Origin of the sequence: Streptomyces sp. DT190 (assembly GCF_049846985.1) — a bacterium.
Taxonomy (GTDB): Bacteria; Actinomycetota; Actinomycetes; order Streptomycetales; family Streptomycetaceae; genus Streptomyces.
On sequence record NZ_JBNCNM010000018.1, the window covers coordinates 48,925 to 162,478 of the forward strand.

Here is a 113,554-nt window from a genome sequence, read left to right on the forward strand (position 1 = left end):
ACGCGGGCTACCGGCTGCCGCTGTCGGCGGGCCCCGGCCCGGACGTGCGGGCGGGACACCGGCTGCCGCCGTCGGCGTGGCCCGGTTCGGACGGGCACGCGGGCTACCGGCTGCCGCTGTCGGCGGGCCCCGGCCCGGACGTGCGGGCGGGACACCGGCTGCCGCCGTCGGCGAGGCCTGGTCCGGACGGGCGCGCCGGGTACCGGGTGCCGTCGTCGGGCGGGTGGGCCGGGCATCGGCTGGTGTGCTCGGCCGGGCTGCGGCCGGATGTGCGGGGCCCCTGGCGGACCCTGTCCGCGGGAGGTCCGCGATGAATCCGTTCCGCTCCCGCCGCCGCCCGCCCCGCACCCTCGTCGTGCGGCTGGACAGCGCCGGGGACGTGCTGCTGGCGGGGCCCGCCGTACGGGCCGTCGCGGCCGGGTCCTCGTACACCGCGCTGCTGTGCGGACCGCAGGGCGCGGCCGCCGGGCGGATGCTGCCCGGCGTGGACGACGTACTGACGTACGACGCCCCCTGGGTCGGGCTCGAACCCCCGCCGGTGACGCGTGCGGCCACCCGGCGGCTGATGGCGAGGCTCGTCGCGGGCCGCTTCGACCGGGCGCTGGTGCTGGTGTCGTACCACCAGAGCCCGCTGCCGGTCGCCCTGCTGCTGAAACTGGCCGGAGTCACCCGCGTCGCCGCCGACAGCGAGGACTACCCGGGCGCACTGCTGGACCTGCGGCACGCCAGACTGCCGCACCGCCACGAGGCCCTGGCCGCCCTCGACCTCGCCCGCGCCGCGGGCTTCGCCCTGCCGCCCGGGGACGACGGGCGGCTGCGCGTCACCCCGCCGCCCCGCACGGCCCACCTCACCGGGCCCGGCCCGTACGTCGTGGTCCATCCGGGCGCCGCCGTGCCCGCCCGGGCCTGGAGCCCCGCCCGGGCGGCGCGGGCCGTGGCCGCGCTGTCCGCCGCGGGCTACCGGGTCGTCGTCACCGGCGGGCGCGCCGAGCGCGAACTGACCGCCCGCGTCGCCGGCCGCCACGCCCTGGACCTCGGCGGCGCCACCGACCTGCCGCACCTGGCCGGCGTACTCGCCGGAGCCCGGGCCGTGGTCGCCGGGAACACCGGCCCGGCGCATCTCGCCGCCGCTGTCGGCACCCCCGTCGTCAGCCTCTTCGCACCGGTCGTACCCGCCGAGCGGTGGGCCCCCCACGGCGTCCCGCACATCCTGCTCGGCGACCGGCACGCCGCGTGCGCGGACACCAGGGCACGGCACTGCCCGGTACCCGGACACCCCTGCCTGGACGGCATCGGCGACGCCGAGGTGCTCGCCGCCGTGGCGGCCCTCACGGACGACCGGGCCGACCAGGGAGAACCGACGGAGCGAGGAGCGACCGTATGAACATCCTGCTGTGGCACGTGCACGGCTCCTGGACGACCGCGTTCGTGCAGGGACCGCACACCTACCTCGTCCCCGTCACACCGGGCCGCGACCCGGACGGCCTCGGCCGGGCCCGCACCTTCTCCTGGCCCGCCTCGGTGCGCGAGGTCACACCCGAGGAACTCCGCGACACGCCCGTCGACCTGGTGCTCCTGCAGCGCCCGCACGAGGCGGAGCTGGCCGAGCGCTGGCTCGGCGGCCGCCGTCCCGGCCGTGACGTGCCCGCCGTGTACCTGGAGCACAACGCGCCCGACGGCGACGTACCGGACACCCGGCACCCGTGCGCCGACCGCGCCGATCTGACCCTCGTGCACGTCACCCACTTCAACCGGCTGTTCTGGGACTGCGGAACCACCCGCACCACGGTGATCGAACACGGCATCGTCGACCCGGGCCACCGCTACACCGGCCGCCTCGCCCGGGCCGCCGTCGTCGTCAACGAACCCGTGCGCCGCGCCCGGTACACCGGTACCGACCTGCTGCCCGCGCTGGCCGACGCGGTGCCGCTGGACGTGTTCGGCATGGGCACCGAGGGACTGGCCGGGCACCTCGGCCTGCCGCCCGAGCAGTGCCGCACGGCCGACCTGCCGCAGGGCGAACTGCACCCGGCCATGGCGGAACGCCGCATGTACCTGCACCCGGTGCGCTGGACCTCCCTCGGCCTGTCCCTGCTGGAGGCCATGCACCTGGGGATGCCGGTGCTGGCGCTCGCCACCACCGAGGCGGTCGAGGCCGTCCCGCCGGGCGCGGGCACCCTCTCCACCCGGCCCGACGTCCTGGCCCGCGCCGCCCGCCACTACCTGCACGAACCCGAGGCCGCGGCGGCCGACGGCGGCAGGGCCCGGCAGGCGGCCCTCGAACGCTACGGGCTCAAGCGCTTCCTGGCCGACTGGGAGCGCCTGATCACGGAGGTGTGCTCATGACCCCGTCCCTCACCCCCTTCCCGGCCGGGCCGCTCGGCGGCGACGCGCGCGATCCGGGCGTCCTCGACATCGCGCTCGTCTCCGAGCACGCGAGCCCCCTCGCCGCCCTCGGCGGGGTCGACGCAGGCGGGCAGAACGTGCACGTCGCCTGCCTCGCCGGAGCCCTCGCCGACCGCGGCCACCGCGTCACCGTGTACACCCGGCGCGACGCGCCCGACCTGCCCACGCGCGTGCCGCTGCGCGACGGCGTCGAGGTGCACCACGTGCCCGCCGGGCCGGCCGAACCCCTCCCCAAGGACGCCCTGCTGCCGCACATGGGCGAGTTCGGCCGGTACCTGACCCGCGCCTGGCGCACCCGCGCCCCGGACCTCGTCCACGCGCACTACTGGATGTCCGGTCTGGCCGCCCTGCGCGCCACCCGCGCCCGGGGGCTGCCGCTGCTGCACACGTACCACGCCCTCGGCACGGTGAAGAAACGGCACCAGCAGCTCGCCGACACCAGCCCGCCGGAACGGATCCCCGGCGAGATCGAGATCGGCCTGGGCTGCGACCGCGTCGTCGCGACCTGCCGGGACGAGGCCGTCGAACTGGCCCGCATGGGCATACCCGCGCACAAGGTCGCCGTCGTGCCCTGCGGCGTCGACCCCGACCGGTTCACCCCGAAGGGCCCGGCCGCGCCCCGCGGACCGTACCCGCACCGGCTGCTCCAGCTGGGCCGGCTCGTGCCGCGCAAAGGCGCGGCGGTCACCGTCGCCGCCCTGGCCGAGCTGCCCGGCACCGAACTCGTCGTGGTCGGCGGACCGCCCGCCGACCGGCTCGACGAGGACCCGGAGGTGCGCCGGCTGCGCGGCATCGCCCGCGAGGCGGGCGTCGCCGACCGGGTCCGCTTCACCGGCGCCGTGCCCAGCGAGGACGTCCCGTCGCTGCTGCGCTCCGCCGACGTGGTGGTCTGCCCCGCCGACTACGAGCCCTTCGGCATCGTCCCGCTGGAGGCCATGGCCTGCGGCGTGCCGGTCGTGGCCAGCGCCGTCGGCGGACAGCTGGACACCGTCGCCGACCCCGGCACCGGACGGCTGGTGCCGCCCCGCGACCCCGAGGCACTGGCCCGGGCCGTGGCCGCTCTGCTCGCCGACCCGGCGGCCCGCGCCGCGTGCGGCGCGGCCGGCCGCCGCCGGGTGCTGAGCCGCTACGGCTGGGACCGGGTCGCCGCCGCCACCGAGGCGGCCTACTGCGAGGTCCTCGACGCCGAGCCCGCCGCGACCGGCGCCGGCTGAACCGGCCCGCCCGCCCCGACTCCGAAGGAGGTGTGGGCCCGCCGCCGTCTCCCGGCGGCACGCCCGATCCGCATGAGCGAACTCTCCGCGCACCCCGCCCTCGACGCCGCGCGTCTGCACTGCGAGTCACTGGAGGAGGCCCTCGGCCGGTTCCGCCGGCACGGTCTGGACCGGATCGTGGACTGGGGCGCCCGGCTCGCCGGCGTCCTCACCGACGGCGGCCGGCTGCTCGCCGCCGGCAACGGCGGCAGCGCCGCCCAGGCCCAGCACCTCACCGCCGAGCTCGTCGGCCGCTACCGCAGGGAACGCCGCGCCTATTCCGCGCTCGCCCTGCACGCCGAGACCTCCAGCATGACCGCCATCGGCAACGACTACGGCTTCGACCACGTCTACGCCCGGCAGGTCACCGCCCACGGCCGCCCCGGCGACGTCCTGATGCTGCTGTCCACCTCGGGCCGCAGCGCCAACCTCGTCGCGGCCGCCGTGACCGCGAGGCAGGCCGGACTGCAGGTCTGGGCGCTGACCGGGCGCGGCCCGAACCCGCTGGCGGAGGCCGCCGACGAAGCCCTCTGCGTGGACGCGGAGAGCACCGCCAACGTCCAGGAGACCCACCTCGTCGCCGTCCACCTGCTGTGCGAGTGCTTCGACACGGCCGCGGCCACGCCCCTCGCGCGGCGCACCGTCCTGACCCGGGGGAGTGCCTCATGACCGGCCCGCAGCCCATCGCGGTCGTCGGGGACGTCCTCCTCGACGAGGACATCGAAGGCGTCTCCACCCGGCTCGCGCCCGACGCCCCCGCGCCCGTCGTCGACGTCACCGCCGACCGGCGTCACCCGGGCGGAGCCGGACTGGCCGCCGCCCTCGCGGCCCGGGGCGGCCGGGACGTCGTCCTGGTGACCGCGCTCGGCGACGACGACGCCAGCGAGGCCGTACGCCGGGACCTGCGCGGCCGGGTCCGGCTGCTGGAGATCCCGCTGAACGGCACCCTGCCCGTGAAGACCCGCGTCCTCGCGGGCGGCCGGCCCGTCGTCCGCATCGACCGGGGCGGCGGCACCCCCGGCGAACCCGACGAGGAGGTCCGCCGGGCCCTGTCCGGCGCCCACGCGATCCTCGTGGCCGACTACGGCCGCCACACCGCGGGCGCCCTGCGGCCGTACCTGGAGGACGTTGCCCGGCGCACCCCGCTGGTGTGGGACCCGCACCCCAAGGGCGACCCGCCGGTGCCCGGGGCCCGCCTGGTCACGCCCAACGCGGCGGAGGCCCGCGCACTGCACCCGGGCGCCGGGGAGACGACCCTGGGCGCGTACGCCGAACGGGCCGCGCGGCTCGCGGAGCGGTGGCGCGCGGCGGGCGTGGCCGTCACGCTCGGCGAGCGCGGGGTGCTGCTGGCGAGGCCCGGATCCGGTACGCCGATGCTGGTCCCGGTGCCGTACCGGGCCGCCGGGGACCCGTGCGGAGCGGGGGACTGCTTCGCGGCGACGACGACCGCCGCCCTCGCCGACGGACTGCTGCCCGAGGAGGCCCTGCAGCGGGCCGTCGCCGAGGCGGCCGCGTTCGTCGCGGCGGGCGGCGCCGGCAACCCGGACCTGTGGCGCACCGAACCGGCGCCGGGACCGGCGGACGAGTCCGCGACCGACGCGTTCGCCCTCGCGGAGAGCGTGCGGGCGCGCGGTGGCACGGTGGTCGCCACCGGCGGCTGCTTCGACCTGGTGCACGCCGGTCACGTCGGGCTGCTGGAGAGCGCCCGGCGCATCGGGGACTGCCTCATCGTGTGCCTGAACTCCGACGCCTCCGTCACCCGCCGCAAGGGCCCGGGCCGCCCGCTCAACCCGGCGGCGGACCGGGCCCGCGTCCTCGCCGCGCTCGGCAGTGTGGACGCGGTGGTGGTCTTCGAGGAGGACACCCCCGAGGCGGTCCTGGCCCGGCTCAGGCCGGACGTCTGGGTCAAGGGCGGCGACTACTCCGTCCAGGACCTCCCGGAGGCCCGGACCCTGCGCACCTGGGGCGGCCAGGCCGTGGTCCTGCCCTACCTGGACGGCCGCTCAACGACCCTGCTGACCCGCAGAGCGGCGAAGGCGGCGGTGGGCTCCCTGCACCGACCGGATTCGTGACCACGCCACGCCGGGCCCGGCCCGGCCGGGGTCCTCGCCAGGCCGGGCCGAGGCGTCTCACGCGGCCGTGCTCAACGCCGGCTGCCCCGGTGTCTCGTTCTCGCCCGTGCGGAGCATCACCGGTGCCGGGGCGCCGCGTCGGCGCAGCAGGTGGCCCGTTCCGATCGCGCCCGCGATGAGCAGTCCGCCGGTGACGAGGGCGCCGCGGGCCCCGGCCACCTCCATCAGCAGGCCGAGCGCCGGCGGGCCGCCCAGGCCCCACACGGTGCCGATGCTGCCCCACACGCCCAGCACCCGGCCCCGCAGGTGGGCGGGCGGGTCGGTCTGCAGGACGGCCGTACCCGCCGTGTCGGAGACGGACTCCACCACGGCCATCGGCAGCACCAGCGCGATCAGCACCACCAGGGACGGGGACAGGCCCGCCAGCACCTGGAGCAGCCCTCCGGCCGCCGCCAGCGCGCCCACCAGCCGCACCGACGGGCGGCGCAGCCGGGCCCCGAGCACCGCGCCGAGGATGCCGCCGATCGCGAGCACCGTCGACACCGTGCCGAAGGCGCCGGCACCTCCCGCGAGCGGCCCGGTGACGAGCACCGCCAGGGTGAGTCCGTAGTTGCGCCCGAACACCGCGCTGATCCCGGTGACCCCGGCCAGCGCCATCAGGCGCGGCCGGCGCGCGAAGAAGGCCAGCCCCTCCCGCACGGTCATCTCCGAGCCGCCGCCCTCCTCCCGCTTCGCGACCTCGTGCCGCACCGCCCCGGCCGCGGGGCGCAGGAAGGGGATGACCGAGGCCACGAACAGGAACGACACCCCGTTCGCGAAGTACGCGGCGGACGTGCCGAGGAACCCGACCGCCACCCCGGCGAGAGCCGCTCCCACGAGCCGGCCCGCCTGGTGCACCAGCGCCCCGACCCCGATGGCCGAGGGCACGTCCTCCGCCGGGACGAGGTCGTTGCCGAGCAGCGCGCACGCGGGGTTGTCGACGGTCGCGACGACACCCGTGACGGCGGCCAGCACCAGCAGCGAGGTCATGTCCAGCCGGTCCAGCGCCACCAGGACGGCCGTCGTGAAGGCGATCAGGCCGAGCAGCCCCTGGCTGACGGCGGCCGTCACCTTGCGGGGCCACCGGTCGACGGCGGCCCCGCCCAGCACGCTCATCAGCAGGGCGGGCGCCGCCTGCACGGACATGGACAGCCCGGTCGCCGCGGCGGACCCGGTGATCTGCAGGACCAGCAGGTTCTGCACGGTGAGCTGCATCCACGTGCCGGCGTTCGACACGAAGTTGGCGACGGACCACCAGCGCATGCTGCGGTACCGCAGCGCGCGCCAGGGCGAACGTGAGACGGGCTGGGCAGGGGAGGACGAAGACACAGTGCGGTACTCGCAAGACGAGTCGGGGACTCAGCAGGAGGGGACGAGGGAAGCGAGAGTCACCGGCTGCGCTGCGCGGTGGCTGCCCTCGCCGGGTCACGGCGCCGACCATCGTGACAGAGCGGTTCCCCGAGCCGTCTCCGTGCGTTTCTCCTCCACCGCCCGGCCCACCCCAAAGCCCCTCACGCGCCGCGCATTTGGGCCCGTGAGTGGGGTTGATCACAGCTGTCGATCATGGCCTCGCCCGGGCCCGCCGCAGGTGACGGCGGCCACAGCGACCCCGGCGCCGGAACGGACGACAGGGGACAGGAAAGGGCCCGTCGCCGGGGCGACGGGCCCTTCCTTCGCGCGCGGCGGCGGCCGCGTCACTCGAACTTGCCGCGTCCGGACAGCGCGTCGCGCAGCCGGTCGACCATGCCGGTGCCCGGAGCCAGCAGCTTGTTCGCCGGAGGCTTGTCGGGGGCGGCCGGGTGCGGCCGGGTCGGGGCGGTCTTCTTCGCCTTGCGGACCTTCTCGCCGAGCTCGTTCAGCGTGTCCATCGGGCAGGCCTGGCGCAGCCGCGGGAAGAGGTTGCCCTCCTCGTCGGCGACGTGCGAGCGGATCTCGCTCATCAGCATGCCGACGAGCCGGTCGAAGTCGGCGTCGCCGGCGTCGCAGCCCTCCAGGTCCTTCATGATCTGCTCGGCCGTGGCGTGGTCCTTGAGCTCCTGGTCGGCGAGGGCGTCCCCGCCCGCCACGTGCTCGCGCACGGCCGGGTAGAGGTAGGCCTCCTCGGCCACCGAGTGCCGGACCAGCTCCATGGTGACCTGCTCGGCGTACACCTTGCGGTCCTGGTGACCGGACGGCAGCGCCTCGATCCTGCCGAACATCTCCTCGACCTCGCGGTGATCGGCCACCAGCTCGTCGATGACGTTTCCTCCGTGTCCCATGTCCTTCACCTCCAGCCGTCGGGTCCCCCGGCCCTGCGGGGCTGACGCGTGGTCGTGGCGGGTCCGACGGCGACGCGCTGTCCATCGGCGGCAACCACCTGATCCACGCGCTGCGCCGCAACGTCAACCTGAAGATCCTGCTGTTCAACAACCGGATCTACGCCGCACCGCTCAGGCGGGCAGCTTGGCCCGGACCCGGCCGGCTGCGGCGGCCGGGCGCGCGGTGGCCCGGACGGAACGCCGCACCAGGCTCGCGTCCCGGCGGACGCCACGCGCGGCGTGCGAGCCGCGCCACAGCAGGGAGGGGCGGGAACCGGTGTCGTCGGCGGCGATCAGCAGTCCGCCCAGCATGGACATGTTCTTGAAGAAGTGGATGCGCTGCTGGGCCCGCTCCTCGGGGTCCTTCGCCTCCCAGAAGCGGTGCCCGGCGAGCGTGGTGGGCACCAGCGTGGCCGCGATGGCCAGCGCGGCCGGGCGGGGCATGCGTCCCGTGGCCAGCATGAGCCCCGCCACGACCTGTACGGCGCCGTTGAGCCGTACGACCTGCTCGGTGCGGTCGGGCAGGGCCGAGAAGCGTTCGGTGACGGGTCGCACGACAGGTTCGGCGGCGTCGGCGACCTGTTTCGGTTCGCGGACGGAGTTGATGCCGCCCGTGAGGAACATCGAGGCGAGCATGGGGCGGCCGAGCACACGCAACAGACTCATGGCCCTCTCCAGGGTGTCGGTGGGGTCCGGTGTCCCCGTCGGGTTCCCCGGCAGGGGTCGAACCACTCACCCCGCCCGGTGCCGCGCCCACGCCTCCTCGCGCAGCTCCCGCGACAGCAGGACGTCGGCGGCGGTGCAGGCGAGCGCCTCGGCGGCGGCGAACAGCACCTCCCGGGCCCGGGGCGAGGCGGCCGCCGCGGCGAACTCCGGGGTGTGGTCCGAGTCGTCCTCCGCGGTGATCGCGACGAAGGGGTGGATGGCGGGCACCCGGGCGCTGACGTTCCCGATGTCGGACGAGCCCAGGTACACGCCCGGCGCCGGCGGGGACGACGGGATCCCGGCCCGGGCCAGATGGGCGGCGAACCGCTCGGAGAGCACCTCGCTGTCCCGGAAGTGCTCGTAGCGCACGGTCGCCCGCTCCACCTCGCAGGTGGTGCCCGTGGCCCGGGCCACACCGTCGGCGCAGACCCGCAGTCGCCCGGTGAGCTCCTCCAGCGCCCCGATCGTCGCCGCGCGCAGGCCGAACAGGCCCTCTGCGTACTCCGGGACGATGTTCGTCGCCGTCCCGCCGTGGGTGACGATGCCCTGCACGTGCGAGCCCTCCGGCAGCCGCCGCCCCAGCACGGCCAGCACGTTGAACAGCTCCACCAGGGCCGCGAGCGCGTCGATGCCCTCGGTCGGGTTGCCGGTGGGGTGCGCGGCCCGGCCGTGGAAGGCCACCCGGTACTGCACCTGCGCCGTCAGCGGCGCCCGCGTCCAGCTGTGCACGCCCGGGTGGAACATCAGCGCGGCGTCGACGTCGTCGAAGAGCCCGGCCTCCACCTCCAGGGCCTTGCCGCCGCCGCCCTCCTCGGCGGGCGTGCCGACCGCGAGCACCGAACCGCCGGCCGGCCCGTGCACGGCGCCCAGCGCCAGCGCGGCCCCCAGGCCGGCCGCCGCGATGAGGTTGTGGCCGCACGCGTGGCCGAGGCCGGGCAGGGCGTCGTACTCCATCAGCAGCGCCACGGTGGGCCGGCCCCGGCCGAGGCGCCCGGTGAACGCGGTCGGCATCCCGGCCACGCCGCGTTCGACGGCGAACCCGGCGCGCTCCAGCTCGCCCGACAGCAGCGCCGCCGCCCGGTGTTCGGCGAAGGCGTACTCGGGGTCGGCGTGCAGCCGCAGGGCCACGCCCCACAGCGCGTCGGCCCGCGCGGCCACCTCCTCGCGCAGGGCGAGGTGTACGTCGTCGCGGATCAGGACCACGGTCCCTCCTCGGCATCGGGGCGGCGGCGTCGGCGCGGGCCGGTGCCCGTTCCGTCCGGCGCACCGGCCCGGTGCGCTGCGCCGTCCGCTTCGGTTCCGGCTCGGGTTTCACCGAGCGCAGCGGTGACACCACCCGGCGCATTTCGCACGGTGCCGCGGTGCAACACGGTAAGGCGGCCGAGTGGTTGCGCGAGCACCGGCACGTGGACGTCGGTGGTTCGGGCAGCAGCCGTATCAGCGCCTCGATCACGCACGCGGACGACGACGAAACCGAGCGGGCGCTGGTGGACGCCCTGCGCGCGCTCATCGCCCACGCCGACGACATCGGACCGCGCCCGCCGTTCCGGCTCCCCGAGCCAGCCCCTACCCGCCGGGCGTGCCGGTGGTGGCACCCGGCGAGGTGATCGCCTCCGAGGGCCGGACGCGACCCCTCAGGGATGAGATGTTGAAAATGTTACTGAAGTGAATTCTGAGAAATTTGGCATGCTTTGTCCGATTCCGGAGATCCGAATGGTGAAGGTACTCGCTCAGCTCAAGGAGATGGTGCTATGCCTTCCAACGAAAAGGTCATCAAGGAAGTGACCGGTGTGCCGAGCGTCGACATCGAGGCGGCACTCGACCCGGCCGAACTGGACGGCGTCTACCGTGACAGCCGCGAGTGCGCAGCACTGGCGCTGTCCGGCGGCAGTGGCAAGCTCCTGCTGTCGCCGCCGACCCCGCGCCCGAAGAAGGGCTAGTGATCGACGGGAGCAGTCCATGGAGCAGTCAGGCACTTCGACCCTCTTGACGGGCGCGGTGCAGGACCTCGCCTCCAGTGTGGTCTCCGCCCTCCGGGGCGGAGACCACGCGCGAGCGGCCACCCCCCGGGTGGTCGACTCGGACGCCGGAGGCATCGCATTGGCGGCCGTACGCGTGCTCGGATCCGACGCGCTGCTGCCGTCCGTCCTGCTGGACACCCCACCCGACCCCGACGAACTCGCCGTGTTCCGCAAGGCCGTGGAGTCCTTCCCGCCTCGCGCCGACGCGGCCCCCACCGTGCTGTGGAGCCACTGGGCCATGGCACGCACCCTGCGGCGGCTCGACCCGCCCTCCGCCGCCTCCGGCTCCGGCGAGGAGGAACCCGGCGCCGACTGGCTCGACGGCGCGAGCTGGCAGACGCTGACCCATCAACTCGCGGTGCTGGCCCCCCTCGCCCTGCCCGGCGAGGAGTGCGCCGTGACCCGCGCGGCCGGACGCCGTCCCGTCGACGTCGCCCGGGGATTCGTACGGGCCGTGCGCCGCCGCGACTGGCGGCAGGCGGCCGGAGCCGGCCGCTGGCTCACCCTGCTGGACGGCGTCCCCGCGACGCTGGGCCTGGAAGCGGGCCTGGACTTCGTGGAACTGATGGGCGGCCAGGACCCGCAGGTGGAACTCCAGGTGCGGGCGGCACGCCTGCTGCGCGCCGGAGTGCCGGTGTGACGGCACCGGCCCGGGAGGTCCGTGAGGTGGCGGGCGCGGCCCTGGCCTGGGCGTCCGGCCACCGCGCGGACTTCGCGCTCGGCGAGGACGCGCTGGCCGCCGACGGCCAGGTGAACCGCAGCTGGAAACCGCTCGGCGAACTGGCCCAGGTCTGCGCGACCGTCACCCGGCGCACACCCCCCGACGACCCCCTGCACACCCAGGCCGCCGACCTGCTCGCGTTCGCCTGGCGGCAGACCGGCGAAGGCGAACTGTTCCTGCAGCTGCAACGGCTGGAACCGTTCGCCACCTACCCGCTGGAGGTCTACGCCGCCCTGGCCGCGGCCGGACTCAGGCACCCCGCCTACGAAGCCGCCGCCGCCACGGTCGCCCGGACCCGCGGCTGGCGCCTGACCGAGCAGGAACCGACCCGCCGCCTCGGCGTCCTCATGGCCGAGGAACACGGCGGCATCCACCGGGACGAGCCCCGCGAACCGGCGCTGCGCCGCACCTGGCTGGGCGGGCTGCCGGAACCCTGGACCTTCGAACGCGCCGCCGGATACGCGCTCACCCACGTGGTCTTCCACCTCACCGACTGGGGACGCGCCGACGGGCAGGTCCCCGGCGACCTCGCCGCCTACCTCGCCCACTGGCTGCCGCCCTGGATCGACACCTGCCTGGACGCGCGGATGTGGGACCTCGCCTGCGAGCTGCTGGCCGTGGCCGCGAGCGTGCCCGGGTTGCCCGGCGACACCGTCCCGGACGACGCGTGGGAGCGGATCGCCGCGGCGCGGGACGCCTCGGGCGCGCTCCCCGAGGAGGGGGACGCGGGCGGACCCGGCCCGTACTTCGCGCAGCACTACCACTCCACCCTCATGGCGGCCTTCGCGGCGGCCCTGACGGCCGGACAAGGAGTACCGGTATGACCGACACCCGCCTGATCCACACCGTCGGCGTGGGCGCCATCGACTGGCTGTGGGCCCACCGGTACGGCTTCCGGCTGGAACCCGACGTCGACCCCGAGATCGGCTTCCTGGAGCGCTTCAAACCCGTCGGTGAACTCGCCCTCATCTGCAAGGTGCTGTTCCGCGAGGGAGTGGCCGGCTCACGCCAGGCCGAGCTGGCCCGCAGACTCCTCGACCACGCCTGGCGCGACACCCTCGACGGCGGCGCCATGCTGGTGCGCGCACAGCGCACGGAGCCCATCTCGCCCATCCCCTTCGAGGTGTACCTGCCGTTCAAGGAACTGGGTTACAGCCACCCGGAGGTGGAGCGGGCCGCCGTGCTGAACCACCGGCTGGACAGCTGGCTCTCGTTCGAGGTCACCCCGACGCGGCGCCTGGGCCTGTCCGCGTTCCAGCGCCGCTTCGGCCTGACACCCCGCCCGCCCGAGGCCGACCTGGTGGGCCGGACCTGGCTGGCCCGCACCCCGGAACCCTGGACCGTCGAGGGCCACATCGGCTACGACATCACCCACACGGTGTTCCACCTCACCGACTGGGGCGAGAACCCGGGCGGCCTGCCGCCGGACATCGCCGACTACCTCGCCACCTGGCTGCCGGTCTGGATCGACGACTGGCTGGACCTGGAGCGCTGGGACCTGCTCGGCGAACTGCTCGTCGTCGACGCCTGCCTGCCCCGCCCCACCCTCGACGAACGCGCCTGGCGGGCCTTCGCCGCCGCGCAGCAGCCGGACGGAGCCATGCCGGCGATCCGCACGATGCCCGAGGGCGAGCCCGACGAGGTCTTCGACGTCGTCTACCACTCCACCCTGGTCGCCGCGTTCGCCTCGGTCCTGGCCACGTCCCGGGCTCTGTCCGAACTGGCCCAGGCCTCATGACGGCTCCCGGGCCCGCCCTGTGGCCGGGCACCCCGCTCGACGAGGCGGAGCGGCGGCCCGCTCCCGACATCCCGCCGGGACCGGCCAACCGGCCCGCCGGCCCGCCGGTCCCGCCGTCCGACGACGACCTGCTCGCGGACGCCGTCGCCGCCTCCGACGCGCCCGACGTCGTCTTCGCCGTCTCACGCCGCGGCCGCCGCACCCTGCGCACCGGCGGCACCGCCCCGGCCCCGCCGCTGCCCCGCGAGGACCTGCGCTACGAGATCGGCTCGGCCACCAAGACGTTCACCGGACTGCTGCTGGCCGACCTCATCCACGCCGGCGCACTCACCGGCGGGGAACCGGCCGGCGCCCTCCTGGGCGGCTCACGGCCCGCCGGGGCGGCCCCCGTGACGCTGGCCCACCTGATCACGCACACGTCCGGCCTGCCAGCCCTGCCGGCCGGCTTCCACCTGCGGGGCCTGCCCGCCTGGCACACCAACCCCTACGCCCGTTTCCCGGCCGACCGGGTCGTCGACGCCTTCCTGCGCCACCGGACCCGCCGCCGGCCCGGCACCCGCTGGTCCTACTCCAACTTCGGCGTCGCCGTGCTCGGCCACGCCCTGGCCGCCGCGACCGGCACCCCCTGGGAGGACCTGCTCACGGAGCGGATCCTGCGCCCGCTCGGCCTGACCGGCACGGCCCTGCGGCCGCACACCCCGGGCCACGACGCCCCCGGGCACGGCAAGGACGGTGTGTCCCCCGTGCCCGCCTTCGACGCCGGCGGCTTCCAGGCCGCGGGCGCCGTACGCGCCACCCCGCACGACCTGCTCACCTTCCTGGAAGCCCACCTGGACCCGGCCGCGGGACCCGCCGCCCTGGCCCCCGCGCTGCGCGCGGTGCGCGTCCCGGTGCTGCGCCGCGGCCTCACCCACCGGCACGAGCACACCATCGCCTGGTTCCGTCACCCCACCGACGGCGGGCCGATGTACTTCCACAGCGGCGCGACCCTCGGCCAGCAGGCGTTCCTCGGCTTCCGCCCCGACACCGGCACGGCCCTGGCCGCCGTGTGCACCCGCCGCTTCCGCGCCCACGACCCGTTCGTGGCCACCGCGTACGCGCTGCTCGCCGAGGAGCCGCCGGGCCCGGCCGGCGCCGGCGGCACGGACCGCGCCGGCACCGGACAGCCCTGACCCCTCGTCACACCCGGTGCCACAGGGCCGGGGTGCGGGTCGGCACCCAGGGACCCTGCGCCTGGTGCGTCTGCAGGCACTGGTAGCGCGCACCGGCGTGGGTCACCGTGGCACCGGCCTCGTACACCCGGCCCGCGGCCCACGTCTGCGCCACGTTGCCCTGCGGCTGCGGGGCCTCGGCCTCCGCCGTCTTCAGCGTCAGGCCGAAGTCGCTGAGCAGCGGGTTGATCGGCTGGTAGAAGGTGGTCCCGCCGTTCTTGCAGTCACCGGTGCCGCCGGACGTCACGCCCTGCGCCTGGACCCCGGCGACGTACGGACCGCCCGAGTCGCCCGGCTCGGCGCACACCGTCGTCTGGGTCAGCCCGTCCACCTTGCCCTCGGCGTAGCTGACGCTCGTGTCGTGCTGCTCGACCTTCCCGCAGTGCCACCCCGTGGTGGAGCCGGAGCGGCACACGGCGGCGCCCACGAGCGCCTGGACCGAGCCGGTGACCTGCACCGTCTGCTCGCCCTCGCCCTTCACGTTCGGCGTCGCCGTCCACTTGTCGTTGACGGCGACCCACGACATGTCCTTGGCGGGGAACGTGGACGCCTGGAAGGTGCCCTGCTCGGCCTTGTCGAACCCGGTCGTCTTCGCGCCCTGCTTGCCGCAGTGGCCCGCCGAGGCGAAGCCCTGCTGGTCGCCCTTGGTGACGGAGAAACCGACGGAGCAGCGGGCCGTGCCCTCGATGTAGTAGGCGTCGCCGCCGGTGACGTCCGCCATCAGGCGCGGCCGGTTCGCCGTCACCTTCACGGCCACGCTCTTGGCGTCCAGGCCCGCCGCCTTGACGAACGCGGCCGCGGCGGCCTTGGTCCCGGCCTCCACCACGACCCGGTTGGCCGGGACGTCGACGTACCACAGCGGCGTCTCGCGGGTGCTGACCTTCACCGCCGCCGCGTCCAGCTTCTGCTTCGCCGCCTGCAACGCGCGCAGCGGCTTCTTCACGACGGCCGCCTTGGCGCCCTGGGCCTTGATCGCGGCCACGTCCGCGGCGTCCGTCGTCGCCACCACGAGCTCCTGCGACGTCGTGCCGCGCAGCCAGGCCCCCGCGAAGCGGTCGCCCAGGGCGTTGCGCAGCAGCCCCGCACGGGTGCCCGCCTCCGCCTCGTTGACCAGCCGCCGGGACGCCTGGGCGGGGGTCAGCCCGAGGTCGCGCTGCAGGGCGCGCAGCACCGGGGCCGACGGCCGGTCGGCACCCAGCGTCTGCGCGGCCGTGGGCAGCGGACCGGCCGCGGGCGTCGGCTCGGCCGCCGCGGTGGCGGGGAGCCCGGTGGCGACGAGCGCGCCGAGCGCGGTGAGGGCCGCCCGGCGGCCGGTCAGGGCGTGTCTGTGGACCATGCGTTGTGTCTCCTTCGGTCACGGTGTCCGATACGGGTCTCGAGCACGCGAAGCTCCCGCAGAGGCCTTGCCGGAACGGCCCGCCGTGATGTCACCGGCCGCCCCGGTTCGCGCTTTGGTGCCTCGAAGGGCGCCATGTGCAGTACGGGAGCCCGGCCTCACGCGGACTTCAGCCCGGGCGAGCCCACCTCGGTGACGAAGGACGCCGTCGTCGAGATGGTGCCGCCGGGTTTCGTGATGGCCGAGACGGTGCGGAAGTCGACCTGGGCGTTCTCCTCGCCGAGCTCGACCCGGACGTAGCCGCGCCGGCCGTCGAAGTACTTCATGTGCGGGTTGGCCTTCATGTACGTCTCCCAGTCGGACGGCTTCTCCGTCCCGTCGCCGCCGCTGGCGATGGAGGTGCAGGTGAACTCCGTGCCCACCGTCTTCGACGCCGGGTCGTCGAAGTCCTCCTTGATGTCGAAGGCGTATCCGACGTGGACGTCGCCGGTGAGGACCATCCAGTTGGCGACGCCCGCCGCCTTCGCGCCCGCCATGACCCGGTCGCGGGAGGCGCGGTAGCCGTCCCAGGCGTCCATGGAGACCCGCGCCGGCGCCGTCAGGTCGAACTTGCGCTGGGAGAAGCACACCTGCTGGGGCATCACCTTCCACAGCGCGTCGGAGGACCGCCAGCCGTCCAGCAGCCAGCGCTCCTGCGCGTCGCCCGTGAGGGTGCGCGCCGGATCGTCCGACTCGGCGCCCGGCGCGTGCGGCCGGTCGTTGTAGGCCTGGTCCGAGCGGTACTGGCGGGTGTCGAGGATGTCGAACTGGGCGAGCGAGCCCCACGCCAGCCGCCGGTACAGCCGGGCGTCCGGACCCTGCGGCAACTGCTCGGCGCGCAGCGGCTGGTTCTCCCAGTAGGCCCGGTAGGCGGCGGCGCGGCGCACCAGGAACTGGTCCTGCGGGCCGCCCTTCTCGTCGACGGCGCCCGCGTAGTTGTTCTCCGTCTCGTGGTCGTCCCAGGTGACGACGAACGGGTGCTGGGCGTGCGCGGCCTGCAGGTCCGGGTCCGTCTTGTAGAGCGAGTAGCGCAGCCGGTAGTCCGCCAGGGTGGTGGTCTCACGGTTGAACACGTCGGGCAGTTTGCGGTCGGTGTAGCGGCGGGCCCCGCCGGCGGAGTCCACGGCGTACTCGTAGAGGTAGTCGCCGAGGTGGAAGACCACGTGGACGTCCTCCTGCGCCAGGTGCCGGTAGGCGGTGTAGTAGCCGTCCTGGTAGGCCTGGCAGGCGACCGCGGCCAGCCGCATGCCGTCGGTGTAGCTGCCCGCGGCCGGTGCCGTCCGGGTGCGGCCGGTGGGGCTGATCCAGGCGCCGACCCGGAACCGGTAGTAGTACTCGCTGTCCGGCGACAGGCCCTTGACGTCGACGTGCACGCTGTGCGCGTACTCCGGGTGGGCCGTGGCGACGCCCCGGTGCTCGACGAAGGAGAACCACTCGTCGAGGGCCACCTCCCAGTACACGACGACCCGTTGCTGCCCCAGACCGCCGTCCTCGGCGAACGGCTGCGGGGCGAGCCGGGTCCACAGCAGGACCGAGTCGGGCAGCGGGTCCCCGGAGGCCACCCCGAGCGTGAACGGGTCGTCGGTGATCCGGGCCGCGTCCAGTTCCCGGGCGGCGGTGGCGCCGCGGGCCGGCCGGTTGGTGGAGAAGGCGAGCAGCGCGGCCGCCGCGGTGACGGTCAGGAAGCGACGGCGGGCGACGTGCGGGGCCGCGGAGCGCAGTACGGCGTCGTGCGGGGAGAAGGCATGCTCGGACGGTGGTCTTTGACGGCCCGTCAGCGCCATCTGAGGTCCTCTCGTACGGGGCAGTTGCGCCCCGGGCGGACGCGTGGGGACATCGCCGACGTGCGGAGCGCGGAGCTCGCATGCTAAGCAGACAAAATGCCTGAAACGGGCACGACGTGCGGGGGCTTCACACCACAGGCGGTACGAGAGGCGACGGGGCCGCGGGCACACGAAACCGCCGCCGGCGTCGGCCGGCGGCGGTGGGGGAGGGGCGTCGGTGCTAGGGGGCCGCGTGCGGGACGGCCCCGGCGGTGGCGCGGTCGCGGACCGGCAGGTGGTACACGTGGAAGGCCCGCCCGATGACCGGCTGGGCGACGTTGCGCACCTTCACGCCGCCGCTCGTCATGCCGTGCTCGGTACCGGTGTGCGCGTGCCCGTGCACCGCCAGGTCGGCGCCCGCCGTGTCGATCGCCTCGGCCAGCAGGTAACTGCCCAGGAACGGGTAGATCTCCAGCGGCTCGCCCGCCAGCGTGTCCGCGACGGGGGAGTAGTGGGTCAGCGCGATCCGCGCGTCGCAGTCCGCCGCGCCGAGCTGCTCCAGGGATGTGCGCAGGCCGTCGGCGGACCGGCGCGAGTAGCGGACGAACTCCTTCATGACCGGCTCGCCGAACTCCCCGGCGCACCGGCCGACGAACCCGCCGCCGAACCCCTTGGTGCCGGCCACGCCGATCCGGGCCCCGCCGCTCTCCACGACGGTGTGCTGCCCCTCCAGGACGTGCACGCCCGCCTCCCGGAGGACGGCCGAGACCTCGTCGGGCCGGTCGTCGTGGTGGTCGTGGTTGCCCAGGACGGCGACCACCGGAACACCGAGGTCCCGTACCTCCCGGCCGACCACCCGCATCTCCTCGGGCGTGCCGTGCCGGGTCAGGTCGCCGGCCAGCAGCAGCAGGTCGGCGCACTCGGGCAGGGTCTCGAAGGCGGGGCGCAGCACGCCCTGGCTGTCGGGGCCCATGTGGATGTCTCCGACGGCTGCGATGCGGATCATGCGAGTTCCTCCGCGTGGTCGGGGCAGGACGCCTCGGTCACCACGAGGTCGCTGTGCACCGGCACCCCCGTCAGTTCGTCGCGGACGGTGCGCAAAATCTCGTCGCGGCAGGGCGCCGAGGGCACGGTGCCGGTGAGCAGCACCACCTGGCCGCGGGCCTCGACCCGCACGCCGAGTTCGCCGAGCTCGCCCGAGGCGAGGCGGTCCTGCAGGTGGGCGATGCGGTAGTCCAGGTTCTCCGCCGGCCCGCCGCCGGCGTCCTGGGAACCGTGGGTGCTCATGGGTGCTCCTTCAGATGACGTTCAGGCGCTCCAGCAGGAAGAAGAAGGCCGCGGGCATGGGCGCGTCCCCGCACTCGCGCCGCACCAGGTCCCAGTCGACCTTCTCCCGCAGGGCCCGGGCGATGGGCAGCGCGGCGCCGAAGTCGCAGTGGTGCTCGGAGAACGCGGCGGTCAGGCTCCACAGCAGGTCGGTCGGGGCCAGTACGGGCATGCGCACCGAGTCGACCGACAGCTCCTCGGCCCGCTTCAGCATGTCCGCGCCGACCGGCCGGTGCGCGAGCTCGAAGATGATGTCCACCGGCTGGCCGAAACACGTGGCCTTGATCAGCCAGTCCTCCGGCGGTGTGTACACCGTCAGCCCCGCCTCGCGCAGCGTGGCCGCCACCGTGTCGGCGTCCTCGGGCCGGATGGCGAAGTCCACGTCGTGCTGGAGGTTCTTCTCACCGCCGTGGGCGTAGGCGGCCACACTGCCGGCCAGTGCGAAGAGGTGCCCCTTGCGTTTCAGCAGCGCCCCCACCTGCTTGGCCGCCTCCAGGATCGCCTGGTTGCGGTCCAAGGGCAGGTCCTGCGGCGGCTCGTCGGCCTGCAGGTCCTGCCGTGGCGCGGGCTCGGTCCCCTCCGGCGCCGTCCTGAGGTCGGGAACCCCCGGTCGCCGGACGAGCGTCGCGTCATCCCCGTTCTGCGTCATGACCACTCCCATTCGCCGAACCGGACCATCCGCTCCCGCGCGGTGTCCGGACCCGAAACGGCCTGCGTGTGTGCCAGCACTGAGTACCCGGAGCGCCCGCCCCGACACGGAAGGCTCCGGCTCTCTCTCCCGGCCGTCCACCGCGCCGTCACCCCGGCGGGTGGCCGGACCCCCCTTTCCCTCGCCCGGGTGGCGCCGCCGGCGCCCGCTGGCGACGCTGGGGCGGCACCCCGTGCCCGGCCCGGCCGCCTGAAGGAGCCCTCATGCGCACGTTGCCGTACGCCCTGCTCACCGCCCTGGCCCTGGCCGGGCTCGGCGTGCCCGCCCGGGCCGCGGCCCTCCCCGCCGACGTCACCGCCGGCCAGTGCATCGCCGGCGGAGGCATGGTCGTCATCTCCGCCGTGGGGGACGGCTCGCAGGCGTGGAGCAAGCGCTGCGTCGGCGGCGTCCACGACGGCCGGACCGTCGTCTGACGCACCGGCCGGAACCTCGGCCGAACAAGACAAGCGCATAACCTGACAAAGGCGGAATATGAGGCAAAGAGTTGGGAAACACGGTTGAAGCCGCCGAACGACGCGCCTGCGGAGGTCGCCATGAACCAGGAGACACCCCGTTCGTCCGATCTCCCGCAGCCGCTGCGGGCCGTCGCCTCGGGTCTGCGGCACCTGCCCGGCGCGGAACAGGTCGGCCACCTCGCCACCGGCACCCTGGACAGGATCGGCGCGGTCTCGCCGCGCGGACGCCGGATGGCCGTCTACGCCGGTGCCGGCGTGCTCGGTGTGGCCGGAGTGGTCGAGTGGCCCGTGGCGCTGACCGGCGCCGCCGTCGCCTGGCTCACCCAGCCACACCCCGGGCAGCGCCCCGACGGCTCACCACCGGACGGCACCGCCGGCGGCCGGCCGGACCAGAGCCCCGCGGCCCAGGGCGAGCCGGACACCTCCGACCACGGCCCCGGCGCCCGGCTCGCCTCCTCGTACTACCGGCACGACCACCCGGAACAGCACGTGCACGAACAGCCCGCCAAAGTGGGCGACACCGCCACCGCCTCCGCCCTGAAGCAGGTCGCCGAAGCCACCGCGCACCACGGCGGCGAACCGCACCACGGCGACCGTGCCCACCGGCACGGACAGCACAGCCACCCCACCGGCTGAATCGGGAAGCACCAGATGCTCACACGCTTCGACGTCGCCCCGCTCGTCGGGGCCGTGGCCGGGGCGGCCGCCGGGGCCGCCCGCGGCACCGCCCGGGGAGTGACGTCCGCCTACGACACCACGCGCCGCGTCCGCAACGTCGCGCGCAACGCCCTCACGGGCAGCCGGCACTGGACGGCCGGGCAGCGCGTCCACCTCGCCATGCGGCACCCCGGCGGCGACGCCGCCGCACTCGCCCGCCAGGTGGCCGAGGAACTCGCCGACCACCCGGACGTGCTCGCCGCCCACTGGGACGAGGGCCTGTCCCGGCTGGTCATCACGCTGGCCGAGGACGCCGCCACCGACCGCGTCACCGAACGGGCCACCGCGCTCGCCGCCCGTCTCGGCCTCGGCGAGGACGCCGATCCCGAGGCACCCGGGACCGCGCACCCCGGCGATCCCGGCGAGGTGCGCGTCACCGCCGCCGCGATCCTGCTGGACGCCGCCGGCGCGGCCGGCGCCCTGGCCGGCCGCTCCCTGCGCCTGCCACCCACCTCACGCGTCGTCACCGCCACCGTCACCCTGCTGCGCGAGAACCCCCGCTTCCGGGCCGTGCTGCGCAAACGGTTCGGCGCCTCCGGCATGGAACTCGTCCTCGCCGCCGCCAACGCCGCCGCGCACGGCGTCGGCCAGACCCCGCTGGCCCTCGTGCTCGACGGGATCCTGCGCGGCACCCAGCTCACCGAGGCCGTGGCCAGGGCCGCGGCCTTCGAGGCGCTGCACGACGAGGTCTGCCGGGCGGGGCGCACCAGCCTGCCCTGCCCCACGGACACCAGGCCGCCCCTGAAGGTGACGCCCGCCCAGGAGTACGCCTCGCACGCCAGCACCGGAAGCCTCGCCGGCGCCGCCGCCACCCTCCTCGTCACCCACAGCGCGAGCGACGCGGCCGAAGCGGTCCTCGCCGGCTCCCCGAAGGCCGCCCGCTACGGACCGGCCGCCTTCAGCGCGACCCTCGGCACCTTCCTCGCCCACGCCGGGATCCTCGTGCGCAGCGGGGAGCGGCTGCGGCAGCTGGAGATCGCCGACGCCCTCGTCCTGCACGCCGACGCGCTGCGCAACGGACCCGAGGACGACCACGATCCGGACGACCCCGTGCACCCCTACGCCGAGGCCGTCCTCGACGCCGCGCGCCGCGCGCGCCTGCACGTCGTCATCGCGGGCGGCTCCGACCTGAAGGACATCACCCGCCTGGCCGACGAGGTCGCCCCGGGTCACCGGCCCTTCGGCGACGTCGTACGGGCCCTGCAGGACGACGGGCACGTGGTGGTGACCGTCGCCCGGCTGCACGAGTCCGGCGACGGGCCGGTGGTCGCCGGGCTGCCCGCGGGTGACGTCGCCATCGCCCTCACCGACGGCCGCGCGGCCGTCTCCTGGGGTGCCGACGCGCTCGTCCCGGGCGGCCTCGCCGACGTGTGGCGGCTGCTGACGGCCATTCCGGCCGCCCGGCGCGTCGGACGCCGCTCGCAGACCCTCGCCCGCGCCGGCGCGGCCCTGTCCGGCCTCCTGGTCGCCCGCGGCGGGCAGCCCCCGGGCCGGCACCTGCTGTGGCCCCTCACCCGGCACGCGCCCGTCAACATCGCCGCCGCCAACGCCCTGCTCACCGGCTGGCTCGAAGCCGTCCGGGTGGCCCGCGCCACCCCGCCGCCGCCCCGGCTGCACATCCCCTGGCACGCCCTGGAACCGCACGAGGCCCGCCAGCGGCTGCGCCGCGCCCACCGCGACGAGGAGCCCCGCGGACTCGCCCTGCTGGCCGACCGCTCCCGCCGGCAGGCGGCCCGCGTGGCCGGCCACCCCGTCGTCGCACCGGCCCGCTGGACGTGGCAGGCCGCCGGCGCCGTCCGCCGCGAACTCGACGACCCGCTCACCCCCGTCCTGGCCACCGGCGCCGTCGCCTCGGCGCTGCTCGGCTCGCTCGTCGACGCGCTGCTCGTCGTCGGCGCGATGGACCTCAACGCCGTGACGGGCGGGCTGCAGCGGATGCGCGCCGAACAGGCCCTCGCCCGGCTCGCCGCCCGCCAGCAGCCGAAGGCCCGCAAGCAGGACAGCCGCAAACGCACCGTCACCGTCGACGCCACCCGTCTGCGCCCCGGGGACGAGATCAGCCTCGGCGCGGGCGACGTCGTGCCCGCCGACGCCCGGCTGCTGGACGTCGACGGCCTGGAGGTCGACGAGTCCGCCCTCACCGGCGAGTCCCTGCCCGTGGGCAAGGCCGTCGAGGCCACCCCCGGGCTGCCGGTGGCCCAGCGCACCTGCATGGTGTTCGAGGGCACCACCGTCGTGGCCGGACGGGCCACCGCGCTCGTCGTCGACACCGGCGACCGGACCGAGGCCGGCCGGGCCGTCACGCTCGCCGCCCGCACCCCGCCGCCCGCCGGAGTCCAGGCCCGGCTCCAGGAACTCACCCGCAAGGCACTGCCGGTGACCTTCACCGGCGGCGCCGCCGTGACCGGTCTGTCCCTGCTGCGCGGCAGCCCCGTCCGGCGCGCCGTCAGCGGCGGGGTCGCCGTCGCCGTCGCCGCCGTGCCCGAAGGACTCCCGCTGGTCGCGACGGTCGCGCAGATGGCGGCCGCCCGCCGGCTGTCCCGGCGCGGCGTCCTGGTGCGCACCCCGCGCACCCTGGAGGCGCTCGGCCGCGTCGACACCGTCTGCTTCGACAAGACCGGCACCCTCACCGAGAACAAACTGCGCCTGGTCCGGGTGGCCACCGCCGACGGCACCGTCCTGGACACGGACGACGAAAGGGCCACGCCCGTCGTGCGGCTGGCCGCGCGGGCCTGCCCTCAGGAGGAGACCGGGCAGGGCCGCCGCGTCGCGCACGCCACCGACGAGGCCGTCCTCGACGTCGCCCCGCCCGACGAGGGCTGGACACCCACCGGCGAACTGCCCTTCGAGACCCGGCGCGGCTACGCCGCCGCGATCGGCCGCGACGCCGACCCCGCCCTCGGGGAGATCCTCGTCGTCAAGGGCGCACCCGAGACGGTCCTGCCCGCCTGCCGGGACCTGCCCGCGCACGCCGCCGACACCGCCCACGAACTGGCCGCCAAGGGCCTGCGCGTCCTCGCCGTCGCCCGGCGCCCCTGCCGGGCCGACGACGCCGAAGCCGAACTCGAAGCGCCCCTGGCCGACCTGGAGTTCAGCGGCCTGGTCGCCCTCGCGGACGTCCCGCGCGACACCTCGCACGCCCTGCTCGTGGAGCTGCGCCGCTCCGGCATCCTGCCCGTCATGCTCACCGGCGACCACCCGGAGACCGCCCGCGCCATCGCCCTGCAACTGGGCTGGCCCGAGGAGACCGAGGTCGTCACCGGCGACGAACTGGTCGCCATGGAACGCCGGGAACGCGTCCGGGTCCTGCACGACGCGGGCGTCGTCGCGCGCGTGGCACCCGAGCAGAAACTCCACGTCGTCGAGGCCCTCCAACAGGCGGGCCGGGTCGTGGCGATGGCCGGTGACGGCGCCAACGACGCCGCGGCCATCCGCGCCGCCGACGTGGGGGTCGGCGTGGAGTCCCGCGGCTCCGCCGCCGCCCGCAACGCGGCCGACCTGGTGCTCACCACCGGCGACCTGTCCGTCCTGGTCGACGCCGTCGCCGAGGGACGCGCCCTGTGGCGCAGCGTCGCGGACGCCGTCAGCATCCTCATCGGCGGCAACGCGGGCGAGGTCGGCTTCAGCGTCCTCGGCACGCTCATCGCGGGCGCCTCACCCCTGTCGACCCGTCAGCTGCTGCTGGTCAACCTGCTCACCGACATGTTCCCGGCCATGGCCGTCGCGGTCACGCCCAGCGACGACCCGTCGACGGCGGAGCACGCCGCGACCGGGCCGATGGGCCTCGACGTCCTCGGCGCGCCCCTGCTGCGCTCCATCCGCCGCCGCGGCATCACCACCTGCCTCGGCGCGGTCACGGCGTACCTCATCGGCCGCCTCACGCCCGGCACCGAGCGCCGGTCCACCACCATGGCCCTGTGCGGCGTGGTCGGCGCCCAACTGGTGCAGACGCTCTCCGGGCGGCGCCACAGCCCGCTGGTGTGGGGCACGGCCCTAGGCTCGGCCGCCGTGCTCGCCGCGCTCGTCCAGACGCCCGGCGTCAGCCACTTCTTCGGCTGCACCCCGCTCGGACCCGTCGCCTGGGCCGGTGTCGCCCTGGCCATCGCGCTGTCGGCACTGGCCCCGCGCCTGGAGCGCCTCCCGGCCGTCCACGCCCTCTACGACGGCGCCGCCCGGCTCGCCCTGCAACTGAACGACCTCCTCCGGCAGGGCCGGCAGCTGCTGCGGAGCGGGGTCGCCGCTCCGGTGGCATGACGGACCGGCCGGCACACACGAGGCGGCGGCCACCCGCAGGGGGTGGCCGCCGCCTCGCACGCGCACCGGGCCGGTCAGACCTCGCCGCGCCAGGCGCCCGTCTCCGAGCCGCGGGCCTCCATGAACTCCTTGAAGCGCCGCAGGTCGCCGGAGACCTGCCGCTTGACGAACCCGAACTTGTCGCCCACCGTCTCGGCCACGCCACTGGGGTCGAAGTCCATCTGCAGCATGACCTTGGTCGTGTCGTCCTTGATGCGGTGGAAGGTCACCACACCGGCCTGCTTGGCCTCACCGTTCACGGTGGTCCAGGCGACGCGCTCGTCCGGGATCTGCTCGGTGATCTCCGCGTCGAACTCGCGTGCCTGGCCGCCGATCTTCGTCACCCAGTGCGTCAGCGTGTCGGTGCGCTGCTCGATGCGCTCCACGCCGTCCATGAACTGCGGGAACGTCTCGAACTGCGTCCACTGGTTGTACGCGGTGTGGACCGGGACGCGGACCTCGATGGATTCCTCTACCTGCGACAAGGCGGTACCTCCCTCTCTCGTACGGTGAGCGACCCTCGGGTACCGGATTCCGCGCCGCTCACTCATCGTTCGGCACGACTTCTGCGACCAGGTGTCCTTTCCGCCTCCTCGGGGGTACCCGAGCCGGGACAAGAGACCGGGAGGTGATCGCCATGGCGGACACGAACCGCACGACAAGCGCCGCCGCGCGCCCGACGACGGCGCCGACGGCCGGGGACGAGCCCGTGAGCGAGCTGGTGCAGCGCGCCACGACACAGCTCACGGAGCTGGTACGGGGCGAAATGCGCCTCGCCCGGGCGGAGATGACCGAGAAGGGCAAGCGTTTCGGGAAGGGCGGCGGCCTGTTCGGCGGGGCCGGTGTGCTGGGGTTCGTCACCCTGCAGGCCCTGGTGGCCACGGTGATCGCCGCCCTGGCCGTTCCGCTGCCGGTGTGGGCGGCCGCCCTCATCGTCACGGCCGTGCTCGCCGTCGCCACCGGGCTGACGGCCCTGGCCGGCCGCAAGCAGGTACGCCAGGCGACCCCGCCCGCCCCGCAGCGGACCATCGACAGCGTCAAGGCCGACGTGGCCGAGATCAAGGAGAGTGCACAGCGATGACCCAGCCCCCGCACGACGAGCCGACCGCCGGCAGCCCCGAGGAACTGCGCGAGCAGGTCGAGCGCACCCGCCACGAACTGGGCGACACCGTCCAGGAGCTCGCCGACCGCGCCGACGTGAAGACCCGCGCCCGTGAGAAGGCGGTGGCGGTCAAGGAACAGGCCGGGCACAAGGCCCAGGAATGGCGTGGGCAGGCGAGGACCAAGGCGTCGCACGTCGCCCACACGGTGGAGGAGAAGCTGCCCGAGCCGGTGAAGCAGAAGGGCGCCGCCGCGGCTCAGGGCGCCCGGCAGAAGGCCGCGCAGGCCGAGCAGATCTGGCGGGACAAGGCCCCGGAGCAGGTCCGTGACCACCGCGCCGCCCTGCTGGCGGGCGCCGGAGCATTGGTCGTGGCAGTCCTGCTGATACGCCGCCGCAGCCACGGCTGACCGACGGCCGGACGACACCGGCCCCCGGCACCTCGTGGTGCCGGGGGCCGGTGCTTGCGGTGCCGGGGGCCGCACGGCAGGGTCGGGGGGCGTGGCCACCTTGCTGATCGTCCATCACACGCCCTCGCCTAACTGCCAGGCGATGTTCGAAGCCGTCGTCTCCGGGGCGACGGACCCCGAGATCGGGAACGTCCGGGTCGTCCGCGTGCCCGCGCTGTCCGCCACGGCCTCCGACGTCCTCGCCGCCGACGGCTACCTGCTGGGCACGCCCGCCAACCTCGGCTACATGTCCGGCGCCCTCAAGCACTTCTTCGACCAGGTCTACTACCCGTGCCTGGATGCCACGCGCGGACGTCCCTTCGGCTACTGGGTGCACGGCGGCAACGACGTCACCGGAGCGGTCCGCGGGATCGAGTCGATCACGACGGGCCTCGGCTGGCGCCGCGCCGCCGAGGCCGTGACCGTGACCGGCGAGCCGGACAAGGGCGACACCGAGCGCTGCTGGGAGCTGGGCGCGACGGTCGCCGCCGGGCTCATGGACTGACCCGGGCGCGCTCAGGCCCGGCCGCTCAGGTCTCGTCCAGCCGTCGCCGGTCTTGCTCGTCCCACGTACGGGTGTCGCGCGGCTGGGTGTACGGCTCGGCCTCCGGCGGATGCCCACCGGCGATCGCCCGCTGCCGGACCGTCTCCGCGTCGAACTCCAGGCCGAGCAGGATCGCCAGGTTGGTGATCCAGAGCCAGATCAGGAAGACGATGACACCGGCCATCGTCCCGTACGTCTTGTTGTACGAGGCGAAGTTGGCCACGTAGATCGCGAACCCTGCGGAGGCGAGCAGCCAGATGCCCAGGGCCAGCAGACTGCCCGGGGTGATCCAGCGGAAGCCCTTCACCTTGGCGTTGGGGGTCGCCCAGTACAGGATGGCGATCATGATCGTCACCAGGAGGACCAGGACGGGCCACTTCGCGATCGACCACACCGTCAGCGCGGTGTCGCCGATGCCCAGGGCCGTCCCCGCCTGACGGGCCAGTCCGCCCGTGAAGACCACGATCAGCGCGCTGAACACGGCCAGCACCATCAGCACGACGGTCACGCCGACCCGCACCGGCAGCAGCTTCCACACCGGCCGGCCCTCGGGCATGTCGTAGACGGCGTTGGCGGAGCGGATGAACGCGGCCACGTAACCGGAGGCCGACCAGACCGCCAGGACGATACCGACGATCGCCATCAGCGAGCCGATGCCGGCGTTGCCCTGCAACTGCTCCACGGCCCGGGTGATGATGTCGCGCGCCGAGCCGGGGGCGAGCTGCTGGACGTTGTCGAGCACCTTGTCGGTGGTCGACCTGCCGGTCAGGCCCAGCATCGACACCAGCACCAGCAGCGCCGGGAACAGCGCCAGCACGCCGTAGTAGGTCAGCGCCGCCGCGCGGTCGGTCAGCTCGTCGTCCTTGAACTCGCGCAGACTGCCCTTGAGCACCGCACCCCACGAGGCGCGGGGCAGCTCGGTCGGCGAGTCCGGCGCCGCGCGCTCGACCTCGGGACCGGGCCCGGGCTCCGCGGCCTCGGCGGAGCGCTCGGGGCCTTCCCGGCGTTCCGCCTCGGGCCCGGTGCGCCGGTCCTCCGCGGGCGGCGTCTCGGCCGCCTGTGGGCCTTTTCGTCCGGGTATATGCAGCTTCACCATGAAGGCCGAGTAACCCCTGGCCGGGGCCTTAAGCGGGGCCGGGCGGGGGAGTCGCCGTGACCCTGAGCGAGAGCCGGCTCGGCTGTCGGGGCGCCCGGCCCCGTGGGGGGCCTTCGGCGGGATGCGCGGGGCTGAGAGACTCGGGCGGGCGACTCGACGTGCCTGGCAGGCCCGCGCCGCCTGCCAGGGGGGTGTCGTGCGGGGCTCAGGTGGCGCCCTGCCGGCTGCCAGTCCTCTGGCTCGGACCGGCTACGGATCGCCGACGCCGACGCCGACACCGACGTCGACCCCGACGCCCGCGAGCGGCGCCCGGAATCCGGCGGCATCCTTCGGCGCGGCACAGCCTCGGCGGCGAGCCACGCGGCCCGGCCCACCGCTGCCGGGGCCTTGAGGGAGCGCTCCCACACCGTGCACGATGCCGCCATGACCGCGCACACGATCATCCGCCCCTACCGCCCCGAGGACCGCCGGGCCCTGGACGAGATCTGCGTCCGCACCGCCCACAACGGCGAGGACAGCCGCCCCCACTACACGGACCCGGACATCTTCCCGGCCACCTTCGCGGCCCCCTACGTCCACCTGGAGCCGGAGCTGGCCTTCGTGCTGGACGACGGACAGGGGCAGGCCGTCGGATACGTCCTCGGCACGGCCGACACCGCGCGTTTCGCGGAGGCCTTCCGTGCCGACTGGCTGCCCCTGGTCGCCGGGCGCCACCCGGAGCCGCCCGGGCGGCCGCGCACCCCGGACGAGGAGATAGCGCACCTGCTGCACCACCCGGAACGCATGGTCGTGCCCGAACTGGCCGCCTACCCCGCCCACCTCCACATCGACCTGCTGCCCGCCTGGCAGGGTCGCGGCCACGGGCGCCGGCTGATGCGGACGTTCCTCGCCACGCTCCAGGACAGGGGCGTACCGGCCGTGCACCTCGCCATGGCCACGGCCAACACCCGGGCCAGGGCCTTCTACGACCGCATGGGCTTCCACGAACTCCAGGTCCCCGACCCCGGCTCGGCCACCTTCCTGGGGCGCAGCACCGAGGAGCTCGAGCGGCTCTGACCCGACCCGCCTCCCGCAACCACGGCTGCCGCCAGGCGTGGCAGCACGACCCCGACGCCAGGTGGAACGGGAACGGCCTCCGCCGCGACGGGTTTCCCGGGTCCATGAGAGTTCTCCGAAAATCTTCGAGGCACCTGAACACACCGGTGCTCCCGTACGTATGGGGCGAGGGGATTTTCATGCCCGGCACGCCACAAGCGCAGGAGAGCACCCTTGGCACGCAATACGCGAAGACGCCCTACAGGCAAACGACGCGCGACCTTCGCCGCGTTCGCGCTGATCCTGGGCGGAGGCGGCCTGATGGCCGCGAACGTCTACGCCTCGGCCACGGACGGCGGTTGGGACGGTGACTCCGCCTCGACGCGGTCCGGCACGGGGGTTCCCGCCGGGGGCGCGACCATCGACTGCCCGGACGTGGGCACCAAGCTGACCGCGGTGCCCGAGCAGGCCAGGGCGGAGGTCGACAAGGAACTCGCCCTGCTGGACGAGCAGATCGCCCTGGCCTACCAGCGGCTGACCGCCTCGGCCCAGCAGATCCAGCAGGACTCCGGCTTCGCCGACAGCGCGATCGTGAACCCGCTGAAGGACAAGCGGGCCGCGACCCTGGAGCGCATCGCGATCGCCATCGACCGCGTGGGGGACCGGCCCGAGGGGCTCGACGACCTCGCCGCCTGCACCCTGCGGGCCTCCGGCAACCAGGCTCCCGCCCAGGGCGAGGGCCAGGACGGCGGCGGTGAACAGCCCGGCCAGGAACAGGGCGAGGGCGGACAGGACGGCCAGGAGCAGGGCCAGGGCGCCAACGGGGGACAGGCGGGCAACGGCCCCGTGGCCGCCGACTTCGCGGACATCAAGAACGTCCAGCCGAACGTCAGTACCCCGCGCGCCGAGGGCAACGCCTCCCGCGGCTCGTTCGCGACCAGTTGCGGTGTGAACGAGAACGGCCTGTTCAACTCGGACAACGTCATCGTCGCTCCGGGTGTCACCAACGGCGCCCACCACTTCCACGACTACGTCGGCAACCAGTCCAACGACGCCTTCGCCAGCGACCAGGACCTCGCGAACGCCGAGACCAGCTGTGTCGACCAGGGCGACAAGTCCTCCTACTACTGGCCGGTGCTGCGCCTGCAGAACGGCACGCAGGAGCAGGACGCCCAGAAGCCCGGCGGCGGCATCGAGGGCAACGCGGGCGAGATCGTCACGCCCAAGCAGGTGACGCTGAACTTCGTGGGCAACCCGCGCGACAAGGTCACGGCCATGCCGCGGCTGCTGCGCATCATCACCGGCGACGCCAAGTCGTTCGTCAACGGCCCGGCCAACGCCAACGCCTCCTGGAGCTGCACCGGCTTCGAGGACCGGCAGCTGAAGGACAAGTACCCGCTGTGCCCGCAGGGCAGTGACGTGGTGCGCACCTTCAAGTTCCAGAGCTGCTGGGACGGCCGCAACATCGACAGCGCCAACCACCGCACGCACGTGGCGTTCGCGGACGCCGCCGGGGCCTGCCCGTCCGGTTTCCGTCCCATCCCGCAGCTCGTGCAGCGCATCGTCTACGACGTCGACGCCCCGAGTCTGCAGGACGGCGGCCGTACGACACCCCTGTTCGCGGTCGACTCCTTCCCGGAGCAGCTGCACAAGCCGGTGACGGACCACGGCGACTTCATCAACGTCTTCGACGAGAACCTGATGAAGAAGATGGTCGACTGCATCAACGACGGCCGCACGTGCAGCGCCGGTGCGGGCGGGGACCCGGGCCAGGAGGAACCGGGTCAGGGCGAAGAGCCCGGCCAGGGCGAGGAGCCGGGGCAGGGCGAGGAACCCGGTCAGGGTGAGGAGCCGGGCCAGGAGGAGCCTTCGCAGACGCCGGAGGCCCCGCAGGAGCAGCCCTCGGGCACTCCGGACGCGCCGCAGGACGGCAACGCCGGCGGCAAGCCCGGCGACGCCGACGGCGGGGACGGCAAGGGCGACGAGGGCAAGGGCGACGAGGGCAAGGGCGACGACGGCAAGGGCGAGGCCTCCGAGGCCCCGGCCGCCGGCAAGCCGACCGGCGCGCCGAAGCCCGCCGACGGGTCCGAGGCCCCCGGCACCGCCGCACCCGAGGTGCTCGCCACGCCCTCCTCGGGGGCAGGCACGGGCGACGAGGACGCCGACGGCCTCGGCGAGTCCCAGGCCGTCGGCACGGCCACCAGCGCCGCTCCGACCCCGTCGTCCCCGTCCCTGACCGAGCCGCAGGCGGTCGGCCAGGGCGGCCTCGCCGACACCGGCGCCCAGCTCTGGCCGGCCGCGGCCGGCGCAGTCCTGGTCGCCGCGGGCTTCGTGGTCCTCCGCCGCGTGAGACGAGGCTGACCGACCGCACCCCGGTAGGACCGCGAACGGCGGCGGGACCCCTCAGCGGGGGCCCGCCGCCGTTCCGTGCGTTGGCGGGCACGCACCCGCCGGCACCCTTCGGCGATCGCCGAAACACGCACGATCTAGCGTGATCCCATGAACCTCGACATCACCAGGAACGGCATGTCCGGCGGAGCGGCGGCGTGACGCCGGGGGAGATGGCGGCCGTGCTGGCGGCCGGCACGGGCGCGGGGGCCGTCAACGCCGTCGTCGGCTCGGGCACGCTGATCACCTTTCCCGTCCTGCTCGCCACCGGACTGCCCCCGGTCACCGCCACGGTGTCCAACGGGCTCGGCCTGGTCCCCGGCTCCCTCAGCGCGATCATCGGCTACCGCGAGGAACTCCGCGGCCAGGGCCGGCGCGCCGTCCTGCTCGGCATCGGTGCCGCACTCGGCGGCCTCACGGGCGCGGTCCTGCTGCTGACCCTGCCCGCGTCGGCCTTCGAGCGGATCGTGCCGGTCCTGGTGGGTCTCGCCCTGGTCCTGGTCGCCTGCCAGCCGCTGATCGCCCGGCGGGTGCGCCGCCGGCGCCCGGCCGGCGCCCGCGCCCGGCGCGACGGCGGGCCGCTGCTCCTCACCGGCATGACCCTGGCCAGCGTCTACGGCGGCTACTTCTCCGCAGCCCAGGGCATCATCTACGTCTCCCTGATGGGCATGCTGCTGGACGACACGCTCCAGCGGCTCAACGCCGTCAAGAACGTCCTGGCGGCCGTCGTCAACACCGTCGCCGCCGTGGTGTTCCTCTTCTACGCGGAGTTCGACTGGACGGCCGTCGTGCTCATCGCCGCCGGTTCCGCGCTGGGCGGCCTGATCGGAGCCCGGGTCGGCCGCCGCTTCAGCCCGGCCGTCCTGCGCACCCTCATCGTCTCGGTCGGCACCCTCGCCCTGGTCCACCTCGTCGTGCACTGACCCCCGGGCCTACGACCCCGGCCGCCCCGCCGGCGCCGCCGCCTCGCCCTCGGTGTCGATGTGCGGCAGCACCCGGTCCAGCCACCGCGGTGTCCACCAGGCGTGCCGCCCGAGCAGGGTCATCACGGCCGGCACCAGGAGCAGGCGCACCACCGTCGCGTCGATGAGCACGCTGACGGCCAGCCCCAGTCCGAGCATCTTGACCACGATGTTGTCGCTGACGATGAACGCCGCGAACACACTGACCATGATCAGGGCGGCGCAGGTGATGACCCGGGCCGTGATCTCCAGCGCGTGCGCGACCGAGGCCCTGGCGTCCCCGGTGCGCCGCCACGCCTCGTGGACGCGGGACAGCAGGAAGATCTCGTAGTCCATGCTGAGGCCGAAGATGATGGCGAACATCATCATGGGCACGTAACTCTCGATCGGCACCGTGCCGTCGACGCCGAGCGCGGGACCGCCCCAGCCCCACTGGAACACGGCGACGACCACCCCGTAGGAGGCGGTGATCGACAGGACGCCGTGGTGCCCGTGACGTAGCCCTCGGCGTCCGTGCCCTGGACGGTGTCGGGGAGGGTGCCGTCAACCAGCCGGTTGGCGAGATCCGTGGTCGTGGCGCTCCGGGGCGACTCGGACGAGTACACCGTGCCGACGAGGACGTCCCCGTCCTGAGTGGGTGTCAGAGGCGTGACGGCGGCGGCCCCTTCGTCCTTGCCAGGCCCGCCGAGAGGAACCACACCGGCCTGCGTTCCACGCGCTGCGCGTACCGGTGCCAGGTGCCCTGCGCCTCGCCCGCCGCGGTGTCCGCCTCGGCCACGGGACGGCGCACCCGGTAGCGGTCGATACGCCGGCCGACGAGCCCGAGCAGGGCCGGGACCAGGGTGAGCGCCCCGACGACGGCCGAGACGACGGTGACGGCGGCGGCCAGCCCGAGCAGGCCGATGAAGGACACCCCGGACGTCGACAGGCCCCCCAGCGCGATGATCACCGTGCAGCCGGAGACGAGGACGGCGTGGCCGCTGGTGGCGGCGGCCTGCCCGGCGGCCCGCACCGGGTCGGCGCCCTCCATGAGGTTCTGCCGGTGACGGGTGATCATGAACAGGGCGTAGTCGATCCCGACGCCCAGGCCGATCATCGTGGCCAGGGTGGGGGAGACCGTCGCGAAGGTGAACGCGGCGGCGAGCAGCCCCAGGAACGCGAGACCGCCGACGACACTGATGAGCGCGCTCAGCAGCGGAACGCACGCGGCGATGACGCTGCCGAACCCGACCAGCAGCACGACGATCGCCACCGCGAAGCCGATCAGCTCGCTGACCCGGTCGTGGGCGGCCGGCCGGGCGAGTTCACCGAGCGGCCCGCCGTACTCCACCTCCGCTCCGGCCGACCGCAGCGGCTGCACGGCGTCGTCCACCCGGTCCAGGTAGCCGTCGCCGAGCGTCGCGGGCTGCACGTCGAAGCGGACGGTGATGTAGGCCGTCTTCCGGTCGTCGGACAGCGGCCCGACGTTCGGCTGCGACTGGCCCGACAAGGAGCTCTGCGCGGACAGGGGGTTCTGGGCCGACAGGACGTGCGGCAGCTTCTCCAGGTCGGCCACGGCGGTGGAGACCTGCGAGCTCAGCGCGGTCAGGGCCCGCCCCTCGTCGTGCAGCACGAGCTGGCTGCTGTAGCCACCGGCCTGGGGGTCGTGCTTCTTGAGCACGTCCAGGCCCTTCTGGGACTGCGCCTGGGGCAGCGAGAAGTCGTCGGAGTACTCCCCGCCGAGGGTGCGGCTGAGGACCTGCAGGGCCACCAGGGCGACCAGCCAGGCGGCGATGACGATCACGAAGTGGCGCGCGCACCACTCGCCCAGCCGCCGCAGCGGGCCCGGCCGCGTGGTCGTCTCGTCCCCTTCACCCCTGCGGATGTGCGGCATGGAGCGGTCTCCCGTGTCGGTGACGGCGTGCGGTGGCGCCCATTAGACGCGCCCCGCTTCACTCGGCCGTGGACTCCACGCCCCCGCGTGCGGCCGTTCCCCTGAAAGGTGGCCGCCCGGGCTGCCCCGGCGGCGCGGGCCGGACGGGCCGGCCGGGGCCCGGTGCCCGCGACCCGGCCGGCCGCTTCAGCGCCCCGGATCCCAGGGCCACGCCCAGCCCGACCAGGGCGCTGCCCGCGCCCTGCGCGAGGCCGTAGGACCCGGTGCCCACGAGCGGCGCGGTGCAGGCCGCGGCGACCGGGATGAGGCCGGAGAACAGCGTGGCGCGTTCCGCGCCGATCCGCTGCATGCCCATGTACCAGCACACGAACCCGACCACCGTGACCACCACCGCCTGCCACAGCAGCGCGCCGGCCTCGACGGCGTCGGGACGGCGCAGCCACGCGGCCCCGTCGGCCGACAGGCCGGCCGCCGCCGACTCCAGCGCGGCGACCGCGCACACGACAGCGGACAGCAGCCGGGGCCCGAGGGGCCGCAGCACGGGGACCGCGAGCACGGCGAATCCGACTTCGCCCGCCAGCGCGCACACCGAGAAGGCGAGACCCGCGCCGTCCGTGCGCCCCCAGCCCTGGACGACGCAGGCGCCGCCCGCCACCAGCAACGCCCCGTACACGACGGTGCGTTGCGGTCGGCGTCCGTCCAGGAGCGGCACGAGCACGGCGACGACGACCGGGGCGCAGCCCACGAACACGCCGGGAACGGCCGGTTCCGCGGTGCGCTCGGCGGCGAGCACGGCCAGGTTGAACCCCACCATGCCGACCGCCGCGAGCAGGGCCAGACGCACCCACTGGCGCGGCGTCAGCGCCCTGAGCCGGGTGAGCGAACCCCGCCCGGCGAGCGGGAACAGCAGCAGACAGGCCAGCCCGTACCGCAGGAACTGGCCGCCCGCGTACGGGTAGGAGCCGAGGAGGCTGTTGGCGGTGAAGGACCCTCCGACGAGGACACAGGCGAGCGCGGCGAGCAGGGCCCCGCGCGTGGTCGTGGCGTTCATGCGGGTGACGCTAGGCATCCGGGCGGCCCGGGAGGAGGTCCACTTCCCTGCCCTTGTGGGGGACCAATTCGCTTCCGGGCCGCCCGGCACATCCGGGGGTGACTCCCGCAGGTCAGCCGATGTGGTAGCTGTCGCCGTGCCATGGGCTCGCCAGGGGAACGGCGGACACGGACACGCGTACCGTCTCCACGGTCATCCCCGGCATGCGCGGCGTCCGCGCTGTCGAGCGCAACACCGCCGTGAGCGACGGGCGCGCGCTCGCCCAGGACCGGCTGGCGGTGCTCGCCGGGCACCGCCGGCAGCGCAACTTCCGCGGCTGAGCGGCGGTGACGCGCGAGGCCGGACGGGACCGCGGGAACCAAGAGCACGTCCCGTACGTCCACCCTTTGCCCAGGAGGGCCGATCGGGTCGGCAGACCAGCGGAGAGGGGAATCGCCATGGACGAGGCGAGGGCGCAGCAGGGGACCGAGCCGGAGGACGCGGCACGCCGGGCACGCTTCGGGTCGCTCCCCGAGCCGGTGCGCGTGGAGGACATGGTCGAGGAGCGCGCGGCCAGCGTCCCCGACCCGGCGCGCACGGCGTACAACCAGGACGAGTGGCTGGTCCGCTACTGCCTTTGAGTCCCGTGGGACGAGGGCGGAGGCGGAGTCCCGGACTGCGGCCCGCCGCCCCGGCCGCCCGGGCGGGCAATGCCGCCGGCGCCGCTACGCCCGGCCCTTCGCCCCCAGCTCACTGAGCCACCGCACCACGTCCTCGGCGCCCTGGCCGCGGGCGACGTCGAGGGGCGTCAGATCGTCGTAGCCCTGCCAGTCGACGTCCGCGCCGTGGGCGTGCAGGTAGCGCGCGGTGGACAGGTGCCCGCCGTGGCAGGCGCCCCAGAAGGCGCTGGTGAGGTCGGCGGGCGACGGCGGCTCGCCGGACTCCACGCACACCCGGACCCGGTCCAGCAGCCCGAGCGTCGCGGCGTCCTGGAGCGTGGTCCGGGCGCCGTGCTCGACCAGCCGGTACGCCGCGCGCCACTGCCCGAACCCGCGGGCGTCGGCGAGCGGGGTGCCCCCGGCGATCACCCCTCCGGGAGCCTCGATGTCGGCCCCGGCGGCCAGCAGAGCGTCCAGGACGGGCACGTCGTCGTTGCTCGCCGCCCAGTGCAGCGGCGTCTCCTCGTGCGCCCCGCCGAAGCGGGCGTCGGGGTCGGCCCCGGCGTCGACCAGCATCGCGACCACCTCGGGGCCGTGGGGCCGGTGACCGGGCCAGTCGGTGGCGATGTGCAGCAGGCTGCGCGTGCCCGCGCCGTCCTCGCCCCGCTCGGTGACGCGCGCGGTGGCCAGCCCCGGGTGGTCGGTGAGCAGCCGCCGCAGCGAGGACAGGTCACCGGCCCGGATCGCCTCCGTCACCGCGACCGCCAGCGGGTCCCGGGATGTCAGTGTCCGCAAGGCGGTCCTCCCCGTTGCCGTCGAGGCCCCTGATTCTGCCAGGACGACCCTGCGCAGGGGGCCCGCTCGGCCCTCTCCGCCCGCCGGCCCGTCCGACGACATGCTCCCCGGCCCCGGCAGGCGTAGCGTCCGGGTAGGAGCGGGAGGACACGCCATGTCCGGGAGCAACGAGCCAGCCGCGGGCGCCGGGTCGCTGGAGGACGCCCTGGGCGCGGCCCTGGCCGACACCGTGCGCGGCACCGGGGCCTCGACCGGCGGGCTGTACCTGATCGACGACGCGGAACCGGTGCTGCGCCTGGTGGCCCTGTGCGGGCTGCCGGTGGCGTTCACCGCCCCCTGGCAGCGGCTGCCGCTCACCGCTCCGGTGCCCGTCGCCGACGCCATCCGCGACGACCGGCTGGTCCGGATCGGGAGCCAGGACGAGATGGCCCGCCGCTACCCCCGGGCCGCCGCCGTGCTGCCGTACCCCTTCGCCCTGACGGCGGCCCCCCTGACCGGCGTCCGGCGCTCCTGGGGCGGCCTCGTGCTGATGTGGCCCGCGATGAGCCCGCGCCCGCTCACACCGCGCGAACACGACCACATCACCTCCGTCGCCCGCCGCATGGCACGCCTGCTCGACGACGCCACCGGGCCGCCCACCCTGCCCGACCAGCCGCGCGTCGTCCCGCTGGCGGCCGCGCACCACCCGGTGCAGACCGGCCTGGCCGCCGCCGACTACCTCGAACGCCTCCCCGAGGGCGCGCTCGCCCTCGACCTGGAGGGCCGGATCGTCTTCGCCACCGACAGCGCCGCCCGCCTGCTCGGCCGCAGCGCCGACCGGCTGCTCGGCACCCGTCCCTGGCAGTCCCTGCCCTGGCTGGACGACCCCGTCTACGAGGACCAGTACCGCACCGCGGTCGTCAGCCGCGCCCCCGTCTCCTTCACCGCGCTCCGCCCCCCGGACCAGCGCCTCACCTTCCAGCTCTACCCGGACACCAGCGGCATCAGCGTCCGCCTCGTCCCGGGCGGAGACGGGCGCGTGGACCCACCGGCGACCGCCGCCGCACGCCCCGCGCGGGCGGCGTCCACCGGCCGCCTCTACCAGCTGGTGCACCTGGCCGCCGCGCTCACCGAGACGGTCACCGTGCGCGACCTCGTCGCCCTGATCGCCCATCAGATCCTGCCCGCCTTCGGCGCACAGGGACTCGTGCTGTCCTCGGCGGAGGCCGGCCGGCTGAAGATCACCGGCTCCCACGGCTACCCCCGCGACGTCGTCGAGCGGCTCGACGCCCTGGCCCTGGACACCGACCTCACCCCCGCCGGACAGGTCGTCGCCAGCGGCACCCCCGCCTTCTTCTCCCATCCGGCCGAGATGACGGCCAACTACCCCAGGGCGCCCCGGATCAGCGGCAAACAGGCCTGGGCGTTCCTGCCGCTGATCATCTCCGGCCGTCCGGTGGGCTGCTGCATCCTGTCCTACGACGACCCGCACACCTTCACCGCCGACGAACGGGCCGTCCTCACCTCGCTGTCCGGCCTGATCGCCCAGGCCCTGGACCGCGCCCGCCTCTACGACGCCAAGCACCGCCTCGTCGGCGAACTGCAGCGCGCCCTGCTGCCCCGGGCCCTGCCGCGGCTGCCCGGTCTGGACGTCGCCGCCCGCTCCATGCCCGCCGGCCACGGCGTCGAGGTCGGCGGGGACTTCTTCGACGTCCTGCGGCTGGACGACACGACCGCGGCCGCCGTCATCGGCGACGTGGAGGGCCACAGTGTCGCCGCGGCCGCCCTGATGGGCCAGGTGCGCATCGCCGTGCACGCCCACGCCACCGCGGGGGCCGCACCCGACGAGGTCCTCGCCCGCACCAACCGGCTGCTGGCCGACCTCGACTCCGAGCTGCTCGTCTCCTGTCTCTACGCCCAGCTCGACCTGGCCCGCCACGAGGTGTCCTTCGCCAGCGCCGGGCACGTCCCCCCGCTGCTGCGCCACACCGGCCGCCCGGGCGGTGTCCTGGAGGTCGAGCCGGGACCCCTGCTGGGCATCGGCCCCGACACCCGCTACCCGGTCACCACCGCGCCCCTGCTCCCGGGCACCGTGCTCGCCCTCTACACCGACGGCCTGGTCGAAGTCCCGGGCACGGACGCCACCCGCACCACGGCCGACCTCGCCGGGTATCTGGACGGCACCGACGGCCACGACCTGGAGCGGCTCGTCGACCGGCTCGTCCGCCACACCACCCCCGTCGGCCGGCACACCGACGACATCACCGTGCTCCTGCTGCGCGCCACGCTCGGCCCGGACGCTCAGCCCTGACCGGAAGGGTCCGCCTGCACGCGCCGGGCCACGTCCCGCAGTTTGACGTTGTGCTCCTGAGACAGGCGCCGCAGCACGCCGAACGCCTCGTCCTCGCTCAGCCGGTGCCGCTCCCTGAGGATCCCCATGGCCTCACCGATGGCGTGCCGTGTCTCCAGGGCGTGTTCGAGCTGGTCGACGGTGCGGGCGGTGGACAGTGCCACGGCGGCGTGCGAGGCGAGCAGCCAGCCCGCGGTCTCGATGTCCTTGCCGAACGCTCCCGGGCGGCGGGAGTAGAGGTTCAGCGCGCCGAAGTCCTGCCGGTCCGTGTAGAGCAGCACGCCGGTCATGCTGCCGATGCCGAGCTCGCGGGCCGCCCGGCCGAACCGCGGCCAGGACGACTGCGGCACGGTCATGTCGGCGATCCGGAACAGCCGCTCGCCGTCCACACGGCGGGCGGCGTCGAAGCACGGCCCCTCGCCCAGTTCGCCCTGCAGCCGGTCGGACTCCTCGACCATGTCGCCGAAGGCGGCCAGCGTCACGGCCTTGCCCCTGGACACCGTCAGGATGCCCGCCGCGTCGCATCCCTCGACCAGCTTCACCGCGGACGCGGCGATCTTGTCCAGGGTCGCCTGCACGGAATCCTGCGCCAGCAGGTCCCGGGCGAGTACGGCCATCTGCTCGGCGTACCGCTGCCAGTCCAACGCCCACCACCGCCTAGCTCGCCGTCCCGACCACCGTACCCCCCGCCGCCCGCCGCGTCCGTCCCCGGGACCGGGCCGTCTCCGCCGCGACGGGTCAGCGGTACGCCGTCAGCAGCAGGGCCACGTCGTCCGGCCGGTCCCGGGCCTGCCGGGCGGTCCCCACCAGCCGGTCGGCGAGATGTTCCACCGAGTCCGCCGAGGTGGCGGCCAGGCAGCCGCGGACCCGGTCGATGCCCGTCTCGATGTCGCTCCCGGGCCGCTCCACGAGCCCGTCCGTGTAGAGCACGAGGACGCTGCCCGGGTCCAGCGTCAGCGCGGTGACCGGATAGTCCGCGTCGGGCTGCACCCCGAGCATCACGCCACCCGCCAGGTCCAGCGTCCGCGCATGCCCGTCGCAGTGGCGCAGCAGCGGTGGCGGATGGCCCGCCCGCACGGCGAGGGCCTGTCCGGTGCGCGGGTCCAGTTCGATGTAGCAGCAGGTGGCGAAGGCGTCCGACTCCAGGTCGGCCAGCAGCCGGTTGGTGTGCGTGATGACCTCCTGCGGCGGATGCCCGCTCGCCGCGAAGGCGTGCACGGCGCTGCGCAACTGGCCCATCACCGCGGCGGCCCCGACACTGTGGCCCTCGACGTCCCCGATGACCAGAGCCACCCCGCGCTCGGTCCTGATCACGTCGTACCAGTCGCCCCCGATGGCCATGCCCTGCGTGCCCGGCAGGTACCGGCCGGTGGTGCGCAGCCCCTCCACCGCCGGCAGCCGGTGCGGCAGCAGACCCTCCTGCAGGCCCCGGGCGACGGCGGACTCCGCGTCGTACAGCCGCGCCCGCTCCAGGGCCTGTGCGGCCAGTCCGCTCAGCGCGGTGAGGGCGGAGCGTTCGTCGGCGGTGAAGCGGTGCGGCGTCTCCCAGCCGAGGATGCAGGAGCCGACGGGATGCCCCGAGGCGATCAGCGGCAGGAACGACCAGGCGTTCATCCGGTCCAGGACGATGCCCGGGTAGGCCACGGTGAGGTCCTCGGGCGACTCGAAGAACAGCGGCAGCCGGGTCGTCAGCGCGTGGACGCCGGGCAGCTGCGTGTCGAGGGTGATGCCCTCGAACGGGGCGAGGAAGCCCTCCGGGTAGCCCGACTCCCACAGCAGGTACATCCGGCCCTCACGGACGGTGTACAGGGCCAGTTCCCGCACGCCGAACGCGGGCAGCAGCTGCTCCGAAACGGCACGGCACACGTCCCGCACGGTGACGGCCTGGGTGAGCACGCTCGCCATCTGCACCACGTGGTAGAGCGCCCCGGCCCGTGCCTCGGCCACCGGCCCGGGCGGCGCCGCCACCGCGCCGCCGGCCGGTGGCGGATCCGCGGCGGAGGCGTCCTCGCGCGCGGCTTCGTCCCCGGGCGGCGGCCCGGCCGGATACACCCGGCCGGTCAGCCCGTGCACGTCCGGGTACAGCACGAAGCTCAGCCGGGCCCCGCCCGGGTGCCGGACGAGGAAGGACACCTGCTCCTGGGAGAGCATCGCCGCCCGGTACCGGTCCTCGTACGCCGGGTCCCGGAGCCAGGTGATCACCTCCCAGGGATAACGGCCCAGCAACTCCTCCCGGCCGCAGCCCAGCAGCTCCTCGCTGCGCCGGTTGAGGTAGGTCAGCCGGCCGTCCTGATCCAGGGAGAAGAGCGCGTCGGGCAGCCGCTCCGCGGCCTCGGCCGCGGTCAGCCCGACGGCCGCGTCGACCAGGGCGCAGACCAGCATCCGGCCGGAGCCGCCGGCGCCCCGCACCAGGTGGCCCCACAACTCCACGGGCCGGTAGCCGGCCTCCCCGCCGCCCACCGACCGGTCCAGCACCCGGAAATGCCGTGACCTGACCCGGCCGTGGGCGAGCGCGTCACTCCGGCTCGCCCGCAGTTCGTGCAGGTCGTCGGGGCTGACCCGGGCCTCGATGTCCACGAGGGTGCCGCCGAAGCCGGCCCGGTCGATGCCGAGCAGGGCGAGGGCCTCGTCGTCCGCCGCGCACCGGTCGTCGTCCAGGTCCCAGTCGAGGAGCCCGACCCGCACCGGGTGGACGGCGGGCGTGGGCAGCCGCACGCTGACGGGCTCGCCGTCGTACGCGACGCCGCCCCCGCCGGACTCCGGACCGGACCGGCCGGCGGGCAGGCGGCCCAGGCGCTCCGACAGCTGCCACTGCGCCGGGCGCAGGGCGTGCCCCACCGCCTCCGCGTCCATCGGTGCCCGGGCTGCCGAGCGCAGCACGACCAGGACGCCCACGGCCTCGTCGCCGGCCCGCACGGGCTGGTAGGCGGAGCCGAACGAGTAGGGCAGCCCGGCGGTGAAGTGCGGGAAGCGCACCATGGTGGCGCGCTCGTCCGGCAGCCACAGGGTCTCGTCGCGCCGATAGGCCTCGGCCATCGGCAGGGCGCCGCCGACCGGCACCCGCCACCAGCTCTTCAGCAGCGACCTGGGCACGCCGGTGACCATCGCCAGGACCAGGGAGCGCCGGTCGGGGGAGCGCAGGTAGACCAGCCCGCCGTAGCCGTCGAGGTCCCGGACGGCCTCGACCAGCGGAGTGGTCAGCGCGTCTGCGATCCACCCCGTGTCCCCGGCCCGGCCCCGGCCGTCACCCCCGCCGCCCCGACGTCGGCCTCCGGGTGACCCGGGCCCGTCCGGTACGGCGGTCGCCTCATCCATGTCGCGTCCTCCCGGTAGGGACGCACCGGACATCATTCGCTCCCCACCAGGATGTGCCATGGTCGGCGCTCCGGCGCGGCAAGTGCAACCTTTCGGCCGGTCCGGCTGTCTCACCCGGTATCACTCGCACGCGGCCTCGGGGGCGGCAATGACAGGAACACTCATCAGAAGAGCATGTGCGACGCTCGCGGTCATGGGCGCCGCAGTGGGCATGGCGGCGGTCCCGGCCGGCGCGGCGCCGGTCGCGGGAGAGCGGGCCGCGACCCAGGTCACGGCCTGTCCGGCCGGCTGGGGGAGCCTGGCGAAGACCGCCGGCGGCGGCACGCAGGAACCGCTGCGGAACGTCAGGACCGGGCGCCACGACTGCTTCGACCGCATGGTCGTCGACGTGCCCGGCGCGGGCAGCGGCGTCGGGTACACCGTGCAGTACGTCGACCGGCTCCACCAGGACGGCTCCGGCCGGCACATCCCGGTGGCCGGCGGGGCGGTCCTGGAGGTGCGCGTGGCCGCGCCGTCCTACGACCCGGAGACGGGTGCGGCCACGTATCCCGGCCGGGTGGCGCTTCCGCTGCCGGGTGTCGACCTCACCGGTTACCGCACCTTCCGCGACACCCGGTTCGCCGGGAGCTTCGAGGGCGACACCCAGATCGGCCTGGGCGTCCGGGCCCGGCTGCCCTTCCGGGTCCTGCAGCTGGACGACCGTGTCATCGTGGACGTCGCCCACAGCTGGACCGCGACCCGCTGACAGCACCGCGCCCGGTTCCCCGGAGCCGGGCGCACCCATGCCCGCGTGCCGCGGTACCCCGCCCGGGGGCTGCGGCGCGCGCGGCCACCGCGCCCGCGTGAGCCGCGGCGGGCGTGTCCGGTCAGGAGTCGGGCGCTCGCACCGTCGCCCCCCGGTCGCGCAGGCGGCCCAGTTCCTCCAGCGTCCGGGCCGCCGCGCCCGCCAGGCGGGGGCGGTTGCGCACGAAACGGCGGGCGGACCGGGCGGGCTCCCGGGCCAGCCGGTGGGCGGCTCCACCGGGCACCGGGCGCACCACCGCCCCCTCGTACACCCGCAGGTCGCGGGTCTTCAGGGACTCCTTGTAGCGGGCCGGGCCGCTGCCCAGGTCGACCACCTCGATCCCGTCGGCCGCCGCCGCCTCCAGCATCCGCAGCTGCAGCACCAGACCGGGGGAGTACTTCGCGAACGCGCGGTCGTACGCCGGGAACCACCAGGACAGCACCGTCCGCGAGCGCAGCCCGAAGTGCGCGGCGACCCGCCGGCCCCCGGCGTACAGCACCGACAGCACGCCGCGGCACTCCGGTTCGTCGCTCTCGCCGAGCAGTCCCACCAGCGAGGTGATCCACTCCTGCGCGAACCGGTCCCGCCGGCCGGTGCGCCGGTACTGCGCCGACTTCCACTCCATCAGCGCCCGCAGGGCCCCCGGGTCCCGGGCGTCGTACACGAACCGCACCTCGCCGACCTGCCGGGCCAGCCTGCGCTCCTTGGCCAGGGTCTGTCTGAGGAAGCCCGGCGACTTCGCCCGCAGCCGCTCGGTGTACGGCGCGAAGCCCTCGCCGATGTCGACGACCGGTGAGGCGAGTTCCTCGGCGGCGTGCGCTGCGAACGCCGCCTGACCCGCCTCCAGATTGTCGAACTCCCAGGACGACAGCCCGCACTCCCGTAACAACCGGCGCGCGTCCAGGCGGATTCCGGGCCGCAGCACGGCTCCCTGACTGTCCGACACCCCGAGCCCGACGGCCCGGCCTCGCCCCCAACGGCCCCTCTCGTACGGGAAGAACCCGACCGGTGAACCGTCGTCCTGCAGCACCGCCACTTCGGCTCCGGGCCTGACCCGTCCCACGGCCGTGGTGAACGCCGGGTCGAGAAAGGGATTGGCCGGGGCCCCGGACTCCGTCCGGATCTCCCGCCACATCTTCCGGTCGTCCGGGCCCAGTTCGTCCGGCCGCAGAACGAGAACGCGCTTTCCGGGCAACTCTGCCTCCTGTGTCATCGGCATGGGGACACACGAAGGCCTGCACATCACCGCGTCAGGGCACCAGGCAGTACGCGGGCCGCACGGCGCAGGCCTTGCTCGGTACTGCCGTTCTCAGCAGCGGAACACCCGCAACTCGACGGAGTCGGGGACGGCACCGCCCGCCACCGGGCACCGCTCGGCCGCCGCCGGCACGCCCGCACCCCAGTCCACCCGGGGTGCTCCGGCCACCACGGCACTCACCCCGGCGGCCCCCGCGGCCCGCGGCGTCCGCGCCGCGAACTGCCGGATGGACGGCCCCTCCTCACACGGGCACGGCTCCTCGGCCCGACCGGCCGTATCCGTGGCAGGCGCGTCCGGCTGCGCGAGCTCCGCCGCCGTGACGGCGGCGGACGCGCGTGGGTCGCCCACCAGGCCCGGCACGAGCAGATGCAGCATCAGCAGACAGGCCAGAAGCCCGGCCGCCGCTGCCCCTCGTCGCCGCACCATCGGACCCCTGACCTGCGTAGAGCGGGGGGGAGCACGGAGTGACCTCGACCCCAGGGCCGGCACCGGACCAGACCCCCCGTCACGGCCGGCTGCGCCTTCCAGTAGGCCGAGCGCATCCCGCCCCGTCAACCCCCGGTGAGCCGATTCGTCCCACTCGCTCGATGGCAACGGTCATACGACGGAAAGCGCTGCCACCGGTCACCACGTCCGGCATCGACGCCCCGTCCCGGACGGCGCCTAGGCCGTGCCGCCGGTCTCACGGACCAGCTCGATCGCCCTGCCGAGGGTGTCGAGCCGGTCCTGGAGGGTGTCCCCGGCCGGGTAGAGGCGGACCGTGTCCACGCCGGCGTCCCCGCGCCCGTCCACTCCTCGTGTGTCGGCCTCCTCGTCAGCAGGGAATGTGCCAGCAGAGTTGCGTATGAGACTCACTCGGTCAAGAGGGTCGGGTGCACCGGGCGGTCCAGGTGCGGGACGGCGTGCCCCGGTGCGCGCGGACCCGCCCCGAGGGCCGCGTACGCTACCGATGGCTCCGCCCCGGAGGATCTTCGCGTCTGACGTGCCCGTCGGCGGGGGAGCCATCAGGACGGCAGTGGCCGAGCCGGCCGTCGGCGGGCACGATGTTCACGGCCGGGCGCGGTCCGCGAGGCCCGCCCGCGCCGGTTCGAGCGGAGGAACGAGATGGGATCGGCGATGAGCGAGCGGCACCACCGCCGTCAGCGATGGGCCGCCAGGGGAGCTCTGGCCGCGGCCGTGTCGGCGGCGCTGCTGCCCCTCGTCTCCGGCGGCCTGCGGGGACTGCTGCTGCTCGTGGCCGCGCTGGCCGGCCTCGCGCTGACCGCGGCCGCCCTGTGGTGGGTGCTCTCCCGGCGCGGAGCGGTCCGCATGGCCGCCGCCACGCTGGCCCTGGTCGCACCCGTCGGCCTCATCACCCTCTTCGCCGCCGCCAACCTGCTGTGGGTGGTCTTCCTGTCGCTGCTGCTGTGGTGCGCGGCGGTCTGGAGCGGCCGTTACGCGCTGCGCAGCACGGGGCTGCGCCCGGTCCGCGCCAAGGAGTACCGCACGCCGCCGCCGCAGCGCCCCTTTTTGCTGCTCAACCCGCGTTCCGGCGGCGGCAAGGTCGAGAAGTTCCACCTGAAGGAGAAGGCCGAGGCGCTGGGCGCCCGGGTCGTCCTGCTCGACCCGGACCAGCACCAGGACGTCACCGCCCTGGCCCGGGCCGCCGTGGCCGACGGGGCCGACCTGCTCGGCGTGGCGGGCGGTGACGGCACCCAGGCGCTGGTCGCCGCCGTCGCGGCCGAGCACGGTCTGCCGTTCCTCGTCATCGCGGCCGGCACCCGCAACCACTTCGCCATGGACCTCGGCCTGGACCGCGACGACCCGGCCGCCTCCCTCGACGCCCTCACCGACGGCGTCGAGCTCCGCGTCGACCTCGGCTTCGCCGACCACCGGCCGTTCGTCAACAACGCCTCCTTCGGCGTGTACGGGGCCGTCGTCCAGAGCCCCGGCTACCGCGAGGACAAGGTCGGTGCGGCGCTGGAGCGGCTGCCGGAGCTGCTCACCCGGCAGAGCGGACCGCGTCTGACGGCCGTCGCCGACGGCACCACCATCGCCGACCCGCAGGCCGTCCTGGTCAGCAACAACGCCTACCGCATGGACGACCCGTTCGGTTTCGGCCGACGTGAGCGGCTCAACTCCGGGCGGCTGGGCGTCCTCGCCGTCCGCGTGGACAGTGCCGTCGACGCCGCCGGGCTGCTGCTCTCCCCGCGGCCCGAGGGGCTCACGGTGCTCACCGCCCAGCACGTCGTGGTGCAGGCCGACGAACCGCAGCTGGAGGTCGGCCTGGACGGGGAGGCGCTCACCATGCCCGCTCCCGTGCACTGCCGCATCGCCCGCCGCGCCCTGCGGGTGCGGGTGCCGCGCGACCGGCCCGGGGTCCCCGAGGCGCCCCCGCGGCTGGACTGGCGCCGGCTGCGCAAGCTGGCGGCCGCGGTCGGCCGCACGGCCGCGCCCGGCGGCCGCTCCCACCAGGGCTGAACGACGGTACGGCCCGCGCACGCGGAAGGTCCCCCGCACCACCGGTGCGGGGGACCTTCGCCGCAGGCCGACGCGGACTAGGCGTTCTTCGGCCCGGACTGCTGCACGACCTCGAACGACCACAGGGTCGAGTCGCTCGCCGCGGGCCTGGGCCGCTCGCCGCCCTCGCCGCCGCCCTGGTGCGCGGTCTTCATCGGCCCCTCCATCCAGGCCTGGAACGACTCCTCGTCACGCCAGCGCGTGTAGACGAGGTAGGTGTCGGTGCCCTCCACGGGGCGCAGCAGCTCGAACCACTCGAAGCCGTCGGAGTTCTCCACCGCGTGCGCGCGGGAGGCGAAGCGCTTCTCCAGCGTCTCCCGCTGATCGGCGGGCACGGTCAGCACATTGATCTTGACTACGCTCATGGACCCCATCTTGCCCGACGCCACCCGTCGGGCGGGGAGGTGCCCTTGAACGCCGCCCCTCGGCGAGACGGCCCCGCGCGCCGCCCGCAGGGGCCGGCGGACACGGGCGCCCGCAGACGGCGGTGCACGCGGGCGGCCGTGCCGCGCGGCCGGCCCGTCAGCTCTGCCGCTTGCCCTGCTCGAGGGCCTTGCCGGTCATGTCGGTGACCTGCCCGGCGGGCGGCTCCTCCGTCTCGACCTCGGTGCCGAAGTCGGTGAAGTCCATGACGGTGCGCACCGTGACCTTGCCGGGCGCGGACGAGGCACTGCCGGAGGACGGTTCGGCCGACCGGGGCGCGGACCCGACGGTCATGTCGATCTGCTGCCGGCGCAGCCGGCCCTCGTCGTCGAGCCAGACGTCCATCGGCAGGGTGGGGCCGACCTGCCGGCGCAGCGTGTCGCCGCCGGGCAGCTCGGCGACGTCGACGCTGACGCGGTAGTGCGTGGTGCGTACGCCGCCGATCGTGGCCGTGCCCTTCTCGGTTACGTCCTTGTCGGTGATGGCCTTGGCGTAGGCCGCGGACCGCGCCGGGTCGTTCACGCCCTGGCCGCCGGCGCCCTGCCGGTCGGCGACCTTGCCCAGGTCGATCCTGATCCAGGGCTTGCCGCCCGGCGCCTGCCCCTGCGGCATCTTCTGGTACAGCACCTGGTCGATCACGCGCTGCTCGATCCGCTGCCCCTGCGCCGAGAGCGTCATGACGCTGTCGCCGTCCTCCAGGTCCACGACGCCCTGCCCGTTCGCGGTCTCCGAGCGGTCCCCGGCCGAGGTGCGCACCCGCAGCTCGACCTTCGCGGTGTCCTCCTCGGCGGTCCGGTCGTAGGCCGAGCGCACCGCCCGCGTGCCCCGCTCCTCGGTCCCGGCCCCGGCCTTCGCCGAGGAGGCGCCCGCCGCCTCCTTCGTGTCACCCCCGTCGCCGCAGCCGACCAGCAGGGTGCCGGCCAGCACCCCGGCGACGCCTAAGGCGCAGAGCTTCCCGCCGTTGCCCGCGCTGCCCATCGAACCAGCTCCTCTCAGGTGTGTGGTGCGACCCAAGTGCCCGAGCCGGGCACGAACACACCTGCGTGTCCGACGAGTTGGCAGACCGGGTGGCCGGCCACGGGTCAGTGGCGGCGGCCCCGGAGCTTGCCGAGCAGGCGCTGCGCCTGGGCCCGCTTGCGGGGGTCGGCCGCCGCCCGGCGGGCCTGCTCCGCTGCCCGGCGCCCCTGCGGGCTGCGGGCGAACTCCTTGATGCGGTTCATGATTCCGGCCATGACGCGCCTTCTTCCTCGATCGACGTGAAAGGTGTCTCCAGCTCGCCTACCCCCTGGACCGGGTGCTCAGGCACCTGCCGCCCGGTCGGTGCGCGACCGAACGTGTTTGGCGCCGGAGTCCGAGGCAAAGCGGTGTCACATGACTGAAGAGAACAAGCGCACGAATCAGAAGCCGACCACCATCAGCGCCACGCAGTCCAAGGCCCGCCGTACGGCGGACAAGGCGACCGCGCCGGCGTCCCAGGCCGCCAAGGGCGCGGCGGACAAGGCCGGTGACGCGGCGTCGGCCGCCAAGTCGGGCGCTGAACGCTCCGCGGAGACGGCGAAGGCCGCCGCGCAGAGCGCGGCCAAGGGCGTCGAGGCGGGCCGCCAGGCGGTCGTCACGGCCTCCGGTCACGTCGCCGCCACGGCGAAGACGGCCTGGACGGTCATCGCCCACCGCAAGCTCGTCGCCGCGGGCGTCGGAGCGGGCCTGACCGCCCTGACCGCCGCGTCGTACGCCGTCGGCCGCCGCGCGGAACGCGGCGCGCACGGCCCGCTCACCCGGCTCACCGGCGGGCGGATCTGACCCCGGCCGGCACGCCCGGCGTGCCGGCCACGAGGGAGCAGGCGGCGCGGCGTACCACCGGAGTCCCGGTGGTCCGTAGCGCCGCCCTCTCGCATGTCCGCGGCCCGAGGCGTACGGGGCCTCGCCCGCGTGGCATGGCGCACATCCGGCCCCCACCGGGGTGCCCCTCTCGCGCGCCGCCGCCGTGACGAGGAAGGATGAGAGCGCACACGAAGGATCGACCCATGTGGAGGAGCGGGCCCATGCAGCACGAGCGAGCGGGCAGTCCGGCCGGACCCGAGGATCTCGTCGACGTCGCTCGGCTGGTGACCGCGTACTACGCGCTCCGCCCCGACCTCGACGACCCGGGGCAGCGCGTCGCGTTCGGAACCTCCGGACACCGCGGATCGTCGCTGGCGAGCGCCTTCAACGACGACCACATCGCCGCGACCAGCCAGGCCATCTGCGAGTACCGCGCCGAACAGGGCACCGACGGTCCCCTGTTCCTGGGCGCCGACACCCACGCCCTGTCGGAGCCCGCGCGGGTCACGGCCCTGGAGGTGTTCGCGGCCAACGAGGTGACGGTGCTGATCGACGCGGCGGACGGCTACACGCCGACCCCGGCCGTCTCGCACGCCATCCTCACCCACAACCGCGGCCGCACCACCGGCCTCGCGGACGGCGTCGTGGTCACCCCGTCGCACAACCCGCCCGCCGACGGCGGCTTCAAGTACAACCCGCCCAGCGGCGGCCCCGCCGCCTCCGACGCCACCTCCTGGATCCAGGACCGGGCGAACGAGATCATCCGGGACGGCCTGAAGGACGTACGGCGCGTCCCCCACGCCAGGGCCCTCGCCGCGGCCACCACCGGCCGCTACGACTTCCTCGGCACCTACGTCGCCGACCTGCCCGCCGTCCTGGACCTGGACGCGATCCGCTCCGCCGGCGTGCGCATCGGAGCCGACCCGCTCGGCGGGGCCTCGGTCGCCTACTGGGGCCGCATCGCCGAACAGCACGGGCTCGATCTCACCGTCGTCAACCCGCACACGGACCCCACCTGGCGGTTCATGACGCTGGACTGGGACGGCAAGATCCGTATGGACTGCTCGTCGCCGTACGCCATGGCGTCGCTGATCGAGCAGCGCGACCGGTTCCAGATCGCCACCGGCAACGACGCCGACGCCGACCGGCACGGCATCGTCACCCCGGACGCGGGCCTGATGAACCCCAACCACTACCTCGCCGTCGCCATCGCCTACCTGTACGCCCACCGCGACGGCTGGCCGGCCGGCACCGGCGTCGGCAAGACGCTGGTGTCCTCCGCCATGATCGACCGGGTCGCCGCCGACCTGGGCCGCGAACTGGTCGAGGTGCCGGTCGGGTTCAAGTGGTTCGTGGACGGGCTCGCCGGCGGCACCATCGGCTTCGGCGGAGAGGAGTCGGCAGGGGCGTCGTTCCTGCGCCGCGACGGCTCGGTGTGGACCACCGACAAGGACGGCATCCTGCTGGCGCTGCTCGCCTCCGAGATCACCGCCGTCACCGGCAAGACCCCCTCGGAGCACTACGCGGGCCTGACCGCCCGCTTCGGCGAGCCGGCGTACGCGCGCATCGACGCCCCGGCGACCCGCGAGGAGAAGGCCCTGCTCGCCAGGCTCTCCCCGGCCCAGGTCAGCGCGGACACCCTGGCCGGGGACGCGGTCACCGCGGTCCTCACCGAGGCTCCGGGCAACGGCGCGGCCATCGGCGGCATCAAGGTCACGACGGGCAACGCCTGGTTCGCGGCCCGCCCGTCCGGCACCGAGGACGTCTACAAGATCTACGCCGAGTCGTTCCTCGGCCCCGAGCACCTCGGCCGGGTCCAGGAGGAGGCCAAGGGCGTCGTGCTGGCGGCCCTGTCCGCCTGATCCCGCGCATGCCGCGGCCCGGGCCACCGTCGTGTGGCCCGGGCCGCGGGGGTCGTCAGCCGCGCAGGCTGCGGGCGGGCAGCACCACGTGCACCGCCGAGGTGAGCACGTCCTCGTCGGAGGTGAAGGCGGCCAGCGTCTCGACGTCACCGGGCTCGGCGCCCTCCGGCCACGGGCGGGTGGCGAAGATCAGGTAGGCGTACCCGAGCCGGCCCACCGCCTCCAGCCAGGTCTCCGGCGGGACGAACTGCGACTTGAGGTGCTGCACGGTCAGGACGGCCGACCCGGGCACGACGAGCAGGCTCACCGGCAGGCTCGGCCGCTGCGTCGCGTCGACGAGCCCCTCGCCCAGGGGCAGCCCGGCGCTCTCCAGCAGCTGCTCGATGGCCTCCGCCGTGGCCTGCGGACCGTTCGCGCCGTCTCCCAGGGGGCACGCGAGGAGGTAGGGGACGTCGACACCCTCGGGGGTGGTGCCCCGCCAGGACAGGACGACCAGGGAGCCGAGGTCGTCGGTGTGCACGGGCTGAGTTTCGGCTGAGATCGAGGTCACCGCGGCACCGTACCGGGGTACCCGGGGCCCGGCCGCCCGCCGTCACCCGCTTGGACCATGCCCCGCCGGGCTCTCCACACGAACGAGGGGCCCGCGCGCCGCACGTGCCCGCGATACAGGACACTGGATGAAGATCCGACCCGGGAGGACCGACACGTGATCATCTTTGGCACCAAGGGCTATCTGTACCAGCTGGCGATACTGACGCTGGTCTGCGGCCAGTGCGGCAACCCCGCCGCGCACACGCTGCGCAAGCGCGTCACGAAGTTCACCCTGTTCTTCGTGCCGCTTTTCCCGGTCTCGACGAAGTACCTGACGCAGTGCACCTTCTGCGGCGCGGAACAGAAGGTGACCAAGGAGCAGGCGGAGCAGCTGCAGGCCCAGGAGCAGGGCGGCCAGGGCGGCCAGCCGTACGGGCAGCCGCAGCAGCAGAACCGGTTCTGAACCCACCGGCGCTCGACGCGCGGGTGCGGCGCTGGGATCAGGTACCGGCCGCGGGAGCCGGTGCCTCGGTCCGGCGGTGGTCGAACCGCAGTGCCGCGGCCGTCGCCGCCGCCCCCAGCCCCTCCCACACCCCGACACCGACGAAGACGTCCGGTGCTCTGCCGCCGATCGCGGCGGCGACGAAGACCGTGCAGGTCAGCAGCCGGAACGGCACGGTCCAGCGGAAGAAGGCCCGCCAGTCGGCCAGGGCCGCCAGCACGTAGTACACGCCCATGTTGAGCGCCGCCATGGACGACGCCGTCATGAATGCGGGTGTGAAGTCCCCGGCCGCGCGCTCGTCCGGTGCGGTGAGGCCGAGCAGGGACAGCTGGGCGGCCGGCGAGACCAGACCCACCGCCCCCAGGACGGCGGCGAGCACGCCGAACGCGGCGATGGTCCAGCCCGGGGCGGAGCGGGGAAGGCGCACGCCGGGATCGTATCCACGTTCGACCGCCGGTGTGGCCGGTTTCCGGTCGGCTGCCGATCATCCGCGAGGTGGCGACCGCGGCATCCCGGGTACCCGACCGCCACGAGTACGGACCTGTGTGTGGGCCGCGGGGCCTCCCGCAGTCGATCAGTGAAAACGGAGGCATGCAGATGAGCACCTTCAAGGAAACCGTGGAAGTCGCCGTCCCCGTGCACACCGCCTACAACCAGTGGACGCAGTTCGAGGAGTTCCCGAACTTCATGGAGGGCGTCGAGGAGGTCAGGCAGGTCGGCGACCGGCACAACCACTGGACCACGAAGGTCGGCGGCGTACGGCGCGAGTTCGACACCGAGATCGTCGACCAGCTGCCCGACGAGCGCGTCACCTGGCGCACGACCAGCGGCGACACCAACCAGAGGGGTTCGGTCCGCTTCGAGCGGGTGGACGACACCCACACGCGCGTGGAGCTCGTGATGGAGATCGAGCCCAGCGGGATGGTCGAGAAGGCCGGGGACATGCTGGGCACCATCGACCGCCGGGTCAAGGGCGACATGAAGCGGTTCAAGCAGTACATCGAGGAGCGCGGCGCCGAGTCCGGCAGCTGGCGCGGGCGCATCCAGCCGGGCGGCGGCACCGGTCCCGGTCCCGCCCTCTGACCCCACGGCTCCACCGGAACCCGGCCTCCCCGAGGAGGCCGGGTTTCTTCATGCCCGGGTGCGTCCCCCGGCACTTGGGCGGCTCCAGCGGTCTGCGCGGTCCCCCGCCCTTGTGTGCCCCTCACGCGGGGAATGCGTGACGTTTCGGCCATCGTCATGTCATGCACCTGTCCATCTCGGCCCGCCGGTGGCACGCTGCCCTCTGACTGTCCGCAGTGAAGCCCCCTGCCTGACCGGGCGACGGTTACGGCCGCCCGGCCCCCACAGCAGAAGGAGACCGCGTGATAGGCAGACCCCGCAGCCCTCGCCCCTCCGGCGGCACGTCCGTGCGCCGCACCGTCCTCGGCGCGCTCGCCGGCGTCGCCGCGCTGCTCGCCACCGGCGTGACCGCGGCCCCGGCCGGCGCCGTCCCGGAACCGGGCGCGACGAGCCCTTCGGCGCAGCAACGCGCCCTGGCCTTCTGGACCCCCGAACGCATGCGCGCGGCCACCCCGCTCGACGTCCTGACCGTCGACCGCTCAGCGGTGCGGGGCGCGGCGCCGCGCCAGGGCAAGGCGACCGTCGTGGCCCCCAGCGCACCCGCCTCCACCGTCGGGCCCCTGGCGTTCCCGCACGGCGGCGGCCCCTGGACCGGCGGGGGAGCGGTGACCAGGACGGCGGGACGCGTCTTCTTCACCTACCAGGGCCGCACCGCCTCCTGCTCCGGCAACGCCGTCACCAGCGCCAACAAGAGCACGGTGCTGACCGCCGGCCACTGCGTGAAGATGCAGGGCGCCTGGCACACCAACTGGGTGTTCGTGCCCGGCTACCACGACGGGCAGCGCCCGTACGGCACCTGGGCGGCGGCCAAGACCCTGTCCACACCCCAGTGGACGGCCAGTGAGGACATCAACTACGACATCGGCGCGGCCGTCGTCGCCCCGCTCGACGGGCAGCGGCTGACCGATGTCGTCGGCGGCCAGGGGCTGGCCTTCAACACCGGCTACAACAAGGCCATGTACTCCTTCGGCTTCCCCGCCGCCGCCCCCTACGACGGCGAGAAGTTCATCTACTGCAGCGGCACCACCTTCCGCGACTTCCTGCTCTCCGGCGACCACGGCCTGACCTGCAACATGACCGGCGGCTCCAGCGGCGGCCCGTGGTTCACCCGGTTCGACGAGGCCACCGGCACCGGCCTGCAGTCCTCGGTGAACAGCTTCAAGTACAACTTCCTGCCCAACGCCATGTACGGCCCCTACTTCGGGGCAGACGCGCAGAACCTGTACCAGAGCGCCCAGTCCTCCTAGCCGCCGCCGAACCGGCAGCCGGGTCCTCCGCCGAGCCGTGGCGGAGGACCCGGCCACCCGTGCGTGCGCACCTACCCCTCGGTCGCCCACGCCTACCGGGCCCCGTCCACCGCCGGCCCCGCGGCCCGGGCCGCCGCACGGGACGCGGAGAGGGCGTCCGCCGCCCGCCACGCCGCGGCCGGCGCTCCCCGGCGCGAGGGCTGGGACCAGGCCGGGACCGCCGTCATGACCGCCCTGCTGAGAGCCGAGTACACCCAGCACCCGGCCCTCGCCCGCGTCCTTCTGGACACGGCCGACGCGACCCTGGTCCACGACGACGTCGACTCCGGCCACAGGGGTGACAACGGCGGCCGCGGCCGCAACCGGACCGGCCGGCTCCTGGAACTCGTCCGCTCCGAACTCCTGGCCCGGCAGGCCGGGATCGCCCCCCTCTCCTGGAGCGGCGGGCCCCTCGGGCCCTGCCGCCTCTCAGCGGCGAGGGCAACCATCCCGTGGCTCGGCGGTCTTCCTCACTGGGAGGTGGCCATGGGGGCGGACCATCAGATCGCTTTCTTCCTGCGGGAGTCGGCGGCACCGGAGCCGGAGCGGCGCGCGGCGGCACTGAAGGGCCTCGGGCGGCGCGGCGGGGCAGAACACGTCCCGGTGTTCACCGAGGCGGCCGCCGATCCCGCGCCTCAGGTGCGCGCGGCCGCCGCCCGGGCCCTGGGACGGCTCGGCATCCCCGAGGCGGGCCACGAAATGCTGCCGCGCCTCATGGAGGACGCCGATCCGGGTGTGCGGCGCAGGGCCTGTGTCTCCGTCACCCGGCTCGGACTCCACGGACCCACGGTGGCCGAGGCCTTCGGCCGGCTGCTGTGCGACCCGGACCGCCAGGTGCGGATCCTCGCCCTGGAAGGGCTGGCCGCCCTGGGCGTACCCGGGGACCCCGCGGCCCTCACCGCCCTCCTCGGCGACCCCGACTCCGCCGTGTGGGGGCGGGCCCGCACCCTTCTGCACTCCCACCGGGACGACGAGGCCGTCCGCACCGAGGTGATCCGCACCGCCCGCGGGGGCACGGGCGCCGCCCGCGCGCGAGTCCTGGAGTGGCTGCCGCGGCAGTGCACCGAGCCGCTCCTCGACTCCCTGCTCACCGGCCTGCACGATCCGCACCCGGACGTACGCCTCCAGGCCGCCCGGCGGTTGTTCCACGTGGAACAACGGCAGGTACAGGACAGTCTGGAGGAGGCCCTGCGGACCGAGCGGGACCCCCGGGTCGCCGCCGCTCTGCTCGACGGCTCCGGCGGTCGGGCCGACGGGCGACCGGGTGAACCGGCGGTGCGATGGCTGCCCGATCCCGTCGCCGGGCCGTCCGCCGCGCGACTGCTGGGAACCCTGGACACGGCCTCGGCCGCCACGCACCTGCGCGCCGCCCTGGACGACAAGACCCTCCCCGGCCTCACCCGCGCCGCCTGTGCCAGGGCGATCGGGGCCGGCGGACGATGGGACGCCGTGTGGCTGCTGCTGCCCCTCCTGGACGATCCCGACGCGGACCTGCGTGCCGGAGTCCTCGACGGCCTGGAGCACCTCGTCGACAACGGGCTCCGCCCCTGGGAGCGCCATCCGGTGGCCTGGGTCCTCTCGGCCCACCTGGAGAGCGACGCCCGGCACGTCTGGCGCACCCGCAACGCACTCTGGGGTCTCACCCAGGCACTGCCCGCCCTGCGGCGCCTGGCGGACGGCGCCGGCTCCGGCGAGGTCCGGGCCGCCGCCCTGTCGCTCCTCGACGGCGACGACGAGGCCGACGAGCACACCCGGCACGACGTACGGCGCTTCCTGCGGGGTCTGGACGACCCGCACGAGCCGGTCCGGTACGAGGCCGTGTGCGGTCTGCGGCGCTGGGCGGACGCCCACGGGTCGTGGCCCCCGGGCGCCGAGCACGCCCGTGACCGGCTGACCGCCCTCACCGCGGACGCCTCACCGCGCCTGCGGGACGCCGCCGCCGGTCTGCTCGCCGTCCTGGACGCCGGCCCGGGCGCCGCCGCGTCCGGCCCGGCGTGAACGGAGCGCCCGGGGCGTCCCTCGTACCGGCGGTTCACGTCCCCGTACCGGCGGTTTTCGCCCCCGTACCGCCGGGAACAGCGTGTCGCCCGGCCGGGCGGTCCACACTGGCGCCATGCGAGTGGTGATCATGACGGCGGGATCGCGGGGCGACGTGGCCCCGTACACCGGGCTGGGCGCGGGGCTGGTGCGGGGCGGCCACGACGTCACGCTCGCCACCCACGCCCTCTTCGAGCCCTTGACCGAAGGTTCCGGGGTGCGGTTCCATCCGACCCCGGTCGACCCGTACGCCCTGTCGCACTCCGACCGCGGCCGCGGACTGCACGCCAGTGCCACCGGACCGGGCAAGTTGCTGCGCGCGGCGTCGATGGCCCGGGCGGCGGCGGAGGAGATGACCGATGCCCTCGTCCGGGCGGCCCGGGGCGCCGACGCCGTCCTGGCCGCCGGCGCCGTGGCACCCCTGGGCCGCGCCATCGCCGAGGGGCTGCGGCTGCCCAGCCTCGGCCTGTTCCTGCAACCCCAGCACCCGACGCGGGAGTTCGGCGCCCCGATGCTGGGCGGACGCTCGCTCGGCGCCGTGGCCAACCACCTGGGCGGACGGGCCGTCACCGCCGCCGTCGACCGGGTCCACACCCGGGCGTTGCACGCGCTGCGCACCCGGCACGGCATGGACCTGCGCGGCCCGGCCGCACTGCGCCGGGCTCACGAACGGGCCCACTGGCCCGTGCTGCACGGGTTCAGCGAACTGGTGGTGCCCCGCCCCCGGGACTGGCGGCCCGGACTGGACGTGGCCGGGTACTGGTGGCCGTACGACACGCGCCGGCTGCCCGCGGAGGTGGAGGAGTTCCTCGCCGACGGACCCGCGCCCGTCTTCGTCGGGCTGGGCAGTGCGACGGTGCCCGACCCCGAGCGGGTCAGCAGCGAGATCGTGCGCGCCCTGCGCGCGGCGGGGCTGCGCGGCGTGATCCAGCGGGGCTGGGCGCGTCTCGCCGCCGACACCGACGACGTGCTCACCGTCGGGGACGTGCCGCACGCGCTGCTGTTCCCCCGCACGGCCGCAGTCGTTCACCACGCCGGGGCCGGCACCACGGGCGCCGTCCTGCGCGCGGGCGTCCCCACCGTGCCGGTGCCGGTGCAGTTCGACGGCGGCTTCTGGGCGGCGCGTCTGGTGGCCCTGGGCTCGGCGCCGTGCGCGGTCCCGCTGCGGCACCTCACCGCGGGCGCCCTCGCCTCCGCCCTGCGCCGGGCCACGGGCGATGCCCGCCACCGGGCCCGCGCGCAGGAGCTGTCCCGGCGCCTGGCGGACGAGGACGGCACCGCGGCGGTCCTCGCCGCGCTGGACCGGCTGGCGTCGTGAACCCGCCGCCGGGACACCGCGCACCGCCCGGTCACAGCGGACGCTTCCTCCCCACGGTCATGCGGAAGCCGCGGATCGAAGCCGCCGACAGCGCGCTGCGGCCGTCGAGGTAGGGGAGCGGCCCGCCGGGCTCGGCCGTCAGACGCGCCCGGCCCAGCCGGGCCCGCCCCGACAGCCTCAGGGACACCTCGCACGTCCCGTGCACCGGGTGCGGCTGCACCAGCCGGCCGCGCACCGGCAGCCGGCCCGGCAGGGGCAGCAGATCCCGGTGCAGCCCCGTCACCACCGGACCGGGACCGGCCCCGCCGCGCTCCACGACCATGCGCGTCACCACGGAACCCGGTCCCGGTCCCGGGACCGAGTCCGCGTCCGATCCACGGCCGTGCGACGGCGCGGCCGCGGGGCCGAAGGCGAAGGAACCGAGTTCCTTGGGGATGCCCCACAGGGTGCGGCCGCCCGCCATCGAGCGCGGGTCGTCCACCCAGGCCTCGACCGCGCACGCCGCCGGCCCCCGCCGGTCCCGCACCGCCAGGGCCACCAACAGCTCCCGGTACGCCAGCGTCCCGCCCGGCCGGTAGTCCACCCAGAACGTGACCAGCAGGAGGGACCGCCCCAGCCGCAGCGGACGCACCCCGGAGGGCAGCCGCCAGCCGGGCACCTCGCTGCGCGGCACCAGCCAGAGCGCCGTGAACATGTCGCCCCGCAGCTGCCACGGCTCCGGCGGAAAGAGCTCGACCACGGCGGTGCCTTCCTTACGTCCGCTGACCATGCCGGCCCGGCACGAGTACCCGGCACCGGTCATCCGGAGCGTGGCAGGCGCCGCCCGAGCAGGATCGCGAGCGGAGCGGCCGTGAACACCGACGAGTACGTGCCGACGGCGATGCCGATCAGCAGGGCCAGGGCGAAGTCGGTGAGGGAGGATCCGCCGAACACGGCCAGGGCCGTGAGGACCAGCGCGGCGCCCATGCCCGTGTGCACCGTCCGGGGCAGGGTCTGCAGGACGGCCGGGTTCACGGCGTCGGGCCAGGGCCTGTCCGGATGGCGCCCGGCCAGCTCCCTGACACGGTCGAAGAGGATCACCGAGTCGTTGACGGAGTAGCCGACGACGGTGAGCAGGGCCGCCAGGAACACCCCGTCCAAGGGCTTGCCCAGCCAGGCGAAGACACCGACGAGGATCACCACGTCGTGCGCGAGGGCGGCGACCGCGGCCGTGCCGAACACCCAGCGGAACCGGGCCGCCAGATAGAGGAGCTGCGCCCCCAGGGCCACGGCGAGCGCGATGAGGGCGTTGCGGCGCAGTTCCTCGCCGAGACTGGGGCCGACGAGTTCGTCACGCGCCTTCTCCGCCTCACCGGCCAGCTCCCGCACGGCCGAGGTGACCTGCGCCTCCTGCGCGTTGCTCATCGGCTCGGTGCGCACCGTCAGGCCCGTGGCGTCGGAGGACTGCACGACGGCCCGCGGGAACCCGGCGTCGGCGAGCGCGGTCCGGACCCGGTCGGTGTCGACGGGGGAGGACGTCGCGTACTCGATGAGGCGGCCTCCGGTGAACTCCACACCCAGGTCGACACCGCGCACGACGGTGCCCGCTCCGGCCAGGACCAGTACGGCGGCGGCGACGGCCAGCCAGCGGCGCGGACGGCGCATCAGCTGCGGGTCGCGCCGGGTGAGCCGGTCGCGGACGGCTCCCGTGGCCGCGATGCCGGTGACACCGGGGGACCGGCGCACCCGGGGGCGGCTCACGGCGAACTCGGCGAGCACCCGGGTGATCACCAGGGCGCTGAACATGGAGGCGAGCACCCCGATGCCGAGGGTGACCCCGAAGCCCCGCACGGGCCCGGAGGCCAGGAAGAACAGCAGAGCGGCTGCGATCAGCGTGGTGATGTTGGAGTCCGCGATCGCGCTGAACGCGTTGCGGAACCCGGCGGCGAGCGCCGAGCGGGCACTGGGGCGCCGACGGGCCGCGTACTCCTCGCGGGCCCGTTCGAAGACCAGCACGTTGGCGTCCACCGCCATGCCGATCGCCAGCACGAAACCGGCCAGGCCGGGCAGGGTGAGGGCGGCGCCGAGCGCGGCCAGGGCGGCGTAGGAGACCAGGCCGTAGCAGGCCAGGGCCAGGACGGCGAGCAGGCCCAGCAGCCGGTAGACGACGATGACGTACAGCGCGGTCAGGGCCGTGCCGACGGCGGCGGCCCAGGCGCTCGCGGTGACGGCCTGTGCGCCCAGGGTGGGGCCGACGGTGCGCTGCTCGACGGTCTCGACGGGCACGGGCAGGGCTCCGCCGTTGACGAGCAGGGACAGCTCACGGGCCTGCGCCGGGCCGAAGGAGCCCGTGATCCTCGTGGCACCGTCGCCGATGCCGGCGCCGCAGGCGACGGACGGGTCGACCTGGGGCGAGGAGATGACCTTGTCGTCGAGGACGATGGCGATGCGCCGCGAGGGATCTCCCGGGGGGTGGCAGGCGGCCTCGCCGGTCAGGCGGGCCCAGCGGTCGCGTCCGGTGTCCTCGAAATCCACGGTGACGTGCCATCCGGCGCCGCCCTGGTCGTCGAAACGGGCGGCGGCCTCCTCGACGTGTTCGCCGGTCAGGGCCGCGGGCCCGAGGCGCAGCGGTGCGCCGGACTCGTCGGGCAGCGTCCGGGACGCGCCGTCCCCGGCCGCCGCGACCGGGTGGAAGGTGAGCTGCGCGGTACGGCCCAGTACGGCGGCGGCCTCGCGCGGGTCCTGCACTCCGGGCAGTTCGGCGATGATCCGGTTCTCACCGGACCGGACGAGGGTGGGTTCGGCGATGCCGAGCGCGTCGATACGGCCGCGCAGGACCTCCAGGGTGCGGTCGGTGGCCTCGCGGCCGGCCTCGGCGTCAGGGGTGGGGCGGGTCTCCAGCACGATCTGCGTACCGCCCCGCAGATCCAGGCCCAGACGGACCGGCACGGTGAGGGCGATGCACAGCGATACGGCGAGCAGGGCGAGGGCGAACAGAGCCCTCACCCGGGCGGAACGGGTCACGACAAGCCTCCGGCGGGCGCACCCGGGCACGCAGGGCGGGGCCGGGCGCGGTCAGTGGGAAGGGAAGGGAGCGTCGGGTGCCGGAGGACGCGGGGGTGCCCGTCCGAGGACGGGGGACAGGCCCGACCGGGAGGAGGCGGGCGGCGGGGCCGGCGCGGGGAGCCGCGCCCCGACGCCGGCGGGCGGCACGGCCGTGCACCGGCCGCGGGCGACCGGATGGCCGCGCGGCGCGGGGTGTTCGCCCGGCGCGTCCTGGCCGGGCGCCGCCCGGACCGCACAGGCACGGTCGCAGCCGTCGCCGGCGTGTGGCCCCGACGCGGCCCGCTCGTCCGCCGCCGCCCTCGTGTCGGCCGTCGGGCCGAACGCCGTGCCGAGCGTTGGCTCGAATGCCGCGCCGACCGTCGGGTCGAGTGCCGCGCCGACCGTGGGGTTGAACGCCGGGCGGGCTGCCGCGTCAGACGTCTGGGCGAACGCCGGGCCGAACGCCGCGCCGCCCCCCGGGCCGGACGCCGGGTGGGCTGCCGCGTCAGACGTCTGGTGGGTTGCCGCGCCGACTGCCGGGCCGGCCGCCGCGCCGAGCCTCTGGGCGGTCGCCGGGCCGGCCGCCGCGCCGAGCGCCCGGGCGGTCGCCGGGCCGGTCGGTGCTCCGGGCAGGGCGCCGGTGGCGGGCGCGGTGGGCAGTGTCAGGAAGACGGCCGTCAGTACCGCGACGAGGAAGGCCCGGCAGCGCCGCCGGGAGGTGGGGTCCACCCTCAGGGTTCGATCAGCCCGGCGCGGATCGCGTAGCGGGTGAGCTCCAGGCGGTCGCGCAGGCCCAGCTTCTGCAGCAGGTTGGCGCGGTGCCGCTGGACGGTCTTGATGCTGATGAACAGCAGGTCGGCGATCTCCTTGGAGGAGTGCCCCTCGGCCACCAGCTTCAGGACCTCCTCCTCGCGCGGGGTGAGCACCTGGTCGGGTGTCTCCTCGCCGTGGCGGGCCCGGTCGAGGTAGTTGCGGATCAGCGCGGTGACCGCGCCCGGGTACAGGAAGGGCTCGTCCCGGACGGCCGCCCGGCACGCGGCGACCAGGTCCCGGTCGGCGACGGACTTCAGCACGTAGCCGCACGCCCCGGCCTTGAGGGCCTGGAAGAAGTACTGCTCGTTGTCGTGCATGGTCAGCATCAGGATGCGCAGGCCCGGCTTGCGCGCGGCGAGTTCGCGGGCGGCCTGCAGCCCGGTCAGGCGCGGCATGGCGATGTCGAGCACCGCCAGGTCGACGTCGTGCGTACGGGCCAGTTCGACCGCCTCGGCGCCGTCACCGGCCTCGGCGACCACGTTCAGGTCCGGTTCCTGCTGGAGGATGAGCCGCACACCGCGCCGGACCAGCGCGTGGTCGTCGGCGAGCAGGATGCGGATCGTGCCGGTGCGCCGGTCGGCGGGCGTGATCGTGTCGGGCATGGTCAGAGCTGCTTCCTGGGGACGGGCGCGGTGAGCTGGACGCTGGTGCCGGCGCGCGGCGCCGGGGTGATGTCGAGGCTGCCGCCGATGAGCAGGGCCCGCTCGCGCATCCCGCGCATACCGGCGCCCTCGCGGGGGGCCTCGATGCCGCGTCCGTCGTCGGTGACGGTCAGCACCACGCGGTCGGCGGCGTGGTGCAGGGCGACGGTGACGCGTTCGGCGTCCGCGTGCCGGGCGGCGTTGGTCAGTGACTCCTGGGCGACGCGGTAGAGCACCAGTTCCGTCTCCGGGGCCAGGGCGGGCAGGTCGGTGTCGAAGCGGCGGGTGACCTGCAGGCGGGTGTGGGTGGCGAAGTCCTCGGTGAGCGAGGTGATCGCGCTGACCAGGCCCAGGTCGTCGAGCACCCCGGGGCGCAGTCTGCGGACCAGCCGGCGGACCTCGTCCAGCGACTGCCGGGTGATCTCCTGCACCTCGTGCAGCTCCTGACGCAGCCGCGGCGGCGCGTCGTCCGCGCTGTGCTTGAGGCCCAGCAGGATCGCGGTCATGCTCTGCCCGACCTCGTCGTGCAGCTCCTGCGCGATGCGGCGGCGTTCGGCCTCCTGCGCCAGCAGGGCCCGGGCACTGCTGGTGGCCCGCTCCTGTTCCAGCCGTTCCAGCATCGCGTTGAAGGCGCGGATCACCTCGGGGACCTCGCCGCCCCCGGACACCGGCAGGCGCTGGCCAGGCCGGAGCAGATCGACCGTGGTCATGAGCCGCCTGAGCCGGGCCAGGGGCGCCAGGCCGAGCCGCAGCAGGGCCGCGTTGGCGACCAGCATCACGGCGAGACCGCCGACGAGGATGACGGCCTCGGTGAGCAGGATCGGCACGGACACCGTCACCGGCGCCCACAGCAGCAGCGCCGTGGCCGCGCCGAGCACCAGGGCGTTGAGGGCGAAGATCCGCCAGAACAGGGACACCGGACCTACGACTCCTCTTCTCCGTGCTCGGTGCGCCACCGGGGGCGCCGGGGCGGTGGGCTTCCGGGGCGGCGGGGCACCGGTGCCAGCGGGCTTGCGGCGGGCACCAGGACGGGGACGTGGCGGTCCCCGCCGTGCGGCCCGTCCGCGGTGGCCGGGTGGCTCGGCGCGGGGTGCCCCACCGTCCGGGTGGGTTCTCAGCCAGCCTCCCCGGTTCACGCTCCGGCGTCGATGGGGGTCAGCCCCCATTTCCGGGGGCCCGCCCTGCCCACGACGTGTCACGTGGGTCGCCGGTCCCCGCCGGAATGGGGTCCGCGCCCGATGGGATCGCGCGGTGGACCGGGCCAGGCTGGGGAGCGACGAGACCACCACCCGGCCGGATCGCCGCCGGGCAGCCGAGAAGAGGACCGATCATGACCCTGGAGGTTCCCCGGGCCGAGCCCGACCCCCACGAAGCCCGTCAGCGCCTGGAGCATGCCCGCACCTCGCGGCTGGCGCAGCTGCAGGCCCTCGACGAGAGCCGGCCGGCTCCGGACGACCACCTGCTGTCCGAGCAGAAGAGCGCGATGCAACGGGCCCTGAAGGAGATCGACGAGGCCTTGGGGCGCGTCGAGCAGGGGACCTACGGCACCTGCCTGGGGTGCCGCAAGCCCATCCCGGCGGAACGGCTGGAGATCCTCCCGTACACCCGCCACTGCGTCGCCTGTCAGCGCCGCAGCGTGTGACCGCCCTCCGTCCCGGTCTCCTACACCCGGCTCAGGAAGAAGGGGTGACGTGATGAACCAGCAGGCCGTCGGCCGGAGTGCGCCGCACCTGTCGGCCGAGGATCTGGCCGTCCTGCGGGAGAACCTCCACGAGCAGCGCCTGTTCCGACGGGAGCAGCTGCGCCGGCTCGCCGAACCGGTCGCCTCGCGTGCCCGGGAGCTGCGCGGGCAGGCGGCCTCCGCGCACCTGGAGGTCGGCGCCAAGCTCGCCGCCTCGGCCCGGATGGTCCTGGCCGACGTGGAAGCGGCTCTCGCCCGCATGGACGCGGGCGGCTACGGCATCTGCGGGCGGTGCCGGCGCCCCGTCGACCGGGAGCGCCTGCTGATCGTGCCGCAGGCCCACTACTGCGGCCGGTGCGGGGGGACCGGGGACACCGCACGCTGAACGGCCGAACGGGGCCCTGGTCCCTGACATCTGTCAGGTACCGAGGCCCCTCACGCGTGCCTAGGCTGTCTGGCGCCAGGTACGGGAATCCTCCCGCGAGCCGACCCGGCACAGCGTCGAAAGGACGGCCCATGCGCAGGACGACCGCGGCACTCGCCGCAGCCGGAGCACTCACCCTCGTGATGACCACTGCTCAGAGCGCCGCCGCCGACGGTCACGGCCGCGGCTGGTACGGGGTCTGGGCGGACGGGGTCAACGTGCGGGACATCAACGAGGGAAACTGCATCCACGCGCCGAGCACCGCGAACTGCCCGACGGTCATCGGCCAGATCAACTCCTGGGACGAGGTGCTGGTGTACTGCCAGATCCCGGGGCAGTCGGTCGGCGGCAACCCGTACTGGCTGATGGTCGCGCCACGCGGCTGGACCAAGTACGGCATCATGTCCAGCTACTACGTCGAGAACAACACCAACTGGATCGACGGCGTGCCCGACATCAGGGGCTGCGTGATCTGAGGTCCGGCGCACCGGGACCGCCCGCCGGCCGGCGAGGGCTCAGGATCCCGCGCCGGCCAGGTCCCACCCCGCCGTCGAGCCGCCCGCGGCGGTGTCCCAGGGGCGGGGCCCGGTGCCGTCCGTCCACGCCCGCAGGGCCTCCCCGTCCACGCACACGATCCCGCACTGCTCGGCGTACTCGAGCGCGGGCGCGGTGAAGTCGCTCGTCGTGACCAGCGCGGCGACGTCCGCCTCGTGGACGGTGAAGCAGGTGCCGCCGAAGCGCTGCAGGTCCTGGGAGCCCACGCGGTTCGACGCGTCGTAGTGCTTGCACTGGATGACGATCCGCCGCCCGTCGGGGGTCAGCGCCACGACGTCGGCGCCCAGGTCCCCGGCGCCCCCCACGACCTCGACGGCGGAGCAGCCGTCGCGTGCGCAGAGGGCGGCGATCGCCTCCTCGAACTCCAGGGGCGTCAGCGCGTCGTAGTCGGCGGCGACCTCGAACTCCGGGGACACCGCCGCGTCGTGACCGGCGGTGTCCCCGAACTCCTCCGGGATCAGGGCGTCCCGCTCGGCCGTGACCTCGAACTCCTGCGGAATCAGGGCGTCCCGCTCGGCTGCGACCTCGAACTCCACCGTCGCCAGGGCCTCGTGCCCGGCCGCGGGCGCGGCCGCCGGGTGCCGGTCGGGCCGTTGCAGGGCGTCCAGTTCGTCGGCGGCCTCCCTCGCCGCCTCGTCCAGGGCTGCCGCCGCCCGGCGTGCCGCTCGCCCCACGTGCACCCGGCGCCGCAGCCCCATGACCCCCGCGACCGCCAGCACGGCAAGGACGAACATCCAGACGGGCCGCCGCTCGACGGCGTGCGCCACCGTGCGCGCGGCGAGGCCCAGGACGCACACGACCACGGCCAGGAACACGAAGAACAGCGCGGTCGAGCGGAGGTCGAAGCGGCGCCGGCGGTGCACCGGCGGTATCGGACGCGTGGGTGCGGTCACGGTGTGCCCCCTCTTGGGATCGATGCCCGGGATCGATGGAAGATCGTTTTCACCGTCTTCCCAAGATCGCGGTCTGATCTCCTTCGCAAGCACTTCGAAATCGCCAAAAGCCGACCGGAAGTTGTCTGGACCACCTTCGCGTCTTGAACACGCCTGACCGGTTCTGCTTGGGTGGCGGACGAATGGGGGGCGGTCCGGACCCGGACCCGCGACGGTCACACCCTTCATGCAGACCAGGGGAAGGTGCATGAAGTACTTCCGTCTGCTCGTCCTGGGCAACGGCATCTCGGCGTACGGCAGTTACCTGAACATGGTGGCGCTGAACGTCTTCGTCTACGACGCCACCGGCAGCGCGCTGGCCGCCGGCCTGTTCATGGCCGTACGCCTGGCGACGAGCGTGGTCTCGGGCTGGATCAGCGGACGGCTGGTCTCGGTCCACGACCGCAAGCGCCTCATGGTCGGCGCCGACCTGTGCCAGGCCGTGGCCCTGCTGAGCCTGCTGCTCGCCCCCGACGGCGTGCGCCCCGGGCTGCTCTACGTCCTGGCCGTGGTGACGGGCGGCTGCTCGACGCTCTCCCAGGTGGCGCTGCGCAGCAGCATCCCCGAGATCGTCGGGGCCGAACACCGGCTGCGGGCCAACGGGCTGCTGGTGACGGGACGTTCACTCGCCATGATCGCGGGCTTCGCCTCCGCCGGCGTGGTGGTGGCGCAGCTCGGCTACTCCGCCGCCTTCGCCCTGGACGCCGCGACCTTCCTGGTCTCGGCGACCGTGCTGTTCCTCCTCCCGGTGCGCACCCGGGCGGACGGCGGCCCGGCGGCCGGCGGCTCCGCACCGGGCTCGGAAGCCTCGCGTCTGACGGTGCGGATCCTGCTGGCCACGGCGCCGCTGCTGATGGCGATGATCGCCGTCCGGGCCGTCGACGGGCTGGGCTCCTCGTCCCACAACGTGGCCCTGCCCCTCTACTCCAGCAGCCTCGACCCCGCTCATCCGGCCACCTTCATCAGCCAGTTCTGGGCCACCTGGGCCATCGGCAACATCGTCGCCCAGCAGGTGATCGGGCGGGTCACCAAGAAGACGGGGCGGACACCGGGGGAGCGGGCGTTCGCGCTCGGCGCCATCGTGATGTCGGCCGGGTTCATCGTGGTCTTCAGCGGCCTGCCGACCGCGCCGGCCGTCGTCGCCGCGCTCGTCGCCGGAGCCGCCGACGGATTCACCGAGACCGTCTACGTGTCGCGGCTGCAGAGCGCCCCGGACGACCGGCGCGGCCGTCTCTTCGGGCTCTCCGCCTCGGCCGAGAACACCGGCTTCGGACTCGGCATGCTGGTCAGCGGCGCCCTCCTGGAGCGTTTCTCGCCGCTGCAGGTGGTGGCCGCCTTCCACGGCCTCGCGATCGTCCTGTGCGCGGCCCTGCTCCTGCTGCTGACCCTCCGCGGCCGGCGCGCACCCGCTGCCCGCGCGGACGAACCAGCCGGGGACGACCGGTCCGCGGTGACGGAAGGACGCGGCTGATGACCACCACCGCTTGCGACCCGCGCATGGCCGTCATCGGCATGGCCTTCCGGCTGCCCGGCGCCGACACGCCCGAGGACCTCTGGCGGATCGTCCGGGACGGCACGGACTGCATCACCCGCTTCACCGACGAGGAACTGGCCGCCGCCGGCGTCCCGGCCGAGGAGTACGGGGCGGAGGACTTCGTCGGGGCCTCCGGGATCCTGGACGACCTCGCCGGCTTCGACGCCCGGCACTTCGCGATGAGCCCCCACGAGGCGCGGATCACCGACCCGCAGCACCGCCTGTTCCTGGAATGCGCCCAGCACGCACTGGAGGACGCCGGCTACCCGCGCGAGCGCAACGGCACCCGGACCGGCGTCTACGCCAGCACCGGCTACCACCTGTACACCCTGCAGAACTACCTGCTCAACAACGTCCTGCCCAGCCGGCCCCCGTCCGACTGGCCCACCGGCATGCAGACGATCACCGGCAACTACGCCGACTTCACCGCCACCCGCGTCGCCTACCGTCTCGGCCTGACCGGACCCGCCGTCAACATCCAGACGGGCTGCTCCAGTTCTCTGGTCGGCGTGCAGGCGGCCGCGCAGGCGCTGCTCATGGACGACTGCGACATCGCCCTCGTCGGCGCCAGTGCCGTCCACGTCCCGCAGGTCCTGGGCTACCGCCACGTCAAGGGCTCGATCCTGTCCAGGTCCGGCCGCCTCAGAGCCTTCGACGCGGACGCCGACGGCACCGTGGGCGGCACCGGCGTGCTGGCCATCGTCCTGAAGCGGCTGTCCCGGGCCGTCGCCGACGGCGACACCGTGCACGGGGTGGTCCTCGGCTGGGGCATCGCCAACGACGGCGCGGGCAAGACCGCGTTCGCGGCGCCGAGCGCCGACGGCCAGCGCGCCGCCGTCCGGCAGGCCCTGCGGCGCGCCGGCGTCGGCGCGGACACCATCGGCTATCTGGAGACCCACGGCACCGGCACCCTCAAGGGCGACCCGATCGAGTTCGACGGCGCCGCCGGCGCCTACCGCGAGGACACCGACCGCACCGGCTACTGCGCCCTCGGCTCCGTCAAGGCCAACATCGGCCACCTGGACGCCGCTTCGGGACTCGCCGGCCTCGTCAAGGCCCTGCTGGTGCTGCGGCACGGCGTCATCCCGCCGATGGCGAACTTCACCCGGCCCAACCCGCTGCTCGACCTGGACCGCAGCCCGTTCTACATCCCCGGCACCGCCCGGCCCTGGCCCGCGAGCGACGTGCCGCGCCGCGCGGGCCTCACCTCCCTGGGCGTCGGCGGCACCAACGTCCACCTGATCCTCGAACAGGCCCCCGAACCGGCGCCCAGGACCACCGCGGTCCCCCCTCCGGACGTGCTGCTCGTGTCCGGAAGCACGCCGCAGGCCCTCGCCGACAACGCCCGTGCCTTCCGCGACCGGTTACGCCGGGCGCCCGCACCGCACCCGGCGGACCTCGTCACCACCGCCGCCGTCGGACGCGCCCACGGCCGCCACCGGCTCGCGGCACGCGGCGCCACCCCCCGCGCCCTCGCCGACGCCCTCGGCGCCTGGCTCGCCGGCACCGCCCGGGCACCCGTCGCCTCGGGCACCGCACCCGCGGAGGGCCCCCTGCGCGTGGCCTTCCAGTTCACCGGCCAGGGCAGCCAGTACCCCGGCATGGCCGCCGCCCTGTACGCGCGCTTCCCCGCCGTACGCGAAATCCTCGACGCCTGCGAGCACCACCACCGCGACCTCACCGGCGACGCCCTGCTGGCGGCGCTGACCACCGAGTACGCCCCGCAGGACCCGGAGGCAGGACCGGCGGACGCGGACCTCGCGCAGCCCGCGCTGTTCGCCCTGCAGTGCGCCCTGGTCCGGCTGTGGCACGACACCGGAGTCACACCCTGCGCCGTCACCGGGCACAGCGTCGGCGAGTACGCGGCGCTGTACGCGGCCGGGGCCCTGTCGCAGGCGGACGGCCTGCGCCTGACCACGGCACGCGGCCGGCTGATGCGGCAGCGCTGCGCGCCGGGCGCGATGGTGGCCGCGCCGCTCGACCGGGACGCCGCGCTCGCCCTGGCCGCCGAGGTCCCCGGACTGGAGTGGGCCGTCGGCAACGGCGACCGCTCCCAGGTGCTCGCCGGGCCGGTCGCGGCCGTCGACCGGGCCTGCGCCCTGCTGGACGAGCGCGGCACCCCGGGGCAGCGGCTGCCGGTGACCCGCGCCTTCCACACCGCGCTGATGGAACCCATGCTGGAGGAGTTCCGGAAGGTCCTCGACGACGTGGAGTTCCGGCCGCTGCGGATCCCGCTGGTGAGCGCCCTGGACGGAGCGGTCCGCCCGCCCGGCTGGATCCCCGACACGGAGCATCTCCTGCGGCACACCCGCGAACCCGTGCGCTACGACGAGGCGTTGCGTGCCCTGGGCGCACAACGGCCGGACGCCCTGCTGGAGATGGGGCCGCACACCACCCTCAGCGGCCTGGCCCGCCGTGCGCTGCCCGGCGTACCGGCGGTGCCGTCCCTGCGGCGCGGCACCCCCCTGGACACGCTCTGGGGCGCGGCCGCCGCCCTGCACTGCGCGGGAGCGGACCTCGACTGGGAACCACTCCTCGCCGGCAGCGGGGGCAGACGCGTCCCGCTGCCCGGCTACCGCTTCCAGCACCAGGACCACTGGACCGGGCCGCAGCCGACGGTCCTCGGCACGGCGAGATCAGCGAGATCAGCGAGAGCAGTGAAAAGGGGAACCGACGTGGTTCAGCAAGAGGCAGCGGTCGCGGGCGTACTGCACGACATCGTCGAAGCGACCGCCCGGCACCTCGGCGGGGATCCGGCCGCGATCGGCAACGACGTGAACTTCTTCGACCTGGGCGCCGACTCGCTGCAGATGATCAGCGTGCTGCGGGAACTGGAGCAGCGCCACGGTGTGAGGGTGACGATGCGGCAGTTGTTCGAGGAGACGGGCACGCCGCGGCGCCTCGCGGAGTTCATCGCGGCGCGCATGCCGGGCACCCCTGAGACGCCGCCCCAGGCAGCGGGGGAGTGGCCAGGGCTCGCCGAGGCCGCCACCGCGTCCGCAACGGCCCCTGCCACCGCGGCCACCGGAACCGTTCCCGAGCAGGCCGTGCCCGTGCCGCCGGTTCCGCAGGCCGTAGCGCCGGTCGCCGGAGCCGTGCCGCCGGTTCCCGGAGCGACGTCGCCGCTTCCCGGGGAGGTGCCGCCCGCCACGCCCGTCACGCCGTCAACGCCGGTCACGTCGTCGATGCCGGTCACCCCGTCGGCGCCCGTCGTCCCGCCCACGCCCGTCGTCCCGGCCGTCAGTTCGGCGGATCCCTTCCGTTCGGCGGATCCCGTCAGTGCGCCGGATCCCGTCACCGCGTCGGCCCCCGCCTACGCCACCCGGCAGGAGCTGGAGGACCTGGCGCAGAAGATCCAGCAGCTGTCCCGGATACAGCTGCAGATGATGTCCCAGCTCTCCCAGTTGCTCGCGCTCCAGACCGCCGCGGCGACGGCCCAGCTCAACGCCGCCGGCGCCGCCGGCACCGTCAACGGTGCCCATGGCGGCAACGGCGTCAACGGAACGGTGGCGAAGTGAGCGGCGGCCTCAGCGGCGTGTCCGCCGCGCTGGAACGGGACCTGGCGGCGATGGCCGACCTCTCGCGGCGCATCACGGAGCAGATGGGCGCGGCCGCCGCTCCCGCACCGGAGCCACCGCGCGTGCACGGACCCCGTGTGTCGGTCACGCGGACCTCCGGCATGGTCCGGGACGCCTCGCCCCACTCCCAGCAGGAGCACCTGGCCGGCCTCGTCCGCCGCTACACCGCGAAGACGCCGACCTCGAAGCGGATCGCCCAGCGCTACCGCCGTGTCCTGGCCGACAGCCGTGCCGTCGTCGGCTTCCGCAGCGCCACCAAGGAGATGCTCTACCCGATCGCCGGCCGCAGGGCGAGCGGCGCGCGCCTGGAGGACGTCGACGGCAACGAGTACGTCGACATCACGATGGGCTTCGGGGTCCTCCTCTTCGGCCACGAGCCCGACTTCGTCACCGAGGCCGTCCGCGAGCACCTCTCGCGCGGCATCCAGCTCGGCCCGCGCAACGTCGAGACCGGCGAGGCGGCGGAACTTCTCGCCGAACTCACGGGCCTGGAACGCGTGGCCTTCGCCAACTCCGGCACGGAGGCGAACTCGGCGGCCATCCGTCTGGCCCGCGCCGCCACCGGCCGCGACAGGATCGTCACCTTCCTCGGCGCGTACCACGGCCACGCCGACAACGTGCTGGGCCGCGCCTCGGGCAGCGGCGCCGACCAGCTCACCGTCCCCGTCTCCCGGGGCATCCCGCAGGCCGCCGTCTCGGACCTGCTGGTGCTGGACTACGGCAGCGACTCCGCCCTGGAGACGATCGCCCGGCACGCCGGCGACATCGCCGCGGTCGTCGTGGAGCCGGTGCAGAGCAGGCATCCGTCGCTGCAGCCGGTCGAGTTCGTCCGCAGGCTGCGCGAACTGACCCGCCGCCACGGCATCGTCCTGCTCTTCGACGAGATGCTGACCGGTTTCCGTCCCGCCCCGCGCGGCGCGCAGGAGCTGTACGGCGTCACACCCGACCTGGCGACGTACGGCAAGCTCCTCGGCGGCGGTTTCCCCATCGGCGCCATCGCGGGCCGTGCCGACATCATGGACGGCGTCGACGGCGGCCACTGGTCCTACGGCGACGACAGCTACCCGCCCGCCGACACGACCTTCTTCGGCGGCACGTACATCCAGCACCCGGTGTCGATGGTCGCGGCTCGTGCCGTCCTGGCCCACCTCAAGGAGCACAGCCCCCGTCTCCAGGAGCGGCTGAACGCCCGCACCGCCGAACTGGCCGCGACGCTCAACGGCTTCTTCGAGGCCGAGGAGTTCCCGCTGCGGATGAGCCGCTTCGGCTCCCAGTTCCGCTTCGAGCACCGGGCCGACATGGAGCTCCTCTACCACCATCTGATGCTGCGCGGCGTGCACGTCTGGGAGTGGCGCAACTTCTTCCTGTCCACCGCCCACTCGGACGGCGACATCGAGTTCGTGGCCGACGCGGTACGGGAGTCGCTGCGCGAGCTGCGGTCGGCGGGATTCTTCCCCGGGAGCCGGACCGTTCCGGCGCCCCGGACCCCGCAAACGCCGCCCGGACCGGCCTCGCCCCCACCCGCACCGTCCGGGGCGAACCCGGCCCCGACCCGAACTCCGGCGCCACCCGCACCGTCCGGGGCGGCCCCGACCCCGACCCGAATCCCGGCCCCGACCCAGACCCCGGCCCGAACCCCGGCGCCACCTGTCCCGTCCGGGGCGACCCCGGCCCCGACACCGCCTGCCCCGTCCGACGCGCCCCCCACCCCCGTCGCCTCCATGGCCTGGAACTCCGCGGCCGTGCGGACCGGCTCCCACCCGGCGTCCGCGGACGAACCCCCCTCCCGTACGCCCGACTTCAGCGTCTACTTCTTCGGCGACTACCCGCAGGACACCCCGGCGCCCCGTCCCGACCAGTACGAACTCCTCATGGAGATCGCCCGGTTCGCCGACCGGCACGACTTTCACGCGCTGTGGATGCCCGAGCGCCACTTCCACTCCTTCGGCGGTCTCTTCCCCAACCCGGCGGTGCTCGCCGCCGCACTGTCCCGCGAGACCCGGCGGATCCGCCTCAACGCCGGTTCCGTCGTCCTGCCGCTCCACGACCCGATCCGGGTCGCCGAGGAGTGGTCGATGGTCGACAACCTCTCCGGCGGACGCGTCGGCATCGGCGTCGCCGGCGGCTGGAGCGCCAACGACTTCGTCTTCTTCCCCGAACGGTTCGGCCGGCACCGGGAGCTGATGTACGAACAGCTCGCGGAGCTGCGCACGTTCTGGCGCGGAGACCCCCTGCGCCGCACCGGCGGTGACGGCGAGACCGAGGTGCGGCTCTTCCCACGGCCGGTGCAGGACGCCCCGCCCCTGTACACCGCGGTCGTCGGCAACCCCGCCTCCTTCGAGCTCGCCGCCCGCCACGACCTGGGCATCGTCACCAACCTGATGACCCAGTCCGTGGAGCAGCTCGCCGACAACATCGCCCGCTACCGGCACACCCGCGCCCGGCACGGCCTGGACCCGGACGCCGGGCGGGTCGCCGTCCTGCTGCACACCTACCTCGCCGGGGACCACGACACCGCGCGCACGGAGGCGTACGAGCCGCTGTCTCGCTACATGCGGGCGTCCCTGTCGGTGTTCAGCGGCGTCACCAACAGCCTCGGCCACAGCATCGACCTGGCCGACCTGAGCGAGGACGACCTGGAAGCGGTCTTCCGGCGGGCCTACGGCCGCTACTGCGACCAGCGCGCCCTGATCGGCACGGCGGACAGCGTCCGCCCGGTGGTGGACGCGGTGACGGCCGCCGGTGCCGACGAGATCGTCGCCCTCGTCGACTTCGGGGTCGCCGCGGACCGGCTGCGTGACGGACTGCCCCGCCTGGACGCGCTGCGCCGCCACTACGGCCGGACGGGCACGGCCGGATCGCCGTCACCGGCTCCCGCACCCGTCCGGCCGCCCGCCGCAGTGGAGGCCCCCCTGTCACCCGGTCAGGAACGCATCTGGTTCCTGGAACGCCTGCTGCCCGGACGCACCGCCTACAACGAGGTGAAGGCCGTCCGCCTGGACGGCCGCCTCGACGTGTCCGCCCTGCGCGCGGCCCTGCGTGGTCTCGTCGCCCGCCACGAAGGTCTGCGCACGGTCTTCCAGGAGCGCGGAGGAGAGCCCCGGCAGGTCGTACGGGCCGCTGCTGAGCCGGACTTCGAAGTCGTGGACGCCACCCACGCGTCCGGAGCGACCCTCCGGGACGTGCTGGCGGCGGAGAGCGACCGCCGCTTCGACCTCGCGAACGGCCCGCTGTTCGTCACCCGGCTGGTCAGGACGGCCGAGGCGGAGCACGTCCTCGTCCTGTCCCTGCACCACATCGTGATCGACGCGGCCTCGGCCACCGTCCTGGCCCGCGACCTGTCGGCCCTCTACCGGGCCGCACGCGACGGCACGCCGGCCGAACTCCCCGTCCTCACCTGGAGTTACGCCGACCACGCCAGGGAACTGGCCGCGTCCGCGCACAGCCCCCGGACCGAGGAGGAGCTGGCGTACTGGCGCACCACCCTCGGCGGCGAGCTGCCCGTGCTCGCGCTGCCCGCCGACCGGCCGCGCCCCGCCACCATGACCTCCCACGGCCACGCCGTCTTCCACACCCTCGACCCGGAACTCTCCGTCCGCCTGCGGGAGTTGAGCCGCACCCGGCGCAGCACCCTCTTCATGACCCTGCTGGCCGGATACGCGGCGATGCTGCACCGGGTCACCGGCCAGACGGACATCGTCGTGGGCACCCCGTTCTCGGACCGGCCCGAGCGGGCCGAGCACCTGCTCGGGTTCTTCGTCAACACCCTCGCGCTGCGCCTGGACCTGTCCGGCGACCCGGCGTTCGGCACCCTGCTCGACCGGGTGCGCACGGTCGCCCTCGACGCCTACGACCACGCGAGCGTGCCCTTCGAGAGGGTGGTGCGCGAACTCGCCCCGGCCCGGGCGGTCGACCGGACGCCGGTGTTCCAGGCGTTCGCCGAGTTCCAGCGCGCCGAACCGTTCCGCTTCGACCTGCCCGGCATCGAGGCCACCCCGCTGGACGCAGGGCCCGACAAGTCCCTGACGGACCTCACCGTCTACTTCACCGACCAGCCGGACGGCATCCGCTGCCATCTGGAGTACAACACCGACCTGTTCGACCGGCCCACCGTCGACCGGTTCTTCGCGACGTTCCGGGACCTCCTCGCTGCGGCGGCCGAGGCACCCGGGGCACCGCTGTCGCGGCTCGCGCCGGACACCCCGGACGCGGCGGCCGAGGGCGACCCGGTACCGGCGTCCTGGCGGCACGGCCCGGTCCACCCGCCCGCGGACACCACCGTGCACGCCCGCGTCGCCCGGCAGGCCGCCGAACGACCCGACGGCACGGCCGTGATCGCCGACGGCCGGCGACTGACCTACCGGGCCCTGGACGAGCGGGCCGAGCACCTGGCCGCGGCCCTGCGGGAGCAGCACGCCCCGGGCGAGGAGCAGCCGGTGGCTCTGTGGCTGCCGCGCTCCGCCGACCTCGTCGTCGCCATGCTCGCCGTGCTGAAGGCCGGCCGCGCCTACGTGCCGCTCGACCCGTCCCTCGGCCGCGCCCGGGCCGAGCAGGTCGTCGCCGAGTGCGGCGCCCGGGTCGTGGTGTCGACGCGGGAGGCGGCCGCCGCCCTGGCACTGCCCGGCGGAGTGACCGTACTGCCGCCCGACGCGGCTCCCCGGCGCCCGCCGGGCGCCGCCCCGACCGGCACCGGCCCGGACTCCGCGTGCTGCGTGCTCTACACCTCCGGCAGCACCGGCATCCCCAAGGGCGTCCTGGTGACGCACCGGGGCGTCGTCGACCTGTGCGCGTGGCAGCACCGGCGCTTCACGCCGACCCCGGCCGACCGCAGCGCCGCCGTGTGCAGTCAGGGCTTCGACGCCGCGCTGCTGGAGATCTGGCCGGCGCTGACGGCGGGCGCGTCGGTCGTCCTCGGCGGCGACGACCTGCGCAGGGACCCCCTGGCCCTGGCCCGCTGGTACGCCGAGCAGGGTGTCACCTTCTCCATCCTGCCCACCGCCCTCGGCGAGCAACTCCTGCGCCTGCCCCCGGCCGACCAGCCGCCGCTGCGCCATCTGCTGCTCGGCGGCGACGTGCTGCGCACCCGGCCGCGGCCCGAGGCACCGTACGAGACGGTGAACGTGTACGGACCCACCGAGACCACCGTGCTGTGCACCACGGCGACGGTCGCCCCGCAGGACCCCGGCAAGACCCGGCCGATCCCCCTCGGACGCCCCGTCGACAACGTGACGCTCAGCGTGCTGGGCCCGGAGGGCCGTCCGGTGCCGGTCGGCACCGTGGGGGAGCTGTACGTCGGCGGCCCCGGCGTCGCACTCGGCTACCTGGACCGCCCCGGGCTCACGGCGGAGCGCTTCACACCGGACCCGGACGGCGCCCCGGACGCCCGCAGGTACCGCACCGGCGACCTGGTCCGCTGGACGGCGGACGGGACGCTGGAGTTCTGCGGCCGGGCCGACGACCAGGTGAAGATCCGGGGCTTCCGGGTCGAGCCGGAGGAGGCCGCCCGCGTCCTCAACTCCCTGGACGCCGTACGCGAGGCGGCCGTGCTGGCCCGTCGTGACGCCCACGGCGAGGCCTACCTGGCCGCCTGGGCCGTTCCCGCCGGTCCGGTCGGCACGACCGCCGACGACCGGCAGGCCCACGCCGACCTGCTGGCCGAGGAACTGGGCACCCGCCTGCCGGATTACCTGGTGCCGCGCGCCTGGCGGATCCTGCCCGCCCTGCCCGTGACCGGCAACGGCAAGCTGGACCGCTCCGCGCTGCCCGCACCCGACCTCGTCTCGGCGGCCCCGGCCCGCCGGCCGGGCGCCCCGGGCGGTGGGGAGCCGCCGGCCGGTCACCCGACGGACGTCGAGCGGCGCGTACGGGCGCTGTGGGCGGCCGAGTTCGGCATCGACGCCGCTGAACTCAGCACGGACGCCTCCTTCTTCGACCTGGGCGGACATTCGATCACCGCGATGCGCCTGGTCAACGCGGTCCGGGAGGAGTTCGGCACCGAGTACCCGATGCTGGGCTTCTACCAGGAGCCCACCCTGCGGGCCATGACGGCCCACGTGACCGCGGCGGCGCCGGACACCGCGCCCGGGCCCGGCGACGACACCCCGGGCGAGGTGGTGCGCCGGGGACCCGCCACGCTCCAGCAGGCGCGCTTCGCCACGGTCCACGCCGACCACCGCCTGCCGCAGGTCTTCAACGTGGCCCTGCGCCTCACCCTCACCGGCACCCTGGACGTACCCGCCCTGCGCACCGCCCTGGCCCGGCTCGTCGAGCGGCACGAGGGGCTGCGCACCCGCCTGGCCCCGGTCGCGGACGGCTGGGAGCAGCAGGTGCTGCGGCCGGGCCCCGTGCACCTGCCGGTGGAGGACCTCACCGCACGGCCCGCGCCCGACCGCCGGGCCGCCCTCGACCGGGCGAGCGCGCAGGCCGCCGAGACACCCGTCGACCCCACCCGCGGCACGCCACTGGCCCTGCGTCTGCTGCGCACCGGCGACGACACCTGGGTCCTGCTCCTCGTCCTGCACCACTCCGCCTGCGACGGCTGGTCCGTCAGCCTGCTGCTGAAGGAACTCGCCGCCCTCTACGGCGCCGCCCTGCGGGGCGAACCCGCCGGCGCCCTGCCCGCGGTGGAGTGCCAGCCCGTGGCCTACGCGCACTGGCAGCGGGAGCAGGCCGACGAGGCGGACGAGCAGCGCAGGGTGCGGTTCTGGCTGCGCGAGTTGGCCGGAGTGCCGTTCACCGTCGGTCTGCCCCTGGACCGGCCCCGGCCCGACACGCCGAGCGGCCGGGGCGGGGCGGTGCCCTTCACCGTGCCGGCCGAAGTGCGGGACGGCGTCGAGCGACTGGCGAGGGAACGGGGCACGACACCGTTCGTGGTCACGGCGGCGGCGCTCGGCCGGCTGCTCGCGCGGGAATCCGGCCAGCCCGACGTCGTGTTCAACATCTCCTACGCCAACCGTGAGCGCCGTGCCTTCGAGTCCCTGCTGGCCTGCACGATCACCGGGTTCGCCCTGCCGGTGCGGGACGCGGCCGCCGGTGACTTCGCGGCGCTGACGGACCGGATCGCCCGCACGGCGGTGGAGTGCATGGACCACGCCCTGCCGGTGCGCCGGATCGCCCCGGCGCTGCGGGAGCACACGGGCGCCGAGGTGCCGGACCGGCTGGACGTCGGCTTCGCGTACCAGAACTCCCTGGACGCGGAGGTCGAACTCCCCGGCCTGACCACGGCCGTGGAGGACCTCGCCCCCGCCGCTTCCCGCACGGAACTCACCTTCGGCCTCGTCCCGGCCGGGGACGAGCTCCGGGGATTCGTGGAGTACTCCTCCGACCTGTGGGACCGCGCCACCATCGAGGGCTGGACCCGCGCCTATGTCGACCTCCTGCGCGAGGAGACCATCGGCGCCCCGGGGAACTGACCTCGCCGCCGCACCGCCCGGCGCCCGGGGAGCCGACCTCACAGCCGCTCCGCGCGGCGCCCCGGGGATCGACCTCACCGCCGTTCCGCCCGAAGGCGCGCCGACGCCGGTGCACCGCCGGGCGGAACGGCGGCTTCAAGTCATTGACAGGTCCGGACCAAAGCGCAACTCTGAGAGCGCTCTCACAACTCCTGGAACGCCCCACTCGTCGAACGGAGGCAGAGCGTGCTGCGCACACTCGGACACCGCGTCAGAGCCATGGGCCTCGCCCTGGCCGCGGCTCTCACCGGCTCCCTGCTCGTGACCGGAACGGGCGCCCCGGCCCATGCCGCGGTCCCCGCCACGATCCCCTTCAAGATCACCAACAACTCGGCCCGCGGCGAGCAGGTGTACATCTACAACCTCGGCACCGACCTGGCGACGGGACGCCAGGGCTGGGCCGACGCGAACGGCACCTTCCACCCCTGGCCCGCGGGCGGCAACCCCCCCACGCCCGCACCCGACGCCTCCATCCCCGGACCGGCGGCAGGGCAGTCGACCACCATCCGCCTCCCCAAGTTCTCCGGCCGGGTGTACTTCTCCTACGGGCAGAAGCTGGTCTTCAAGCTCACCACCGGGGGCCTGGTCCAGCCCGCCGTGCAGAACCCGACCGACCCCAACCGCAACATCCTGTTCAACTGGTCGGAGTACACGCTCAACGACTCCGGGCTGTGGATCAACAGCACCCAGGTCGACATGTTCTCCGTGCCGTACGCGGTCGGGGTGCAGCGGGCCGACGGCACCACCGCGACCACCGGCCGCCTCAAGCCCGGCGGCTACAACGGCTTCTTCAACGCCCTGCGCGGGCAGCCCGGCGGCTGGGCCAACCTGATCCAGACCCGCTCCGACGGCACCGTCCTGCGCGCCCTGTCGCCGCTGTACGGCCTGGAGACCGGCGCGCTGCCCGCCGGTGTCATGGACGACTACATCAACCGGGTCTGGCAGAAGTACGCCACGTCCACCCTGACCGTCACCCCGTTCGCCGACCAGCCGGGCACCAAGTACTACGGCCGCGTCTCCGGTGGCGTCATGCACTTCACCAACAGCGCCGGCGCCGTCGTCACCAGCTTCCAGAAGCCCGACGCCTCCTCCGTCTTCGGCTGCCACCGGCTGCTCGACGCGCCGAACGACCAGGTGCGCGGCCCGATCTCCCGCACACTGTGCGCCGGTTTCAACCGCTCGACACTGCTGACCAACCCCAACCAGCCGGACACCTCGGCCGCCGCCTTCTACCAGGACAACGTCACCAACCACTACGCCCGCAAGATCCACGCGCAGATGGCCGACGGCAAGGCGTACGCCTTCGCCTTCGACGACGTGGGCCACCACGAGTCCCTCGTCCACGACGGCAACCCGCGCCAGGCCTACCTCACTCTGGACCCGCTCAACTGATGGCTCCATCTGCACGCTGCGGTGAGGAGGTCCTCACCCGCGGCTGATCGGCCCTCCGGCCCGGCCCCGTGCGGCGGCACCCGCCGCACGGGGCCGACCGCTGCCGGAAGACGGAGGGGGTGCCGCGTCCGGGGGAGCGGCCCGCGAACCCGTCGGAACCGCGAGGTCGAACGGGAAGGTTCACGGGGCAACCGACAGGGAGCAGCCGTACGACAAGGGAGCGTCCACACCATGGGTACTGCCGTCCACGTCCCCCAGACCCGGGACATGATCGGGGAGGAGCTCTCCGGAGACGAGGCGTTCACCGCGCTGCGCCACTACGGGGGAATCCGGCTGCTCACCGACGCCTTCGCCCGGTTCCGGTACGCCGACGGGTTCACCAACGCGCGGGCCCTCGCCTTCCAGGTGGTGCTCGGGCTGGTCCCCTGCACCGTGGCGCTCGTCGGCCTCGCCACCTCCGTGCACACCGAGGGCGTGGGCCGGGTCGTCGAGCTCACCCTCGGCCGGATCGTGCCGGGCGCCAGCGCGGACATCGTCCAGGACGCTTTCGACGGCACGCGGCGCACCGCCCACGGTGACGTCTGGAGCACCCTGGCGCTCTGGCTCGGCCTCGGCTTCGCCCTGCTGAACCTCGCCTCCGCGATGGGCCAGATCGAGCGCGGCGCCAACCGCATCTACGGCATCGAGCGCGACCGGCCCTTCCCGCGCAAGTACGGCCGGGCCATCCTGCTCGCGCTCGGCGCCGGCGTGCCCCTGGTCCTCGGTTTCGTGGTCCTCGTCGCCGGTGAGGCCGTGGGCGACGCGGTGGCGGACACCGCCGGCTGGGCGGACAGCGGCCTGCCCTGGTGGGGCGTGCTCGACATCCCGGTGGGACTCGCCCTGGCCTGGATCGCCTCCGCCGTGATCTTCCGCTGGTCGCCCCGCCGCGTCCAGCCCGGCTATACCTGGCTGGCCTTCGGCTCGGCCGTCCACCTGCTGCTGTGGGTGTCGGCCACCTGGCTGCTCGCGTTCTACGTCGAGGAGAGCGGTGCCTTCGGCGCCGTGTACGGGCCGCTCACCGCCTTCATCGCCCTGCTGCTGTGGGCCAACCTCACCGCCGTCGCCCTCTTCCTCGGCATCGCCTTCGCCGCCCAGCTGGAAGCGGCCCGCGCCGGCATCACCTCGGCCGTCCGGCCGGATCCCGGGCCGGGCGCGTGAGGAGTCGACGGTCGAGGGCCGCTCGCCGGGTGACGCCCGGTCAGCGGCCGGCCGCCGCGGTCACCGTCGCGGGATCCACGCCGGTCAGCTCGACGATGCGGTGCGGGGGCACCCCCGCGGCCAGCGCCCGCCCGATCAGACCGTCCCGGCCGTCGGCGTAGTCCCGGTAGGTCAGCAGCTCCTCCTCGATCCCGGCGAGCGACTCCGGCGCCATCCGGTGCCGTACCCGGGTCAGCTCCTCGTCGCTGAGCGGCACCGGCAGCCGCTCCGCGTCCTCGGGCAGGGCCCCCGTCTCCTCCGGCGGCAGCAGACGCAGCTGCGGCGAGGCCGGCCCGGTGCCCTGCGCCTCCAGCCAGGCGCGGACCGCCGGTGTCTCCATGCACGCGAGTTCACCTACGGCGACGGGGGCCACCCCGAGCGGCACGGACGGGTCGTCCAGCAGGAACAGGTAGGCGTCATCGGTCATCCTGGGCTCCTTCCAACGGGATCCGATCGACGTCCCTTTACCCCGCGGCGCCCGGATTACCGCCCGCGTCAGGCGGCGGCGACCGAGACGCCGATGGCGATGAACAGCCAGCCGGTGCCCAGCTCCCAGCGGCGCCGGAACCCCGGCCTGGCCAGCATCGTTCGCAGACGCGCGGCCACGACCACGAGGGCGAACCAGTACGCGACGCCGATCAGGATGTCCAGGACGCCCAGCAGGAAGATCTGCCGCGCCACGGAACCGTCGCCGTCGACGAACTGCGGGAGCACGCTCAGGAAGAACAGCGCGGCCTTGGGGTTGAGGACGTTGGTGAGGAACCCCTGCGTGAAGCCCTCCCTCCAGCGTCCCCGCCCGGAACCGTCCGCCGGGGCCGGGGCCGGGGCCGGGGCCGGGGCCGGGGCCGACGCTGACGGTCCGGTCGTGCGGGTGCGCTCCCGGGCTGCCCGGCGGGCCGCCAGCACCGCCCGCACGCCGAGGAAGACGAGGTAGGCCGCACCCAGCAGCCGGATCCCGTCGAACACCAGCGGCGAACGCGTGGCGATCACCGACAGCCCGGCGGCAGCGGCCAGCATGTGCACGCACAGCCCGGTCTGGGCGCCCAGGGCCGCGGCCCTGCCCTTCGAAGGGTCCTCCGCCGCCGATCTGACGACGACGAGGAAGTCGGGGCCGGGCACCACATAGGCCACCAGCACCACACCGAGGAAACCGACCAGATCGACCGTCATGCGTAGCCTCCGCTCGCCGCCCGTGAGGTGACGGCCCGGTCGGGTACCCCGTGTTGCCGAAGGGCAGCACGCGGTCACGCCACTCGCCCGGGGCCCACCATACGGCGGGGCGGAGCGTGCGCCCGGGCGGGCGGCGCACGGGGATCCGGCGGTCGTGCACCGCGGACACCGCCTGCTTCGCGCGCCACTGGTGTGCGCCCCCTGGTTCCGCCGACGCTCTGACCTGACCGTCCGGCCCGGAGCGGCCCCGCAGCCCGGGCCGGACGTGCCCCTTGTACGGTCGGCGCATGACGGACACCAGGCGTTTCGAGGGGTACGGGGTACTGGTCACCGGTGGGGCCCGCGGCATCGGCGCCGCCACCGCGCGACGGCTGGCACGGGAGGGAGCACGGGTCCTGGTGGCCGACCAGGACCCGGCGGCGGCGACGCACACCGCCCGGACGCTGAACGAGGAGGGGCTGCTCGCCGAGGGCATCGCGTGCGACGTGGCCGGCCAGGAGGCGGTCGAGGCCGCCGTCGCCCACGCCGTGGACGCCTTCGGCGCACTCGACGTGCTGGTCAACTGCGCCGCCCACTGCTCACCCGACGCGCCCCGCTTCGAGGACGAACCGGACGAGTCGTGGGCCCGCGACCTGGACGTCACGCTGACCGGCGCCTACCGCTGCTGCCGCGCCGCCCTGCCGCACCTGGCCGCCTCCGGCCGCGGCGCGATCGTCTCCATCGGCTCGGTCAACGGCCTGCAGGACTTCGGCAACCACGCCTACAGCGCCGCCAAGGCCGGCCTGGGCTCCCTCACCCGCACCCTCGCGGGTCACGCCGCCGCCCGCGGCGTGCGCGTCAACCTGGTCGCGCCGGGCACCGTGCGCACCAGCGCCTGGGAGGGGCGCGACGAGGACCTTCGAGCGGTGCGCGGGCTGTACCCGCTCGGCCGGGTCGGCGAACCGGAGGACATCGCGGCGGCCGTCGCCTTCCTCGCCTCGTCCGACGCGGCGTGGATCACCGGCACCACCCTGGTCGTCGACGGCGGTCTCACCGCCGTCAGCACCGGCTTCCACCAGGCGCTGCGGCCCGGGCGATGAGTCCGGGCGGCGGATCGGGTCTGCCTTGGTATGACACGCATCATCGCCGACATCTCGGTCTCCCTCGACGGTTTCGTCACGGGCCCCGACCCCGGCCCCGACAACGGACTGGGCACCGGCGGCGAGGCCCTGCACACCTGGGCCTTCTCCGACGACCCCGAGGACCGGCGGGTCCTGCGCGAGGCCACGGCCCGCTCGGGAGCCGTCGTCCTCGGGCGCCGGCTCTTCGACGTGGTGGACGGGCCGCAGGGCTGGGACGACACCACCGGCTACGGCGCGGGTGAGGTCGGCAAGCCCGCCTTCGTCGTCGTGACGAGCTCGCCGCCCGCCTCCGTGCGGCTCGGCGACCTCGACTGGACGTTCGTCACCACCGGCGTGGCCGACGCCGTCGCCACCGCGCGCGGGCACGCGGAGGCGGCGTCCGCACGCGGCGGCGGGGACCTCGACGTCGTCCTGATGGGCGGCGGTGCCACGATCGCCTCGGCCCTGCGGGCCGGACTGGTCGACACGCTGAGCGTGCACCTGGCCCCCGTGCTGCTGGGCGCCGGAACGCCCCTGTTCACCGGCGGGGCGCCCCGCACCCTGGTGCAGCGGGACGTGGTCCCGACGACGACGGCGACGCACCTGACCTACCACGTCCTCTGACAGGGCGCAGCACCCACCGGGCCGCCCGGCGGACGGCCCGGTGGCCTACGGCCGCCTGGGAGGATCGGGATCGCGCAGGATGGCGCTGGTGATGTCCGCCAGCGGCTTGCCGGTGCGGAAGGCCTCGGCGCGCATCAGCGCCAGGGCGTCCTCCCGGCTGACACCCCGCCGCGCCGCCAGGGCGCCGACGGCACGCGCGGTGTCGAACCAGTGGGCGCGGACGACGGCCTGCGGTTCCCACGCCGGTGCCCGCGACCCGGTGAGGAGCATCTCGCGGGTCGTCATGAGGGAGGCCGTCACCGCGTCGGCCACCTGGGACGCCTGCTCCAGCTCCGCCTCGCCGAGCGCGTGGGGGCGCAGCGCCAGCAGGTCGACCGTGCCGAGGACGTAGTCGCCGAAGAACAGGGGCAGGGCGTACACGGACACGACGTCCGGCAGCCTCTCCCGCAGCGTCGCCCCGAACAGCGGCCACGGCGTGACGTCGTGGCGCAGGTCGTGCACCGCCACGGGTTCACCGGTGCGCGCGGCGGTGATGCACGGCCCCTCCAGCAGCGTGAACTGGATGTCCTCCAGTGTGAGGGCGTCGTCGTCCGAGGCGGCGAGCAGCTGCCGGGACGGGGTGTCGGTGAGAAGGGCCAGGGTGGCTCCGTCCATGCCGAGCCCTTCGCACACGGCCACGCACACCCGTCGCGGGACCTCTTCGGCGGGCGCGTCCGCCGCGGCTTCGGCGACGATCCGCGCCGCCTTGGCCGCCGAAGTCATCCGGCCTCCCGGTCCGCCGGTGCCCGCTCCTGCTCATGAAGGACCATGCGAGCGAAGTACCCGCCCCGGCCGTGACGATGCCGCCGACCGGCGCACGCACGTGAAGTGCAACCCGTGAGTTGCACCGGGGCTCCGCATGTGCAACTGTGGAGTTGCGGAACACGGATCACGGACGAAGGAGACCCTCATGAGCGAGGACCGCATCGAGCGCGAGACCCTGATCGCAGCGCCCCTGGAGCGGGTCTGGACCCTGGTGGCGCAACCCGGTTTCTGGGCCGCCGACAAGGCGAGCCTGCCCGGCACCGTGGCACGGGAGGGGGAGTCGACGGTGGTGAAGAACCCCGAGCACGGCGACTTCCCCATCCGGGTCGAGAAGGTCGAGCCGCCCACGTATCTCGCCTACCGCTGGACCAGTGCCTTCCCCGGCGAGGAACTGCGTGAGGACAACAGCACCCTCGTGGAGTTCACGCTGACCCGGGAGGGCGACGGGACGCGACTGCGCGTCGTCGAGAGCGGTTTCGAGGCGCTGGCCGGGTCCGAGGAGCTGCGCCGCCGGAACCTGCAGGACCACACCCAGGGCTGGCCCCTGGAACTCGACGCGCTCAAGGCCCGCGCCGAACGGCCCGCCGCGTGACGGAGGAACACCCAGGCGCCGCGGAGGTCGTCGACAGCGTCATCAGCGCGCTGGCCGACCCGACACGACGTCAGCTGCTCGACGTCCTCGCCGCGCGGGGCGAGGCCACCGCCACGACGCTGGCCCAGCACCTGCCCGTCTCGCGCCAGGCGGTGGTCAAACACCTCGCCGTCCTCGACGCCGCCGGGCTGGTCACCGGCGGCCGGGTCGGACGCGAGGTGCGGTACGCCGTGCGGCCCGAGGCGCTGGACACCACTGCCCGCTGGATGGCCTCGCTCGCCGGCGAATGGGACCGCCGCCTGGCACGCATCAAGCGCGTGGCCGAGGCCGCGGAACGGGACGCGCACCCGGCGGCGGACCCCGACTGACCACGCACCCCGGCCGAAGGGAAGCACCTCATGGACGCGGCACCCCTGCGCGGCGCCTACGACACCCTCCTCGACGCGACCGCCCGCCCGGACCTCGGGGCGGCGGCCGACGGAGGGTGGCACGCCGACCGGATCCTGGCGCACCTGCGCAGCGCCGACGCCTCGGTCGCGGCGGTCGCCCTGGCCGGCAGCCGGCCCGTGAGCGGTGGCCCGGGAGGGCGGGGTGGAGGGCGGGGAGGACCCGGCAGTCCTCGCTCAGGGGGGCGCGGGCTCCGCTCAGGGTGCGCGGACTTCGCTCAGGGCGCGATGCCCACCGAGGGCAACCGGCTCCACGCCTTCTCCTGCCGGGCCGTCATGGCCGGCCAGTGCAGACCTCCGGGCCGCGGGTTCACACGGGTGGCGTACGGCTCGGGCGTGAAGGACGGCTCGTAGAAGCAGCCGGTGCCGTAGGTGGCGTCGAACCGGGGGCAGGACGCGGCGATCGAGGCCGGGGTCGGCTTCTTCCCGCTGCGGACCCAGGTGTCCAGTGCCGAGAGGGAGGTGGCGTACTCGGACGGGCTGAGCCCGCTGTGCTCGTGCTCGTCGGTGAAGGTCTGCACGAGGTACCGGTCGCGGTGGGCGCCGCGCAGGGCGGCCCGGTAGGCGGCCTCGTGCTCGACGAAGGCCGTCGGGTCGTCGATGGCGTGCAGGGTGAGGACCGGGATCGAGACGTCGCCGGTGAGGTCGCTGTCCCAGGAGAGGTCGCGCACCGCGGCCGGATCCGCGGCGAAGCGCTCGACACCGGCGTTGAGTGCGGCGTCGTCGTGCGAGCCGGAGTAGACGACGCCCCGGTTGGAGAAGGGATTCCGCCCGCCCAGCCGCTCGTGCACGATGTCGCGGAAGGTGAACGTGGCGAACCTCAGGTGCGATTCGAGGGTCCGCTCGGGGATCTTGGTGACGGCGAGGATGTCGTCGAGGTTGCGCTGCTGCAGCGCCGTGCGCTCCCCGGCGGGTGAGGCGAAGCCGGTGCACTCCTGGAGCCGGGCGCGCAGCCCCGCCGCCGTCATCGTCGAACCCGCGCGCAGCCCCTGCCACAGCGGGTACTGCTCCTCGGACGGCCGGGGGTGGTTGCGGCAGTAGTACTGGTAGACCACGCGCAGGTCCACCCGGTAGTCGTAGCCGCGCGAACCGCCGCCCAGGACGCCGTTGGTGAGCAGCGCGCCGTCGTACGGGCCGTGCTTCTGCGCGCCGTGGACCTCGATGGCCTTCGCGGCGACGTTGCCGCCCCACGACTGGCCGTGGAGGTAGGTCCGTTCCGGTGCGCGGAACTCCTCGACGAACAGCCGGCGCAGGTCCTCGGTGTCGGCCGCGGCCATCCTGGTCCCGTAGCCGCCGCGGCGGTAGGAGGAACCGGCCCAGGCGTATCCCTGCTCGACCATGACGGACCAGCGTGCGAGGTCGTCGACGCTGCGCCCGGGGTCGGACTCCGCGCCCAGGTCCGGTCCGCCGTGCGCGTGCATCACCAGGGAGCCGTTCCACTTCTCGGGAACCGCGATCGCGTAGTAGGCGCCTTCCGCGCTCCGCCCGGTGTAGCAGTCCGCGACGTCCGCCAGGGCGGCCGGACACGGCGTGGGGGACGGCTCTGCGGCGGCGGTCGCAGGCGTGGACAGTGCGGGAACGGCAAGGACTGCGGCGACGAACACACCGAGTCGTCTCATGGGGCGCTCTCCTGACCCTCCAGGCGCGGCTCTCGCGCGGAGGGCTCGCATGCTAGGGCGGACCCCGGGGACAACTGAACGCCAAGGCGATTGAGATCATATTGTTCGAGGCGCCCTCGCCGGACCGGTGAACGGCGCCGGTGGCACGCCTCGTCCGCTGCCGACCAGAGGGGGACGCCGACGCATGGACACAGCGCACGGGCCGGCCGGTCCGGATCGGGGCCCTCGCTCCCCTGAGCCGCCCCGGCACTCGGCGGTGCGCGAGGCCGCCCGGCCCACCGCCGAGATCGTCGCCGGCCTGCGCTCCATCGTCGGCTCCCGCCGCCTTGCGCCCACCACCTCACCCCACGAGCCGCTCCTGGACCTCCTCGTCCACGGCCAGGACATCGCCCTCGCCCTCGGCCGGACCCGCGACATGCCCCCGGCCGCGGCCCGCGACGCCGCCGACCGGGTGTGGACCATGCGCTTCCCGCCCCGCCCGGGGCCCCTGCCGAAGGCCCGGCTCGTCGCCACCGACATCGACTGGACCCGCGGATCCGGCCCGGAGGTACGCGGCCCGATCGGAGCCCTGCTCCTGCTGCTCACCGGCCGCCCGGAAGCGGCCAGGGACCGGGCCGAGCGCACCGGGGAGCCGTGGACGGGGGTCACGACTCCCCGGTGAGACGCCCGGCCTGCCATGGGGCTGTTCGTGCGGAGCGTTCGCCCGCGGCGCTCACGGACGGCGAGCGCCGCGGCCGGGCACCGCGCCGGCTCAGGCGACGAGCGTGCCGCCGTCGACGACCGAGACGACGCCGGTCGCGTAGTCCTGGTCCATGAGGGCGAGGAACGCCTTGGCCACGTCGTCGGGATCGCCCACGCGGCGGAGGGGGAGTGACCGGGCGAGGCCGGCGTACATGCCCTCCCGGTCTGCCGCGCTCATCCCGTCCCACAGCGGCGTGCGGATCACCCCGGGGGCGACGACGTTGACCCGGATCGGCGCCAGCTCCACCGCGAGACTGCGGGCGGCGGAGACGACCGCGCCGGAGACGGCGGCGCCGAGCGTCCAGCCCGGACCGCCCCGGTACGCGGCCGTACCGCTGACGAGGGTGACCGAGCCGTGCGGGGTCAGGTGGGGCACGGCGAGGCGGACGGCATCCAGTGCGTGGAAGAGCCGCAGGGCGAAGAACTGGCGTGCCCGGTCGGCGGTGCAGTCGGCCAGGGGGAGTCCCGTGAGGTTCTCGCCCGCGGTGTAGGCGAGGTGGTCGAACTCGCCGAGGTCGTCGAAGAAAGCGGCGACCGCCTCGCCGGAGCTCGCGTCGACGGTGCGCCCGACGACCCCGGCCGGCAGCTGTTCGAGGGCCTGCTCGATCGACCGCGCCCGGCGCGAGGCGATGGTCACGTGCGCGCCGGCGTCGGCGGCGCGGCGGGCGACGGCCAGGCCGATGCCGCTGCTGCCGCCGAGGACGACGACGCGGGAAGAAGTGGTGATGGTCATGCACTCAGGGTCGGGGTGCGGTGGTCTCCTCGTCCAAGACCCTTTCCGTCGTCAGTGATGCCCGCAGGGTATGAGCGAGCTCGACCGCCCGCACGAGGACGGGCCCGTCACGGCCCACGGCCCACGCGAGGCCCACCCGGCTCGGCGCAAGGCCCGGGACCGGTCGTACGACGATGTCCGGCCGCTGGTAGAAGCGGGCGGTGGAGGCCGGGAGGAACGCCACCCCGGTCGAGGCGGCCACACGCTCCAGCTTGATCTCGACCTCCTTCGGATACTCACCGGCCGACGGCACGTCGAGCCCGCGGGCGACCCGCGCCGCCCGCCATTCGGGGGCCGCGTCAGGGGACTGCAGCAGTTCGTGCCCGGCGAGGGCCGTCACGTCCAGGTCCTCGACGGCGGCCAGCGGATGAGACGCCGACAGGACCGCGACCCTGCTCTCCCGGAACAACGGCTCGACGCGCAGACCCGGGTGGGTGACGGGCAGACGCACCAGGCCGAGGTCGACGCGGCCGTCGAGGATCGTCTCGACCTGGTCGTCCCACCCGGTGCGCACGAGCTCGACCCGGATCCCGGGGAACGACGCCGCGAGGCCCTGCACGATCGGGGTGACCAGGAGCCCCGGCATGAAGCCGATGGCCAGCCTCTCGACCCCCTGGGCGGCGTGCCGGGCGTGCCGCTGCAGCGCTTCGGCCGACTGCAGCAGCCGGCGGCCGTCCTCCGCGACGACGTGTCCGGCCTCGGTCAGGGCCGTGCCCCGCGTCGAACGTTCCAGCAGGGCGACGCCCAGCTCACGCTCCAGGACCGCGATCTGCCGGCTGAGCACGGGCTGGGCGATGTGCAACCGCTGCGCGGCCCGGCCGAAGCTCAGGGTGTCGGCGACGGCCAGGAAGTAGCGCAGGCGCCGCAGATTCAGCTCCGGCATGCGCACATGCTACGGCGCGACGACGGAGCACGGCGCGGCGGCCGGGTGGCGAGGCCCTCGACGCGCACGGTCGGGACGCGTGCAACCACCGCGACCGGCTCCCTCCGGGCCACCGGCCACCCGCGCCGCAGCACCCCGGCCGCCCTCCCCGAACCGGTGGATCGCGCCCCCGACGGCGTAACGCGCACCCCTCACGCGGGGCGGCCCCGCCGGGCCCCGACGGAGACTGCGAGGAGAGAGCGGCCGCCGGCCGACGTCCCCCACCGCCGGGAGCACCGGCCCTGGAGTGATCATGCTCCGTACCACCCCGCCGCCGCGCGTCAGCGTGATCATCCCCGCGTACAACTCCATGCCGGAGCTGACCCGGTGCGTCACCTCCGCCATGGAGCAGACCCTCGGCCCCGAGCAGCTCGAGATCATCGCGATCGACGACGGCTCCACCGACGGCACGGCGGAGGAGCTGGACCGGCTCGCCCGCGGCTTCGCGCGCCTGCGCGTGGTCCACCAGCCCAACAGCGGAGGGGCCGGAGGCCCGCGCAACACCGGACTCGACCTGGCCACCGGCGACTACGTCTTCTTCCTCGACTCCGACGACTACCTGGGCCCCGACGCCCTGCGCCGCATGGTGACGATGGCGGACGAGAACCGCACCGACGTCGTCCTCGGCAGGATGGTGTCCGTGGGCGGACGGGCCGTACCGACGGCCGTCTTCTCGCACAACCAGCCCCGCACCGACGTCTTCTCCTCGCTCGCCTACCGCACCCTGGGCTGCTGGAAGCTGTTCCGGCGCTCGCTGATCGAGCGCCTGGGCCTGCGCTTCCCGCCCTACCGCAACTGCGAGGACAAGCCGTTCACCGCCGCGGCGTACCTCAACGCCGACGGCATCTCCGTGGTCGCCGACTACGACTGCTACTACTCACGCAACCGCGGCAACGGGAACAACCTCACCCGCACCGCCGCCGGCCTCGTCCACCGCATGGACGGCACCCGGCTGTGCTTCGAGACGGTCACCCGCTCCGTGGAACCCGGGCCGCGCCGGGACCGGATCATGCGCCGGCACGTGGAGTGGGAACTGTGCGGGCCGCTGCGGGCCCTGCTGCCCCGGGAGGACGAGCGGGAGGCACGCGAGCGGTTCTACCCGCAGTTCCGGGAGTGGGCCCAGCGCTACGTGACCGACGGCGTGTTCCAGCAGATCGCCCCGCCGGACCGGCTGATCGTCCACCTCCTGCGCGCCGACCGGTACGAGGACCTCATGACCGTGGCCCGGCACGCCGAGGAGGACGCCACCCGCGGCCACCTCGTCGACAAAGGGCGTGTGTTCTGGCGCCACCCCTTCTTCCGGGACCCCGCGAAGGCGGTCCCGGACGCCTGCTTCGACGTCACCGACCGGCTGCCGGTCCACCACGACCTGACCGCAGCGGAATGGACGACCGACGGCCGGCTCCGCCTGCGCGGCCACGCCCGCGTCGAGTCCCTCGGCCCGCTGGAGCCCGCCACCCGCCTGGTCCTGCGCCCGCGTGGCTTCCCGCACCCCGACCTCCGCCTGCCCGTGACCGTCGGCACCGCCCCGCCCCCGGGTGAGCACCCGGGAGGCAGCGCCGACCCGGCAGCCGGCTACTCCGCCGTCCTGGACCTCGGCACCGCGGACTCGGGCGGCCCGCTCGGCGAGGGCGTGTGGGACCTGCACCTGGAGGTGCGGGCCGACGGTGTCGGCAGGACCGTCAGGCTCCGGCAGACCCGCACGGACGGGAACGGCGGCAGGGCGGACCCGCCGCCGCGCGAGATGCCGGCCGCCCTCCGGCCCGGGCGGCGGCCCGCCACCGCACGGCCCTTCTTCACCCCGCACGGCGACCTCTCCGTGGAGATCCGGCCCACGCCCGCCGCACCCCCCTGCCGCGTCACCGAGGTGGCCTGGGACCCGTCCGCCCCCGGCACGCTGCTGGTCGGCGGACGCCTGAGCGTCGAAGGCACCCGCCACGCGGCGGACGTGGCACTGCGCGCGGAGGACGGCGCGGGCCTGGTGCGCGAGGTGCCCCTGCGGTACGCAGCGGCCGGCTCCCACACCGGCTTCACCGCCCGGCTTCCGGTCCGTGAACTGCCCCCGGGGCGCTGGACGCTGACGCTGCGCACCGCCGCCTCGCACGGAGCGGACGACCGGGACCACGGTGTTCCCGTCCCGGCCGCGCTCGCGACGGCACTGACCGGCACCCGCTGGTACAGCGCCGCCCGGCTCGGCCGCCCCTTCTACGCCAGGCCCCTTCCGTCGCACGGTGCGCAGGGGGCGCTGGCGCTGCGCGTGGCACCGGTCGGACTGGCGGTCGCCCTGCGCCGGCGGCTGCGCGGACACCTGAGGTGACGCCCCCCCGCTCTCCGGTCGAACAGCGGCCGGGGTAACGCCAATTGACGGATTCATCTCCCTCACCGTTGGGCAGGGAGCCGGATGAATGTCATGAGCACGACTGCCCTTCCCCCACAAGGAGGTCGATCATGCACGTGCGCACGCTGACCGGCGGCCTGGCCGCCGCCTGTCTGGTCACCCTGTCCCTGACCGGCGGCCCGGCCGTGGCCGCCGCACCCGGCCCGGCGGCCGCTCCCCCCGCCGCCCGGGTCCTCACCTACGACGCCACCGGCGCGGCGGAGTTCAAGGCCGCCGTCGACCGGGGCGCGGCGATCTGGAACGCCAGTGTCGACGCCGTCGAACTGCGGCCCGTCACCGCCGGGCAACGCGCGAACATACGCGTCCTGGCGGACAACGGCTGGCCGCGCGCCCTGCCCACCTCCCTGGGCAACGGCACGGTCTACATCGGCCGCCAGGCCGTCGACCAGGGCTACGACACCATCCGGATCTCGTCCCACGAACTCGGACACATCCTGGGCCTGCCCGACCGCAAGCCCGGACCCTGTTCGAGCCTGATGTCCGGCTCCAGCGCGGGCATCGCGTGCACGAACCCCTACCCGAACGCGGCGGAGAAGGCGGAGGTGGAGAGCGACTTCGGCGGCGCCCTCGCCGAGCGGACCCCGGCGGCCCGCACCGGGGTGATCGTGGACTGACGCCCGCCACCGGTGGACGGCGCCGCGCGGCTCAGGCCGGGCAGCCTGTGCCGTCCACGACGTAGTAGCCGGGCGCGGTCTGCTTCAGGGTGCTGCGGGTGAACGTGTTCCACAGCCCCATGGCCTGGCCGGAGCCCTTGGCATACGTGCTGCCGCCGCTCTGGTAGGCCCGCCCGGCGACCGTGTGGTCGTAGTTGCTCGCCGTGTGGCAGGTGGGCGTGAACCCGGTGGTGGTCGCCGCCACCACCGGGGAGACGCCGCCCGCCGCACCCGACGCGTCCACGGCCGCCGCGCTGTAGCGGTACGTCGTGCCCGTGGCCAGGCCGGTGTCGGTGTAGGAGGTCGACGTCGTGGTGCCCACCCTCCTGCCGTCGCGGTGGATGACGTACGAGGCCGCACCGTCGACCCGCTGCCAGCTCAGGGAGACGGCGGAGTCGGTCGTCCCGGTGACCGTCAGGCCGGTGGGCGCGGGCAGGGCGCCGGTGCCCTCGTCGCCGTCCAGCCCCCAGAACCGGGCGGTGTGGTAGCTGGAGCAGACCGTGTCCAGGTAGTAGGTGCCGGCGCTGCCGCACTGCTCGGGACCGCTGCCCGGATCGACCGCGAGTCCGTGCCCCATGCCGGAGACCGAGTAGACCTCGACGGCGGCACGGCCCGAGGCGTCGTCGTACACGCTCCGCGACGTGCCCCCGCCGAGGCTCTCGGTGCGCGAGGGCGTCTGGCCGAGGCCCCACACGTTCGTCCACTGGTCGCGCAGTTCGCCGGCGTTGGCGGGGACGACGGTGGTGTCGGCGGTGCCCTGCCAGATCGCGACGCGCGGCCAGGACCCCGTACCGGCGGGCGCGGCGGAGCGCACCAGGTCCCCCCACTGCGCGGGGCTCCGGTCCGGCGGGCTGTACATGCAGGTGTAGGCCGCCGACACACTGCTCGCACAGCGCGCCGGGAGCCCGGAGGCGATGGCCCCGCCCGCGAACACGTCGGGATAGGCGGCGAGCATGTTCGCGGTCATGGCGCCGCCCGCGGACAGGCCGGTGATGTGCACCCGCCGGGAGTCGCCGCCGTACAGCGCGAGCGCCTTGTCGGCCATCTGCCTGAGCGACAGGGCCTCGCCCTGGCCGCGCCCGCTGTCGCCCGGCTCGAACCAGTTGAAGCAGGAGTTGGCGTTGTTGGAACTGCTCGTCTGCGGGAAGACCAGCGCGAAGCCGTACGTGTCGGCGAGCTTCGGCCAGCCGGAGTGCGCGTAGTAGTCCTGGGCGCTCTGCGTGCAGCCGTGCAGGGCGAGGACGAGCGGGGCGCCCGCCGGCAGCCCGTCGGGCACGTAGGTGTACATCGACAGGTTGCCGGGATTGGTGCCGAAGCCGGTGACCTGGGTGAGGCCCGCGGCCGATGCCTGCGGACCCGCGGCGAGCAGGCCGCCGGTGAGGGCCAGGGCCCCCGCGGCGGCGGTGACCCAGCGGCGCACGCCGCCGATGACGCGGCGGCTCCCGGAGAAGCGGTACGCGGTGTGCGACTGTCCCATGACGAGTGCCTGCCTCCTGGTGGGGGGAACGACTGCGCGTCGCCGGACCCGCGGGGACCCGGGGACCGGCGTGCCGTGCATCATCGGGGCGTGCTCGCCGGCGTCGACATGGGCCGGACCGCCATGTGTGGCGTGCACGTGTGTGATGGACCTATATGGCCTGGGCGGCGCAGGGTCGTGTAGAGCAGGGCCTCCGCAGGGAAGACCTCGCCCTTCCCCGGCCGCCCTGGCGGCGACCCCCATGCTGAGGCGGTCGAAGGTGGTTGCCGGGCCCATAGGCCGCGGCGGATCGCGGCCCTAGCGTCCCGCGCGTCCCTGTTCCGCAGACCCCGACCGCGGAGGCACCCGTATGCGTCTTCCCACCCGCCCCCTGTCCCGCCCCGGGCGACGCCGACGGCCGGCGGCGGCCCTGGCGCTGGCCGCGCTCTCGCTCACCCCCGCGCCCGCCACGGCGGCAGCGGAGGGCTGCGCACACCCGGCGGGCGTGCGCGTACCGGGCGCCGAGCACCAACAGGCCGCCTGCCTGGCCGAGTTGACCACCGCCGGCACGGTCGCCTCGGGACACACCGACCCGGCCGACTGGGCCGGCCTGACACCGAAGGACCTGACCGTCCCCAGCGGGGTCCCCGGCGTCCAGATCGACGGCTACTTCCCCGACACCTCCACCACCAACACCAACCACGGCTGGCGGCACGACGCCCAGTTCGTCATCCGCCTGCCCGACCGGTGGAACGGCGGCCTGGTGGTGGCGGGCACCCCCGGCAACCGTGAGCAGTACGCCAACGACCGGGCCATCGCCGACCGGGTGCTCGCCCGCGGCTACGCCTACGCGGCCACCGACAAGGGCAACACCGGCCTCGCCTTCCACCGGGACGGAGTGCGGCCCGGTGACGCCGTCGCCGAATGGAACGACCGGCTCACCCAGCTCACCCGGGCCGCCCGGGCCACGGTCGCCCGCCACTACCACCGCCCGCCGGTCCGCACGCTCGTGACCGGCATGTCCAACGGCGGCTACCTGGTGCGCTGGCAGCTGGAGAACCACCCCGAGCTCTACGACGGGGGAGTCGACTGGGAAGGCACCCTCTGGCGCTCCGACGGCCCCACCCTCCTGGACTTCCTGCCCCGGGCACTGCGCCACTACCCCGCGTACGCCGCCCAGGGAGCGGAGTCCGGCGCCGCACGCGCGGCCCTGCACGCCGCCGGTTTCCCGGCCGGGTCGGAGTTCCTCTGGCCATACCACCACCAGGTCTACTGGGACCTCACCCAGCGCCTCTACCGTGAGGAACTGGACCCCGGTTTCGACGGGCCGACGGAGGCGGGCACCCCCTTCTGCGCCCCGGGCACACCCGCCTGCGACGCCGACTACGACTACGCGTCCCGTCCCGGCGAGGTCGCTGCGGCCGTGGCCAGGATCGGGCTGACCGGGCGGATCGGCAAGCCGCTGATCACCCTGCACGGCACCCTGGACGTCCTGCTGCCGATCAGCCGGGACTCCGACGTCTACGCCCGCATGGTGCGCGAGGCGGGCCGCGGCCCGCTGCACCGCTACTACCGCATCGAGGGCGGCACCCACACCGACGCCCTGGCCGACGTGCACCCCGACCGCCTGCGCCCGCTCACGCCGTGCCACGCGTCGGCCTTCACGGCACTGGAGAACTGGCTCTCCTCGGGACACCGGCCCCCGGCCTCCCGCACCGTCGCCCGTCCCACCGGGACCGACCCGGTGGCCCTGGCCAACAGGTGTGCGCTGAGGTGAGCTGATCCCTGCTCCAGGTCGGAGGGAGGCATTGCCGGAACGCAGATACATGACATACTTTTCCGGCAACCGATGACGTGCTCCCGTGAGGGAGAGCCGCAGGGAGGAGCTCGAAGTGCCCTGGGAAGAATCCGCCGCACCCACACTCAGGAGCAACGGCAGCGGGGCCTCCCTCCCGAAGCAGCCCGCAAGCCCTGCCGCGCCCGGAACCGCCGTGGAGCAGTACGCATGGCGGGGCGCCTGGGTCGTCGTCGCGACAGGCGCCTACGACATGGACTCGGTCGGGCCCCTGGCCGAGGTGCTGAAGGCCGCGGCCCGCAGGCATCCCAAGGTGGTCCTGGACGCCTCGGGCGTGACCTTCGCGGACTCGACGTTCCTGAACCTGCTGATCCTCACCCACCGGACGGCCACCTTCCGTGTGGTGGCGCCGTCACCCCAGGTGTGGCGGCTCTGTGAGATCACCGGGGTCGACGGCCTTCTCCAGCTGCGGGCCACCGTCGACGACGCGGCCGCCTCCTGAGGCCGACGGCGCTCCCGGCCCGGGCGCCGGCCGGCACCGTTCGCCTCGGACCGGCGGCGACGTTGCGGCCCGGAAGGTTAGCGTGGAAGACGTGCTGGAGCTCTGCCATGCGCCGGATCCCGGACCGGTGACACCCACCGAGGCGCTCACCGCCACCTGCGGAGCGCCCGGATGACGCGCGCGGACGGCGGCGGCCCCGGGCCGGAGCACCACGACCCGCTCTTCGACGTCCCGCTGGAGGACAGCGCCGAGGACCTGTACGAGAACGCCCCGTGCGGGTTCCTCTCCACCCTGCCGGACGGGAGGATCATCAAGGTCAACGCCACCCTGCTGGACTGGCTCGGCCATCGGCGCGCCGACCTCGTCGGCCGCAGGACGTTCGCCGAGCTCCTCACCGCCGGCGGCAGGCTGTACCACGAGACGCACTTCGCGCCACTGCTGCGCATGCAGGGCGAGATCAGCGGGATCGCGCTGGAACTGAGGACGGCCGACGGCGGCCGGCTGCCGGTGCTGGTGACCTCGACCGTCAAGACGGGCGGCGACGGGCTGCCCCTGCTGATCCGCACCACCGTCTTCGACGCCCGTGAGCGCCGCTCCTACGAGGAGGAGCTGCTGCGCGCCCGCCAGGAGTCCGAGCGCGAACGCGAACGCCTCCAGCAGCTCGCCGCCACCCTGCAGGCGACGCTGCTGCCACCGGTCCTGGAGAACGTGCCGGGTCTGGAGGTGGCCGCCCACTACCACATCGCCTCGGCCGACGAGGTCGGCGGCGACTTCTACGACCTCTTCCCCCTGGCCGGCGGCACCTGGGGCCTCTTCCTCGGAGACGTGTGCGGCAAGGGCGCCACGGCCGCGGCCGTCAGTTCCCTGGCCCGCTACACCCTGCGCGCCGCCGCCGTCTACGACCCCGACCCGGCCGCCGTCCTGCGCAACCTCAACACCGTCCTCAACCACGAGTACTCCGGCGCCGACGACCCCCGGTTCTGCACCGTCGTCTTCGGCCTGCTCACCCCCGACGGCGACCGGAGCGGTTTCCACATCACCCTGGCCGGCGGCGGCCACCCGCCCGCCCTGCTGCTGCGCGCCGACGGCACCGCCGACCACCTGCCCACCCCCGGCGGCCAGCTCATCGGCGTCCTGCCCGACGCCGTGATCGCCACCACCAGCTTCCGCCTCGCGCCCGGCGACACCCTGCTCCTGCACACCGACGGCCTCACCGAAGCGCACACCGCCGCGAGCGGCGGCGACCGCTACGGCGACGACGCCCTCCTCGACTTCGTCCGGGCGCTGGCCCCCACCACCGCGCGGCACACCGTCGCGGCCGTGCGCGACCTGCTCGCCGCGCTCGGCACCGGCGTCGACGACGACGCCGCCGTCCTCGCCGTCCACGCGCCCCTGCCCGGCCGTGCCGAGCGGCCCGGGTGAGCTCAGTCGCAGAACGCGGTGTCCACCGACTTCATCACCGCGAGCGCCCCCTTCGTGGCGTCGCCGAAGGTTCCCGGCAGCGCGGTCACCGCGAGCCCCACGGAACGGCCGTCGTCCGTGGCGCCCCCGCGGGTCTCGTACCCGTCGATGTCGCCGCCGTGCCCCCAGTAGACGCCGCCGCAGCTCAGCGGCACGCTGAACACGCCCAGACCGTACCGCCAGCCCGGGAGCAGCGGGGCGTCGACCGTCGTGCGCATCTCGGCCAGTTCCGCGGCCGGCAGGAGCCCGCCGCCGATCAGGACGCGGGCGAACCGCGCCAGATCGCCCGGGGTGGAGATCAGCTGGCCGGCCGCTCCGCCCCAGGACGGGTCCATCTCGGTCACGTCGATGACCCTGCGGGTCTCCGGGTCGCTCAGCGCGTAGCCGTGCGCGTGAGGGCTGCGGAGGGTCTGGTCGCCCGGCTGCGGCCAGTAGGTGTGGCGCAACCCGGCCTTCCTGATGACGCGTTCGGTTATCTGCTCCTGCACCGGGCGGTCGGTGACGCGCTCGATCAGGAGCCCGGCCAGCAGGTAGTTGGTGTTGCTGTACTGCCACCGGGTGCCGGGGGCGAACTCCGCCGGGTGGGCCAGGGCCGCGGCGAGCAGGTCGTGGGGCTGGAAGAACCTGTGCTGGACCTTCGCGAAGTCCTCCAGGCCCACATACTCGGTGTAGTTGGGTATTCCGCTGGTGTGCTGCAGGAGTTGCCGCACGGTGATGCGGCGGCCGTCGATGCCCTTGCCGCGCACCAGGCCGGGCAGGTACGTCTCGATGGGCTCGTCCAGCCGGACCCTGCCCTCGGCGACCAGTTGCAGGACCACGACAGCGGTGAACGTCTTCGTGTTGCTGCCCGCCCGGACGTAGCCGTCCCGGGGGACCGGCACCCGCTTGCCCAGCCGGGCCGACCCGGCCACCAGCGACCGCGTACGGCCGTCCTTGTTCACCCAGGCCATCACGGCCGGGTACTTCTCCTCGCTCACCAGGGAGTCGATGCTCCTCTGGAGCGGCGACGCCGGCGGCGGGCCCGCCACCGCCGTGTCGGTCACGGTGGCCCCCACCAGGCCCGCCGCCGTCGCGGCCAGCAGCGCCCTGCGCAGCTTCGAGGTGATCGTGCGGTTCATCGGCGTTCCTCCGTCGTCGGGTCCGGCACCCGAGACGTTTCCAGGAACCGCCGTCCGGATCACTGGGGTTGGGCACCGAAGACGGGGTGTACCTGGCACCACCGGTGCCGGACCGGCCGCCGTGTTCCCGACGGCTGATCCGGCACCGGGCGGGCGGGACCGCCGCCCCCCCCGGGCCTACGCCCCGTCGCGGCTCGCCGCCGGACGCTGCCACCAGGCGGCCGTCGCGTCGCGCAGGGTGTTGGTGCCGCAGTGCACCTCACCCATCCCGAGGTGGTACGTGTACCAGTCGTCGATGTACGACACCTTCATGCCGACCCGCCGGTAGGCGGCGGTGACGGCCTCCGTGAAGACGTCCTTGCCGCCGATGACCGGCCCCCACTGGCGCGGGGCGAGGTAACGGTCGCGCGTCAGGAGCACGCCGTTGACCGCGCCGGGCACGTACGCGCTGGTCGTGACGGTCGCCGGAGCCGCCGCCCGCGCGCCGGCCGGGTTCTCGGCGAGCCACTTCTGCTGGCCGAAGTCCCCGAGGCTGTCGACCAGATCGGAGCCGGCCCCCATGCGCGTCAGCCGCGGCACGGGAAGCTCACGGCCCTCGGCGGTGAAGGCCTCCGAGTCACGGGTGTACAGCGCGGGCACCCGCACGACCTCCTCGTCGGTCACCCCCGTCTCGCGCTTGAGGACCTCCAGGTTGGCCGCGATGCGCCGCGCCGCCATCTCGTTGTCGGCCACCAGGTGGCGGGAGGCGAGCGCCTGGTCGATGGTCTCCTTGGGTGCCGGGCTGTCGCTGCGGCCCGGGACGGAGAACATCTTCGTCCTGCCGTGGCCGTCGCGCTGGGCGTCGCGCAGCAGTCGCAGCCCCGCCTGCGGGTCGGCGACGCCGATGCGCCAGCCGCGCGGGGTGTCGGCGGGCAGGAACTGCACGAACTCGTCGACGTGCCCCACCCCCAGCCAGGAGGTGTCCAGCAGCAGCGGGTCCTGCATGCCCTGCGAGGCGAGCAGGGTCCGCATCACCTTCGACGGACGCGCCCCGCTGTCCTTGCGCTCGCCCATGATGATCCGCCCGGCGGGGTAGGAGCGGCCGCCGTGCGCGTAGGGCGGGATGGTCTCCAGGTTGCCCATGGAGTTGAGCGACCAGTCGTCGGGCTCCGCCCGGTCGGTCACCTGCACGACACCGATGTCCCGGCCCCGCACCTTCTCGAACAGCTCCCGGCCCGCGTCCCGGTCCGGCTGGGCCGAACGCAGCATCACGCGCATCACGTGCCGCTGACCGCCCGGCCCGGTCATGCTGACGTACGCCGGTTCGACGAAGTCCTGGGCCCAGGGGTCGGCGTACTTGGTGAAGGTGACCAACGGTGTGGTGATCCCCGCGGTCCTGACCTCCTTGGCGAGTTCGGCCACGAACTTCTGCTGCAGACGGCTGTACGGGCCCTCGCCCTGGACCTCGGTCACCATCACCTGCTGGGTGTTCTGCAGGTGATGGTGCGTCAGCAGGGGTGCGACGCGCAGGGTCACGGCGTCGGCGGTGGACTTCCCGCCGGCCGTCACCGTCAGCCGGACCACCGCGCGGCCGTCCCACTTCGCACGGTCCCGGACGACGTCGGTGGCCTCGACACCGAACTCGGCACCGGCACGCAACTCGGCGGCGGACAACCGCGTCTTGGGTGTCACCAGCACCCAGGTGCCGGCCCGCTTGAGGAAGAGGTGCGCGTGGTCGCCCCCCCGTGGTGAGCTTCAACGTGCCCGTGGCGTCCGCGGGGAGGCCGGGCAGGGGCACGGAACGGACCCGGGCGAGGTCGGCGGCGTCCTGAGTGCCGTTGACCTTCGTGTCGGAGCCGTCGTGGCACGCGGCCAGCTGGGCGTCGGTCAGCGGTCTGCCGCCGGGCCCCGTGACGGGGCACCGCTTGGCGTCGTCGTCGATGTTGGGCAGGTAGACGGCGCCGCGTCCGACGGACCAGCCGTCCTCGCCGTTCTTGTCGCTGCCACCGGTGACATCGACCCGCCCGTCGCGGTTCACATCGGCCCGTAGGTCGGCGCGTCCCCCGGCGCCGGCGGCGTACGCCGGGCCGGCCGGCCCGGCCAGCACGGATCCCGCGGCGGCGATGGCCAGCACCACCGACCCGGCCGGGTACAGGCGCGGACGTATACGTGTACGTGAACGCACAACAGCTTCCTCTCAGTTGCGGGCTTTCGCCCTGCAAGAGGAGGGAGAGTGGCTGTGCGTTCACTGTGAGGCGGGAGTCGTCTCCTGCCCGGGGTTCCCGGCCCTGCGGATGCTGCGAGCCGCGCCCGGGCCCGCCGCGGTCACGGGCTCGGTGCCGCCTGCTGGTCGACGGCGACGCCCAGGCGGTCCGCCACGGCCGTGAGGGCCGCGCCCAGGGGGAGCGAGACCCGGGTGCGGGCGTGCTGGTCGCCCCGGGTCGGGTCCAGGTTGACGATCAGCACCGGCTTTCCGGCCTGTGCCGCCTGACGGACGAAGCGGAGCCCGGACATCACCGTCAGGGAGGACCCCAGGACCAGCAGTGAGGCCGCCGCGCGGACCAGCTCGCGGCAGTGCTCGACGCGCTGCGGCGGAACGGATTCGCCGAAGAACACCACGTCCGGTTTGAGGACGCCGCCGCAGACCGCGCAGGGCACCACCCGGAAGCCGGCGACCTGCTCGTCCGTGAGGTCGGCGTCGCCGTCCGGATTGATGCCGGCGGCGACGGGCCGGAACCCCGGATTGGCCTCCTCCAGCCGCCGGGCGAGCTCGCGGCGCGGGCTGCGGGCGCCGCAGGAGAGGCAGACGACCCGGTCCAGGGCTCCGTGGAGTTCCACGACGTCCTCGCTGCCCGCGGCCTGGTGCAGGCCGTCCACGTTCTGCGTGACGACGCCCGCGAGCAGGCCGTGCCGCCCGAACGCGGCCACGGCCCGGTGCCCGGCGTTGGGGAGGGCCCGGCCGAAGGTGCGCCAGCCGAGGTGGCTGCGCGCCCAGTACCGGCGCCTGGCCTGCGCACCGGCGACGAAGTCCTGGTAGGTCATCGGCGTGTGCCTGCTCAGGCTCCCGCCCTCACCCCGGTAGTCGGGGATCCCCGACTCCGTGGACAGGCCCGCCCCGCTGAGCACGAGCACACCGCCGGCGCCCAGCGCGTCGACGACCGGCTCCAGGTCCGTGGTGCCCGGCGGCAGGTCCTCGCCGGGGGTCCAGCTCAGGGTGGGGCGCATGCGCATGCCGTCAGGGTACGGAACGACGGCGCCCGACGGGCGGCGCGGCCTCCGGGAGGGCCGGCGGGCGGACCGTCCGGGCGGTGGCCGCACACCGCCGTGTCCACCCGGTTGCGCCCCGCCGGTGCTGAAACGCTCGGAACGGGACAGACGGTCGGACAGCGGCGCGTGCCCGTGCCGCGCCGACCGAGCGAGGGACGAGGTGAGCGATGCGCGCGGTGACGGTACGGCCCGGCGCCGAGGACTCCGTGGCGGTGCGGGAGGTGCCCGACCCCGCCCCGGCCCCCGGCGAGCTGCTGGTGGACGGCCTGGCCATGGGGGTCTGCGGTACGGACAAGGAGATCGTCCGGGGCGAGTACGGCACGGCCCCGCCCGGCCGTGACCGGCTGGTCCTGGGGCACGAGTCCCTCGGACGGGTACGGCAGGCGCCACCCGGCAGCGGCTTCTCGGCCGGTGACCTGGTCGCCGGGGTGGTGCGCCGCCCGGACCCCGAGCCGTGCGGGGCCTGCGCGCGCGGCGAGTTCGACATGTGCCGCAACGGCCGCTACACCGAGCGCGGCATCAAGGAGCTCGACGGTTACGGCGCCGAGGCGTGGTGCGTGGAGGCCGGCTACGCGGTGCGCCTGGAGCCGCATCTGGAACGCGCCGGTGTGCTCATGGAACCGGCCAGCGTGGTGGCCAAGGCGTGGGAACAGGTCGAACGGGTCGGCGGCCGTTCGTGGTTCGAGCCGCAGCGCGTCCTGGTGACCGGGGCGGGCCCCATCGGCCTGCTCGCCGCCCTCCTCGGCACGCAGCGGGGACTGGACGTGCACGTCCTCGACCAGGTGACCGACGGCCCGAAGCCCGGCCTGGTGCGGGACCTGGGCGCCACGTACCACGCCGAGGACATCGAGCAGGCCGTCACCGCCGTACGCCCCGACGTCGTCATCGAGGCGACCGGCGCGAACGGCCCGCTGCTCGCCGCGCTGACCGGTACCGCTCCCTACGGCGTGGTCTGCCTGACCGGGGTGTCACCCGCCGGGCGCAGGACGACCCTGGACGCGGGCGCCCTGAACCGGGAGATCGTGCTGCAGAACGACGCGGTGGTGGGCTCGGTCAACGCCAACCTGCGCCACTGCCGGCAGGCCGCCGACGCGCTGGCCCGGGCCGACCTGGGCTGGCTGGAACGCCTGATCACCCGGCGGGTGCCGCTGGGGCGCGCGACGGAGGCGTTCACACCGCGACCGGACGACGTCAAGGTGGTCATCGAGCTCTAGACGGTGGCGACAAGATCCCGAAGGAAAGGTTCCGGATGTCTCACAGCTCCGCTCCGCTGGTCGTGGTCATGGGCGTGTCGGGTTCGGGCAAGACCACGGTGGGCCGCTTGCTGGCGCGCCGCCTGGGCGTGCCCTACGCCGAGGGCGACGACTTCCACCCCGAGGCCAACGTGGCCAAGATGCGGGCAGGCCGTCCGCTGGACGACGAGGACCGCCGCCCGTGGCTGGAGGAGATCGCACGGTGGCTGGCCGGCCACGAGGACAGCGGAGGCGTGGTGACCTGCTCGGCGCTGAAGCGGCGCTACCGCGACCGGCTGGCCGCCACCACGCCGCACGTGTTCTTCCTGCACCTCGACGGCTCACCCGAGCTGATCGCCGGGCGGATCTCGGCCAGGCGGGGCCACTTCATGCCGCCCGACCTGCTCCGCACGCAGCTGGCCGACCTCGAACCGCTGGGACGGGACGAGGCGGGGGCGGCCGTCCCGATCGACGGCACGCCGGAGGAGACCGCGGCCCTGGCCGAGGCCGCCGTCGTCCCGCCCGCACAGCGCGCAGAGCCTGCCGAGCCCGCACGGCGATCAGAGCCCGCCGAGCCCGCTCAGCGCGCGGAGCCCGTCGAGCCTGCACCGCGATCAGAGCCTGCCGAGCCCGCACCGCGATCAGAGCCCACCGACGCCGGCCCATGAGCCGGCTGGGGCCGGGTACTCGCCGGCCATGCTGCTACGGCCCCCGTACCTGTACGTCGGCCACGACCGGGTCGGCCCCTCGGTGGTGCGCAGTGCGGGGACGCCGGGGGCGGACCGGCGGGACGCGCCGATCGTGCTGGTCCCGGGCCTGGGGGCGCCGGGGTACCTGCTGCGCACCCTCCGTCACTGCGCCCGGTCGGGTCCGGCACGTCTGCTGGACGTGCCGGGGTTCCGCGACCCCTGGGGGCCCGCCTGCCCCGAGACGCTCGACGCGCTGGCGGACACGGTGGCGCGGTGGCTGGCGGTGGTGCCGGGGGAGCCCGTGGTGCTCGCCGGGCACTCCACCGGCGCCCAGGTGGCGCTGCACGCGGCCGTACGCGCCCCCGAGCGGGTCCGCTCCCTCGTCCTGCTCTCCCCGACCTTCCCGCCCCACCTGCGCAGGATGCGCCCGCTCCTCGGCACGTTCCTCCGCACGGCGGTCCACGAGGCACCGGACGTCGTACCGGCCGTGCTGCCCTCCTACCTCAGGGCCGGTCCCCGGCGACTGCTGAACTGCCTCCGCTCGGCGCAGGCGGACGCACCGGAGGACGTCCTGCCCTCGGTGACCTGCCCGGTCACCGTCATGGCGGGGGAGCGGGACGCGCTGTGCCCACCGGAGTGGACCGACCGGCTCGCCCGGTGTGCGACCACCGGCCGTGCCCTGGCCGCACCCGGCGCGCACGCCTTCCCCCATCACCGTCCCGCCGTCACCGCCGAGGTCCTGGCACGGGCGCGGGCAGGAGGGCCGTGACGCCTCCGCCGCCACGGTCACGCCGGTCCGGACTCGACGCCCGCTCGACGCCTGTCGAGGAGGCGGTCCGGGCGAACGTCCGGCCCTGTCCCGTCACCTCCGCGAGGGCGGTCCTCAGCCGGCCGGTGGACCTGGCGCGGTGGCCCGGTGGTCGCTGGGCCTCACGCCGCGCAGCCGCTTGAACGCCACGCTCAGCGCGAAGGCGTTGGCGTAGCCCACCTTCCGCGCGATCGTGTCCACCGTGTGGTCGGTCCCACGCAGCAGGTCCGCGGCCAGGGCGATCCGCAGGCCCGCAAGATAGGCGATAGGCGGTTCACCGACCAGCGCGGTGAACCGCCGGGCGAGCGCGGCGCGCGACACACCCACCTCGGCGGCCACCTCCGCGACCGTCCACGGACGGGCGGGCGCGTCGTGCAGCAACCGCAGTGCCGCACCGGCGACCGGGTCGTCCAGCGCCCGGCACCAGGCCGGGGCAGCGGCCCGTGGATCGTCGAACCAGCTGCGCAGCGCGGAGACCAGCAGCAGATCCAGCAGCCGGTCCAGCACGAGTTGCTGTCCCGGCCGCTCCCGCACGACCTCCCGGGCCACTGACTCCACCGTCGGGTGGCCGTCGTCCTCGGCCGGCACCACCAGCACCGCGGGCAGGGCACGCAGCAGCCGTTCGCCGAGTTCTCCCCGCTGCTCGAAAGCCCCACTGAGGAGCACGGGTGCTCCGTCGACCGCGTCAACCGGTGTCCCGCACGTCCGGCCCGGCCCGGAGGCGCGCTCGACGCCCTCTGCGCCCGGGCAGTAGTCGGCACCGGTCACCACCACCGACGGGGTGCGCGACGGGGCGTCGGCCACCGTGTAGGGCACGTCGCCACGGACGACCGCGATGTCACCGGCCTCGATCATCACCGGCTCGTGCCGGTCGGGCACGATCCAGGCCCGGCCGCGCAGCATCATGGCCAGCGTCAGGGGAGCACCCCCGGCCATGCGCAACGCCCAGGGCGGCCGCATGATCGTCCGTCGGAAGACGGCACCCCGCGCCCGGATGTCACCCAGTAAGTGCGACACGGCATCCACCCCCGCAATGTAGACGCTCGGACATCGACGAGAGCGCGGCGGGCATGGATCGTCTCCCTGCCGCCCGCTTGACTGAGGCCATGTCAGAGCATCCGATTCTTGTCACGGGGGCGACCGGCAAGTCCGGCCGCCGTGTGGTCCGCCGACTGCGGGACCGGGGACTGCCGGTCCGCGCGGCTTCCCGGAACGGGGAGCACGCCTTCGACTGGACGGACTCCCGGACCTGGGACTCCGCCCTGGAGGATGTGCGGTCCGTCTACATCGTCCAGCTGGACGGCACGACGCTGGTGCGCCCGTTCGTGGAGCGGGCCGTGCGGCACGGGGTGCGGCGGCTGGTACTGGCCTCGGGTCGCGGGATCGACGACCCGGACTACGCGAAGGACAGCAGCGGTGTCCTTCCAGGCATCCTCGACAGCGAGGCCGCCGTGCGCGAGAGCGGTCTGGAGTGGACGATCAGCAGGCCCGGCTGGTTCGCGCAGAACTTCAGCGAGGGCTTCTTCGCCGACGCCGTCCGCGCCGGGGAGCTGCGGCTGCCCGCGGGCGACGGGGCCGCATCCTTCGTCGACGCCGAGGACATCGCCGCCGTGGTGGTCGCCGCGCTCACCGACGACCGGCACGTGGGGGAGACCTACGAGCTGTCCGGCCCGCGGCCCGTGACTCTGGCCGAAGCCGTCGCCGCGATCTCTAAGGCCACCGGCCGGCACATCCGCTATGTGCCGCTCCCGGTCGAGGACTACGTCGCGGAACTCGTGCGGCAGGGCGTGCCGCCCGCGGACGCCCGGGCCTTCGCGGACGTCATCGAGCCGCTGCGTGAGGGCCGGGACGCCTATGTCTCCGACGGCGTGCAGCGTGCGCTCGGCCGTCCACCGCGTACCTTCGCCGAGTTCGCCGAGTCCATGGCCGCGCGGGGTGGCCGGGAAGCCTGACGGTGTGTCGCCGGGCGGCTCAGACCCGCTGGACGGTGATGCCGTCGCTCTCGAGCGCGGCGGTCTCGTCGGCGGGCGCGGTGGTGTCGGTGACGAGGACGTGCACCAGGGTCGCGGGACCGACGTAGGCCTGGGTGGTGCGGCCGAGCTTGCTGCCGTCGGCGGCGGCCACGATGCGGCGCGCCGCGCCGACGACCGCCTTCTTCACGGCCGCCTCGTCGAGGTCGTAGGCGGTCATGCCGTCGCCTGCGGTCAGGCCGCAGCAGCCGAGGACGGCGGTGTCGAAGCGCAGCGCCGCCAGGGAGGCCAGGGTGAGGGGGCCGGTCAGGGCGCCCTCACCGGCGCGGGGCCGCCCGCCGGGCACCAGCATCCGGGTCGGCTCGGGGGCGTCCGCGAGGATCCCGATCGCCTGCAGGGACAGGGGCATGACGGTGACCTGCCGTCCGTGCAGCAGGCGTGCGACCTCCAGGCAGGTCGTACCGCTGTCCAGCAGGACGGTCTCGCCGTCGTCGATGAGCGAGGCCACCTCCGCCGCGATCCGGCGCTTGGCGTCGACGGCCTCGTGGGCGCGCAGCGCGAAGGGAGGCTCGTCTCCCCGCAGCAGGAGCGTGCGCGCGCCGCCGCGGAAGCGTTCCAGGACGCCCTGCCCGGCCAGGTGGTCCAGGTCGCGGCGGACGGTCATCTCCGAGGCGCCGGTCAGCTCGGCGAGCTCGGCGACCGTGGCCGTCCCCGACTCCTGGACGGCCTGGGCGATCAGTCGATGGCGCTCCGCGGTGCTCATACCGAGATTCAACACCACATCCGTCAAACACTGAATGTGTTCACTGCGAGCTGTTTCGAACACTAAATTTGTTCGTTAAGGTGTGCGGCATGGAAAGAGCGCTGCGCGTCGGTCGCGTCGTCACGTTTGTCTACTTCGTGCTCAACGGCACCCTGCTGGGCATGTGGGTGGTGCAGATCCCGGCCGTCGAGGAACGCGTGGGCATCAGTCACGCGGCCCTGGGCGGATTCCTGGTGCTGTTGGGGGCCGGGGCCTTCGCCGGCATGCAGGTGGGCGGGCGGCTGTCCGACCGGCTCGGCACCCGCACCGTCGTCCCCCTGTCCGGCGTGCTGTGCAGCGTGACGCTGGTGCTTCCCGGGCTGGCCGGGGAACCATGGGCCCTCGGGGCGGCCCTGCTGCTCTTCGGCTTCGGCAACGGCACCCTGGACGTCAGCATGAACGCGCATGCCGTGCAGGTGGAGAAGGCCTACGGACGGCCTGTCATGTCGGCCTTCCACGCCACCTTCTCCGTGGGCGGTGTCCTGGCCGCGCTCGCGGGAGCTGCGGCCGTCGACATCGGCTGGGACCCGGCCACGGCGCTGGGCACCGCAGCGGGCATCGGTGTCGTCGTCGCCCTGGCGGCGGCGCGCGGGCTCCTGCCGGCCGTGCCGACCGCTCCCGAGGCCGCCACCGGGAGCGGGCCGGAGGCGGGCAAGCGCGCGGTTCCCGCCCGGATCTGGCTGCTGGCCGTCCTGGCTCTGCTGGTCATGCTGTGCGAAGGGGCCGCCAACGACTGGAGCGTCCTGCACCTCGAGGACGTCCTGGGCGCGCCCGAGAGCACCGCCGCCCTGGCCTACGGGACGTACGCCGCCACCATGACCGCCGGCCGGCTCCTGGCGGACCGGATCTCCGCCCGCTTCGGGCCGGTCGCCGTCCTGCGGTACGGCGCGGCCCTGGCGGCGGTGGGCATCACCGCCGTGGCCCTGTCGCCCTGGATCTGGGCGGCGCTGGCCGGCTGGGCGCTGTTCGGACTGGGGCTGTCCGGCTGCATCCCGCAACTGTTCAGCGCCGCCGGACACGCCGACCCCTCGGCCGCGGGCACGAACGTCTCCCGCGTCGCCGGACTCGGCTACATCGGCATGCTCGCCGGACCCGCCGTCATCGGCTGGATGACCCACCTCATGGCCCTCAACCACACCTTCCTGCTGCTCACCCTGTTCTGCGCCACCGCGGCAGCGGCCGCCGGCGTCCTGCGCCCCGCACCGGACCGGCCGCGCACGGTCGAGCTGACCTCCTGACCGCCTGCGCGGCGTGACCTGACCACGCGCCGCGCAGGCTCCTCACCACCTCCCGGGCAGCCGCGTCAGGACAGGGAGGGAAGGCGGCCCGCAGGCGGGGGACGCGGTGAGGAGAGCGCCGTGCACGGCCGCGGAGGCCGCGCGTCCGACGTAGGAGGCGACATCCGGCGGCCACGCGTCGCGCTCCTGGTGGATGAGGAGGGAAACCGCCCCGTGGACACCGGCGCACAGCAGTCTCGCGGTCTCGGTCGTGTTCTCGACGGGCACCCCGTGGTCGCGGCAGGCGGTGACCTTGTCGCGGAAGTGACGGAAGCACGCGTCCGCGGTGCGGCGGCTGGCTTCCGTGGCCTCGCCGGACATCACCAGCCGGTACTGGGCGGGATGGCGCAGCCCGAACGAGACGTAGGCGGCGCAGTTCTCGTACAGGGCGGTCACCGGATCCGGGACCGTCCGGGACACGGCCTCCAACTCGGCGAAGAGCGAGGTCCACACGCGCAGGCACGTCGCGTGGACGAGTTCCGTCTTCGAGCTGAAGTGGAGGTAGACGGCCGGAGGGCTGACCCCGGCCCTGGTCGCCACCGCGCGGATCGTGAGCGCGTCGGCACCCCCCTCCTCGAGGAGCCGGCCGGCGATGTCGAGGAAGCGGTCCCGGAGCAGACCACCCTGGCCCTTGGCGGCGCGCACGCGTGAGCTGGTCACAGCTGGGACTCCGCAGTCCGGAGGGCGGGTCAGGAGGACGGTGGCGTGACCGCGGTGACCACCTGGGTCACCCGGGCGCACAGGGCACCCCGCGCGTCACGGATGTCGACCTCGACGACGGTGTTGCGCCCGACGCGCAGAGGGCTCGCCGTCGCGACGACGTCCGTGCGTGCCGACCGCAGGAAGTGCGTGCTCGACTCCAGGGAGGCCGGCGCTGCGCCGGGCGGGCCGTTGAGGGCGGCGCACACGGCGGCGCAGACGTCGGCGAGTCCCATCAGCGCGCCGCCGTGGAGGCCGCCGCCCACCGTGGACAGGGAGACGTCGTGCGCCAGCGTGGCCCGTACGGTGGCCGGCGTGATCTCGTCGAACGCGACTCCGAGCGTCCTGGCGTACGGCGCCAGCGCGTAGACCTCTTCGGCGTCGATCGTCCGCATCGGGCCACTCCCGTCGGCCGGCTGGTTGGTGGCGTTCAGTTATCGGCGTTAACTCAGGCCGTCAACAAGGGCGTTGAGCGATGCGACGGGCGTCACGGGCTAGGAGATCGCGGCCTGCTCGACGGCCCTCGGCCGGTGTTCCGGTCGGCGAGGAGGGGGCGGAGCCGCACCCGGAAAACAGCGAAGGCAAGGAGAGACCTCTCCTTGCCTGTCTCAAGTTATAGCGCACAGGGGGGCTTGCGGCAAGGCCCCGGGCACGGCGCAGAATCGTCGGCCGAGACCACGACCTGCGGAAACGGGGAACCACATGGGTGAGTTGTTGTCACTGCACCGAGGACGCGTAGGCGTCCCGCCCGGGACAAGGACATCGGACGGTGCGGGACACGGCGGCACGGCCGCCACGGAGGTGGCGCGATGAGCGAGCGGCAGCAGTACGTGCTCGACCTTCGGCAGATCGACGAGACACAGATCGCGGTGGCGGGCGGCAAGGGCGCGCACCTGGGCGTGCTGGCGCGGATCGAGGGCGTCCGCGTGCCGGACGGATTCTGCGTGACGACGGACGCCTTCCGGCGGACCATGGCCGAGGCACCCTCGATCGAGGACGAGCTGGAACGGCTCGCACACGTGGACCCGGACGACCGGGAGGCGATCCGCACGCTCAGTGCGAAGATCCGCCGCGTCATCGAAGAGACCGCCGTCCCCGCGGATATCGCCGCCTCGATCACCCGCGCCCTCGCCGGGCTCGGCGAGGACACCCCCTGCGCCGTCCGCTCCAGCGCGACGGCGGAGGACCTGCCGACGGCCTCGTTCGCCGGCCAGCAGGACACCTACCTCAACGTCGTGGGCACGCCGTCGGTCCTGCGGCACGTCAGCCGGTGCTGGGCCTCGCTGTTCACCGAGCGGGCCGTGACCTACCGGCGCCGCAACGGCATCGACCACCGCACTGTCCACATGGCCGTCGTCGTGCAGCGGATGGTCTTCCCCCAGGCGGCCGGCATCCTCTTCACGGCCGATCCCGTCACCGGCAACCGGAAGGTCGCCACCATGGACGCCGGCTTCGGCCTCGGCGAGGCCCTGGTCTCCGGTCTGGTGAACCCGGACGTCTTCACCGTGCGCGACGGCGAGGTCGTCGCCAGGACGATCTCCGCCAAGGAGCGCGCGGTGCAGGCCCTGCCGGGCGGCGGTACGCAGCAGGTGGCGATCGACGCGCGGCGGCAGCGGCAGCCGGCACTGACGGACGCTCAGGCGGTGCGGCTCGCCGGGCTCGGACGGCGGATCGAGGCACACTTCGGCCGTCCTCAGGACATCGAGTGGTGCCTGGTCGACGACGACTTCCGGATCGTGCAGAGCCGGCCGATCACCACCCTGTTCCCCGTCCCGGAGACGGGCGATCAGGACAACCACGTCTACGTCTCCGTCGGTCACCAGCAGATGATGACCGACGCCATGAAGACCCTCGGCCTGTCCCTGTGGCGGCTGACGGCGATGGTCCCGATGCACGAGGCCGGCGGCAGGCTCTTCGTCGACGTCACCCGGCGCCTGGCCTCACCCGCGAGCCGCGCCGGCCTCCTGGACCTCGTCGGCAGGGGCGACCCCCTGGTCAGGGACGCCCTGGAGACCGTCCTCGAACGCGACGGCTTCGTTCCGTCGCTCCCCGACGAGGGGCCCACCGGGCCGCCGCCCGGCGGCGCCTCCGCCCCGATCGAGACGGACCCGGCCCTCGTCACCCAGCTGATCGAACGCAGCCAGGAGTCCGTCGCCGCCCTGCGGCGCGACATCCGCTCGAAGAGCGGACCGGAGCTGTTCGACTTCCTGCTGGAAGCCTTCGAGGAGCACAAGCGGGTCCTCGGCGATCCGCTGAGCATGCGGGTGATCATGGCCGGGATGGAAGCCACCTGGTGGCTCAACGACCAGCTCCACGAATGGCTCGGCGAGAAGAACGCCGCCGACACCCTCACGCTCTCCGCCCCCGGCAACATCACGTCGGAGATGGGACTCGACCTGCTCGACGTCGCCGACGCCATCCGTCCGCACCCGCAGGTGGTGACCTTCCTCCAGGACGTCCGGGACGACGACTTCCTGGACGAGCTGGCGAAACTCCCGGGCGGAAGCCAGGCACGCGACGCGATCGAGGCCTACCTGGACCGGTACGGCATGCGCTGCGCGGGCGAGATCGACATCACCAGGCCCCGCTGGCAGGAAAGCCCCGGCACGCTCGTGCCGGCCATCCTCGACAACGTCAGGAACTTCGAACCGGGCGCCGCCCGGCGGCGCTTCGAGCAGGGCAGGCAGGCGGCGCTCGAGAAGGAGCACGAGGTGCTGGCGCGTCTGCGGGAACTGCCCGACGGCGACCGGAAGGCCGACGAGACCAAGCGGATGATCGACCGGGTCCGCACCTTCATCGGATACCGGGAGTACCCCAAGTACGGCATCGTCAGCCGCTACTTCGTCTACAAGCAGGCCCTGCTGGAGGAGGCCGAGCGGCTGGTGCGGGCCGGCGTGCTCGCCGCACGGGAGGACGTCTTCCACCTCACGTTCCAGGAGTTCCACGAGGCCGTGCGTTCCGGGTGGGTGGACGCCGCACTGATCCGGCAGCGCGAGGAGGCGTTCCGTTCGTACCGGGCGCTCACCCCGCCCCGGGTGCTCACCTCGGACGGCGAGGCCCTCAACGGGGCGTACCGGCGCGAGGACGTGCCGGCCGGTGCCCTGGCCGGCCTGGCGGTCTCCGCGGGGACCGTCGAGGGCCGGGCCCGCGTCGTCCTGGACATGGCGCACGCCGAACTGGAGGCGGGCGACATCCTCGTCACGGCCTATACGGACCCCAGTTGGTCGCCGCTGTTCGTGGGCATCGCGGGTCTGGTCACGGAGGTGGGCGGCCTCATGA

Annotated in this window: 95 protein-coding genes and 5 pseudogenes (1 of these 100 cut by a window edge); 57 read left to right on the forward strand and 43 right to left on the reverse strand. The window is 74.4% G+C overall.

All coding sequences use genetic code 11. The features are described from left to right. The 6 genes and pseudogenes from ACPXCS_RS27615 to rfaE2 all read left to right on the forward strand — a co-directional run. Positions 1-314: pseudogene (locus tag ACPXCS_RS27615) on the forward strand (hypothetical protein); the annotation flags it as partial. Beyond that, positions 311-1,384, forward strand: a complete 1,074-nt coding sequence (locus ACPXCS_RS27620) for a glycosyltransferase family 9 protein (protein ID WP_425950563.1) — start codon at positions 311-313, stop codon at positions 1,382-1,384. The pseudogene ACPXCS_RS27615 and the gene ACPXCS_RS27620, both read left to right, overlap by 4 nt. Beyond that, positions 1,381-2,346, forward strand: coding sequence for a glycosyltransferase (locus ACPXCS_RS27625; RefSeq protein WP_425950565.1), 966 nt, complete (start codon positions 1,381-1,383; stop codon positions 2,344-2,346). Before ACPXCS_RS27620 ends, ACPXCS_RS27625 begins: the two co-directional genes overlap by 4 nt. Continuing rightward, complete coding sequence (locus ACPXCS_RS27630; protein WP_425950567.1) at positions 2,343-3,620, forward strand: glycosyltransferase; 1,278 nt, start codon at positions 2,343-2,345, stop codon at positions 3,618-3,620. The genes ACPXCS_RS27625 and ACPXCS_RS27630 overlap by 4 nt, the downstream gene beginning before the upstream one ends. Positions 3,621-3,692: 72 nt before the next feature. Next, positions 3,693-4,328 carry a D-sedoheptulose-7-phosphate isomerase gene (locus ACPXCS_RS27635; RefSeq protein WP_425950569.1) on the forward strand — a complete coding sequence of 212 codons (636 nt, stop codon included), beginning with the start codon at positions 3,693-3,695 and terminating at the stop codon, positions 4,326-4,328. After that, positions 4,325-5,731, forward strand: coding sequence for a D-glycero-beta-D-manno-heptose 1-phosphate adenylyltransferase (gene rfaE2, locus ACPXCS_RS27640; RefSeq protein WP_425950571.1), 1,407 nt, complete (start codon positions 4,325-4,327; stop codon positions 5,729-5,731). Before ACPXCS_RS27635 ends, rfaE2 begins: the two co-directional genes overlap by 4 nt. Positions 5,732-5,788: 57 nt before the next feature. Here the strand turns inward: rfaE2 and ACPXCS_RS27645 are convergent, their stop codons facing one another. Both ACPXCS_RS27645 and ACPXCS_RS27650 read right to left on the reverse strand, forming a co-directional pair. Then, positions 5,789-7,033 carry an MFS transporter gene (locus tag ACPXCS_RS27645; RefSeq protein WP_425950573.1) on the reverse strand — a complete coding sequence of 415 codons (1,245 nt, stop codon included), beginning with the start codon at positions 7,031-7,033 and terminating at the stop codon, positions 5,789-5,791. A gap of 431 nt (positions 7,034-7,464) precedes the next feature. Further along, a complete protein-coding gene (locus ACPXCS_RS27650) occupies positions 7,465-8,028 on the reverse strand; it encodes a hemerythrin domain-containing protein (protein WP_425950574.1) in 564 nt (187 codons plus the stop codon). Between the two features lie 65 nt (positions 8,029-8,093). Between ACPXCS_RS27650 and ACPXCS_RS27655 the strand changes: the two are divergent. Further along, a pseudogene (locus tag ACPXCS_RS27655) lies at positions 8,094-8,189 on the forward strand (thiamine pyrophosphate-dependent enzyme); the annotation flags it as partial. 10 nt (positions 8,190-8,199) lie between these two features. Here ACPXCS_RS27655 and ACPXCS_RS27660 read toward each other — a convergent pair. Together ACPXCS_RS27660 and ACPXCS_RS27665 are read right to left on the reverse strand one after the other, a co-directional pair. Then, positions 8,200-8,733, reverse strand: a complete 534-nt coding sequence (locus ACPXCS_RS27660) for a DoxX family protein (protein ID WP_425950576.1) — start codon at positions 8,731-8,733, stop codon at positions 8,200-8,202. Between the two features lie 66 nt (positions 8,734-8,799). Beyond that, complete coding sequence (locus tag ACPXCS_RS27665) at positions 8,800-9,975, reverse strand: amidohydrolase (protein ID WP_425950578.1); 1,176 nt, start codon at positions 9,973-9,975, stop codon at positions 8,800-8,802. A gap of 158 nt (positions 9,976-10,133) precedes the next feature. Here ACPXCS_RS27665 and ACPXCS_RS27670 point away from each other — a divergent pair, with 158 nt between their 5' ends. The 6 genes from ACPXCS_RS27670 to ACPXCS_RS27695 all read left to right on the forward strand — a co-directional run bounded on the left by ACPXCS_RS27670 (position 10,134) and on the right by ACPXCS_RS27695 (position 14,424). Further along, on the forward strand, positions 10,134-10,379 hold the full coding sequence (locus tag ACPXCS_RS27670) for a hypothetical protein (protein WP_425950579.1): 246 nt from the start codon (positions 10,134-10,136) through the stop codon (positions 10,377-10,379). A gap of 144 nt (positions 10,380-10,523) precedes the next feature. Next, positions 10,524-10,712, forward strand: coding sequence for a hypothetical protein (locus ACPXCS_RS27675; RefSeq protein ID WP_425950580.1), 189 nt, complete (start codon positions 10,524-10,526; stop codon positions 10,710-10,712). A gap of 19 nt (positions 10,713-10,731) precedes the next feature. Next, positions 10,732-11,433: a hypothetical protein gene (locus ACPXCS_RS27680; protein WP_425950582.1), complete on the forward strand. Its 702-nt coding sequence runs from the start codon at positions 10,732-10,734 to the stop codon at positions 11,431-11,433. Beyond that, the gene (locus ACPXCS_RS27685; protein ID WP_425950583.1) at positions 11,430-12,338 is read left to right on the forward strand and encodes a DUF6895 family protein; all 909 of its coding nucleotides are present in this window, start codon (positions 11,430-11,432) and stop codon (positions 12,336-12,338) included. Before ACPXCS_RS27680 ends, ACPXCS_RS27685 begins: the two co-directional genes overlap by 4 nt. Further along, positions 12,335-13,252 carry a DUF6895 family protein gene (locus ACPXCS_RS27690; protein ID WP_425950585.1) on the forward strand — a complete coding sequence of 306 codons (918 nt, stop codon included), beginning with the start codon at positions 12,335-12,337 and terminating at the stop codon, positions 13,250-13,252. The genes ACPXCS_RS27685 and ACPXCS_RS27690 overlap by 4 nt, the downstream gene beginning before the upstream one ends. After that, positions 13,249-14,424, forward strand: coding sequence for a serine hydrolase domain-containing protein (locus ACPXCS_RS27695; RefSeq protein WP_425950587.1), 1,176 nt, complete (start codon positions 13,249-13,251; stop codon positions 14,422-14,424). Before ACPXCS_RS27690 ends, ACPXCS_RS27695 begins: the two co-directional genes overlap by 4 nt. Before the next feature lie 7 nt (positions 14,425-14,431). On the opposite strand, the gene ACPXCS_RS27700 is transcribed toward ACPXCS_RS27695, so the two are convergent. The 5 genes from ACPXCS_RS27700 to ACPXCS_RS27720 form a co-directional block, all read right to left on the reverse strand. After that, complete coding sequence (locus ACPXCS_RS27700) at positions 14,432-15,799, reverse strand: alpha-lytic protease prodomain-containing protein (RefSeq protein ID WP_425950588.1); 1,368 nt, start codon at positions 15,797-15,799, stop codon at positions 14,432-14,434. 158 nt (positions 15,800-15,957) lie between these two features. Beyond that, positions 15,958-17,622: an alkaline phosphatase D family protein gene (locus ACPXCS_RS27705; protein WP_425950590.1), complete on the reverse strand. Its 1,665-nt coding sequence runs from the start codon at positions 17,620-17,622 to the stop codon at positions 15,958-15,960. Between the two features lie 220 nt (positions 17,623-17,842). Then, positions 17,843-18,607 (reverse strand): metallophosphoesterase family protein, encoded by a 765-nt coding sequence (locus ACPXCS_RS27710; protein WP_425950592.1) that lies wholly within the window; start codon positions 18,605-18,607, stop codon positions 17,843-17,845. Continuing rightward, a complete protein-coding gene (locus ACPXCS_RS27715) occupies positions 18,604-18,888 on the reverse strand; it encodes a BON domain-containing protein (protein ID WP_425950594.1) in 285 nt (94 codons plus the stop codon). The genes ACPXCS_RS27710 and ACPXCS_RS27715 overlap by 4 nt, the downstream gene beginning before the upstream one ends. 10 nt (positions 18,889-18,898) lie before the next feature. After that, entirely contained in the window at positions 18,899-19,576 is a 678-nt protein-coding gene (locus tag ACPXCS_RS27720) for a nucleotidyltransferase family protein (RefSeq protein WP_425950596.1), read from the reverse strand. A 263-nt stretch (positions 19,577-19,839) separates the two neighbouring features. Between ACPXCS_RS27720 and ACPXCS_RS27725 the strand changes: the two genes are divergently transcribed. From ACPXCS_RS27725 to ACPXCS_RS27735, 3 genes are all read left to right on the forward strand, one after another. Next, positions 19,840-20,049, forward strand: a complete 210-nt coding sequence (locus tag ACPXCS_RS27725) for a hypothetical protein (RefSeq protein ID WP_425950597.1) — start codon at positions 19,840-19,842, stop codon at positions 20,047-20,049. Positions 20,050-20,169: 120 nt separating this feature from the next. Beyond that, complete coding sequence (locus ACPXCS_RS27730) at positions 20,170-20,727, forward strand: hypothetical protein (protein ID WP_425950598.1); 558 nt, start codon at positions 20,170-20,172, stop codon at positions 20,725-20,727. Between the two features lie 15 nt (positions 20,728-20,742). Further along, a complete protein-coding gene (locus tag ACPXCS_RS27735) occupies positions 20,743-25,062 on the forward strand; it encodes an HAD-IC family P-type ATPase (protein ID WP_425950600.1) in 4,320 nt (1,439 codons plus the stop codon). A 74-nt stretch (positions 25,063-25,136) separates the two neighbouring features. On the opposite strand, the gene ACPXCS_RS27740 is transcribed toward ACPXCS_RS27735, so the two are convergent. After that, complete coding sequence (locus ACPXCS_RS27740; protein ID WP_425950602.1) at positions 25,137-25,586, reverse strand: SRPBCC family protein; 450 nt, start codon at positions 25,584-25,586, stop codon at positions 25,137-25,139. Positions 25,587-25,738: 152 nt separating this feature from the next. Here ACPXCS_RS27740 and ACPXCS_RS27745 point away from each other — a divergent pair, with 152 nt between their 5' ends. From ACPXCS_RS27745 to ACPXCS_RS27755, 3 genes are all read left to right on the forward strand, one after another. After that, entirely contained in the window at positions 25,739-26,182 is a 444-nt protein-coding gene (locus ACPXCS_RS27745; protein WP_425950604.1) for a phage holin family protein, read from the forward strand. Continuing rightward, positions 26,179-26,610 carry a DUF3618 domain-containing protein gene (locus ACPXCS_RS27750; RefSeq protein WP_425950606.1) on the forward strand — a complete coding sequence of 144 codons (432 nt, stop codon included), beginning with the start codon at positions 26,179-26,181 and terminating at the stop codon, positions 26,608-26,610. Before ACPXCS_RS27745 ends, ACPXCS_RS27750 begins: the two co-directional genes overlap by 4 nt. Positions 26,611-26,701: 91 nt before the next feature. Beyond that, entirely contained in the window at positions 26,702-27,154 is a 453-nt protein-coding gene (locus ACPXCS_RS27755) for a flavodoxin family protein (protein WP_425950608.1), read from the forward strand. A 25-nt stretch (positions 27,155-27,179) separates the two neighbouring features. Here ACPXCS_RS27755 and ACPXCS_RS27760 read toward each other — a convergent pair whose 3' ends face one another. Then, a complete protein-coding gene (locus ACPXCS_RS27760; RefSeq protein WP_425950610.1) occupies positions 27,180-28,289 on the reverse strand; it encodes a YihY/virulence factor BrkB family protein in 1,110 nt (369 codons plus the stop codon). A gap of 423 nt (positions 28,290-28,712) precedes the next feature. On the opposite strand from ACPXCS_RS27760, the gene ACPXCS_RS27765 reads away from it, so the two are divergent. The 3 genes from ACPXCS_RS27765 to ACPXCS_RS27775 all read left to right on the forward strand — a co-directional run bounded on the left by ACPXCS_RS27765 (position 28,713) and on the right by ACPXCS_RS27775 (position 32,635). After that, positions 28,713-29,345, forward strand: a complete 633-nt coding sequence (locus ACPXCS_RS27765; protein WP_425950612.1) for a GNAT family N-acetyltransferase — start codon at positions 28,713-28,715, stop codon at positions 29,343-29,345. A 300-nt stretch (positions 29,346-29,645) separates the two neighbouring features. Further along, entirely contained in the window at positions 29,646-31,685 is a 2,040-nt protein-coding gene (locus ACPXCS_RS27770; RefSeq protein WP_425971045.1) for a DUF1996 domain-containing protein, read from the forward strand. A 200-nt stretch (positions 31,686-31,885) separates the two neighbouring features. Further along, a complete protein-coding gene (locus ACPXCS_RS27775; RefSeq protein ID WP_425950696.1) occupies positions 31,886-32,635 on the forward strand; it encodes a sulfite exporter TauE/SafE family protein in 750 nt (249 codons plus the stop codon). Between the two features lie 9 nt (positions 32,636-32,644). Here the strand turns inward: ACPXCS_RS27775 and ACPXCS_RS27780 are convergent. Both ACPXCS_RS27780 and ACPXCS_RS27785 read right to left on the reverse strand, forming a co-directional pair. Then, positions 32,645-34,547: pseudogene (locus ACPXCS_RS27780) on the reverse strand (MMPL family transporter). Positions 34,548-34,605: 58 nt separating this feature from the next. Beyond that, entirely contained in the window at positions 34,606-35,598 is a 993-nt protein-coding gene (locus tag ACPXCS_RS27785; RefSeq protein ID WP_425950616.1) for a DMT family transporter, read from the reverse strand. Positions 35,599-36,035: 437 nt separating this feature from the next. On the opposite strand from ACPXCS_RS27785, the gene ACPXCS_RS27790 reads away from it, so the two are divergent. After that, positions 36,036-36,218, forward strand: a complete 183-nt coding sequence (locus tag ACPXCS_RS27790) for a hypothetical protein (protein WP_425950618.1) — start codon at positions 36,036-36,038, stop codon at positions 36,216-36,218. An 84-nt stretch (positions 36,219-36,302) separates the two neighbouring features. On the opposite strand, the gene ACPXCS_RS27795 is transcribed toward ACPXCS_RS27790, so the two are convergent. After that, a complete protein-coding gene (locus ACPXCS_RS27795) occupies positions 36,303-37,031 on the reverse strand; it encodes an ankyrin repeat domain-containing protein (RefSeq protein ID WP_425950620.1) in 729 nt (242 codons plus the stop codon). 154 nt (positions 37,032-37,185) lie between these two features. Between ACPXCS_RS27795 and ACPXCS_RS27800 the strand changes: the two genes are divergently transcribed. Beyond that, complete coding sequence (locus ACPXCS_RS27800; protein WP_425950622.1) at positions 37,186-39,321, forward strand: SpoIIE family protein phosphatase; 2,136 nt, start codon at positions 37,186-37,188, stop codon at positions 39,319-39,321. On the opposite strand, the gene ACPXCS_RS27805 is transcribed toward ACPXCS_RS27800, so the two are convergent. Beyond that, on the reverse strand, positions 39,312-40,004 hold the full coding sequence (locus ACPXCS_RS27805; RefSeq protein WP_425950624.1) for a GAF and ANTAR domain-containing protein: 693 nt from the start codon (positions 40,002-40,004) through the stop codon (positions 39,312-39,314). The two genes, ACPXCS_RS27800 and ACPXCS_RS27805, sit on opposite strands and share 10 nt — an antisense overlap. 94 nt (positions 40,005-40,098) lie before the next feature. Beyond that, on the reverse strand, positions 40,099-42,675 hold the full coding sequence (locus ACPXCS_RS27810) for a SpoIIE family protein phosphatase (RefSeq protein ID WP_425950626.1): 2,577 nt from the start codon (positions 42,673-42,675) through the stop codon (positions 40,099-40,101). Positions 42,676-42,823: 148 nt separating this feature from the next. On the opposite strand from ACPXCS_RS27810, the gene ACPXCS_RS27815 reads away from it, so the two are divergent. Next, complete coding sequence (locus ACPXCS_RS27815) at positions 42,824-43,420, forward strand: AMIN-like domain-containing (lipo)protein (RefSeq protein WP_425950628.1); 597 nt, start codon at positions 42,824-42,826, stop codon at positions 43,418-43,420. Positions 43,421-43,541: 121 nt separating this feature from the next. Here the strand turns inward: ACPXCS_RS27815 and ACPXCS_RS27820 are convergent, their stop codons facing one another. Both ACPXCS_RS27820 and ACPXCS_RS27825 read right to left on the reverse strand, forming a co-directional pair. Then, positions 43,542-44,672 carry a GNAT family N-acetyltransferase gene (locus ACPXCS_RS27820; RefSeq protein WP_425950697.1) on the reverse strand — a complete coding sequence of 377 codons (1,131 nt, stop codon included), beginning with the start codon at positions 44,670-44,672 and terminating at the stop codon, positions 43,542-43,544. A 96-nt stretch (positions 44,673-44,768) separates the two neighbouring features. After that, positions 44,769-45,143, reverse strand: a complete 375-nt coding sequence (locus ACPXCS_RS27825) for a hypothetical protein (RefSeq protein ID WP_425950630.1) — start codon at positions 45,141-45,143, stop codon at positions 44,769-44,771. A 678-nt stretch (positions 45,144-45,821) separates the two neighbouring features. Between ACPXCS_RS27825 and ACPXCS_RS27830 the strand changes: the two genes are divergently transcribed. Then, positions 45,822-47,177, forward strand: coding sequence for a diacylglycerol/lipid kinase family protein (locus ACPXCS_RS27830; RefSeq protein ID WP_425950632.1), 1,356 nt, complete (start codon positions 45,822-45,824; stop codon positions 47,175-47,177). A 77-nt stretch (positions 47,178-47,254) separates the two neighbouring features. Here ACPXCS_RS27830 and ACPXCS_RS27835 read toward each other — a convergent pair whose 3' ends face one another. The 3 genes from ACPXCS_RS27835 to ACPXCS_RS27845 form a co-directional block, all read right to left on the reverse strand. Beyond that, positions 47,255-47,581: an antibiotic biosynthesis monooxygenase family protein gene (locus tag ACPXCS_RS27835; RefSeq protein WP_425950634.1), complete on the reverse strand. Its 327-nt coding sequence runs from the start codon at positions 47,579-47,581 to the stop codon at positions 47,255-47,257. Positions 47,582-47,738: 157 nt separating this feature from the next. Then, complete coding sequence (locus ACPXCS_RS27840; RefSeq protein WP_425950635.1) at positions 47,739-48,617, reverse strand: hypothetical protein; 879 nt, start codon at positions 48,615-48,617, stop codon at positions 47,739-47,741. A gap of 104 nt (positions 48,618-48,721) precedes the next feature. Further along, positions 48,722-48,871, reverse strand: a complete 150-nt coding sequence (locus ACPXCS_RS27845) for a hypothetical protein (RefSeq protein WP_425950636.1) — start codon at positions 48,869-48,871, stop codon at positions 48,722-48,724. Between the two features lie 139 nt (positions 48,872-49,010). Here ACPXCS_RS27845 and ACPXCS_RS27850 point away from each other — a divergent pair, with 139 nt between their 5' ends. Both ACPXCS_RS27850 and pgm read left to right on the forward strand, forming a co-directional pair. Beyond that, positions 49,011-49,439, forward strand: coding sequence for a hypothetical protein (locus ACPXCS_RS27850; protein WP_425950637.1), 429 nt, complete (start codon positions 49,011-49,013; stop codon positions 49,437-49,439). Positions 49,440-49,681: 242 nt separating this feature from the next. Further along, complete coding sequence (pgm, locus tag ACPXCS_RS27855) at positions 49,682-51,322, forward strand: phosphoglucomutase (alpha-D-glucose-1,6-bisphosphate-dependent) (RefSeq protein WP_425950638.1); 1,641 nt, start codon at positions 49,682-49,684, stop codon at positions 51,320-51,322. A gap of 55 nt (positions 51,323-51,377) precedes the next feature. Here pgm and ACPXCS_RS27860 read toward each other — a convergent pair whose 3' ends face one another. After that, positions 51,378-51,872, reverse strand: coding sequence for a DUF5949 family protein (locus ACPXCS_RS27860; RefSeq protein ID WP_425950639.1), 495 nt, complete (start codon positions 51,870-51,872; stop codon positions 51,378-51,380). A 156-nt stretch (positions 51,873-52,028) separates the two neighbouring features. On the opposite strand from ACPXCS_RS27860, the gene ACPXCS_RS27865 reads away from it, so the two are divergent. After that, positions 52,029-52,316 (forward strand): zinc-ribbon domain-containing protein, encoded by a 288-nt coding sequence (locus ACPXCS_RS27865; RefSeq protein ID WP_425950640.1) that lies wholly within the window; start codon positions 52,029-52,031, stop codon positions 52,314-52,316. A 37-nt stretch (positions 52,317-52,353) separates the two neighbouring features. Here the strand turns inward: ACPXCS_RS27865 and ACPXCS_RS27870 are convergent, their stop codons facing one another. Continuing rightward, entirely contained in the window at positions 52,354-52,782 is a 429-nt protein-coding gene (locus ACPXCS_RS27870) for a hypothetical protein (protein ID WP_425950641.1), read from the reverse strand. A 170-nt stretch (positions 52,783-52,952) separates the two neighbouring features. Here ACPXCS_RS27870 and ACPXCS_RS27875 point away from each other — a divergent pair, with 170 nt between their 5' ends. The 4 genes from ACPXCS_RS27875 to ACPXCS_RS27890 all read left to right on the forward strand — a co-directional run bounded on the left by ACPXCS_RS27875 (position 52,953) and on the right by ACPXCS_RS27890 (position 58,118). Then, on the forward strand, positions 52,953-53,438 hold the full coding sequence (locus ACPXCS_RS27875; RefSeq protein ID WP_425950642.1) for an SRPBCC family protein: 486 nt from the start codon (positions 52,953-52,955) through the stop codon (positions 53,436-53,438). 281 nt (positions 53,439-53,719) lie between these two features. Further along, positions 53,720-54,724 (forward strand): trypsin-like serine peptidase, encoded by a 1,005-nt coding sequence (locus ACPXCS_RS27880; protein ID WP_425950643.1) that lies wholly within the window; start codon positions 53,720-53,722, stop codon positions 54,722-54,724. Positions 54,725-54,787: 63 nt separating this feature from the next. Next, positions 54,788-56,761 (forward strand): HEAT repeat domain-containing protein, encoded by a 1,974-nt coding sequence (locus tag ACPXCS_RS27885; protein ID WP_425950644.1) that lies wholly within the window; start codon positions 54,788-54,790, stop codon positions 56,759-56,761. A 115-nt stretch (positions 56,762-56,876) separates the two neighbouring features. After that, the gene (locus ACPXCS_RS27890) at positions 56,877-58,118 is read left to right on the forward strand and encodes a glycosyltransferase (RefSeq protein WP_425950645.1); all 1,242 of its coding nucleotides are present in this window, start codon (positions 56,877-56,879) and stop codon (positions 58,116-58,118) included. Between the two features lie 31 nt (positions 58,119-58,149). On the opposite strand, the gene ACPXCS_RS27895 is transcribed toward ACPXCS_RS27890, so the two are convergent. The 5 genes from ACPXCS_RS27895 to ACPXCS_RS27915 are packed head-to-tail and all read right to left on the reverse strand — an operon-like array spanning position 58,150 to position 63,513. Beyond that, entirely contained in the window at positions 58,150-58,857 is a 708-nt protein-coding gene (locus ACPXCS_RS27895) for an acetoacetate decarboxylase family protein (protein ID WP_425950646.1), read from the reverse strand. A 59-nt stretch (positions 58,858-58,916) separates the two neighbouring features. Then, positions 58,917-61,121, reverse strand: coding sequence for a protein translocase subunit SecD (secD, locus tag ACPXCS_RS27900; RefSeq protein ID WP_425950647.1), 2,205 nt, complete (start codon positions 61,119-61,121; stop codon positions 58,917-58,919). 51 nt (positions 61,122-61,172) lie between these two features. Beyond that, positions 61,173-61,871, reverse strand: a complete 699-nt coding sequence (locus tag ACPXCS_RS27905; protein WP_425950648.1) for a hypothetical protein — start codon at positions 61,869-61,871, stop codon at positions 61,173-61,175. Between the two features lie 2 nt (positions 61,872-61,873). Further along, positions 61,874-62,557, reverse strand: a complete 684-nt coding sequence (locus tag ACPXCS_RS27910; RefSeq protein ID WP_425950649.1) for a response regulator — start codon at positions 62,555-62,557, stop codon at positions 61,874-61,876. 2 nt (positions 62,558-62,559) lie between these two features. Next, entirely contained in the window at positions 62,560-63,513 is a 954-nt protein-coding gene (locus ACPXCS_RS27915) for a HAMP domain-containing sensor histidine kinase (protein ID WP_425950650.1), read from the reverse strand. Positions 63,514-63,926: 413 nt separating this feature from the next. Between ACPXCS_RS27915 and ACPXCS_RS27920 the strand changes: the two genes are divergently transcribed. From ACPXCS_RS27920 to ACPXCS_RS27930, 3 genes are all read left to right on the forward strand, one after another. After that, positions 63,927-64,238, forward strand: a complete 312-nt coding sequence (locus ACPXCS_RS27920) for a TraR/DksA family transcriptional regulator (RefSeq protein WP_425950651.1) — start codon at positions 63,927-63,929, stop codon at positions 64,236-64,238. A 52-nt stretch (positions 64,239-64,290) separates the two neighbouring features. After that, positions 64,291-64,662 carry a TraR/DksA family transcriptional regulator gene (locus ACPXCS_RS27925; protein WP_425950652.1) on the forward strand — a complete coding sequence of 124 codons (372 nt, stop codon included), beginning with the start codon at positions 64,291-64,293 and terminating at the stop codon, positions 64,660-64,662. A gap of 131 nt (positions 64,663-64,793) precedes the next feature. After that, positions 64,794-65,177, forward strand: coding sequence for a hypothetical protein (locus tag ACPXCS_RS27930; RefSeq protein ID WP_425950653.1), 384 nt, complete (start codon positions 64,794-64,796; stop codon positions 65,175-65,177). A gap of 39 nt (positions 65,178-65,216) precedes the next feature. Here the strand turns inward: ACPXCS_RS27930 and ACPXCS_RS27935 are convergent, their stop codons facing one another. Beyond that, entirely contained in the window at positions 65,217-66,149 is a 933-nt protein-coding gene (locus ACPXCS_RS27935; RefSeq protein ID WP_425950654.1) for a restriction endonuclease, read from the reverse strand. A 247-nt stretch (positions 66,150-66,396) separates the two neighbouring features. Between ACPXCS_RS27935 and ACPXCS_RS27940 the strand changes: the two genes are divergently transcribed. From ACPXCS_RS27940 to ACPXCS_RS27960, 5 genes are all read left to right on the forward strand, one after another. Then, positions 66,397-67,659 carry an MFS transporter gene (locus ACPXCS_RS27940; RefSeq protein ID WP_425950655.1) on the forward strand — a complete coding sequence of 421 codons (1,263 nt, stop codon included), beginning with the start codon at positions 66,397-66,399 and terminating at the stop codon, positions 67,657-67,659. Next, positions 67,659-71,240, forward strand: a complete 3,582-nt coding sequence (locus ACPXCS_RS27945; protein WP_425971048.1) for a type I polyketide synthase — start codon at positions 67,659-67,661, stop codon at positions 71,238-71,240. The genes ACPXCS_RS27940 and ACPXCS_RS27945 overlap by 1 nt, the downstream gene beginning before the upstream one ends. Beyond that, positions 71,237-78,712, forward strand: a complete 7,476-nt coding sequence (locus ACPXCS_RS27950; protein ID WP_425950657.1) for a MupA/Atu3671 family FMN-dependent luciferase-like monooxygenase — start codon at positions 71,237-71,239, stop codon at positions 78,710-78,712. Before ACPXCS_RS27945 ends, ACPXCS_RS27950 begins: the two co-directional genes overlap by 4 nt. 258 nt (positions 78,713-78,970) lie before the next feature. Further along, positions 78,971-80,143, forward strand: coding sequence for a glycoside hydrolase family 64 protein (locus tag ACPXCS_RS27955; RefSeq protein ID WP_425950698.1), 1,173 nt, complete (start codon positions 78,971-78,973; stop codon positions 80,141-80,143). Between the two features lie 231 nt (positions 80,144-80,374). Next, positions 80,375-81,340: a YihY/virulence factor BrkB family protein gene (locus ACPXCS_RS27960; RefSeq protein WP_425950658.1), complete on the forward strand. Its 966-nt coding sequence runs from the start codon at positions 80,375-80,377 to the stop codon at positions 81,338-81,340. A 40-nt stretch (positions 81,341-81,380) separates the two neighbouring features. Here ACPXCS_RS27960 and ACPXCS_RS27965 read toward each other — a convergent pair whose 3' ends face one another. Next, positions 81,381-81,806, reverse strand: coding sequence for a DUF6003 family protein (locus ACPXCS_RS27965; RefSeq protein ID WP_425950659.1), 426 nt, complete (start codon positions 81,804-81,806; stop codon positions 81,381-81,383). 68 nt (positions 81,807-81,874) lie between these two features. Then, a complete protein-coding gene (locus ACPXCS_RS27970) occupies positions 81,875-82,549 on the reverse strand; it encodes a LysE family translocator (RefSeq protein WP_425950660.1) in 675 nt (224 codons plus the stop codon). A gap of 287 nt (positions 82,550-82,836) precedes the next feature. Here ACPXCS_RS27970 and ACPXCS_RS27975 point away from each other — a divergent pair, with 287 nt between their 5' ends. Beyond that, positions 82,837-83,628: an SDR family NAD(P)-dependent oxidoreductase gene (locus ACPXCS_RS27975; RefSeq protein ID WP_425950661.1), complete on the forward strand. Its 792-nt coding sequence runs from the start codon at positions 82,837-82,839 to the stop codon at positions 83,626-83,628. A gap of 30 nt (positions 83,629-83,658) precedes the next feature. Beyond that, positions 83,659-84,273: a dihydrofolate reductase family protein gene (locus tag ACPXCS_RS27980; protein ID WP_425950662.1), complete on the forward strand. Its 615-nt coding sequence runs from the start codon at positions 83,659-83,661 to the stop codon at positions 84,271-84,273. Between the two features lie 45 nt (positions 84,274-84,318). Here ACPXCS_RS27980 and ACPXCS_RS27985 read toward each other — a convergent pair whose 3' ends face one another. After that, entirely contained in the window at positions 84,319-85,035 is a 717-nt protein-coding gene (locus ACPXCS_RS27985) for a GAF and ANTAR domain-containing protein (RefSeq protein WP_425950663.1), read from the reverse strand. A 187-nt stretch (positions 85,036-85,222) separates the two neighbouring features. Between ACPXCS_RS27985 and ACPXCS_RS27990 the strand changes: the two genes are divergently transcribed. Together ACPXCS_RS27990 and ACPXCS_RS27995 are read left to right on the forward strand one after the other, a co-directional pair. Next, positions 85,223-85,669 carry an SRPBCC domain-containing protein gene (locus ACPXCS_RS27990; RefSeq protein WP_425950664.1) on the forward strand — a complete coding sequence of 149 codons (447 nt, stop codon included), beginning with the start codon at positions 85,223-85,225 and terminating at the stop codon, positions 85,667-85,669. Beyond that, complete coding sequence (locus ACPXCS_RS27995; protein WP_425950665.1) at positions 85,666-86,037, forward strand: ArsR/SmtB family transcription factor; 372 nt, start codon at positions 85,666-85,668, stop codon at positions 86,035-86,037. The genes ACPXCS_RS27990 and ACPXCS_RS27995 overlap by 4 nt, the downstream gene beginning before the upstream one ends. 296 nt (positions 86,038-86,333) lie before the next feature. On the opposite strand, the gene ACPXCS_RS28000 is transcribed toward ACPXCS_RS27995, so the two are convergent. Further along, entirely contained in the window at positions 86,334-87,734 is a 1,401-nt protein-coding gene (locus ACPXCS_RS28000) for a hypothetical protein (RefSeq protein WP_425950666.1), read from the reverse strand. Between the two features lie 184 nt (positions 87,735-87,918). Between ACPXCS_RS28000 and ACPXCS_RS28005 the strand changes: the two genes are divergently transcribed. Continuing rightward, on the forward strand, positions 87,919-88,395 hold the full coding sequence (locus ACPXCS_RS28005) for a maleylpyruvate isomerase family mycothiol-dependent enzyme (protein ID WP_425950667.1): 477 nt from the start codon (positions 87,919-87,921) through the stop codon (positions 88,393-88,395). A 90-nt stretch (positions 88,396-88,485) separates the two neighbouring features. Here the strand turns inward: ACPXCS_RS28005 and ACPXCS_RS28010 are convergent, their stop codons facing one another. Both ACPXCS_RS28010 and ACPXCS_RS28015 read right to left on the reverse strand, forming a co-directional pair. Further along, a complete protein-coding gene (locus ACPXCS_RS28010) occupies positions 88,486-89,208 on the reverse strand; it encodes an SDR family oxidoreductase (RefSeq protein ID WP_425950668.1) in 723 nt (240 codons plus the stop codon). A gap of 4 nt (positions 89,209-89,212) precedes the next feature. Further along, on the reverse strand, positions 89,213-90,130 hold the full coding sequence (locus ACPXCS_RS28015; protein WP_425950669.1) for a LysR family transcriptional regulator: 918 nt from the start codon (positions 90,128-90,130) through the stop codon (positions 89,213-89,215). 292 nt (positions 90,131-90,422) lie between these two features. Between ACPXCS_RS28015 and ACPXCS_RS28020 the strand changes: the two genes are divergently transcribed. Next, positions 90,423-92,486, forward strand: a complete 2,064-nt coding sequence (locus ACPXCS_RS28020; RefSeq protein ID WP_425950670.1) for a glycosyltransferase — start codon at positions 90,423-90,425, stop codon at positions 92,484-92,486. A gap of 131 nt (positions 92,487-92,617) precedes the next feature. After that, positions 92,618-93,181, forward strand: coding sequence for a snapalysin family zinc-dependent metalloprotease (locus ACPXCS_RS28025; protein WP_425950671.1), 564 nt, complete (start codon positions 92,618-92,620; stop codon positions 93,179-93,181). Between the two features lie 31 nt (positions 93,182-93,212). On the opposite strand, the gene ACPXCS_RS28030 is transcribed toward ACPXCS_RS28025, so the two are convergent. Further along, entirely contained in the window at positions 93,213-94,697 is a 1,485-nt protein-coding gene (locus ACPXCS_RS28030) for an extracellular catalytic domain type 1 short-chain-length polyhydroxyalkanoate depolymerase (RefSeq protein WP_425950672.1), read from the reverse strand. A gap of 349 nt (positions 94,698-95,046) precedes the next feature. Here ACPXCS_RS28030 and ACPXCS_RS28035 point away from each other — a divergent pair, with 349 nt between their 5' ends. The 3 genes from ACPXCS_RS28035 (at position 95,047) to ACPXCS_RS28045 (ending at position 98,395) form a co-directional block, all read left to right on the forward strand. Next, the gene (locus tag ACPXCS_RS28035) at positions 95,047-96,453 is read left to right on the forward strand and encodes a tannase/feruloyl esterase family alpha/beta hydrolase (protein ID WP_425950673.1); all 1,407 of its coding nucleotides are present in this window, start codon (positions 95,047-95,049) and stop codon (positions 96,451-96,453) included. 214 nt (positions 96,454-96,667) lie between these two features. Continuing rightward, a complete protein-coding gene (locus ACPXCS_RS28040; RefSeq protein ID WP_425950674.1) occupies positions 96,668-96,973 on the forward strand; it encodes an STAS domain-containing protein in 306 nt (101 codons plus the stop codon). 171 nt (positions 96,974-97,144) lie between these two features. Beyond that, positions 97,145-98,395: a PP2C family protein-serine/threonine phosphatase gene (locus tag ACPXCS_RS28045; protein ID WP_425950675.1), complete on the forward strand. Its 1,251-nt coding sequence runs from the start codon at positions 97,145-97,147 to the stop codon at positions 98,393-98,395. A gap of 2 nt (positions 98,396-98,397) precedes the next feature. On the opposite strand, the gene ACPXCS_RS28050 is transcribed toward ACPXCS_RS28045, so the two are convergent. From ACPXCS_RS28050 to ACPXCS_RS28060, 3 genes and pseudogenes are all read right to left on the reverse strand, one after another. After that, complete coding sequence (locus tag ACPXCS_RS28050) at positions 98,398-99,552, reverse strand: serine hydrolase domain-containing protein (protein ID WP_425950676.1); 1,155 nt, start codon at positions 99,550-99,552, stop codon at positions 98,398-98,400. A 177-nt stretch (positions 99,553-99,729) separates the two neighbouring features. Continuing rightward, positions 99,730-101,716, reverse strand: a pseudogene (locus ACPXCS_RS28055) (protein-arginine deiminase domain-containing protein). A gap of 140 nt (positions 101,717-101,856) precedes the next feature. After that, on the reverse strand, positions 101,857-102,762 hold the full coding sequence (locus tag ACPXCS_RS28060) for an NAD-dependent protein deacetylase (protein WP_425950677.1): 906 nt from the start codon (positions 102,760-102,762) through the stop codon (positions 101,857-101,859). A gap of 203 nt (positions 102,763-102,965) precedes the next feature. Between ACPXCS_RS28060 and ACPXCS_RS28065 the strand changes: the two genes are divergently transcribed. The 3 genes and pseudogenes from ACPXCS_RS28065 (at position 102,966) to ACPXCS_RS28075 (ending at position 105,488) form a co-directional block, all read left to right on the forward strand. Continuing rightward, on the forward strand, positions 102,966-104,012 hold the full coding sequence (locus ACPXCS_RS28065) for a glucose 1-dehydrogenase (RefSeq protein WP_425950678.1): 1,047 nt from the start codon (positions 102,966-102,968) through the stop codon (positions 104,010-104,012). A gap of 35 nt (positions 104,013-104,047) precedes the next feature. Beyond that, positions 104,048-104,545 (forward strand): annotated as a pseudogene (locus ACPXCS_RS28070) (gluconokinase); the annotation flags it as partial. A 181-nt stretch (positions 104,546-104,726) separates the two neighbouring features. Then, positions 104,727-105,488, forward strand: a complete 762-nt coding sequence (locus tag ACPXCS_RS28075; protein WP_425950679.1) for an alpha/beta fold hydrolase — start codon at positions 104,727-104,729, stop codon at positions 105,486-105,488. 114 nt (positions 105,489-105,602) lie between these two features. Here ACPXCS_RS28075 and ACPXCS_RS28080 read toward each other — a convergent pair whose 3' ends face one another. Further along, entirely contained in the window at positions 105,603-106,553 is a 951-nt protein-coding gene (locus tag ACPXCS_RS28080; RefSeq protein WP_425950680.1) for an AraC family transcriptional regulator, read from the reverse strand. A gap of 80 nt (positions 106,554-106,633) precedes the next feature. Between ACPXCS_RS28080 and ACPXCS_RS28085 the strand changes: the two genes are divergently transcribed. Then, the gene (locus ACPXCS_RS28085; protein ID WP_425950681.1) at positions 106,634-107,479 is read left to right on the forward strand and encodes an NAD(P)H-binding protein; all 846 of its coding nucleotides are present in this window, start codon (positions 106,634-106,636) and stop codon (positions 107,477-107,479) included. A gap of 19 nt (positions 107,480-107,498) precedes the next feature. Here the strand turns inward: ACPXCS_RS28085 and ACPXCS_RS28090 are convergent, their stop codons facing one another. Beyond that, the gene (locus ACPXCS_RS28090) at positions 107,499-108,260 is read right to left on the reverse strand and encodes a DeoR/GlpR family DNA-binding transcription regulator (RefSeq protein ID WP_425950682.1); all 762 of its coding nucleotides are present in this window, start codon (positions 108,258-108,260) and stop codon (positions 107,499-107,501) included. Positions 108,261-108,349: 89 nt separating this feature from the next. On the opposite strand from ACPXCS_RS28090, the gene ACPXCS_RS28095 reads away from it, so the two are divergent. Further along, the gene (locus tag ACPXCS_RS28095; protein WP_425950683.1) at positions 108,350-109,537 is read left to right on the forward strand and encodes an MFS transporter; all 1,188 of its coding nucleotides are present in this window, start codon (positions 108,350-108,352) and stop codon (positions 109,535-109,537) included. Between the two features lie 42 nt (positions 109,538-109,579). Here ACPXCS_RS28095 and ACPXCS_RS28100 read toward each other — a convergent pair whose 3' ends face one another. Then, positions 109,580-110,236 carry a TetR/AcrR family transcriptional regulator gene (locus tag ACPXCS_RS28100; RefSeq protein WP_425950684.1) on the reverse strand — a complete coding sequence of 219 codons (657 nt, stop codon included), beginning with the start codon at positions 110,234-110,236 and terminating at the stop codon, positions 109,580-109,582. Positions 110,237-110,265: 29 nt separating this feature from the next. After that, positions 110,266-110,670: a PaaI family thioesterase gene (locus ACPXCS_RS28105; RefSeq protein WP_425950685.1), complete on the reverse strand. Its 405-nt coding sequence runs from the start codon at positions 110,668-110,670 to the stop codon at positions 110,266-110,268. A 414-nt stretch (positions 110,671-111,084) separates the two neighbouring features. Between ACPXCS_RS28105 and rph the strand changes: the two genes are divergently transcribed. Continuing rightward, a protein-coding gene (gene rph / locus ACPXCS_RS28110) for a rifamycin-inactivating phosphotransferase (RefSeq protein WP_425950686.1) crosses the window boundary here: on the forward strand, positions 111,085-113,554 show its 5' portion. 134 nt of this gene lie beyond the right edge of the window; the window shows 2,470 of its 2,604 coding nt (coding positions 1-2,470); the start codon lies at positions 111,085-111,087; its stop codon lies beyond the right edge, outside the window.

Coding starts and splice junctions, on each gene's coding strand:
- ACPXCS_RS27820 (WP_425950697.1), bottom strand. CDS start 44,672: ATGACACAGGAGGCAGAGTTGCCCGGAAAGCGCGTTCTCGTTCTGCGG.
- ACPXCS_RS27630 (WP_425950567.1), top strand. CDS start 2,343: ATGACCCCGTCCCTCACCCCCTTCCCGGCCGGGCCGCTCGGCGGCGAC.
- ACPXCS_RS27785 (WP_425950616.1), bottom strand. CDS start 35,598: ATGAACGCCACGACCACGCGCGGGGCCCTGCTCGCCGCGCTCGCCTGT.
- ACPXCS_RS27720 (WP_425950596.1), bottom strand. CDS start 19,576: ATGACGCAGAACGGGGATGACGCGACGCTCGTCCGGCGACCGGGGGTT.
- ACPXCS_RS27800 (WP_425950622.1), top strand. CDS start 37,186: ATGTCCGGGAGCAACGAGCCAGCCGCGGGCGCCGGGTCGCTGGAGGAC.
- ACPXCS_RS27625 (WP_425950565.1), top strand. CDS start 1,381: ATGAACATCCTGCTGTGGCACGTGCACGGCTCCTGGACGACCGCGTTC.
- ACPXCS_RS27675 (WP_425950580.1), top strand. CDS start 10,524: ATGCCTTCCAACGAAAAGGTCATCAAGGAAGTGACCGGTGTGCCGAGC.
- ACPXCS_RS27710 (WP_425950592.1), bottom strand. CDS start 18,607: ATGATCCGCATCGCAGCCGTCGGAGACATCCACATGGGCCCCGACAGC.
- ACPXCS_RS27645 (WP_425950573.1), bottom strand. CDS start 7,033: ATGCGCTGGTGGTCCGTCGCCAACTTCGTGTCGAACGCCGGCACGTGG.
- ACPXCS_RS27765 (WP_425950612.1), top strand. CDS start 28,713: ATGACCGCGCACACGATCATCCGCCCCTACCGCCCCGAGGACCGCCGG.
- ACPXCS_RS28000 (WP_425950666.1), bottom strand. CDS start 87,734: ATGAGACGACTCGGTGTGTTCGTCGCCGCAGTCCTTGCCGTTCCCGCA.
- ACPXCS_RS27840 (WP_425950635.1), bottom strand. CDS start 48,617: ATGGGCAGCGCGGGCAACGGCGGGAAGCTCTGCGCCTTAGGCGTCGCC.
- ACPXCS_RS27760 (WP_425950610.1), bottom strand. CDS start 28,289: ATGGTGAAGCTGCATATACCCGGACGAAAAGGCCCACAGGCGGCCGAG.
- ACPXCS_RS27835 (WP_425950634.1), bottom strand. CDS start 47,581: ATGAGCGTAGTCAAGATCAATGTGCTGACCGTGCCCGCCGATCAGCGG.
- ACPXCS_RS27825 (WP_425950630.1), bottom strand. CDS start 45,143: ATGGTGCGGCGACGAGGGGCAGCGGCGGCCGGGCTTCTGGCCTGTCTG.
- ACPXCS_RS27725 (WP_425950597.1), top strand. CDS start 19,840: ATGCGCACGTTGCCGTACGCCCTGCTCACCGCCCTGGCCCTGGCCGGG.
- ACPXCS_RS27790 (WP_425950618.1), top strand. CDS start 36,036: ATGGACGAGGCGAGGGCGCAGCAGGGGACCGAGCCGGAGGACGCGGCA.
- ACPXCS_RS28015 (WP_425950669.1), bottom strand. CDS start 90,130: ATGCCGGAGCTGAATCTGCGGCGCCTGCGCTACTTCCTGGCCGTCGCC.
- ACPXCS_RS28095 (WP_425950683.1), top strand. CDS start 108,350: ATGGAAAGAGCGCTGCGCGTCGGTCGCGTCGTCACGTTTGTCTACTTC.
- ACPXCS_RS28050 (WP_425950676.1), bottom strand. CDS start 99,552: ATGAACCGCACGATCACCTCGAAGCTGCGCAGGGCGCTGCTGGCCGCG.
- ACPXCS_RS27620 (WP_425950563.1), top strand. CDS start 311: ATGAATCCGTTCCGCTCCCGCCGCCGCCCGCCCCGCACCCTCGTCGTG.
- ACPXCS_RS27925 (WP_425950652.1), top strand. CDS start 64,291: ATGAACCAGCAGGCCGTCGGCCGGAGTGCGCCGCACCTGTCGGCCGAG.
- ACPXCS_RS28045 (WP_425950675.1), top strand. CDS start 97,145: ATGACGCGCGCGGACGGCGGCGGCCCCGGGCCGGAGCACCACGACCCG.
- ACPXCS_RS27980 (WP_425950662.1), top strand. CDS start 83,659: ATGACACGCATCATCGCCGACATCTCGGTCTCCCTCGACGGTTTCGTC.
- ACPXCS_RS27690 (WP_425950585.1), top strand. CDS start 12,335: ATGACCGACACCCGCCTGATCCACACCGTCGGCGTGGGCGCCATCGAC.
- ACPXCS_RS27745 (WP_425950604.1), top strand. CDS start 25,739: ATGGCGGACACGAACCGCACGACAAGCGCCGCCGCGCGCCCGACGACG.
- ACPXCS_RS27845 (WP_425950636.1), bottom strand. CDS start 48,871: ATGGCCGGAATCATGAACCGCATCAAGGAGTTCGCCCGCAGCCCGCAG.
- ACPXCS_RS27875 (WP_425950642.1), top strand. CDS start 52,953: ATGAGCACCTTCAAGGAAACCGTGGAAGTCGCCGTCCCCGTGCACACC.
- ACPXCS_RS27680 (WP_425950582.1), top strand. CDS start 10,732: ATGGAGCAGTCAGGCACTTCGACCCTCTTGACGGGCGCGGTGCAGGAC.
- ACPXCS_RS27960 (WP_425950658.1), top strand. CDS start 80,375: ATGGGTACTGCCGTCCACGTCCCCCAGACCCGGGACATGATCGGGGAG.
- ACPXCS_RS28085 (WP_425950681.1), top strand. CDS start 106,634: ATGTCAGAGCATCCGATTCTTGTCACGGGGGCGACCGGCAAGTCCGGC.
- ACPXCS_RS27715 (WP_425950594.1), bottom strand. CDS start 18,888: ATGAGCACCCACGGTTCCCAGGACGCCGGCGGCGGGCCGGCGGAGAAC.
- ACPXCS_RS27705 (WP_425950590.1), bottom strand. CDS start 17,622: ATGGCGCTGACGGGCCGTCAAAGACCACCGTCCGAGCATGCCTTCTCC.
- ACPXCS_RS27975 (WP_425950661.1), top strand. CDS start 82,837: ATGACGGACACCAGGCGTTTCGAGGGGTACGGGGTACTGGTCACCGGT.
- ACPXCS_RS27965 (WP_425950659.1), bottom strand. CDS start 81,806: ATGACCGATGACGCCTACCTGTTCCTGCTGGACGACCCGTCCGTGCCG.
- ACPXCS_RS28025 (WP_425950671.1), top strand. CDS start 92,618: ATGCACGTGCGCACGCTGACCGGCGGCCTGGCCGCCGCCTGTCTGGTC.
- ACPXCS_RS27815 (WP_425950628.1), top strand. CDS start 42,824: ATGACAGGAACACTCATCAGAAGAGCATGTGCGACGCTCGCGGTCATG.
- ACPXCS_RS27970 (WP_425950660.1), bottom strand. CDS start 82,549: ATGACGGTCGATCTGGTCGGTTTCCTCGGTGTGGTGCTGGTGGCCTAT.
- ACPXCS_RS28010 (WP_425950668.1), bottom strand. CDS start 89,208: ATGACCATCACCACTTCTTCCCGCGTCGTCGTCCTCGGCGGCAGCAGC.
- ACPXCS_RS27990 (WP_425950664.1), top strand. CDS start 85,223: ATGAGCGAGGACCGCATCGAGCGCGAGACCCTGATCGCAGCGCCCCTG.
- ACPXCS_RS28035 (WP_425950673.1), top strand. CDS start 95,047: ATGCGTCTTCCCACCCGCCCCCTGTCCCGCCCCGGGCGACGCCGACGG.
- ACPXCS_RS27635 (WP_425950569.1), top strand. CDS start 3,693: ATGAGCGAACTCTCCGCGCACCCCGCCCTCGACGCCGCGCGTCTGCAC.
- ACPXCS_RS27910 (WP_425950649.1), bottom strand. CDS start 62,557: ATGCCCGACACGATCACGCCCGCCGACCGGCGCACCGGCACGATCCGC.
- ACPXCS_RS27810 (WP_425950626.1), bottom strand. CDS start 42,675: ATGGATGAGGCGACCGCCGTACCGGACGGGCCCGGGTCACCCGGAGGC.
- rfaE2 (WP_425950571.1), top strand. CDS start 4,325: ATGACCGGCCCGCAGCCCATCGCGGTCGTCGGGGACGTCCTCCTCGAC.
- ACPXCS_RS28105 (WP_425950685.1), bottom strand. CDS start 110,670: ATGCGGACGATCGACGCCGAAGAGGTCTACGCGCTGGCGCCGTACGCC.
- ACPXCS_RS27730 (WP_425950598.1), top strand. CDS start 20,170: ATGAACCAGGAGACACCCCGTTCGTCCGATCTCCCGCAGCCGCTGCGG.
- ACPXCS_RS28030 (WP_425950672.1), bottom strand. CDS start 94,697: ATGGGACAGTCGCACACCGCGTACCGCTTCTCCGGGAGCCGCCGCGTC.
- ACPXCS_RS27770 (WP_425971045.1), top strand. CDS start 29,646: ATGGCCGCGAACGTCTACGCCTCGGCCACGGACGGCGGTTGGGACGGT.
- ACPXCS_RS27850 (WP_425950637.1), top strand. CDS start 49,011: ATGACTGAAGAGAACAAGCGCACGAATCAGAAGCCGACCACCATCAGC.
- ACPXCS_RS28060 (WP_425950677.1), bottom strand. CDS start 102,762: ATGCGCATGCGCCCCACCCTGAGCTGGACCCCCGGCGAGGACCTGCCG.
- pgm (WP_425950638.1), top strand. CDS start 49,682: ATGCAGCACGAGCGAGCGGGCAGTCCGGCCGGACCCGAGGATCTCGTC.
- ACPXCS_RS28005 (WP_425950667.1), top strand. CDS start 87,919: ATGGACACAGCGCACGGGCCGGCCGGTCCGGATCGGGGCCCTCGCTCC.
- ACPXCS_RS28090 (WP_425950682.1), bottom strand. CDS start 108,260: ATGAGCACCGCGGAGCGCCATCGACTGATCGCCCAGGCCGTCCAGGAG.
- ACPXCS_RS27660 (WP_425950576.1), bottom strand. CDS start 8,733: ATGAGTCTGTTGCGTGTGCTCGGCCGCCCCATGCTCGCCTCGATGTTC.
- ACPXCS_RS27830 (WP_425950632.1), top strand. CDS start 45,822: ATGGGATCGGCGATGAGCGAGCGGCACCACCGCCGTCAGCGATGGGCC.
- ACPXCS_RS27750 (WP_425950606.1), top strand. CDS start 26,179: ATGACCCAGCCCCCGCACGACGAGCCGACCGCCGGCAGCCCCGAGGAA.
- ACPXCS_RS27985 (WP_425950663.1), bottom strand. CDS start 85,035: ATGACTTCGGCGGCCAAGGCGGCGCGGATCGTCGCCGAAGCCGCGGCG.
- ACPXCS_RS27945 (WP_425971048.1), top strand. CDS start 67,659: ATGACCACCACCGCTTGCGACCCGCGCATGGCCGTCATCGGCATGGCC.
- ACPXCS_RS27650 (WP_425950574.1), bottom strand. CDS start 8,028: ATGGGACACGGAGGAAACGTCATCGACGAGCTGGTGGCCGATCACCGC.
- ACPXCS_RS28065 (WP_425950678.1), top strand. CDS start 102,966: ATGCGCGCGGTGACGGTACGGCCCGGCGCCGAGGACTCCGTGGCGGTG.
- ACPXCS_RS27940 (WP_425950655.1), top strand. CDS start 66,397: ATGAAGTACTTCCGTCTGCTCGTCCTGGGCAACGGCATCTCGGCGTAC.
- ACPXCS_RS27695 (WP_425950587.1), top strand. CDS start 13,249: ATGACGGCTCCCGGGCCCGCCCTGTGGCCGGGCACCCCGCTCGACGAG.
- ACPXCS_RS28020 (WP_425950670.1), top strand. CDS start 90,423: ATGCTCCGTACCACCCCGCCGCCGCGCGTCAGCGTGATCATCCCCGCG.
- ACPXCS_RS27930 (WP_425950653.1), top strand. CDS start 64,794: ATGCGCAGGACGACCGCGGCACTCGCCGCAGCCGGAGCACTCACCCTC.
- ACPXCS_RS27775 (WP_425950696.1), top strand. CDS start 31,886: ATGGCGGCCGTGCTGGCGGCCGGCACGGGCGCGGGGGCCGTCAACGCC.
- ACPXCS_RS27735 (WP_425950600.1), top strand. CDS start 20,743: ATGCTCACACGCTTCGACGTCGCCCCGCTCGTCGGGGCCGTGGCCGGG.
- ACPXCS_RS27955 (WP_425950698.1), top strand. CDS start 78,971: ATGGGCCTCGCCCTGGCCGCGGCTCTCACCGGCTCCCTGCTCGTGACC.
- ACPXCS_RS28075 (WP_425950679.1), top strand. CDS start 104,727: ATGCTGCTACGGCCCCCGTACCTGTACGTCGGCCACGACCGGGTCGGC.
- ACPXCS_RS27920 (WP_425950651.1), top strand. CDS start 63,927: ATGACCCTGGAGGTTCCCCGGGCCGAGCCCGACCCCCACGAAGCCCGT.
- ACPXCS_RS27700 (WP_425950588.1), bottom strand. CDS start 15,799: ATGGTCCACAGACACGCCCTGACCGGCCGCCGGGCGGCCCTCACCGCG.
- ACPXCS_RS27890 (WP_425950645.1), top strand. CDS start 56,877: ATGCGAGTGGTGATCATGACGGCGGGATCGCGGGGCGACGTGGCCCCG.